The sequence below is a fragment of the Paenibacillus sp. 2TAF8 genome (assembly GCF_052114825.1).
GTDB lineage: Bacteria > Bacillota > Bacilli > Paenibacillales > Paenibacillaceae > Paenibacillus.
In genome coordinates, this window is sequence record NZ_JBFRFN010000015.1 from 1 (window position 1) to 115,343 (window position 115,343).

The following is a 115,343-nucleotide window of genomic DNA, read 5'->3' on the forward strand; positions in this document are numbered from 1 at the left end:
ACGGTAGATCAACTGGGCAGTTATGAGTATTGGGAGTCGCAAGCGCTAAGTCTCGAAGAAAAGAAGTATTTAGCCTGGAGGCTCAAGCGTACGACGATAAGCAATGAAGAATTAGCCGAACTTATCGACGGATATAACCAACATGACGCGGCGCAAAAGGGATGGATACGCAATTTGGTATGAATCGCAGGGGAGGTTCAGCAGGTGGCTCGGCCGGCCTGAGACCTGCTCTCCCGCAGGCAAGTGGAACAACGCCTAAAGGGAAGGGCTTTGTGATAAAGTCCTGGGAAGACAGTCAGAAGATGGGGATCGTGTCTGGTGGAGGAAGTCATTGGAGCAGTAACAAGAAGAACAAAACGGGTGAGACGGCTTCAGGGAATGGCAAGAAAGCGAGTGGTGGAACGGAAGCAAGCTCTAAACCAGTAGAGAAGCCGCCAGAGACGAAACCAGGTTCGGGAAGTGCATCGTCTTCGAAACCGAATGCAGGAAATGCAGCGACAACGCCGAAAGATAGTACGACATCCAAGACGAACTCAGGACAATCTAAGCCAGCCAAAACAGGAGAGACGCCTTCGGAGAATGGCAAGAAAGCAAGTGGTGGAATGGGGGCAAGCTCTAAATCCGTAGAGAAGCCGCCAGAGTCGAAATCAGGTTCGGGAAGTGCATCGTCTTCGAAACCGAGTGCAGGAAACGCAGCGACAACGTCGAAAAATAACACGACATCCAAGACGAAACCCGAAAAAAGTGAAACGCCGAATGAAGTGAATACCTGGAAGCCGTCAACGAAGAAAAAGGACAAAGGTGAACCGCAGGGCGATACGAAGCCGCCTAAATCGCCTGAGACGAACAAACCAGAGGAGAATGCGAAAGGAACTGAGGGGACTGGGAGCAGTGGAACACCACCTCGGTATGGTGAAAGACAGATATCACAAGAAGAATATGATATGCTAAGAGATCAAACACCAACACAAACCTTGAGAGATAAAGTAAATGAAGGGCATGATAAGAAAACAGTAACTCGAGATGAAGTACTTCCTGGTAAAACTTTTAAGGGCGCATTGGAAGCTGATCATATTGTCTCAATGGATAGAATTTCTAAAATGGATGGTTTCGGAAAATTATCATATGCCCAGAAACTTGAAGTCTTAAATAACCCAGACAACTTTATTGGATTAAGTAAATCCGCAAACACTTCAAAGCAATCTAAGTCGTTTGAAGAGTGGACACATTACAAGAAAGGGAAAAAAGGTGAAATCGAAGTTAATTCTGAGTTTAGGGAAAAGATGATGGTAAAGGAAAAGGAACTTGAAAGAAAGTTACAGAAGCAAATTGATGACTTTAATAGTATTAATAACAAAGGAGATGACTAATAGATGGAAGAGAAACTTACTTATTTAAGAAAGTACAATAAAAACATTCGAATATTAAAAATAGATGAAATAAGTAAAATCGATGATAAAGTGATACCCATTGAATGGAGAAATTTATTTTATAATGACGATATTAAAGTGAGAATCGACTTGCTCTTGAACCTATGGGAAAAAAACGTAGGGAGAGAATTACGTAACACGATCTCTTATTTAAAAGAACATCTTATAAACATTGAAATAATGGAAGTTGAAAGTGTGTATTCTGTTTTATATACTATACAAAATTCCAAAGGACACATATTATATTACGAAGGACGTAATCCTCAAGGAGGTCATAAAAATTTGGAATTAGAAGAATCTTGGGGTGAGATACCTGCTACAATTCAAATTTTTTATGAGAATGTTCATGACGGTTTTTACTATTATGCAAGTGAATCAATGGGCTTGGTTCCATTAGAGTCAGTAACATATCTTGGTGATGAGGATCTTGAATGGAATATTGTTGATGAGTTAGAAGAACCGATAAAAATAAATCTAGATTCTTCGTTTGGTTTTTTTACTAATGGAATGGGTAGTTATGTTGCAATAGATTGTACAAATTGTACTGAGGATAATGCAACTTTTTGGTCTGCAAAAATAAAACCCAAATATAATATCAATTTTTGGAGCTATGTAGATGAATGGATTGTAATTGGTTTTGAAACATGACTTGTTGAAGGTTGGGCTAGTACCAGACGAACTCATCACTCAACAAAGAACACAGCTAACTCTTGCCCGTATATTGATTTCGCAATTCAGATGTAGGTACACAGTGCTTTAATTTTTACGGAATTATCACTATTAGGTGTATTGAACAGGTTGATTATGGTCAGATACAACCATAATTGACCTGTTTTTTAGTATCTTTGTTTTCTTACGTTTCAAATTTAATCACAACTGTGGAGTACGCCGCCCCGATAGGGAAAATGAAACCCTGACTTATCAGGAGGAGGTTACTGGAAAAAACTTTAAAGAGCAGATTAGAGGAGGTAGGAATTTCGAGTGAAGCCGAATTTATTTAATATATTAATGTATCCAACTGTAAAATTAAGAGAAAAACATATTTTGAATTGTTTATTGGATAGTTTTGAGTATGATGATAAGTTCACTCCCACTACATGGGGGAATAGTGAAATAATTCGTGTAGGCTACAATCGCCAAGAAATTATTGAAAGATCTTTCAATGATCTGTCACAAATATCAGAAGTACATCTCCAACGAGATAAAATGGTCAAATATTCAGGTTACTTTGAATTGGATTCAAACTTACGATCTTTTCTCAAGTTTTCCTTCGATAAATCTATGAATAGAAAACATTGGAGAGATGTTTTTGAATTGTCAGATCAACTTGCTGAAACAGTTAAGCCCCGTTACGGGATCACTCATATTTCTTGGCCAGCTGTAACGCCTTGGCAGACTGAAAAAGAAAAAATTCATAAATGGATGAATTTAAGTTCATATCCTGTTCCAGTAAAGTTTTTTCCTAATGGACCTCTAGGCATAGGAATGAGAACGTACTTAAGTGGAGATATTTTAGAAATGTTTGGTAGAGATGTTCTCGTGAAATGCCCCGCTGTTATTAAAGATTTAAGCTGGGGAGGAATACAAATTGATCTTGTAGAAAACCCTTGGGAATCTGATTTAGAACAACTGTTAGAACGATGGATGGAAGTCATGGAGTATTTAAATAAACTTGAAGTAATAGCTGTTCCAAACTTTGAAGACAACATGGGAGTTACATTTAACCCAAATAACAAATGGAAAGATTACTTGAGAAACTAAAATATGCTTGAAGGAGTATAACTGTGAGACATATAAACGACAGAGAAGAAGCCTTGGAGTTTCTAAATACTTACAAGTCAAATAAGAAAATGATTGATGACTTGAGGATTTCAGGAGTGGAGCTCTCATTCTTAGATTTATCAGAAATTATTATTAATCGCTTATATGCAAACGAAATAAATTTTAGGGCGACATCTTTTGTTGAAGTTTCATTCCGTGACTGTGAGTTTATTTCTACCGATTTTGAGAGTTGCAATCTTGAATACGCTGATATAGCTGATTGTGTTTTAAGTAAGGCAAACTTTATAAAGGCTCAAATGAAAAATACAGAAATTAAAATAAGTACATGTATAGAAACATGTTTTGATTATACTGATTTCACTAATGGCAGTTTGTATGGATCAGTACTTCAAAAGGCGACATTTCGCTTTTCCAATATGACAGGGATCAATGGCGAGGCTTCTATTTTCGTTGAAAGCGATTTATGCGGAGCAAACCTGTCGGATGTTACTGCCGTGAATGCAATATTTAAAAGTAGTAACTTCAAGGGGGCTGATCTTTGTAATGGAGACTTCAGAGATGCCGATTTTACTGGAGCGAATCTTCAAAATGTAAATTGGAAAGGAGCTAAAGTAGAGGGATGCAAGTTTGATGAAGAGATAAGAGAACAGGTAGAAAGACTAATTTGATACCTATAACAAGTCTAAGATTTGGAACAGCCTGGCGTAAACATAGGAATCTCTTTTCTAGATGAACATATCCTCGAAAGTGATCTATCCAACACTTCGTTATTTTGTTCAATAATACGGGAGTTATTTAATATGGTATAAACTTCAAACCACTAATAATAGGTAATTGCTGGGGTCGCTTTTATGAATAAAATATTGTTATACGAAGTGAGGTGACTTAAGATTATTGCAACTCAAGCAATGGGTACACTAGTCCTTTTTTGTGCCTGAATTTAAAGGGATGTCAAGAAAAATCCAATGAATTTGGACACCTTGGTGGTGTAAGTGAAGTTAAATAAGAAAGGACGATACTCTAAAAATGAAAAAAGATGAGTTGTTTGGAGAAATTGTTTATGAAGATTTATGGATAGGGACGACAGAGATAACTATGTTTGGGGAAAATCAAAAAATACTTTTGAATATTTATGCCGAAGAGAATGAGGAAATTACTCCGAACCAACGGGATGCTTTTTCGCAATTCAAAGCGAATATGCCTAGCATAGTAAAGGAAAGCGAAGATAAGATTTTAGAGTATTATTTAGAGAACTATGAAGATTATCGAGCAATGCAAAGTGATAGTAAAGAAGTTGAAAAAATTGCTCCAAAGATTTCATCAATAGAGGAGTTAGGGAAACTTGTTACGCCTACAGGTTTGCTAATAAGATATGATTTCGAAGATGGTATTAGAAGAGTAGGGATATTATGTGATTGCACTTGGGAACAAGAACATGGATTGGGTATTAGTGTTGAAAATGAAGAAGTAGTAGAAGTGGGTCTTCAAGATATTGTACTTTAAGAGGGTCTGTCAAACACTTAGTGTAAAATTGGTTTATAACCCAGCAACAAGATCGTACAATGCCRCAATGCGAGTTAGCCGCCCGTGTTCTCGTTTTCTTCATTCTCTGATAAGATGGCGGTAACCCCTATCCAGTGCCGAATGAACATGAACTCATCATTCAACCAATAACATTGTTAACCCATGCTATACCTAAATAATTTTTATTTCGGTTGTACGCACATCAAATGCTTTAATTTTATAATTTTATAACTTAAATAACATACTCCGATACAAATGAACAGTTTGGTTATGGTCAGATACCACCATGATTGACCTCTTTTTGTTATTTTCGCTTTCTCATCGATTTTTCATAATTTTTCGCAATTGTAGTATAATTCGCCTCGGTAGGGAAGATGAAATAATAATTGTATTATATAGGTAGGCTGCATTGGCTATTCAAAACGGTTAAAGCGAAGTTTATTTATAGTATCCGTAACAACCGCACCATTTGAATTTACAGAATTCTGGACGAAGGTGATTCCGTCATACTCTAACAAGGCATCGAAAAAAGGATAGATTCCGGTGAACAATTGAAAGAGAGAGTATGAATATCAATAAACGGATCAGGAACTGAAAAATTCGTTGGAATTTTTCTCTAGGCTCAAGCGTACGACGATAAGCAATGAAGAATTAGCTGAACTTGTGGACGGCTTATACTGGAAGTAAATCACCTTGTTTACGAAACATTGACGATTTTTTTGTCAGGTAACAAGAAGTTTGATGAAGTGGTAGATGACTATGCTACAGTTTTCGAGGAGAAAGTTACTTCAATTGCCCCATGAAAATGCAGAAATATATCAGGTGGGAAACGACCACAAGGAAAAACGTGGAATTATTTTAAAATCGAAGTTAGAATGGGATTAGTACCCATTTGTATACATAATTCCATAAATCATCAAGGTGGCAGAGCTCCAGGTGGGTTGGGCGCATGCTAAAAGAGATAAAAGTAGGGAGTTAAAAGAATGAGATTGAATGTTAATACAGCTGTTCTACCATTGCCGAGTGATGAGTTATTAGATGTAGTTGAACAAAGCTTGAGAGTTTTATTTCCCGAAGCTTATAGAATTTTTATTAAGGAGAATAATGGAGTTGTACCAATCACGAATGTTTTTAGTTTTAATCAGCATAAGTATCTTATTGAGAAATTTTTGTGTGTACTAGATGACAGTGAGTCTGATCCGATAAATGGTTGGTATGATATTGAAGTTATTATTACACAAATAGAGGATAGATTAACAGATAATAAAGATTTAGTAGGGATGAATGTAGTTCCTATTGCGGCGCTTTTTTCAGGAGATTTTATTTGTTTAGATTTTAGAGAAACAGGAGAGCCTACGGTAGTTATTTGGTTTCATGAGGAGTCAGAGGAGTTTTCTCCTGTGACACAACAGATCGCCCTCAATATATCTGAATTTTTTGAAATGCTAAAAGAGTAGGCCTTTTTTAGCTGAGTTACAATAAACTTTACCCATGTAATATCCGTTTAAAGATTTCTCAATTCCGTTGGTACCCAGATCAGATGCTTGGATTTTATAAGCGATAAACGCTAATACGTTACATTGGACGGGTTGATTATGGTCAGATACCAAAATGAATGACCTGTTTTTGTTGCGTTTATTTTCTCATAGGAGTTTTAAAAGCTACGCAAATCTAGGATATACGTCTCAATAGACAAGCTGCCTAAGCCATCGCACCTTCTAAGGATGGATAGTACGGCCATTAATATTGTGAAGAAAGAACTTTGCAATGACTGATGAGATACTAGCTGAGGAATGCTCGACTCCTGAGAAAAGTGGACTGCGGGTGATGTTGCATGGGGTTGGGGAACATAAAATCAAAGAGAAGCTAGGAGAGTGACGACATGTCTAACCTTATCCATGAACTATTTGGTGAAATTTCTTATGATTTATATTGGAGCGGACAACAGAAAATAAAAATGTTTGGAAAAGATATAGCACTAATTTTAAGTGTTGATGGAAATGAAGAAGGCGAATTTCACTTTGTCCAAAAAGAAGCATATACCAATTTTATTGGAAATATGGACGATATCATGACTAAAGTAGAAGCGGCTATCTTTGAGTATTATCAAGAAGTATACATGGAATATAGAGAAATGGTGGGAGAGGATGAAGGTGACAAGATTGCACCAATTATAGAAAATAAAGAAGAGTTAGATCGTTTAATTGAACCAACTCAATTGATTATTAGAAGAGTGCGAAAAAATGGAGTTAGAAGAATTGGGTTGCTTTTTAATTGTACTTGGGAAATAGAACATGGGCTTGCTGTGAAAATTGAGGATGAAGAAATCGTTGAGGTAGGCTTTCAAGATATAGTGCTATAACAGTATGAAGTTCCACCCCTTTTTTTTAAGGAAGGATAAAGATTTCTTCATTTCGGTTGTACGCATATCAAATGCTTGAATTTTATAAGCTAAATAACGCTAATACGTTAAATTGAACAGGTTGATTATGGTCAGATACTACCGTAATTGATCTGTTTTTTGTTATGTTCATTTTCTTGCGTTTCTTCAAATTATACTCGCAACTGTAAAATAACTTGCCCCGATGGGGAAGATGAAAAAATATCACCTTTGATATAGGCAGGCCTTATATTACGGTAGAAGAACTATTGGTAGGCTCAAGGACTAAGTCTGGAAAAACAAAAGTATTTATCCTGGAGACTCAAGCGTACGACGATAAGCAATGAAGAATTAGCCGAACTTATCGACGGATATAACCAACATGACGCCGCGCAAAAAGGGATGGAAACGCAATTCGATAGGAATCGTAGGGAGTCAGCAGATGGCTCAGCCGGCATGAGACAGCCTAGCTCTCCCACAGGCAAGCGGAACAACGTCTCTAAATTAGTAACAAGAAGTACAAAACAGATGAGGTCGCTTCATGGAGTGGCAAGAAAGCCAGCGATGGAGTGGAACCAAGCGTTAAACCAGTAGAGAAGCCGCCAGAGTCGAGACCAGTTTCGAAAGTGTATCGTCTTCGAAACCGAAAGGCACTGGGACGGTGGGTGAGAATGATGTGATTAGCTCTAAACTAGTTTATAGTAGAGTTAATATTGAGATTTGAGAGTAAAGATATGTTGTATATTATATTAGAAGCTGTAGATGGTGAGTTATATGAAAAAGTAATATTCACTCCTTTGTAGCGTGAAAAGAACGCTGGAATCTGCAGGAGATGGAACGGAGATGAGATTATGAAAGAAGCTGGGAATAACAACAACAAGAACGGTTTTAGAAAGGATAATGCTATAAACAATTTTAAGGATAATGAGCTCGAAAATGGCTCTATTTTGGCAGCAGCGGCCCATGAACTGGAGCAGATGGTGGATCAGGTCTGCAAACTGATTGGCACACCGCTCCCAGAAACGACAGAACTTCAGCGTCAGGTGCTTGCGGCTTTTGGTTTTGGCGCGGTATACAGTATTACTCACCGTGATCAATTAGTCGAACCTCAGGCTCATGCGCTGAGTATTCGGATGCTGATCAAGCCTTTTAACTATAGCGAACAACAGGCGGTTGATTTTGCTGACGATCTGATTCGTGTTGCATCCAATGAAGAGGTTCATCCAGTGATGAATACGATTATTCATCGCGGTATTAACGGACATGTTCAATTTGCACAAGAGGATTACGAGGCGCTGGCAAGTAATATTCAAGAGATTTTGGCGGCAGTACAGCAGCAAGGATAGATAAGCGAGAAACGTATAATAAATAGGGATGAGTGTTTTTGCTAAATTCGATGAGGAATAATAATAATATTCAATTCGTAGAGAATGATACGATACGCCTGCTATAGGTCAAAGGAGATTAGCCTTAGTGAGACAAACTAAACTCATTCTATTTGAAGGTCTTCCGTCTACAGGGAAATCTACAAATTCAGGATTTCTTTTAGATCAGCTTGAGAGAAGTGGTTTACGTTCAACATGGATTCATGAAATGGCCCGACCGCACCCTACGCTTTTTTTCTCTGAAGCTTCCTTGGACGAGAGAGAATATCTTGACTATATTTTACGCTTCCCTCAAACCGCATCGGCTTTGGAGAAACTGGCTTTTAAATATGGTAACTGCTATGGGATAGACCTATTAGAAATCGAATGGAATCATGATGATATTTTCTCTGAAGAGGCTATTCTCCATTTAAAGGAGTATGATGTTTGGAATTTCTCCATCGATCGTTATAAATTGGTCGCTTTGGAGAAGTGGAGGACCTTTGTTGAAAAGCAGATGAAGTTGAATGAGATTGTCATACTGGACAGCAGTATCTTTCAGTTTCAAATCTACAGTTTTCTGTTGGCGAATAGGACTTATGAGGAGTTAGCCGGTTTTATCGAGAAGCTCTTTGATATTATCGAGCCGTTAAATCCCAAACTGATTTATTTTTATCGGGAGAATACGAATGACACCATCGAGTATCTCATTCAAGAGCGTGGATTGCGTTTTCTGGAGAACATCTGGGAAAGAGATCGAAATCAACCTTACTATAAAGAGCGTGTTTCTGGTAGTGAAGGTTATAAAATGTTTTTAGTTGATTACGGGCAATATGCAAATAGACTTTTTACCAATACATCAACTCAGAAATTGGCTTTAGAGATTTCCGGTGGTAGTTGGTCAAAATATGAACATACATTGCTTCAATTCTTTGATTTACCATATGTGAAATCTGATCATAAGTACGGGAATTATCCTAGCGGAAAATACCACAACGAAATTCTCAATCAGATGATCGAAATCTCAGGAGATTACTTGATAACACCAAACGGTGGAAGAAAGCGAATTGTACCTAAATCCAAAAATGTGTTTTCATTAAGTGATATTCCCGTAAGGATTCAAATGTATGAAGAGAGTCTTGTTCTTACGGGTGGACAAATTTGTGAGCAATGGACGTCAAAAGGTACTGTGTTTAAGAAGATCGTGTGAAGCTAATGAATGGGCTACTTTAAAGGAGTCCCTTTCGACTTGCTGTGCCGACAGTTAGTAGAGCGCTTCATAATGTATACGAAAAGGGTTGTTCCCGTCATCATGACGTATGGAACAACCCTTTTTAGATTCCTATATTGTCGATCAAAAATCATATCGTGACTGATTATTTACCCAATATGGCTTTGAAACCTTCACTTAGCGGTTGAGCTGGGCGACCAAGCAATGTTTCTAACGTATCACTCTCAACAGCCAGCGCATCTTGGCGGATTGCACTCTGCATTTCAACTAACATCGATACAACAAAGTCAGGTAAACCTGCACCTTTCATGATGTCCGCGTAAGCTGCATCGTCCACATTCTGTACGTTGATTTCCTGTCCGAGTACTTCACCTGCAATGGCAGCAAGCTCAGCCTGTGTACGCAGTTTGCCAGACAATTCGTAAACCTTGTTCTCGTGTCCTTCTCCTGCAAGTACGGTAGCAGCTGCTTCGGCGTAATCACGGCGGGTAGCCCAGCCAACCAGGCTGTCATTCGTAGCGTGTACCCAAGGAGCGCCATGTGTTACGGCTTGTACACTACCAGCCTCATTTTCAAGGTACCAGTTGTTACGCAGGAAGGTATACGGAATACCAGATTCACGAATCGCTTGTTCTGTTTTGCGGTGTACCTCAGCGAGAGAGAGCGGGTTATGCTCTGCGTTGACAACACTTGTATAAGCGATGTAACCAACGCCGGCTTTTTTGGCGGCTTGAACGGCAGTCTGATGCTGACGAATACGTGTCTCGTTATCCCCGTCTGTGGAGATCAGTAGTAAGCGATCTACACCAGCGAAGGCTTTCTCCAGCGTTTCGGGCTGATCGAAATCCCCTTGACGAACGTCTACGCCCTGGGAGCGCAATGCTTCTGCTTTTTCTGGTGAACGCACACTAACAGCCAAATTTGCAGCAACTTTCGTTTTTAACAGCGCTTCTACGACCAGTGAACCAAGTTTGCCTGTAGCACCTGTAACTAACAATTTCATTTTTGTTTCCTCCTAAAATGTAGTTTGCAATATTCGCCTCGTTGGCAGCTTACTGTCTAACAATCGTGTATGTACAGCATCTCTATGGAGGTTGTAATTGTACAGCTTCCAAGGAGCAACTGTGGATGTGTGAAACGGAAAGGTTTATCTATGTAACTATAATAGTTACATAATAGGGGGTTGTCAATTTTTTGTTGTGTAATAACTGACTAATATAATCTGAATATATGGATAAAATTATTCGACCATTGGTTGTTAAGTTTTTTTAATTGTCCAATAAATGAGTTGTGGTTCTTAAGGAGTGTTAAAAAAGAAACATTTTTTATATGAATATATGTAAAAATGGTATTTTAGTACCAAAATTTTCAAGTTATTTAGAACTAATTTGAATTATGTGATTGCACATAAGAGAAGGTATATGTAAAAAACTTCGACAAAATAGAAAATTATGTATGAATTGACAAATGTAAAAGCGATTATATAATGTGGATATCTACAAATTAATTCATTTAGTTACAAATGATTCCAAAATAACAAATTGGCGGGAGTGAGACAGCAATGTGGTTTTTGGTTCTATGGTTATTTGGGCTTATTTCAGGGGCAGTTCATCTGTGGATGCTCGGTTTCCCAGGAGAAATGAGCGAGATTAGCAGAGTGTTATTGCTTCATCAGTTTGTGGTTACATTTGGACTTGTAGGTGTTATTGGTTACGTGGTTAACATTGCCAGAGCAGATCAAACAGCCAAGATGTTGGGTTGGCCAGGCGGACCGTTTCAGGTGAAATACGGATTTTCGCAAGTCGGGCTTGGTGTTATGGGGATTATGGCTATCTGGTTTCAAGGGAATTTTTGGGTTGGTGTGTTGGTTACGATGTACATATATGGTTTAAGTGGTCTATGGTCACATACTTATGTCATGATTAAAAATCGCAAGGCAGATGGAGATAGTATTGGTAATCTGATTATGGACGTCGTCTATCAAACATTTATCACGGTTCTTTCCATATTGGCTGGCGGCATCTGGGTAATGAGCTAAACAGGGACTGGATTTATGACAACACAGCTTGAACTTCAATTAATGAATGAGGTGTGGTCGTGATGGTACGTAAAACCGTGGAACTCTCCGAGACACAAAAGGGAATCTATTTTGATTGTCAAATGAATGATCCTTCTTCTTATAACATCTCAGCTTCGATACAATTGGAAAGGCTTCAACTTGAAGCCTTTCGACGTTCCATTGAATTACTTATGCATGAACAAGTCGTGCTGCGTACACATATTGAGATACAACAGGATAGACCGGTTTTATCCATCCTTGATGACATGGAGTACTCATTGATTTTGCGGGATCTGAGTAATGAACATCAAGATAAGAAGGAACAACGACTGGAGGCATTCATCGAAGAATGTATTCAGGCTCCCTTCATGTTAGAGCAAGGCCCTTTGTTCCGAATCCAGCTTGTACGTATGGATGAGGACAAGCATGTTCTTACTATGTGCATTCATCATTTAATCTGTGACGGTATGTCACTTGAACTGTTCAAAAATAAACTTCTCCATTTTTACACCTGCATCCTGCAGGATCTGCCTTTGGAGGTAAAACAGGATCAAGGTTTTATCTCTTATATTGAAACAGAGAACATGAAGTTACAAGAGGACAAGTATAACCGGGAGCGCGAGTTCTGGTTATCCAAAATGAATGGTGCAGAACCACTGGCTCTGCAGCATGACTTTCCGACTGGCGGCTCTCAGACCGGCGTGGGACAGGAATTGCGTTTGGATATGCCCGAAGCTTTAATGGCGGATATTACACAGATGTCCAAGGAACATGAGGTTACTGTATTTATGTTTTTCATGGGTGCATTCAGCATTCTCTTGAATAAGTATGCGGGTAAAGAGGATATCACGTTTGCTTCCCCGTTTTCCCATCGTCCGGGTTTCGAATTGGAAGAAACGATCGGCTGTTTTGTACATATGTTGCCCATGCGGTTCCAGATTAACCTCGAAACCAAATTTGGATCTTTGCTTGAGCAAGTTACTACCGCCTGGATCGATACGTATAAACACATTGGGTATCCCAATAATCTGATTATCAGAGACAGCATGTTGCAGGTACAGCCAGGCTCACCTTCGGTATTCGATGTATCCTTTGTGTATGACTCATATGAGGAGGATCTGTCAGGAAGCCAGCTTGTGGAACAGGATAAGGTTACTTTCCCAGGCGATCTGATGGTTGTATTGAACGGCACCCCTCAAGGTACACAGCTGAAACTGCAATATAAACCGAATGTGTTTCAAGCAGACTCCATTGAACGAATGGGTCGGCGCTTCTTATACCTCATGCAACAGCTGGTAACTGAACCAGAGAAGAACATTGGTGAATACAGTCTGCTGATGCAGGAAGAGCATGAGCAATTGCTTCATCAATTTAACCAAACTTCATATTTTCCCTACACTCCGCAGCATATCATCGATGTTTTTCATACAAAAGTAACAAATCACCCAGAACGAGTCGCTCTACTGGAAGGAAAAGAAAAACAAACCTATGCACAAGTTAATGCAAAGGCTAATCAATTGGCAAAACAGATCATCGCACGGAAAAAGATCGAAAATGAGGCAGTTGGCGTACAAATGCCACGTTCTTCCGATCTGGTCATCGCCTTGCTCGCTGTTCTGAAGGCTGGATGTGCTTTTGTTCCCCTAGATCCTTCCTATCCGGTATCCAGAAAAGCCTACATTTTATCCGATGCGAATATATCCACAGTCATCGCAATCCGTCCGGAAGCAGAGGATAATTCTCTGACTGCCCATTATATTTACACGGAGGACGGGACGGTTTATACCGGGGACAGCTCCAATCCCGAAGAGCCTTTGAATCCTCACAGTCTCGCCTACATTATGTACACGTCAGGATCAACGGGCAAACCCAAAGGGGTCATGATTGAAAATCATAGCGTTGTGAATACACTGCTGGATCTGGAACGTCGTTTTCCAGTACAAGCGAGTGATGTGTATATGTTAAAAACAGCGTATACCTTCGATGTATCCTGTACAGAATTGTTTGGTTGGTTTATGGGTGAGGGAGCATTAAGTATTCTGCCGCCAGGCGAGGAGAAGAACCCTGATCAGATCTTGACTACAGTAGCTGAACATCAGGTAACTCATATTAACTTTGTGCCGACTTTATTTCGCCTATTTCTTGAAACAATGGAACTTCGCTCTGATCTCTCGGGATTGGACTCCCTGAAATGGGTATGTGTAGGTGGAGAGGCTGTTACACCCGATATTATTAAAAAATATAACAAACTGAACATTCGGGCCAGCCTCGATAATGTCTACGGTCCTACGGAATGTACAATATGGGTTTCCCATTATCCATTGAGTGCATATGAGGGGCACGGAAATATACCTATTGGTTCCCCACTGAACGAGTCTAGATGGTATGTCATCGGAAGCCGGAATGAATTGCAGCCTTTGGGTATTCCGGGGGAACTATGCCTTAGTGGCGTGGGACTTGCACGAGGATATTTGAATCTGGAACAAATGACAAGGGAGAAATTCGTTCTTAATCCTTTCTTTGTTGAAGAGAAAGATCCTGAGTATTTCAGATGGATGTACCGTACAGGGGATATGGTTCGGTCACTGCCAAGCGGAACGATTGAATACCTGGGACGCATTGATTTTCAGGTTAAAATTCAGGGAGCCAGACTGGAGACAGGGGAGATAGAAAACACCCTCTCATCCTACCCGGGAGTGATTCAAACCGTTGTTGTGATGAAATCATCCGAGACAGGGTCCGGTTTACTGTATGCCTACTATTTGTCGGAACAAGAATTGCCTGTGGCTGATCTAAGGGAGCATCTATCCCTATCCTTACCTGCCTATATGATTCCGTCTGTTTTTGTACATAAATCGGAGTTCCCACTTAATAGTAGCGGGAAAATTGATCGCAATGCGCTAATCGCAGATACCACGCATATTCACACTTCAAGCACGGCATATGTTGCTCCTACTACGGAATTGGAGCGGAAGATAGCCGCCGTGTGGGCAGAAGTGCTGGGTGTGGAGAGAGTCGGAAGAGATGATCATTTCTTCGAACTTGGTGGCAATTCATTTTCCGTTATTCAGGCCCATAACCGATTGAAGCATCGCACGGATATCGACTTCCCGGTGCCCCGCTTTTTTGAGTGCCCTACACTGCGGCAGTTCGCAGCATTGGGTCAGGCGAAGGAAATAGTCCAAACACCGGTCTTGCGAGAAGAACGTTTTGGGCGGAAAGCCGGCATTCTGCGTGAGGATATTGCCATTGTAGGGATGTCTGTCAATGTACCCGGAGCAGAGGATATTCATGAATTCTGGCGTAATTTGGTGGCACAGGAGGAGAGCATTCATTTTTACAGTGATGAGGAACTGAGGACACTTGGTGTAGACGAAGCATTGCTGCGTTCTCCTCGTTATGTGAAGGCCAAAGGACGGGTTGATGGGATTGAAGAGTTTGACGCTGGCTTCTTTGACTACACACCTGGTGAAGCCAAAATGATGTCTCCCCAGTTCAGACTGATGTATCAGGGGATTTGGGAAGCGCTTGAGGACGCGGGGTGCAGACCTGATGAAGCAGGCAAAGTTGGTGTGTTCCTCGGTGGATCGGATGACTTTGAATGGTATCGCCAAGTGTTGTTTGGGGATGCAGGGTACAGCAGTAAATATGAAGCATTTACACTCAGCACGAATCATTTTTTAGCTACACGAATGGCATATAAGTTGAACCTCAGAGGTCCTGCTTATACAGCTCTTACGGGATGTTCAACCTCATTGGTAACACCACACCTGGCATGCCAGTCCTTAATGGTTGGAGAATGTGATGTGGCTGTGGCTGGTGGAATTACCGTGGAATTGCCGAACGAAGGCGGCTACGTGTACGAGGATGGCATGATGTTCTCCTCGGACGGTCATTGCCGCCCATTTGATGCAGCAGCGAGTGGCACGGTGTTCTCCAACGGGATGGGGATCGTGGTCTTGAAGCGATTAACGGATGCTTTGCGAGATACAGATCATATTTATGGAGTTATCAAAGGTTCGGCCATTAACAATGATGGACAGGAGAAGCTCAGCTTCCTTGCACCAAGTGTGAGCGGTCAGGCGGAGGTCATTCAGGATGCATATCAGGCAGCCGGAGTTGATCCTGAAACAGTTAGTTACATTGAGGCGCATGGCACAGGCACACTTCTGGGTGATCCGATTGAAGTTGAATCGTTGACACGTGCTTTTTCTTCTGAGAAAAAGCAGTTTTGTTATCTTGGCTCAGTAAAAGGCAACGTGGGGCATATGGATACAGCGGCTGGCGTCGTTGGTTTGATTAAGGTTGCACTTAGTCTTGATCAAGGATATATCCCGGGTACCGCCAATTATGAACAGCCGAATCCAAAGATTGATTTTGCAAGCACGCCCTTCAAGGTCAACTCGCAGGGGGTGAACTGGAAACCAGGAGAAGCTGGTGTTCTGCGTGCAGGGATTAATTCATTTGGTGTGGGAGGCACAAATGCTCACATGGTATTGGAGGAGGCTCCAAAAATGGACCAATGCAGTCCGGATGATGATGTCAACGTATTGCTTTTTTCAGCCAAAACAGAGTATTCACTAAACCGCACCGCTGAACAAATCATGGAGCATTTGGTGCAGCATCCAGAGCTATCGGTTTCAAATGCAGCATGGACATTGCAGACAGGCCGAACAGGTTTTGCATATCGTAAAGCACTGGTTCTGGATAAAAGCTGGAAAGATGATCCCGAGCAATTCACGCGTCAGCTGGAAAAGGCTAAAATCTCTTATTCGCCGCGAGGGAGGCGCCCGATATACTTTATGTTCCCTGGGCAGGGCAGTCAGTATCAGGGCATGGGTGCAGCATTGTACAGATCAACAGAGCAATCAGGTATTGCACCTCTGTTCAAGAAGCATGTACAGCAGATTCTGGATCTGCTCCCTGAAGTAGAACGTGAAGAGATACTGTCTGTTGTCTACGGTGACCAGCATCCAGAACGAATTAACCAGACGGAGTACAGTCAGTTTGCGCTATTCATGACCAGCTATGCTGTGGCTCAATCCTTGATGGAACTGGGTATCCAGCCAGATGGCATGATCGGACATAGTATTGGGGAGCTGACCGCGGCTGTGGTCGCGGGTGTATTCGATCTGCGAGACGCTGTGCGGGTTGTAAGACTGCGCGGGCGTTTGATGCAGCAGCAGCAGCCGGGTGTCATGCTTGCCATTATGGAAGACTCACAGCTGGTGAAGTCCCAATTGGACGAAGAGATGTGGCTGGCTCTGGTCAATACGACAGGTTCCAGCGTCATTGGCGGGACGGCAGAGGCGATTGATCGAATGGAAGAAAAGGCTGGAATACTCGGCTGGAAATGTGTTCGTGTGAAAACCTCTCATGCGTTCCATACGCCAATGATGAAGGACGCAGCGGTGGAATTTGAACGCAGTCTGTCTGCTTATTCGCTTCATAGCCCGCAAATTCCATTACTTTCGAATACGAGCGGAACATGGGCATTGCCAGATGAAATTACGTGTCCAACCTACTGGGCAAAGCATATTTTGGAGCCGGTGTTGTTTGAAGCGAATCTGGCCGAGATGTTAAAAGAAGAACAAGCTGTATTTATTGAGGTTGGGGCAGGACGGACTTTAAGCTCGTTTGTGAGGCAGCACACACAGTCTAAGGAAACACAAAGCGTACTAAATATGCTGCGTCATGTTAGAGAAACAGACCCGGACGTGCTGTATACCACCCGCAGAATCGGCGAGTTATGGTGCGAGGGCATTGAGCCGAAGTGGAACGTATTCAAGGGACAGAACGTGCGCCGCAAATGCTCTCTGCCAACATATCAATTCGACAAGCAACATTATCCGATTGGTCAATCGCTAACCAGTGGTTCAGCAGTGGAAGGGAAGAGTGTTGGTCAGCGTCCGCAGCAGTCGAGAGGGGAATACAGCAACATGCCACGCTCCAGCGGGGGAAGTTATGCGGGCAGCCTGGATGACATGAAGCGGGTTGTTCTGGAGGCATATGAGTCTATTTTTGGCATCAACGATCTGGAAGAGCATGTTAATTTCTTCGGTGTTGGCGGAGACTCGCTCAAAGCAGTCAGTTTGTCCGCATCGATCCGGTCTTCCATCGGGATTCAGGCAGAGGTTGCGGATGTGTTTAACCATGCTACACCAGCCCAACTGGCGGAACATCTCTTTGCAATGGTTGAGCCGCAAGTACAATTCCAGAACGTGATTGAGGCTGCGCCTATGATGGATGCTTACCCGATCTCGTCTGCGCAGATGCGTATGTTCACTCAATCCATGCTTGATCCAAACAGCACGGCGTATAATTTGCCGTCGGCCACCTTGATCGAAGGGGACTTGGATCATGCCAGAGTAGAGACTGCACTGGAAAAGCTGGTGCAATGTCATGAAGCGCTTCGAACGACGTTTGCAATACGCGGAGATCAAGTGGTGCAGATTGTTCATGCATCCGTTCCTTTAGATTTCAGCTTTACAGAGCAGTATTTAGCTGATGAACATGAGATTTCTGCTTTGATTCAGACGCTGATTCGTCCTTTTGAGCTTCATGAGGCTCCACTCATGCGGGTGAACCTGATTAGAACAGGAGCGCGTAAGCATCTGTTGTTCTTTGATATCCATCATATTATTGCGGACGGTACTTCCGTTGAGTTGATTACACGTGACTTCAATGCACTGTATTTTGGGGAGGAACGCACGGTCCGGTTACATTACAAAGATTATGCGGTCTGGCAACAGCAGCGTCTTACCTCTCAGGCATATCAGCCACATCAAACATACTGGCTGGAACGTCTAGGTTCGACACCACCTGTACTGCAGCTTTCGCTTGATCATGATCGTCCATTGCAGCGATCGATGCAAGGTGAACGTGTGCATTTCACGTTAAGTCACTCGTTAACGGAGCGTTTGCATAAGCTGGCTTCGTCAGCGGAAGTCTCGATGTATATGGTGATGTTGAGTGTATGGAATCTTCTGTTAGCCAGTCGAACAGGTCAGCAGGATATCGTAGTAGGAACACCTGTAGCGGGTAGGTTACAGGAAGAATGGAAAGAAACCGTCGGCATGTTTGTCAATATGATTGCGATGCGGAATTATCCTGCATCAGATCGGGCGTTTACTGCTTTTTTACAAGAGTTGAAACAGCATACTCTCGATGCTTTTGCACATCAGGATTATCCATTCAATGAGCTTGTAACGCAGCTTGGACTTAAGCGGGAACTAAACCGTAATGCCATCTTTGATGTGTGTTTCGATTATCAGAACATGGAGTTGCATGATCTTGAACTTCATGGACTTCAATTCAGTTCTATTCCTGTGGAGACTGGAGTTTCAACCTATGACCTGTTGCTGACATGTCAGGAGAACAGGGAACAGCAAGTCATCGAAGGGTACATTGAATATGCTTTAGACCTGTTCCGGGGTGAAACGGTAGAGCATATGATTCAGGACTTCATTGAACTATGTGAGCAGGTTGTGCAGCAGCCGGATTCACCTCTAGGTAAACTTTATGAACGAATCCAACATGCTTCTGGAGCTGAGCTTCATCGGTTGGCGGGACCCATTTTGCATTATGATCACACCCTGAGCTTGCATCGGTTGTTTGAACTACAGGCAGAGCGCACACCGGATAAGACAGCACTTATTGTATCTTCGGGCAAGGAACTTACCTATCTTGAGCTTAATGAGCGAGCGAATGCGTTGGCTTGGAAGCTAATTGATCGAGGGGTACGCAGAGATGAACCTGTTGGCATATTATCTGGCCGGAATGAATCCCTCATTATTATGTTGATCGCAGTACTTAAAGCGGGTGCAGCCTACCTGCCTATAGATCCAGCATTTCCACCACAACGGATTCTGGACATGATGCAAGATAGCAAGATGAAGTTGCTGCTATGCACTGCTAATGAGGCAGATGTCGTGGCCTTTGAAGGAGAACGCATCGTTTATAAGCCTGATTTTGCTGACAAGCGTTCAGCTATTAATCCAAATGTGGATGTCCTGTCTTCTGACTTGTCTTCTGTCATCTTCACCTCCGGATCTACCGGAAGGCCTAAAGGGGTGATGATTGCTCATGAAGCGATGGTCAATTTTGTGGAAGACATCAGGCACCGAAACATTTTTGAATATGAAAGAGACCGAATGATTAGTGTAACAACGGTGTCTTTTGATATTTTCGGATTTGAAGTGTGGGCTCCATTGTGTACGGGGTACTCTTTATATCTGGCGGATGAGCTGGAGCAGCTTGATCCGGTTCTTGCAGCACGAAGAATAGAGCAACAGGGCGTTACGCATATTCTCAGCACGGTTTCTCGTATTAAAGCCTTTGTTGAGAATTCGGAATTTGCGAAGGCGTTGCCTCATCTTCGGTGTGTGCTTACCGGAGGAGAAAGTGTTCCGGCAGGACTCCTTACGGATATTAAAAAACATTCGTCCGCCCGTGTCTTTAATATGTATGGCCCTACCGAAACGACAATTTGGTCAACGACCAAAGAGTTGCAGGAACCAGGGCTCATTACGATTGGCAAACCTATTGCTAATACAGAGCTATATATTGTGGATGAACAGGGTGAATTATTACCTCCCGGAAATTACGGGGAACTCTGCATTGCGGGTCGCGGGGTGGCGCGAGGTTACCTGAACAATATGGCCGAAACGACTGCCAAGTTCATTGACAATGCAAAGGTTTTGGGTGGACGTATGTACCGCACAGGTGACCTGGCTCGTGTGTTGCAGGACGGGGAGGTCGAACTAGCAGGACGTTCGGATCAACAAGTGAAGATCAGAGGGTACCGGATCGAATTAAATGAGATCGAGCAAATGGCAATGAGTTATGAAGGTTTGAGAGAAGCTGTCGTGAAAGTCGAAGGAACCCAGCCAGAGCAGTTGCAACTGGTGCTCTACTACAGCTTGAAGCCTGACGTAAGTGCAGCAGATATGGAAGAACAGGACACATTGCTTAGGTCTTGGCTCAAACAGAGGCTGCCACATTATATGATGCCTTCCCGCATCATTCGTCTGGACAAGCTGCCGGTGCTGCCGAATGGGAAACTGGATCGGAACGCCCTTCAATGGACCGATTTTGAAGTGATCCAGAAGTCAGAATCTTTGGCGACTTCGAGCTCCTCTTCCTCTATGGGGAGAGAGCAAGCTCGCAAAGAGCTGGAACAGATGCTGATTGAAACATGGAAAGAGATGTTGAACCGGGATCATGTCGGAGTACAAGAGCACTTTTTTGATATTGGCGGTAACTCGCTAGGTCTGATCTTAATTAATAACCGGTTAAACGCATATCTGGGGAAAAATATTCCGCTTGTGCAGTTATTTGAACACTCTTCCATTGCTTCGCTCGTTGATCATCTGATGTCTGAACAGATGTTAACTTCTGTGGATGTGTCTGTTCAGACAACGCCAAAGCATATAGCTAGGGAAGTCGCCGCAAAAGTTGGGGGTGCGCCTGATCCTTCCATAACGCAAGAAAGAGTTATTATGGATAGCGGTCATGATGATTCGATAGCGGAGCAGAGTAAGCAGCAAGAACAGGCAATAAACATCAAAACAGATGYCGATTTAAACAGCAGGAACCGAAGCACTGCCCCATCGGATATCGCTGTTATAGGTATGGCGGGTCGTTTTCCAGGATCAAAAAATATCGAGGAATTCTGGGACAATCTAATGGCAGGTAAGGACGGCATTACCCGACTGAATGAAGAAGAATTGGCAGCAGCAGGGGTGCGGCCTGAAGAGTATAAACATCCTGAATATGTGCGGGCCAAAGGCGTTTTGCAAGATACCGAGTTTTTTGATTCTGAATTTTTCGAATACCCGTATCAGGAGTCCAATATGATGGATCCGCAGATTAGACTGCTTCATCAGTGTTCCTGGGAAGCGCTTGAACATGCGGGCTGTGATCCATATCGGTACTCAGGTTCCATCGGTTTATTTGCCGGAAGCGGATTGAGTTTGCCTTGGATGGTACAGTTCCTGGGTCGTTCAGGTGATCTGTTGCAAGCTTTTGAGGCGATGACGCTGAATGAGAAGGATTATATTACGACACGTATATCTCATAAGTTGAATCTAAGAGGGCCAAGTATGGCTGTGCAGACGGCATGCTCGACCTCGCTCGTCGCTATTCATCAGGCAGCAGAATCACTGATCCGGGGAGAATGTAACGTTGCTCTTGCTGGGGGAGTATCGATCTCTTATCCGCTCAAAGAAGGGTATCACTGGCATGAAGGCATGATCTATTCCAAGGATGGGCATTGCAGAGCGTTTGACGAACAGGCCTCAGGTACGGTTTCTGGAAACGGGTGTGGCATGGTTGTACTCAAGCCGCTTCGTGATGCTTTACGTGATGGGGATCAGGTATTTGCTGTGATCAAAGGCTCAGCGATTAACAATGATGGATTGGATAAAATCGGATATACCGCGCCCAGTGTTACCGGACAGGTGAAGGTGATTCAAACGGCACTGGAGCGTTCGGGGGTGTCTCCGCAAGAAATTAATTACTTGGAGGCACACGGGACAGGCACTAAACTGGGTGATCCCATCGAGATCGAAGCGCTTAGACAGTCTTGGGGAACGGATAAACGTAATTATTGTGCACTCGGTTCGGTCAAGGCCAATATCGGTCATCTTGATGCAGCAGCAGGTGTTGCCGGGTTTATCAAAACGGTTCTGACGTTGTATCACCGGACGGTTCCACCGCAGATGTATATGGAAAGAAGCAATCCCATGCTGGAACTGGAACGCAGTCCCTTTTACATCAACCAGGAGCCGCAGTACTTCAAAAGTAAGGAGCAAGTTCTACGAGCGGCGGTAAGTTCCTTCGGAATTGGTGGCACGAATGCGCATGTTATTTTGGAGCAGCCACCTGTACAGGAGAATCCAAGCTTGTATCAGCCGGTACACTTGCTTCCATTCTCAGCCAAGAGTGAATCCGCCTTGGATCGTACGTACCATTCGATTTTGCAAGCACTTGAGAATATGCCGGAACAAATGTCGAACGCTGCTTGGACTCTGCAGGAGGGTAGAAGCCGATTTAATCACCGGAAAGCTCTTGTCGTTGTAGATGGGTATATCCCTTCACAGGATCAGGTGGAAGAGCATGAAGCACAAGCGAGTGTGATACAGCGTGGTAAGCCTAAAGTGATGTTTTACATCCATGGGAAAGCTTTCTGGGAATTACGCTCGATTCGGGAACTTTATGCTTCCAGGTATCGTAGTCAGGTGTCTGAACGATTCAAACAACACTTTGAAGAGGTGCTGAACCTTTTTGAATCCAAGGAGCAGTATGCACTTCGTCAGAGTATAGGCAGGCCGATTAAGGATTCACGTCTGGAAGGTATGGTTTGTTTTGCAGTCCAGTATGCTCTTTTCACAACCGTGATGGAGTCAGGTGTCAAACCGGATGTGATATGTGGAGAAGGTGTTGGAGATTTAGTCGGACAAGTGATTAGTCATACGCTTGAGCCAGCTCAAGCAGTACGCCTGTTATATAGCCGCGATGATTGGCCGACCAATGAAGGCGCCTTGTATGATGCATTGAATACATTCGGAGCATCAACAAGTCTTTCGCAATCTGCGGAAAACACACTTTGTATTACAGCAGCTCCACTGCAGAACGCGGAGTTTGCAGACGACATTATTTTGAAAGATACACAAGTTGTCTCACTTACTGGGGACCGTTCCAGTCCGCTTGAAGCCGATATTTATTTTATGAAAACGTTGGGATATTGCTGGTGCATGGGCATTGAACTGAATTGGGAGCAGATCAACGGACAGGGGTCCGGGCAAAAGATATCTCTTCCAACCTATTCTTTCGATAAAATTGTTCATAAGCATGATGTTCCGCTATACCTGCTTACGGGTATGCCGCAGGCCGTTGCTTCTGGGATTTCTTCATCTGTACAAGCGGTAGAAGGTAAGGCGGGAACCCGGTTAAATGTAGATGAAATATTCAACGCAACGGCACAACTCTGGCAGGAGTTGCTTGGGTGTGAAGCGGTGACCCCGGAAGATGATTTCTTCCAGCTTGGCGGGCATTCCTTAAAGGCGATCACTCTGGCGTCCCGAATTAAGGAAACATTCGGTATCTCTATGGGATTGGAAGATGTTTTTGATCATTCAGAGCTTGGCCGCATGGTCGCATGGATTGATCAACAACAGAATGTTGGCATGAAGGATTCAGGACCGGAAGAACACATTTTACCTGTTGCACAACAAGACAGATACAAGACTACTTCTGCGCAGCGAAGAATGTTTGTGGTGCATGAATGGATGAAGGGCGAAAGCACAGCGTACAATCTCGCAAGTTCGTACAAGCTGCGAGGAGAGCTGGATCCCGCACAATTTGTAGCGGTGATGGATGCTCTCGTGCAGCGACATGAGGCATTCCGTACTCGATTTGAGATGGTGGATGGTGAACTGTATCAAGTCGTTGAGGATCAGGTTGCAAGTGTGGTGGAGTTGCTGGAGCTTGAAAAAGAAGAGCCAGAGCAGCAGTTGTTGACATGGCTGCAGCCATTTGATCTGACCCATGCACCGTTGGTTCGTGTAAAGCTTGCCCGCCTTTCAGACGAGGAACATATTCTGTTCATAGACATGCATCATATCATTTCGGATCAGAGTTCCATCGCGATTCTTATGCAAGAATTTGCCCGGTTATACAGTGGAGAATCTTTAGAACCATTATCGATTCAGTACAAGGACTATGCTGAATGGCTTGATCAATCTACATCAAACGGACATGTTGCCGAAGATGAGGCGTTTTGGCTTGAAGAATTCAAGGATGTGCCTGCGTCTATCGAATTGCTTACAGATTACCCGAGACGTGGAGAACTTTCTAACCAGGGTAGCCGAACTAGCAGTGAGCTTGGAGAACAGTTAAGTGAACAGATTAATGATTTTTGTGCAAAACAGGGGTTTACTCCGTACATGTTGTTCATGGCAACTTTAAATGTGTTGATCTCGAAATATACGGGACAACATGATCTGGTCGTGGGTACAGCTGTAGCCGGAAGAGAGAAGCCAGAACTGAATCACGTCATGGGTATGTTTGTAAACATGCTCGCCATTCGTACTATATTAGACAAGGATCAGCCTGTTGAGCTTTATCTGAACGAAGTTCGTAGCAAGCTGTTATCCTGCTATGAACATCAGCAATATCCATATGAAGCGTTGGTTGAGAAGTTTGGCCTGATGGGTGATGGGAGCCGTAATCCGCTTTTCGATATTGTTCTTAATTACATTAATATGGGTACGGATGAGCTTGAAGCAGGGACATTACAAGTTGAACCCTGGATGGACGGCAAGCTCGATGCCAAGTTTGATCAGACTTGGACGGTCGTTGAACATCAGCAACAGTATACGATTGAATTGGAATATCGTTCTGAATTGTTCCATGCACGATCCATGGAAATGATGATGGACAAGTTCCGGTATGTCTTAACTCAGATGGTCACAGGGGAGGTTGAGCAGGTTCGTCAGATCAAGCTTACTGTGCCTGAAGAGGATGAATGGCTGTTGTTCGGCGTCAACGACAATCACATGGACTATCCGCGGGAAGCAACGATTCCCGAATTATTTGAGGAACAGGTTCAATTATATCCACAGAAGACAGCCTTGGTGTGGGGGAACGAGGAGTGGAGTTATGCTGATGTGTATGCACAAGTTCAGAAGCTTGCATCCCGCATACTCGAACAAGGAGTGGCATCAGGCTCAAGTATTGCTTTGATCTTGGACCGCGGACCGATCCAGATGATCAGTATCCTTGCTACACTAACAACAGGTTGTAAATATGTACCAATTGATCCAGCATCACCGCTGGCTCGCATTGAGTTTATCTTACAAGATTGCAATGCTTCTATACTCTTGACCGAAGAATCGTATGTCTCGGCATGGAAATCAGTGGTTCCACGTGTCATGATTCCGTCTGTAGAACTGGGGGCGTTTGTTTCAGGAGAGTCTGTAGAGCCTATAGTCCAGCAGATAAAGACTGTTGCAGTCGATCCGGCATATATCATCTATACGTCAGGTTCAACCGGAACGCCAAAAGGCACGGTGATGAATCACCGCAATGTCATTAAAGTCATGAAGACAAGCAATTTTGTGACGGTAGTGCCTGAGGATCGGGTTTTACAGGTTTCTAATTACGCGTTTGACGGTTCGATCTTTGATATTTTTGCTTCATTAATGAATGGGGCTACCCTGGTACTCATTCCCAAAGAGATCATTCTTGATATGGCTCGTCTGGCGGCAGTAATTCGTCAGCAGCAGATATCTGTATTTTTCATTACCACCTCCTTATTTAATATGCTGGTGGATTGGGATGCAGCATGCCTGAAACAGGTTCGCAGAGTGATGTTTGGGGGCGAAGCGGCATCCGTGAGCCACGCCAATAAAGCAATGGCATGTGTCGGACCAGGCGTATTGTTAAATGGCTACGGACCGACAGAAGCGACCTTTTTTGCTTCGTATTATTTGCTGGAGCAAACAGAGCCATATATCGATTCTCTGCCTATAGGTTATCCATTGTCCAATACAGCTCTATATGTTCTGGACGAGGATATGAATCCTGTCCCTGCCAATGTGCCAGGCGAATTATATATTAGCGGAGATGCAGTCGGCATTGGATATTTGAACCGGGAAGAGCTGACCTCAAAACATTTTATAGCTGATCCTTTCCGCAAAGGCGAACGGATGTACCGGACGGGCGATATCGTCAAGCGTCTACATGATGGCCGTTTGATCTTTATTGAACGATCTGATTTTCAAGTGAAAATCAGAGGATTCCGAATTGAGTTATCGGAGATCCACAATTGTTTGGAGCGGCTTCCAGGAATTCGTGATGCTTTTGTAATGACAGCCACAGATGCTTCCGGAAGTTTATATGTCACTGCTTTTTATACATGTGAATCCAACATTTCACGAACGGTTGACGATGTTCGAGCAGAGCTGCACAAGCGACTGCCCGAATATATGGTACCTACAGTGATCTGGCGAATGCATCATCTGCCAATCAACGCTAATGGTAAGGTCGATCGTAAGGCTTTGTCTGACATGACAGTAGAACAGTCAGTACCGACCGGTGAAGATTCTGCCCTGACAGATACGGAACGAATCATCCTTGCTGCCATGAGGCAAGTGCTGAACAATCCTAACTTTGGCGTAACTGATCATTTCTTTCAGAACGGAGGACATTCGCTTAAAGCTATCGCATTTACGCAAGTTTTGTCAAAAGAAGGAATTTCCATCAGCGTGAGCGAATTATTTCAATATAATACAGCAAGGGCGTTAGCACGCTCCTTAAAAAGAATGGACTCATCAACGCTTTTATTGGAAGAAAGCCTGCAAATTCAGTCTCCCATCGCCAATCCCCAAGACATTACACTTCATGAGAAACAATTGGACAGCCTGGTATTACATGTCTTGAATAATTGTAATCAGGTTTCAAGTTTTATGGCGGGAACGCCTGTCATTGGTTGCTTCCCACTATCTCCAATTCAAAGAGCACATGCTTCTACAACTGCACGAGCAAGCGGTTTTACAACCATATTGGAGGGCAATTTAAATGAACTCACTATGAAAAGACTTATTCTCGGGGTGATTGCCCGTCATCAGTTACTGCACAGTATTATATATGAGGAGGACACGTTACAGTGGCACCAGTGCGATTTGTCTGAAGCAGCCGATATGTTGCAACAGCTCATTCCTTATCTCGATGTTCGTCATTATACCCCTGCTACGCTGGATCAAATGGAGCACAAACTGATTCAGTCTCTATTACACAGATCGTATACACTGGATGGATTGCCATGGCGTCTGTGTATTCTGCGAACAGGAGATAGGGAGCACAAACTGATCTGGAGTTTTGACCACCTTGCCTTTGATGGCATGAGCGCCGAAATCATCAAGCAGCAACTTGAGTTTGCAATTGCCCGTAACCAGCAGCCCGGGATGATCGATACAGGTGGTTCATTGGAGGAGACACTGAAATACGAGGATTATGTAACCATGTTGTCTCGGGGGCCTGTTGGCATCACGGAGCATGAACTGGAAGAGCAGTATTCTATTCAGGCTTGGCAGCATGCTAATAGCAATGTTATGGATCAATTGCTTATAACAGCAGGCCATTCATCGCCTTCAACGCTGACTGTCGAAATATCGCGTACAGACATCACAGGTCAAAAGCTTGATGAGGTCTGGTGGACCTATTTTAAATCCTTTGCCGGTATTCTTGCATCTTATCTGGATACGTATGAGTTACCCGTTGCCCTGGTGCATTACGGCCGAGAGTACGGACAGGAATCTTATTACGATCACGTAGGCGAATTCCTCGATCTGATTCCGATTCTTGTGCATGCTGACTTTACCCAGGAAGATTTGTTGCAGTACCTGGATTTTACGAAACGGCACAGCATTAATTTTATGGCACTGACAGATGATTCGGTCATGATATCCCCATACTCAAATGTTCAAAAACAGTTGGCCGCAGCCTATAGACAGACAGGCCAGGAGCCAAGGAAGCTTATTTTGTTCAACTTTCAGGGCTTTATCTCCAGTGAGGAAACCATTCCAGAGCTGGAGCAGGTAAATATGACGGATTCCGAGCCGAGTCTAGCGTGTATGGAATGGGTCATCCGATACGATGAAAATTGTGTTTACGTGCATCTGGGTTGTCATGCAGGACTGGATATCGAGCAGTTGAAGCAGCTGATGGAGAAGCAGATCGGCAGTGACGGGAATATCAAAGTACAAGTTCATAATGAGGCAGTGGAGGTGCAGCATGTCCAGTAAATCCATACAACGAGGGCCGGAGTTGATTGTACCGGAGCACTATGCAACAGTTGCTGAACTTCTTATGTATATCGCTGACAAACATCCGGATAAAGGAATCACTTATATCAGTTCATCCGGCGAAGAACAGTTTGAATCCTATCCTGAACTGCTGAAGCAGGGACGTTTGTATCTCCAAGGTCTGATTGAGAGCGGGTTAGCCAAGGGACAAGTCGTAATATTGGAGATTGATCATTCACAGCAGTTTTATCGTACATTTTGGGCTTGCATCCTGGGCGGCATTATTGTCGCCCCGGTCAGTCCTCCAGCCTCCTGGGAGCCGGGGTCAGCTGGTCTGGAGAAGTTTACAAAAATCTGGGAAATTCTTGGAGGGCCTGTTGTAGTCGTTGAAGAAGCATTTTTCCAAAAATACGAACAGCTTGCTGAGAGTCCAATTTTTGAGGGATTGAACTGCATTAGCGTAAGCAAGCTTCAGACAAATCATACACTTGCTGAAATAAGTCTGACTGCTCCTGAAGAGGTCGTATTTCTGCAGTTTTCTTCAGGAAGTACAGGTATCCCTAAGGGGGTACAGTTAACAAACCACAATATTATATCGAACAGTATTGCATGCAAAACGTTCCTTGGTGCTGAAGAAGGAGATAACGTGTTCACATGGCTACCTCATACGCACGATATGGGAATGTTTGGGCAACATCTAACAACTGTACTAAGCGCTGCCAATATGATGGTCATGTCTCCTTATACCTTTGTGCGATCACCGTACTTGTTCCTGAGCAAAATTACGGAACATCAAGGAAAGTGGTTTTGCTGCACAAACTTTGGCTTTGAATGGATGGTTCAAAAGATTCCGGATTCCAAACTGGCGACGCTCGATCTGTCTTCGCTGCGTATGGCCTTAAACGGTGCCGAGCCGATATCGACCAAAGTCATTGAGCGATTCGGTCAAAAGTTCAGTTCCTGCGGTTACCGCACGAATATGATGTTCCCTGCTTACGGTATGGCTGAGGCAACGGTGGGTGTGTGTACCTGGAGGCTGGGAGAGGAACCTCGTATCGAACAAATATCCCGTAAAGTGCTTGTGCAGCAGGGGAAGGCGGTCCCGGTTGATGCGGCCGTTCATGACCCGGCAGATCTGATTGAGTTTGTGCATGAAGGTTATCCCATGACGGGAATCCAGATTCGAATTGCCAATGAGCAGGGCGAAGTGGTAGATGAACGCACGGTGGGTGAAATCCAGATTCGCGGGGAATCGGTAACTTCCGGCTATTATAATCTGCCAGAAGTGAATCGGGAGTTATTTGTGGACGGATGGCTGAAGACAGGGGATCTTGGTTTTATGGCGGAAGGCTCCCTGGTAGTAAGCGGACGAATCAAGGATATCGTATTTATCCGTGGACAAAATCATTACGCGCATGATCTCGAAGAGATTTTATATCACAATTCCAGCATCCCAAGAGGCAATCTGACTGTCGTGGGACATTTCAATAGCATTTCTCAAACGGAAGAACTGCTTGTATTTGTGAAGTATAAATCGAGTACGCCGCAGTTTCTTGAAATAAGGCAGGACTTAATAGATCGGATGAGAGCCGGTCTGGGAATCGAGATCACTCATGTTCTTCCGATCAAGGTCATCCCCAAAACGACCAGCGGCAAAGTTCAGCGCTTCATGCTGAGAAACGAGTATGAGGGTGGCACATTTAACAAAGATATCGAGGCTATTGAAGACATGCTTCTTCAAAACAAACCGAAGTCCATTGCGGAGACTGTTCATCCGGTATCTTTGGAGCAAGTGGTACGGGCCGCCTGGGCTGAAGTTCTACAAACACCTGTGGAGAAGGTTGCGGTCAACACTCCGTTTCTGGCTCTAGGGGGAAACTCCATTCTTGCCTACCAATTACTTGATAAATTGTCTGCACACATGGGGCGTGAACTTGGACAGGAAGTGCTCGTTTTTGGCAGAACCGTACAGGAGATGGTGGAATATCTTCAGGAACTTCCCCAAGAGAAGAAGTCACTCGAAAAGGAAATCCGCTCGGATAATCAGCTGAATGTACATCGAGCGATTGCAATAACCGGGTTGTCCCTTCGTCTGCCTGATGCAGATACCCAAGAGGAATTCTGGGGCAATCTCGTTCAAGGTTTGGACAGTGTGGATCGGGTGAGTCTGGAACGGGCTACTCGTTCCAAGCGTCCGGATTGGGATGATTGGATTGGTGAATTAAAACACCCGGACACCTTTGACCATGAATTTTTTGAGATTCGATCGGAACAAGCTGCATTTATGGACCCGCAGCACCGCAAATTGCTAGAGGTTGCTTATGAGGCACTTGAGGATGCAGGCATGATCGTGGATCAGGATGAGAAACGTGATGTTGGTGTATATGTTGGCATTAACCCCAGCTCCTACTTTGATCTTGTTGTGGACTATATGAATCGTAGTAGGGAATTCGAGGTGCACTCGCACGCGATGGTTGGCAACATGTCCAATATCGCAGCAGCATCCATTTCACACTTATACAATTTTACGGGTCCGGCGCTTGCCATCGATACAGCCTGCTCTTCCTTTCTCGTGGCCTTGACGCAAGCGGTAGCAGCGATTCAGGACAAGCGAATCTCTGGTGCAGTCGTAGGCGGAGCGAGCATTCTGGCAACACCTCATGTGCACCAGTTGTCGCGTAATGCAGGAATATGCTCTTCTACACAACATACCAAGGTATTTGATCAGGGAGCCGATGGTTCTGTTATTGGTGAGGGTGCAGTAGTTGTATATCTGGAGCCGCTAACAGAGGCAGTTCGCACGAATAAACATATCTATGGCCTGATCCGTGGCACAGCGGTGAATAACGATGGGTATTCGTTAGGCATTATGGCACCTAATCCTCAGGGGCAGTATGAAGTGCTACGTGCAGCATATAACGATGCCAATCTGAATCCAAAAGAAATTTCATATATCGAGGCACACGGATCAGGAACAAGAATAGGAGATCCCATCGAGGTAAATGCTCTACTCCGACTGTTTCAGGAGAAGGGATACGGGGAAGGAACTTCGATTGGTCTAGGCTCGGTCAAAACGAATATTGGACATTTATTTGCAGCATCCAGTGGGGCCAGTCTGGCAAAAGTTTTACTAAGTATGCAGCACAAGGAACTCGTTCCGAGTCTACATATGGATCATCCTAATCCAGCTCTTCGGCTGGAGCAGTCTCCTTTTTATATCGTTAATGATCATAAAGACTGGACGGTAGCCGAAGGGAAGACACGTAAAGCCGGCATTAGTTCATTTGGTCTTGGGGGTACGAATGCCCATATTGTGCTGGAGGAGTGGAACGCACCGGCAGTTTGGGGACAGGACTCGGAACGGGATCAATTGTTAACCTTCTCTGCCAAGTCAGAGAAGGCGTTGCAGAAGCTGATTCATGATACCCAACACTACGTGCAAGAGCATCCTAATCTGCGCTTGACAGATCTGTGCTTTACGCGGAACAGGTATAGAAAACATTATCGTCACCGCGCTGCTGTAACCGTAAGTGGCAATGGTGATTGGAGCCAGGAAGAGATGCAATTTGGTTACAAAACAAGAAGTCGAGCGGCCCGCGTTAGCATCATTATGGGAGGAAACAAGCTGGATCAGGCTGATCAGGAATACTGGTTGAATCTGCTTGAATCGCTAGTGCGCGCTGTACCTTCCATCCAGGAGATTCGTGGCATTGATGGCGGAGAACCAATGTTATCGCAGTTTAAGCAGAAGGATCAGGACGATTCTATCCCGTCTTCGGATCAGCAGGTATTCCTGCTGAGCAAAAAAATAACATTTGGAGATATTCAGGACACGAGCTGCGCGATGCAGAATGCAGACATTGTTGTAATGCTGGCTGCAGATAAAGCGATGAAACCGGCGGGAAGCACAGGTAAAGAGAGTTATATCCATCTGCCTGCAGCGACATCACTTGTTGTGGAAAAACAACTAGCCCTATTGCTAATGCAACTCTACGTGCAAGGAGCTTCACTGGATTGGGAGCAGTTACATCCGGATGGATCAGGTCAGATCGTACATTTACCAGCACATCCATTCGAGCCACATGCCCATTGGGTAGATGTGAATCAAGGAACGGAGGTTTTGATATGACAAGAGAAGAGATTGAAGGGTTTATTAAAGGCGAAATCGCTGCTGCACTGAAACAGGAACCTGATGAAATTGATGAGGAAACGAATTTTTTGAAAATAGGGGTTTCTTCGGTTCAAGCACTCAAGATCATAAATCGTACACGTAAACATCTACAGGTGGATATTAGTCCTGTTGCGTTGTTTGAATACAAAACGATTGCAGAATTCGCTTCGTATCTCCATGAATCCCTTCTTCAAGGGGAGGCAGTCGAATGATTGAACTGGATTCAAAACAAGAGCAGGAGATTCTCCATGAAGCCGAGTTGTTTGCTGCCCGTGAGATTCGCCCTTATGCCCGTCAAATTCAGGAGCAGCAATCCATTCCCAAGTCACTGATTCATGCCATGGCTGAAAAAGGTTATTTAGCCGCCTCGATTCCACATGAGTATGGCGGTATGGGCCTTGGCCCCAGAGCATATGGACTTTTAACTGAAGTGTTTGGTAAAGCACTTCCGGCGGTTCGAAGCTTGTTGACGGTACATACTTCACTGGTGAGTGAAACTATAGTTCGTTTCGGCTCATCTGAACAAAAGTCGTCCTGGCTGCCTATGTTAGTCCGCGGGGAATGGATTGGAGCATTTGGCCTGACTGAGCCTGAGGTTGGATCGGATGCAAAGAACGTGAAGACCACTTGGCGGGAAGAAGCGGACTGCTATGTACTGAACGGAAAGAAAAAGTGGATTACGTTTGGAGACGTAGCGGATGTATTCATTATTGTTGCCTCCCAAGAGGGAAGAAGTACAGCATTCTGGGTCGAACGGCAGTTTGAAGGTGTTCAGACGCAAGCTATCGAGGGTGTAATGGTTGGCGGCGAGACGGGAATTGCTGAAATTGATCTTCATGAGGTTCGTGTACCTAAAAGCCATCTCATTGGACGTATGCATGAAGGTTTTGAGTACATCGTAAGTGGTGCACTTGATCAGGGAAGATATAGCATCGCCTGGGCAGGATTGGCCATAGCACAGGAAGCTCTTGATTCCATGGTGACCTATTCTCGGAAACGAAAGCAGTTTGACCAGAAGCTCAGTCATTTCCAACTGATCCGCGGTATGATTGGTGATGCCGTAACGAAAGTGCATGCAGCCAGAGCATTATGCTTGCGAGCTGCCGAGCTCAGAGAAGCGAAGGATCCGCAGGCAATTATGGAAACAACCATTGCCAAGTATTTCACATCCAAAATTGCTGTAGAAGTGGCAAACGATGCACTTCAGGTTCATGGAGCTAATGGAATCAGCAGTGAGTACCCGGTGTCCAGACTGTACAAGGAGGCTAAGATCCTGGAGATTATTGAAGGCTCCTCCCAGATGCAACAGGAGATGATCTCGCACTACGGGTTGAAAACCTACTACAAGCGTGGCGGTGGACTATGACAATCTGCGCATTATTTCCAGGGCAAGGAAGCCAATATATCGGGATGTGCAGTGATCTCTTAGACAGGGAAACGGAAGTCCGGTTGATTTTTGCCGAAGCGAGTGAGGTTGTTGGATTTGATCTCAGAGATTTGATTCTGGCCGGCTCACTAGAGCAACTGACACAATCCGAATATGCTCAGCCTGCTGTACTTACAGCAAGTTATGCGTTGTTTGATTCCTTCGTTCGCCGGACTAGAATTAATCCAGATTATGCGATTGGTCACAGCCTGGGAGAGATCTCTGCATTGGTGGCTGCTGGTGCATTAAAGTTTGCAGATGCAGTCCGCTTTGCAGCTTCACGGGGCGCTTTGATGCATCGTGCGATACAGGAGCAGAAAGGCAGAGCAGGCATTGTCGTTGATATGGGTCAAGCAGAACTCGAAAACATCGTTGCCAATATTCGAGAGGTTCATTACTTGACGATCTCAGGGTATAACTCACCTAACCAATTCGTTGTAGCAGGTGAGGCGGGAGGTTTGCGTTTACTGGATGATCTTGTGGATCAAGCTGGAGGGGAATTTATTCCCTTCCGCATGATGCCTATGAAAGCAGATGCGCCATATCATAGCGAACTGATGCAGTTTATCCAGACTGAGATGGAAGCGATGGTATCCAAGCTTTCCTTCTCCCAGCCTGAATTTGCAATATGTTCCACAGTAAATGGAGAATTCATCCGAGCAGCAGATGATATTCCAAGGTTGCTGACGGCTCAACTGTTGCAGCCGATTCACTGGATTCAGGCTTTGGCACAAGTTCAACGCATAGGTGCAACCATTTGGATGGATGTCGGGCCAGGCCAGAGTGTAAAAAATATGCTTGCCGAGTATGACAACTCGATCACTGCCTATTCACTGGATGATCCGCAGGATCAATCAAAGCTGCTGGCAGTATATGAGGGAGAGATTCAAACATACCGGGGAGGCGAAGCGTGATGATTACCACACATATGAGGGAGTATAACCAGCGGGTGAAACAGCACCTTCCTGGCGGTGTACATTATAATTTCCACCTTCCGTGGGAAGAGACGCCATTGCACTTTACCCATGCTTCCCGAAGCATGGTAACCGACATGAACGGTCGTGAGTATCTGGATCTTTATGCCCGCTTTGGTGCACTCATTGTAGGTCATGGCAACGAGGAGTACAACGAGTGCCTGAAGGATACGATTGATCGTGTTCTGTCAGTAAGCCATTGTGATCTGGATGCTGAGGCATTGGAATTAATTCACCAATATGTGCCTTCAGCTGAGATGATCCGCTTTGGATTGTCGGGTACGGAGATTGTGCAAAATGCCCTACGCCTTGCCCGCGCCTGGACAGGCAAAAATCGTTTTGTTCGATTTGAAGGTCATTATCATGGCAATTCAGATAACATTATGGGCGGTAAAACGCCCCGGACAGGATTGCCTGTACCTTCGGACTATCCTGGTGATATGAAGGGAACACAGGGGAGGGCAAGGGATGTCATGGAATCCCAATCCTATCTGCTGCCTTGGAATGATGCTGTCCGTTTAGAAGAATTGTTTGTTGAACATGGTGATGACATTGCAGCAGTAATCATGGAGCCGGTTTGTGTAAACGGAGGCGGAGTCATGCCAGCTCCAGGTTATCTGCAAAGGGTGAGACAACTATGTGATCATCATCAGGTTGTACTTATTTTTGATGAGATTATTACAGGGTTTCGTATGGGACTTGGCGGGGCTCAGGAGATGTTTGGTGTTACGCCTGACCTGACTACGCTGGGCAAAGCGATTGCTGGCGGCGGTGTTCCCGTGTCTGCTCTAGTTGGTAGAGCCGATATCATGAAGCTGCTGGTGGACAAAAAAGTAATTCATGCAGGGACATTTAATGGTTATCCGTTAGGCACAGCTGCGGTAAAAGCAACGCTCCAAATGTTGGGGCGAAACGGGGGAGAAGCCATGAACCGTATGAATCACCACGCCGAGATGATTCATGACATCCTCACAAGGGAAGCGGCGAAGGCAGGGCTGCCACTTGTTGTTCAAGGCCCGGCGGGTTGCGCGTCCTATCATTGCTGCACCGAAGAGCTTAGCAGTACGGCTGATTATACGTTTGAATTGATGTCCTTTGATATTTTGTTGAACGGCAAGCTCGCAGAGCACGGCATTCTCGTATCCACACTCTCCCGCATGTATCCCAACATTATGCTGGACATGAAGGATGTAGCCTGGTTCAGTGAGCGTGTGCCTGCAGCTATTGCGGAGATGAAAGAGATCTATGATGAACTTGTCTAATACCAGATCAGATCAACAGGGAGAGAGGTTAGGTATGCATAATCAGCTCATCGCAATCATTGGCGCAGGCGTTATGGGATGTGCTACGGCACTGGATGTTGCCAGAGCCGGGTATAAGGTCATTTTGCAGGATCATTCGGAGTTTGCCATTGCCCAGGCTCCAGATATCATACGACGTGAATACCGCTCGGCCTGCTTCTTGAAAAGAGGATACGGTGAGGTTCCGCTTGATGTCATCATGGATCGAATCTCGTTCCAGATGCATGACGAAGGTGTGGAAGATGCCAGCGTTATCATCGAGAATGTGACCGAAAATATAGAGTCTAAAAAGGAAGTTTATACACGCTTAAGTCAAAAAGCCCATCCTGAAGCACTTTATGCGTTGAATACGAGCTGCATTTCGGTCACCAAACTGGCTTCCTTTTTACCGGACCCAAGCCGTGCGATTGGTGTACATCTTATGAATCCGGTTCCTGTTAAATCGATGGTGGAGGTGATCAAAGGATATCATACAACTCCTGAGACTGAGCAGGAGATGGTAACGTTTCTGGAGTCTCTTGGCAAAAATCCGGTTGTCATCGAGGATCTGCCTGGCTTTGTATCGAACCGGCTCTCTCATTTGTTAATGAATGAAGCAGCCTTTATTGTTCAGGACGGTATCGCTACAGCTGAGCAGATCGATACCATTATGAAGAAGGGGTTTAGTTATCAGATGGGGCCGCTGGAAACAGCAGATCTGATCGGTCTGGATACCGTCGTGCACTCGCTTAAAGTGTTGTACGAAAGTTATCAGGATCCCAAATTTCGCTGTTGTCCGCTATTACAGAAAATGGTGGATGCAGGACACTGGGGACGCAAGACGGGTCAAGGGTTCTATGCCTATTAACCAAAGGGAGGCATGTCCATGGAGCGCATGAAAGATATCAAATGTATCGTATGGGATCTGGATCACACGATCTGGGACGGGGTCTTGCTTGAATCTGGGGATGTGCAGCTTAGGACGCGCATGAAGGAGGTGATAGAACAATTAGATCGCCGCGGCATACTACACTCCATTGCCAGCAAAAATGATGCAGAACTGGCCTGGGCCAAACTTACCGAATTGGGCATTGCCGAGTATTTTTTATACCCCGAGATCCATTGGGATGCGAAGTCCATATCCGTTGGGCGTATTCAGCAAAATATCAATATCGGAATGGATGCCATCTTGTTTGTAGACGACCAACCTTTTGAACTGGAGGAAGTGAAGAGCGTACATGCCGACATCCATGTTCTTCATGCAGATCAATATGAGACGATGCTGGATGATCCGAGAGTGATGCCTCGATTTATTACAGCAGACTCTTCCCGCAGAAGGCAGATGTATCAGGCAGATACACTTCGAAAGCAGGCTGAAGAACAGTATGAAGGTCCTTCGGAGAAGTTTCTGGCTTCACTTGGTATGAAGTTTACCATCTATGAAGCGACAGAGGATGATCTTCAGCGAGCTGAAGAGCTGACGGTTCGAACGAATCAGTTGAATGCTACAGGGATCACCTACAGTTATGAGGAGTTACATCAGTTGATGACTTCGCAGGATCACTTGCTATTGGTGTGTGAACTTGAAGACAAGTACGGAACATATGGAAAGATCGGGCTTGCGCTTATTCATAAGCAGCCGGATATATGGAGACTGAACATGTTACTGATGTCGTGCCGAGTCATGTCGAGAGGGGCAGGAAGTGTACTGCTTACTTATATCATGCGTGAAGCACAGCAACAGGGCAAGCAGATGCTTGCTGATTTCAGAGATACCGGCAGAAACCGGATGATGAACATCAGCTACCGTTTTGCTGGTTTTACACAGCTGTCCGCAGATCCTGATGGAAAGATCGTCTTTTCGCATGATTTGAAGCAGGTTGTGGAGTTTCCAGACTATATTGAAGTTTGTGTGCCTGAAAGACAACATCAATAACAAGGGGGAAGGAAATTGGATTATCGTCAGGAGATACGAGAATTTATTGGAAACAACCTCACCATGGAACATGAGGACGCTCAAATTAGCGACAACGACAACTATTTTGAAATGAGATTTGTCAACTCACTCTTTGCCATGCGTTTAGTCGATTTTGTAGAGCGCAGGTTCCAGATTGAGATTGGAAACGAAGATCTGGATTTGGCCAATTTCAGTACGATTAATCGGTTGCATGATCTAATTGAGAGAAAACTTGCTGCGAAGGAGGTAGCACGATGATCACAGCAAATCAGCCATCTGTGCGTCCAATCGCGAGCCCTACAGCCAGTCCTTCCAATAAGTATATGTATCTGTTCCTGGCGATGTCTTTTGGTACTTGCTACGGTATCGCTAGCTTGTTCATGTTCTTTCCTGATTTTATTGTACCCATCACTGGTGAACTGCACCTGATGCACCCGCTAGCTATGGTTGCTTTGTACTCTCCTTCCATTGCCGGATTAATTACTTGTTATTTAATGGGAGGCAAAGACGCGCTGAAGGGTATGTTCCTGAAGCTGGTCCCGCGTAAAAAGGATCTGTTCTGGATTCCTGTGATTATCGGGATATCCGTCGTATTTGCTTCATCGATGCATTTTGGTTCTCTGCTATTCGGCATACCGGTTCCAGATCTGACATATAGTGTACCGGAAATGATCTGGCTCGGCATTTTAAACTTGTTCAAGGAGACCGGGCTCATCGGCGGGTTGTTTGGATGGATTGGATTTTTACTTCCGTTCCTGCAAGGCAAGCTAAAAAACAATGTAACAAGTGCTCTGATTACAGGACTCCTGTTTGGATTATGGGTGCTTCCGGGTTATCTGATTTCATCTTTCGGTACTTCAACCACATACATATACTACGTGGTGCAGCTTATGGCGTTTATCGTGTTTCAGAGCTACATCTTCAATGCTACGAAAGGCACACTGTTGTTTTACCTTTTGGCCTTCTGGCTTGTCGCTACAGGAAGTCAAATCGATCTGTATTACTTCAATCCGCAAGTACAGATCATGCAATTTTTCTTTTTCGTAACATCGGCAATTATTATTCATATCGTGTTTAAACGCAAGAAAGTCGATACAACACTCCAGACGTTCCCTGCGTATGTTCTGGATGCGAAATAAAGCAATCAACGGTGGTGAAGATGGATGGCACAGACATATCTTGAACGACTGCAGAAGGGCAGGGGGAACAGGCAGGTGATCTGTTTTCCTTATCTGGGTGGACACTCTCGAAGTTTTCATCCTTTAGTATCTCACCTTCCGGATACGGAAATATGGGCATTCACACCTCCCGGTCACGGGATGAATTCGGAAGAGCCTCTGGAACATATGCAACAACTTGTAGAGCTCTATACGAACGAACTGTTGCCTATAATTCAACCTGGTGCAATGTTGTTTGGACACAGCTTGGGCGGAATTACAGCTTATTATGTTGCTCAGCGGTTACAACAGAAACTTCCAGATGTAGCCAAGACATTGCGGCTTGTGTTATCCGCCTGCAATACGCCCGCTGAATGTGGATTGAAACGTTATGACCAGATGTCTGATGAGCGTCTGATCGATCACCTTTTTTCCTATGACGGTCTACCTAAAGAGCTCATCCACGAAAAAGAACTTTTGCAATATTTCATGCCTGTAATTCGGGCGGATTTTCGAATGCTGGAATCTGCAGCAACCCTTGAATGTCAGCCTCTTTCACTGCCAGTGCTATACCTGTGGGGAGAACGGGACAATGCCGTTCCCCTTCAGTCGGCGCTCAAGTGGGAACGTTATTTTGATGTACCGATGAAGCTTCAGACCATTAGAGAGGGTACACACATGTTTATCATGCACCAACCTTCAACGGTGGCGTATTACCTGACAAGCTTTATGACTCCAGAATTAGAAAGACTGAACATAGTAGAGTAGATGAGAGGAGCCATGTTAGTTTATGCTGCTGAGAATGCTGAGAAACGACTTAATGAGGAAAAAAGGAATTACGGCTGCGCTGTTTATCTTTGTAATGCTTGCTGCATTGCTGGTATCTTCAGGTTCTCGAATGATCATGGAACTGACGAGTTCCATTCAGTACCTGTTCTCTGAGTCGAAAACACCTCATTTTGTGCAAATGCACGCTGGAGATCTGGATCAGGCCAAAGTGAATACATGGGCCGAAGGAAATGAAATGGTTGAGCAATATCAGATTGTCGAGATGGTAAACATCAATGGAGCTAACCTTTACCTCGGTGCAGAGTCCGAGAAAAACACTGTCATGGATATTGATCTCGTAACACAAAATCAGCAGTTCGACTATTTGCTGAATCTGAACAGTGAGATTATCCAGGTTCGTGATGGTGAGATTGCTGTACCCGTGTATTATTTACAGCAAAATAAATTAAATATCGGTGATCAGGTTCGGATCAATAATGGGGCTTTTGAACGTTCATACACCATTGTTGATTTTGTGCGTGATGCACAGATGAATCCATCTGTTGTGCACTCGAAGCGGTTTATTGTAAGCCCGAATGATCTGGAGCAATTGAAGCAGGGAGTCGGAGAGATGGAATATCTTATAGAGTTCCGACTGCATGACCCTGCCAAAACAGGTGAGTTCACTCAAGCCTATCAAAATGCAGGGCTTCCTAATGCTGGCCCGGTGGTGACCTATGGTTTGTTTCAGCTCCTCAATGGGATGACAGACGGAATTATAGCAGCCGTTATTATTTTGGTCAGCCTGGTGCTGATTTTGATTGCAATGCTGTGTATTCGTTTTACTATGCTTGCAACAATTGAGGAAGATTACCGTGAGATTAGCGTGATGAAAGCCATTGGTATCGCAGAAAAAGATATCAAGCGGCTCTATTTGGTCAAATATGTGTTTATGGCAGGTTTGGCTTCCATCTTGGGATACGTCGCTTCCCTCGGAGTGAACCAGCTCTTTGTATCTAATATTATGCTGTACATGGGGAAAGCACCGGCTACATTACTGCATTTCGCCGTGCCTCTGCTCGCAGCAGGTTTGATTTTCACCATGGTTGTTCTGTTCTGCCGTGCAGTGCTTCGTCGTTTTCGTTCGATCTCTGCTGTGGAGGCCCTTCGAACAGGAAGTTTGGGGGATACACAGATCGTTCGCAACCGTTTAAACCTGTCACGTAATCGCTGGTCTTCTGTGCCTGTTTTCCTTGGGTTAAAGGACGTGATGCAGCGTGTCAAAATGTTCCGTTTGTTATTGTTCGTATTCATCGTCAGCTCATTTATTATGATCGTACCGCTTAACTTTTTGAACACATTGCAGGCTCCAAGCTTCATATCTTATATGGGGGTAGGGCAAAGTGATATTCGAATCGATCTTAGGCATACCACTGATGTAGAGCAACGTTACGCTCGTCTGGTGAATCAAATTAAAAACGATGCAGACGTTCAAAAATATTCCCCTCTGGTAACAAGCCAGTTCAAGATTCGTAATGCAGAGGGCAGCTACGATAATCTTAGCGTGGAGAGCGGAGATTTCAGTATATTTCCTTTGTCTTATCTAAGTGGAAATGCCCCGGCGACAGATCGTGAGATTGCTCTTTCGGATGCAAACAGCAATGAACTCAAACTTAAAACGGGGGATCAACTGACCCTGCAAGTGGGCGGTCAAGACCAAGTAATGACGGTCAGCGGCATCTATCAGGATGTGACGAATGGCGGAAAAACAGCAAAGGCGCTTCTGCCTTACAACAAAGATAGTGTGCTCTGGTATGTAGTCAGTTTGGATCTGAAAGACCGCGATGTGATGGCTGCCAAAATTGCGACATATGAGAAAGACTTCTCGCCAGCACGTGTAACTGATCTTCAAGGATACTTGAATCAAACGCTTGGGGGTACAATTCAGCAATTAAAGCTGGTAACAACACTTGCACTGGCCATTGGAGTATTCATTTCTATTTTGATTACCTCACTGTTCCTGCAGATGATGGTTGCCAAAGATAACAACGATATTGCTGTATTGCGAAGCATCGGCTTTGCTTTATCCAAGATCAAGTTGAAATATGTCGTGATGTCATTGGTCATCCTGATTGTAGGTGTAACCGCAGGCACAATCTTATCCAATACACTGGGTCCAATGCTGGTAAGTGGCATTATGTCCTCCTTTGGCGCCTCAAAGATTGTATTTGTGATTGATCCGGTGCAGGCGTATGTACTCTGTCCATTGCTGCTGGCAGGCACGATCATTATTACAGCCTGGATCAGTATTCAGTCGATTCGAGAAACTAGCATTTCGAAAATGATAGTTGAATAGGGAGGCATTACGAAGATGACAACAATACTAGAAGCTAAAGACGTGAATAAATCCGTAGCTATTGGCGAGAATGAAGAACATCGCATCCTGAAAGATATTAATCTACAACTCAGAAAAGGAGAATTTGTCTCCATTATGGGCCCATCCGGTTCGGGTAAATCGACCTTGCTCTATAACATCAGTGGAATGGATCAGATCAGCACAGGCAGTGTGTTTTTTAACGGTAAACAAATATCGGCTTTCCCGGAGAAAGATCTGGCGAGTCTGCGTTTGACCAAAATGGGTTTTATTTTTCAGAACATTCATCTGCTCAAAAATTTAAACTTGCTCGACAACATCATCCTTTCTGCTTATCTGGCAAAAAACAGCAACCGGGACACGATTAACAACCGTGCAATGTCATTAATGAAAAAAATGGGAATCGACGAACTGGCTGAGCATAACATAACCCAAGCCTCAGGGGGACAACTGCAACGGATCGCGATATGCCGGGCTTTGATCAACAATCCGGATATTTTGTTCGGAGATGAACCTACCGGGGCACTGAATTCAAAATCAACACATGAAATCATGGACATTCTTGGTGATATTAATGCCACAGGCACAACGATTTTGCTCGTGACTCACGATGTCAAAGTTGCAGCCCGCTCCGAACGAGTGCTGTTTATGATGGACGGCAATCTGGTTGCAGACAAAAACATCGGAAAGTATGACCGAGACAAACAGGATTTGAAGGCAAGAGAAAGCCGGTTAGGACAATGGTTGACGGAAATGGGGTTCTAAACTTAGAGCTTCTTGACTAAAATAGACCGACAGTCGGTCGAGAGGTAATGGAGGACAGAATATGAGATTGATGAAAAATCCGGAGGAACGCAGAAATGAAATTTTGGATGCGGCCGAAATTCTGTTCGTGACCAAAGGATACACCAAAGCAACGATTATGGATATCCTCCAGGCGTGTGATATTGCCAAAGGCACGTTCTATTACTACTTTCAGTCGAAAGAGGAGGTCATGCATGCCATCGTTATGCGTTTTATTATGAGTGGTGAAGCGGCGGCGAGGCGTGTTGTAGCAGATCCCAAGCTCAGTGCACATGATAAAATTTTTCGCATTATCATGACACAGAATCAGCCCGATGATCGAAAACTTGGGGTCATTGAGCAGCTGCATAGTGTGCAAAATGTGGAGATGCATCAAAAAAGTCTAGTCGAAACCGTACTTCGTCTAAGCCCCATCTTGGCAGAAGTGGTGGAACAGGGCATTCAGGAGGGGGTATTTCATACCCCTGCTCCTCAGGAGAGCATTGAGTTTTTGCTAGTTTCCTCGCAGTTTTTGCTGGATCAGGGCATTTTTCATTGGGAGGAAAAGGAATTTCAGGAGAAGGTAAGGGCATTCAGTCAGATCATGGAACGGGTCCTGGGTGCCGAAAATGAAAGCTTTGCTTATGTAACGGAATTATATTTTCCACATCAAGCTTAACAAGTAAAGGAGTCGTAACCATGGAACAAACTGCTCATAAATCGTTTGGTAAATTTCTTATCGTCTGGTTTGGTCAATTAATCTCGATGATTGGTATTGGACTGACTGCGTTCTCTTTAGGAGTGTATGCCTTCGAAAAAACAAATACGGCAACCAGCGTTGCGCTGATTACCTTATTCACATTTTTGCCGAATATTCTGCTTCGTCCTATTGGCGGGGTGTTGGCAGATCGATTTGATCGCCGTACGATGATGATAATTGGTGACCTTGGTTCTGCAGCCGGACTGGTTTTTATACTTTCTATTATGCTTACTGGGGATATCCAGCTATGGCATATCTATGTGGGTGTGGCATTCAGTTCTGTATTCTCGGCCTTGCAAAGTCCGGCATATAAAGCATCAGCAACAGACCTGCTGGATAAAGATCAGTTCGCCAAAGGCAGTGGGCTTGTACAACTCGCTGAATCCTCCAAATTTTTATTTTCACCTATTATCGCAGGGATTTTGCTGAGTGTCACAACAATTGAAGTCATAATGATTATTAATATCGCCACGTTCCTGATTGCCATTCTGGCCGTATTGGTTATTCGCAAGAGCATGAAGGTGGAGCGCGAAGACAAAGAAGATCACAACTGGCTGACTGATATTAAGGAAGGCTGGAGAGAGGTCGTAACGAATAAAGGAGTACTGCTGCTCGTCATTATTATCTCCTTGGTTACCTTCTATCTCGGTTTTCTGGAGACGCTTATTGGGCCGATGCTGCTCTCGTTTACCGATGCCAAAACCCTGGGAACGTTTCAGTCGGTTAGTGCGATTGGTATGCTGATCAGCAGCTTGTGCATCGGTATTTTCACGATGACCAAGAAATATGCCAGTGTGCTTGTTGCAGGTTTGGTCATGTGTGGTCTGGCATTCTCCTTACTGGGTGTTTCGACGAATATTTACTTTATTATCTTTGCAGGTTTTCTGTTCCTCTCATCCCTGCCGTTTGTTAATATGAGTGCAGATGTATTGGTACGGAACAATATTGCCAATGAAAAGCAGGGCAGAGTATGGGGGATTATTGGAATCCTGTCCCAGCTTGGTTTTATTATTGCATACAGTTTAGCTGGATTTCTGGCCGACCATGTGTTTAACCCTCTGTTGATGGAAGGGGGCGCGCTGGCATCATCCGTGGGGCAGATCATTGGTACCGGGCCGGGCAGAGGCATCGCATTGTTGTTTATCATAGCGGGGCTGTTCGTTATTCTGATTGCGATTATCACGTCACGTTTGAAAATGATCAAATCCCTAGAGCAGAGCAGTGATATCGCCTCACCTCCCGATGTGGGCGGGCTTGCGCATGATTAAATATTTAAATGAATAATTAATGAGGTATTGCTAGACTGTGAGAGGACCTTAGCGAGTGCAGCCTATCCACAACAAAAAAAGCTCTGTCCATGGGATCAAATTCATCCGGTGGGCAGAGTTTTTACTGCGATAATGCTTCTTCGGTTATTTTGCGGATATCAAACGGGGAACGGTTACCTTCTTCAATGATGTCAGGCAGAATGTGATTGAGAAAATAACGAACACAGTGGAGGTCAATGTTTTTAATTTTGATTAACGCGTAGCGGTACATGACGATGAATTCTTTTTCCGTATTGCCGCGTTGTAGCTCTGCAAATGCTTCATACACTTGATCCATTTTATCAGCTACCTCAAGGATAAGCCCTTCAACGGAGTTGTCTTTACCTTCGCGCAATTGTCTGCGGAAAATGTCTTGAAACTCAGGTGGGATATTCTCATTAATAAAATGGGATACCATGCCTTCTTCCACCTGTTGCAGCATGGAACGAAGCTCCAGCGAGTAGTGTTTGACCGGTGTTTTGATATCACCAATGAAAATTTCGCCATAATCATGGCTGCTGGTAATCTCGTATAACTTTTTCCAGTCAATGCTCACACCTTGCTGTTCCTCGATGTCGGCCAGTGTTTTGGCGTATTGTACGACTTTCCAGGAGTGGGCGGATACACAATGTTCTTCGAACTTGAATTTACCAGGGGTACGAATGATACGTTCAAGATCGTTCAGCGATCGGAAGTACGTATGGATTCCCATAGATGTGATCATCCTTTACTAATTTGAGTAGTCAATACACCGACTATAATGTGGTTATGTTAACCGAAGATTAACGATGTATACACTCTTTGTAAATTTGTAAAGGGAAGATCAAAAAACCATGTGGGATGCTGAATCAGATTCGGCATCCCACATAGTTTTGAGTAAAGATAAAGTTAAAAGTAATGATATATTGCATTCATGGAACTATTGATAATAGTAGTTCTGGAACACAGTCTGCGAGTAGTATATTACGCTTTTTTGCGTACCGGTGAAGTGTACCAGTAGGCCATACCAACAAACAGGGCGCCGCCGATGATGTTACCAAGTGTGACCGGAATCATATTGTGGAACCAGCCAGCGAGAGAAATCGTATCCGGGTGGTTAGGCAACAGCCACGCCAGGGACAGGAGTGTCATATTGGCTACACTGTGCTCATATCCGCTTGCGATAAAGGCGTACAGACACCACCAGATGAGAACCAGCTTGGCAATATCTTCTTTGGAGCGGGCAGACATCCAGATGGCCAGACATACGAGCCAGTTACAGAGAATGCCGCGGAAGAAGAGTTCAGTCACTGGAGCAGCCATCTTTTTGGCAGACACGACGAACAGCAGATGTTCCGGGGTGGCTGTTTTGAAGAGGCCGCTTCCGACAATCAGCAGGCTGAGCAGGATGGCACCGATCAGGTTGCCTAGAAAGACAAGTCCCCAGTTTTTCAGCGTTTCATTTACTGTGGTTCGCCCTGCAAGTGTGCTCATCGTAAAAAACATGTTGTTGCCTGTGAACAGTTCCGACCCGGCAAAGATAACCAGCGTCAAGGCGAGTCCGAAGGACATGCCCATCAGCATCGTTTGCAGCGGTGAATGTGCAGCGAGCAACGGAGCTCCGATACTGAAGATCAGGATGATGCCCAGACCCACATATGCACCTGCCATTAGGGCAGCAACCATGTAACGTGGCAAACTTGCATTCATCTGGTCTCTTTTTTTAACGGCTGCTTCAATAATTCCTTCAACACTTGGTGTATACATCTTGGTTTCCCCCATTAATCAACATCAATCTCAATCCCCAATGTTACAGTAGAGCAGAGGTTATACAGCAATCCAGACCTGGTCGTTCTCCACCTTGACCGGATACATCTGCACTTGACCGTTGTCTGGTGCTTGCACCTGACCTGTTGTCAAATCAATTTTCCAATCATACAGTGGATCATAGAGATAGTGTCCAGAGACTATGCCTTCCGCTAGCGGCCCACCCTTAGGGTGGGGATTATGGTTGTCAGCAGCAAAGATGGTGCCATCCGAAGTACGGAATACCGCAAGCTGAAGATCTTCGATCTCGACAACTCTGCCAATGCGTGGCAGGAATTCATCTATAGCTCCAGCCGGGAAATACGTGCCTGTTTGTTTGGTTGTCATCGTAAACCACTCCTTTTACATCAATTTGTTTCTCTACTTGAATCCAACAACATATGATTTTGTTTATGGGCGAGCCGTAACTTCGATGCTATGGAACATTTTGCTTTGACCTTCTTCATCACGAATCGCTTTTTGCCATGGTTCTTCCACCTGTGCAAGGGCAAACTCGATCCGTTCCATCAACGCTTTACGTTCCTCAACGTTATCCACAACAACCGAGCGGATGTGCTCCAGACCCATGCGTTCTACCCATTCCGAAGTACGCTCCAGATAGTTACCTGTCTCGCGGTAATACTGCATGATGGCTCCGCACAATTCAATCAATTCATCATCGGTTTTCACTTTGCACAGCGAGTCAGCGAGTCTTGCTTTGATCCCGCCGTTACCACCAATGAAGATTTCCCAGCCGCCATCATTACCGACAATTCCGATATCCTTCGTGCATGCTTCAGCACAGTTCCGAGGACAACCGTTTACGGCATATTTAAATTTGGCTGGCAGATCCAGTCGTTCGAATTTACGTTCAATTCTTTCACCCATCGCCATCGAATCTTGTGTACCGAAGCGGCAGAATTGGGAGCCGACACACGTTTTAACGGTACGAAGCGATTTTGCGTAAGCGTAGCCTGAAGGCATATCGAGTTCTGCCCATACTTTAGTCAAATCTTCTTTTTTGACACCGATCAGATCGAGACGCTGACCACCTGTTACTTTAACGGCTTTGATATCGTATTTGACCGAAACGTCGGCGATCTTTTTCAGATCCGCTGGTGTTGTAACACCACCATACATCCGAGGTACAACGGTGTATGTTCCATCTTTCTGAATATTGGCGTTCATACGTTCGTTGACAAAACGGGATTCTTTCTCATCCTCGTGTGTGTCTGGATAGATCATGCCCAGATAGTAGTTGATGGCCGGACGACATTTCGAGCAACCCTCAGGCTGGCTCCAGCCAAGTACGTTCATCACTTCTTTGCTCGTTTGCAAGCCTTTTTCCCGGATTTCAGCAACAATCTCATCCCGTCCGAGGGATGTGCAGCTGCAGATTCCCTGTTTGCTACCGGCAGTGAAGCCATCTCCAAGCACATATTGCAAAATCTGTTCCACCACCGGTTTACATCCTCCGCAAGAGCGGGTTGCACCGGTGCAGGCTTTAATTTCATCAATTGTGGTAAGACCCTGATTGGTAATGACATCCACGATTGCACCTTTGGTTACGCCGTTACATCCACAAACAATCTCGTCTTCCGGCATTGTCTCAACAGAAGTTGTTTTTTTGTGACCGCCGCAACCTGTACCCATAAGAGAACTGTACAATTCATCTGTCATTTCCGTTTGGTTTTTGATCAGTTTCTGCAGTTCGGCAGAATCGGTAATGTCTCCGAAGAGTACGGCACCTACCATTTTGTTGTCACGAAGCAGAATTTTTTTGTACGTTCGTTTCCAGTCGTCTTTTTGCGAAATCACGGTATGTTCCGGGCTGTCAATGAATTCACCAGTAGAGAAGACATCAACACCCGAAATTTTCAATTTAGTTGATACAACCGAGCCTTCATACGGAGCTGTTTCGACTCCGCAAATATGTTTCGCAAGAATCATTCCTTGCTCAAACAGTGGCGCTACAAGTCCGTAACATACACCGCGATGTTCGTTACATTCCCCAACAGAGTAAACATCTTTCAATGAAGTCTGCATGTAGTCATCCACGATGATGCCTCGGTTGACTTCGATACCGCTTTCGCGGGCCACAGCTGTATTGGGTTTAATACCAACTGCCATGACTACAAAATCAACATTCAGCACAGAATCGTCGGCAAAACGAATCCCTTCAACCCGGTCTCCACCCAGGAGTTCGGAGGTTTGTGCTCCCATTTTGAATTTAATTCCCTGACGTTCCAGTTCCGCTTTCAACATGGCGGAAGCCTGTGGATCGAGCTGGCGCTCCATCAGATCATCCATTAAATGCACAACGGTTACATCCATGCCGAGTTGCACAAGTCCTTTGGCTGCTTCCAGACCTAACAGGCCGCCCCCGATGACAGCTGCTTTTTTATATTCTTTTGCAGCTTCCAGCATGATATTGCAATCAGCGATATCACGGAACCCAACGACACCCTGCTTGTCATGTCCGGGTACAGGGAGGATGAAAGAACTTGAACCCGTTGCGATGATAATTTTGTCATACGGAGTGCGGTTTCCATCTTCGGTTACCACTTCACGATTCTTGGCATCAATGCGAGCAACCGTTGTGCCTGTGTGAAGCGTAATGCCATAGTCCTTGTACCAGTGAAGATCGTTAAGAACGATGTCATCCAGCGTTTTGCTACCTTCCAGGACATAGGACAACATAATACGATTGTAGTTAGGATAAGGTTCTGTACCAAAAACCGTAATATCAAAGCGTGAAGTTAATTTTAAAATTTGCTCCACGGTGCTTATTCCGGCCATACCATTACCAATGACAACTAGTCTTTCTTTATTTCCGTTCATGTGAATGCCTCCTTGGGTAAACCTGTGCATTTACCAACATTTTTAATGGCTTATATTTGAATTATACAACGACTAACCTGAACTAAATGTGATTAATTTCACTAATTACGATAGATCATTCATATTAAAATAAGTGTGATGAGCATCACGAATGAAAAATATTTATTGAAAATAAGAAATGCGAACTATTGTTCTTGTTTTTCTTTCGAGGTATGATCAGATTGGGGTCGGTTACGTTCCCTATTTTCTCGAAAGGACGTTTTTGCATCATGATGGGAAGATCCCACCTGATTATCGGTACAGGCGTTTCACTTTCAGTATTACAGCTGATGGGATTGCAGGTTACAGCTCCGGCATTAACGGTAGCCCTGATTGGCTCATTGCTGCCTGATATTGATGAGCCTAATTCATTGCTGGTATCAAAGGCATTGCCGAGTAGTCTGATTCGACTATTGCAGACAATTCTTTTACCTGCTGCCGTATTTGTGTATTTTTACGTACCGGCGAAACCGTGGAATTTGCTACTCGCCATACTGATTGGGCTTGTGTCGTTCCTGCCGTCGCGCTCGTTGCGTAAAGTGCTGATGTTTGCCATTGGACTAGGCTTGGTCTTTTATGGTCATGCTTTTGCTCCGTGGAATCTGATTGCAGGTAGTCTGCTTATGCTATGTACGACACTGACGCATAGGGGACTGACGCATACTTTGTATGGAACGGCCATCTGGACAGGCTTGTTGTATAGTACAACACAGCAGCAGGGCCCAGAGATTTGGGTAGCTGGAGGCTCCGCATATGCTCTACATTTGATTGCTGATTCGTTGACCAATCGGGGGATACGGCCTTTGCCGCCTTTAAAGCTGCGCATCCGGGCAAACCTGATGAGTACAGGAACCAAGCATGGGGCAGTTGTGGAAAATGTCTGCGTTATACTAACAATGATTTTGGCCTGGGTCGCTTTCTCACCTTTATTTCTGTAGTACAACCACAAACGCCAGCCCATTATTTATGGACTGGCGTTTTCAATTAAAGAGTTTATCTTGATGAATATACTAAGATGGCACTGTCTTAAAATTGCGGTTTAGGTACCATGTTAAGCAACGGCAAGTTCAAGCTTTCGTAGGTGTACTGCTGAGCGTATCGATATCTGTAGTGCCAAACGCAAATAAAACGACAAGAATAAGTACAATCAACAGCTCGGCAAATCCAACTCCATCAAACTCAGACATCACAGCCACCTCTTTTCATGCTTGGCATTTAGGAATTTATACGTTGCTGAAAAGCCTGAATGACATCGTTTAGAGTCATATCTCGGCCCGTTTCATCCAAAAATTGTACTAATTTATCTGAATTAGAGGGTTCAATCTTTTGGAGTGTTTTATACTGGCCCACTAATTCTACAACTAATGTGGCTTCTCTAAACAGCGTAACCGCATCCACTCTTAATTTCCCGCTAACCAATAACGCAGCAACAATCAATTCAAGTTTTTTTCCTTTTAAATTGCCACTTAGTAGGGTATTTGCGGCATTAGTTTTTCTGGAACCTTTATTTGATTTTCCGTTCCTTCCCATTGCCATACAAAGGTCCCCCGCTGTTTGATGTGTTATTCTTCATCTTTAGTTAACTAACCTTTCATTATCATATCTTATGTATCTCGTGCTCAACATGTTCAAACGATCCATTTATTTATGTGACCAATAGAAAAAGAGATACCCCGAAAAAGATTCGATGAGGTATCTCTATAGTTTGAAGATTTAAACCGTTGATTTATGCCTAAATCAAGCGTTATTAATAATGGTTTCCATCGTTGTACGATCGAGACCTTTCACCAGTTTTACGATCAGCTCTTTGGCCGCATCATAGTCATCCGTATGAATAATGGAAGAAGAGGTGTGAATATATCGGCCACAGATGCCAATTACGGTGGAAGGTACACCAATACCGCTCAAGTGAACCTGACCGGCATCAGTACCGCCTGGCGAGATGAAATACTGCATTTTAATCTGATTGGAGGAGGCCGTGTCCTGGACATATTCAACGATGCCACGATGAGTGAACATGCCAGGGTCAAGTATGCGGAGTAGTGCACCCTGACCAATATGACCAAAGGACTGTTTGTCACCCGTCATGTCGTTGGCAGCGCTACAATCTAGTGCAAAGAAAATGTCCGGTTGAATGAGATTAGCAGCTGTACGTGCACCGCGAAGACCCAATTCCTCTTGAACCGTTGCACCTGAATAGAGTATATTAGGCAACTTTTCTTTGTGGAGTTCTTCCATCAGTTCAAGGGCTAGTCCAACACCATAACGGTTATCCCAAGCTTTTGCCATGATTTTCTTTGGATTGGCCATCGGTGTGAATTCACAGATCGGTACGATTTGCATCCCCGGATGGATGCCCCACGATTCTGCCTCTGCACGATCATCTGCACCAATATCTAGATACATTGAATTCAGGTCTACCGGTTTGTTGCGTTGGGATTCATCCAGCAGGTGAGTCGGTGTAGAGCCAACAACGCCTATAATCCGGCGCTCAGGTGTAATGATCTGAAGACGCTGTGATAGTACAGCCTGACTCCACCATCCACCCAGTGGACGAAATTTAACCATCCCTGTTTCTGTAATACCTGAGGTCATAAAACCTACTTCATCAAAATGTCCGGCAACCATAACTTTAGGCCCAGATTCTTCTCCGCGCAGTACACCAAAAAGACTCCCCAGACGATCCTGTACAAATTCATCGGTATAAGCGGACATTTGCTCTTTCATCCAGCCGCGCAGCTCGCGTTCAAAACCGGAGGCGGAAGGGAATTCCGTTAACGTGCGGAACATGTCCAACGTTTTTTCGTTCATGTGTCAACAACTCCTCTGTTGATATGTAGATCAGCTCACAGTAGAACGGCTACTAGGCTGATGTCCTTTTTTCGTGCAAAGGACTTATTAACCACTGGTCACATTATAGTATGAACCTTGTACAAGTGATTGTCCATGTTTATGTTACGTTTTTAAGGCATGATTTTTGTGATTTTATTCAGGATTTTCCGTCTCTTCATCCGCTTTTGACTCAGTCATGTAACGGTCTCCTCGAATATGATTATAAAAGGGAGCCGTATCCTTATGTAATCAGGCTGTCCAGTTAACGACGTTCAAGCTAAGGAAGGAGCCAAGATACAAGATGATGCCTCCTGAAGAAGGTAATGAGAAGGTGTTGTTCATTGTACTTTTTATTTTGCTCGTCATCATTCTTCTTTATTTATAGACTAACAGGTTGTGAACCAAATCAAGCGGCGCGATCTATATAACTTCCCCATCTCTTTCTCTTTGGAAACATATGCTGTCTCTCGCCGGATACATAACCTTCCCGATAATAACAAACAATGTATAGAAGTGCTTCACAATTACTATTCAGTTGTAAATGCAAATTATTCACATAAAGGAGGTCCTGAGCTTGGCAGAACAATCTGCAACCGGAAAAAAGAAAACTTCGTCGCTATCGATGGATGAAAAGGAATATAAAAAGGTCGCCAAAAAATACGAGCCTCCACGTCCAATATTGAAAAATTGTATCAAGGCATTCTTTGTAGGGGGAACCGTCTGTTTAATTGGACAAGCCATCCAGGAAGCTTTCATGGCTGGGTTGGACATGACATCCAAAGAGGCTGCCAGTCCTACTGTCGCGGTTATGATCCTGATCTCCGTTATTTTGACTTGCCTTGGCGTATACGACAAAATTGCGCAGTGGGCCGGAGCGGGTACGGGGGTCCCTGTGACGGGATTTGCCAATTCCATGTGCTCGGCTGCCTTGGAGCATCGTGCTGAAGGGCTGGTGCTCGGTGTTGGAGCAAACATGTTTAAGCTTGCCGGTTCCGTCATTGTATTTGGAGTCGTTGCAGCGTTTATCATAGGGATCGTGTACGCCTTTCTGGGATTCGGAGGTGGGCATCTATGAAACGGCTGGGTCGCCAGACATGGGAGTATGATCATCATCCGCGAATTATAGGCAGAGCTACCGTTGTAGGGCCCGATGAAGGCAAGGGGCCGTTATCCTCTGATTTTGACTACATCTATGACAATCTTGAGATTGGTGAGAAAACGTGGGAAAAAGCGGAGCGGAAATTGCTTGAACAAGCTTCCCAGCTAGCATTAGTGAATGCCAATCTCACCAAAGAAGAACTGCATTATTTTGTTGGCGGCGATTTGATGAACCAAATTATCAGCAGTTCATTCTCTGCCAGACAGCTCGGGGTGCCTTATCTTGGTGTATTCGGGGCCTGCTCCACCTCCATGGAAACGTTAGCGCTGGCTTCCATGATTGTGGATTCCGGTGCCGGCGACTACGTGCTAGCTGGAACGGTAAGCCATAATTGCACGGTGGAGAAGCAGTTTCGTTATCCAACGGAGTATGGCTCGCAGAAGCCACCTTATGCGCAGTATACCGTTACAGGCTCAGGTTGTGGTGTTGTTTCTCGCACGGGTGAAGGCCCGGTTATTACCAAAGCGACCATTGGACGTATCATGGATCTCGGTATCAAAGATCCCTTTAATATGGGAGCAGCTATGGCCCCCGCTGCGGCAGACACGATTATTTCTCATTTCAGAGATACCGGACTGGAGCCTGGATATTATGATTTGATTGTTACAGGAGATCTGGCATCTGTCGGTTTGCCAATTACCAAGGAGCTTTTGCATAAAGAAGGTATTCCAATGGAGCAGACGGTTTTCAACGATTGTGGATTAATGATCTATGATCGTGAGAAACAGACTCAAGTCGTTGCGGGGGGAAGCGGCTGCGGTTGTTCAGCTACCGTAACTTATGGGCATATCCTGAACCGGATGCAAAAGGGTGATCTGAAGCGAGTACTTGTGGTTGCCACAGGGGCGCTTCTGTCTCCGCTCTCATACCAACAGGGTGAAAGCATTCCATGTATTGCACATGCTGTCGCAATTGAACAGGAGGGTTAAACGATATGCAATTTCTCTGGGCTTTTATTGTTGGAGGTCTGATCTGTGTGATCGGACAGCTGTTGATGGATGGTGCGAAGCTGACACCTGCCCATACGATGAGTACGCTGGTAGTGGCTGGTGCTGTAGCGGATGCATTAGGGATTTATGATCCTCTGGTGAAGTTCGCAGGTGCAGGTGCGACGGTGCCCATCACGAGCTTTGGCAACTCATTGGTGCATGGAGCATTGACCGAGCTTGAGAAAGAGGGCTGGATCGGCGTAATTACCGGTATTTTCGATCTCACGGCAGCGGGGATATCGTCGGCGATTATCTTTTCTTTTCTCGCAGCACTGGTTGTTCGGCCCAAAGGTTAAAAATTTTAATGAATCCAATGATAAGATAAGGCTTCGGATGAACAATATCCGTGGTCTTTTTTTTGTCGTATTCATGCGTTAAATGCGGTGAATCGGACGACTGGAAACAAATTGTGAGTTGCTTCGAGTGTACTCGTGACCCTGTATCATGTACAATAAAAGGAAATCTGTATGCTTTTTTAGGAGGTTAGACCACATGCCTGTGCGCAAAGAGTCGATCCAAATCATATCTGCAGTTCGTTCGAATCTGGAATCCTGCATTATGGGGAAATCCTTTGAGATTCAACTATTACTTACAGCTTTGCTTGCAGGCGGACACGTTCTGATTGAAGACGTACCGGGAACGGGCAAAACACAGCTAATCAAAGCACTATCGAAATCCATGCGCGGGGAATACCGCCGTATTCAATGTAATCCTGATATTTTACCAAGTGATATTACGGGAGTTTCCGTTTTTCATCCTAAAGACGAGCGCTTTTATTTCCGACCAGGCCCGGTCATGACCAATATTTTGCTCGCGGACGAGATTAACCGTGCGACAACCAAAACACAATCAGCTTTGCTGGAGGTCATGGAAGAGCGCAGTGTAACCGTAGATGGTGACACTTACGATTTGCCACACCCTTTCATGTTATGCGCAACGCAAAATCCAATTGACTTTGAAGGAACCTATACGCTGCCTGAAGCCCAGCTCGATCGTTTTATGTTAAAGATCAGTTTGGGTTATCCTGACAAAGATATCGAAAAAACATTACTGAAGCAGCATCAATCGGGTCAGCCGGTTGATCGGCTTGAATCTGTCACTCATATGGATCAAATCTCGGCTATTCAGCAAGAGATCAGAGAGGTGTTCATCGGAGATCCTGTAATGGACTATCTACTCGATGTTGTTCGCCACACCCGTACGCACCCGTCTGTATTACTGGGTGCTAGTCCAAGGGCGGCTATTTCTTTCATGATGGCTGTGAAAGCTTATGCCTTCCTGCAGGAGCGAGATTATGTGTTGCCGGATGATGTGAAAACGATGGCTCCATATGTGATTTCTCATCGTATCGTTCTTCGTCCTGAATCCAGACTGGATAGCATGAGCTCAGAGGCCGTTCTGAATTCCGTATTACAACAGGTTCGTGTGCCTGTATCGATGGGACAATAGTTGATGAGACCGCTTTTGACTACAGTCAATCGAGGCCTGCGCCACCCTCGCGTATGGGGCATCGCAGTGGTGTGGATGTGCTGTCTGGCGTACGTTTTGTTTCAGGGAGGAAAAACCTCGCTTATGCTTTTGTCCATGGTAACGCTACTCTGCCTGTATCTTGCGATTGCTGGATTCAGCGGCGTGAAAAGGGCTAAGGGCGTACGTAGGCTCTCTTCGGGACAGGGCCATGAAGAACTGCTTCATGCCGGTGATCAGGTTCAGGTGAAGCTGAACTTGACCATTCCTGGGTTTCTCCCGCTTCCATATGTTGTTGTTCGTGAGATACTGCATCGGCACAATGGAGAATCATGGTCGTTTAAAGAAAGTCTGATCCCAAGTATGCGGGGTGCTGGTGAATTGTCCTTTCAAACACCTCCGCTTGAGCGGGGAAAGTATGTTTTTTCGGAAACAGAGTGTGCCAGCGAGGATATTTTCGGGCTGATTGAACATCGCGGAACATTTAAGGCAAGCGGAGAGTTTCGTGTATTACCACGCACCGTATTTATACCTTACTGGCAGTTGTATGATCGCAAGTCACGCTTGTCAGGGCCACAGACGGCCTTAACCCGTTCACGCAGGGAAACAACCCAGATTAACGGAGTGCGTGACTACGTGTATGGGGATCGCCTGTCTCGCATTCACTGGAATGCAACAGCCAAGACGGGCAATTGGAAATCTAAAGAGTTTGAACATGAGTCTGTGCCTAAAACGATCTTGGTCCTGGATGCGCTGGGTGGAAGCTACCCACACGGTGAAGCATTCGAACTGGCCGTTTCCACGACAGCCTCTCTGCTGGATTACGGTAGCAGAGAACGAATGGGCATGGGATTGTTAACCTTGGCTGAAAAGGTATCCTTTATGCCTCCAAGTGAAAGTCTGATCGAACGGCAGAAGATGATGCATCATCTCGTAGATATTCAGGACAATGGACAGGACGCTTCCCTTCTTCCTGGAGTGGAGAAAATAGCCCGTCAGTTCCCGCAGGGGGCCTATTTTGTTGTTATCTCTCCACAGAAAGATGAAAAAATAATTGAACTGCTTCGCTGGGCGGATACGCGTGGAATGACTCCATGTCACATCCTGATTGATACGGCAGAATCCCGCCGAAGCGCCGAATGGAACGCCATGCTGCGCGGCAGGGGCACAAGATCATTTACTGTCGCCCATCTGCAGGAACTTCCAACGATTATGGGGGGAGGTTCGGTATGAACACCAAAGGACATCAAAGTTTCGGGTTAAAACGGTCCTGGTATCACGCGGCATCTTTGCTCTGGATATTTCTCATCGCTCTGCAGTGGATAACTTTTACTCAGGAATCCTGGTATACCGAGACAACTTCGCTGGTGCTGTGGACGCTGGCAGTGGTAAGTATTCTGGAAGTCATTCTTCCCTTCAAAGTGGTGTATCGAACAATAATCAAGGCCGTTGCGGTCTTATATATTTTGCATAAAACGTTGATTGATTACATGGTGTACATTCCTTACGGCTCGTTAACAGAGCGTATGGAGCAATTTATTATGCATATGCCTCCATATATCTGGTTTTCCTTGTGTACATGGGTAATGTTGGAGGCGGCGCTTCGTCTCGTGAACTCTACCCGCCGCATTCTTGTTTTCCTGGGAGTTAATGTGATTTCAATGGGGATCTTGGATTCCTTCACACAGATTCCGCTGTGGGGTGAGATTGCCTGGGTGATGTTTGCTGGTATGGGCTGGCTCGTATGTCAGCACTTCCGTAACTATCAGCTGCAATACCCGCAGGGTTGGAAACGAATGATTCGGTATCCTTATAAAATACTGGCCAATATAGCTATCATTTTTTCATTAATCATTGTTGCCAGTGTGAACATGCCGGAAATTCCGCCAACATTGACGGACCCATACACGGCTTGGCGGAATTACACCGGAACATCCACGAGCCAGTCGGAGAATGGGGTACTGGATATTCCTGCAGCTACAGAGTCGGGATACAGTCGGGAAGATAATCAGCTTGGCGGAGGATTTAACTTTGATTACACGCCTGTAATGTCGATTACTACGAGTGATCGAAGTTACTGGCGCGGTGAGACACGTTCTGAATATACGGGTACGGGCTGGGATGAACCTGGACGTGCAGCTATGGAGAATGTGTCAGCCAATCAAGGACTGGAAAATGAACAGGCTGGAAAAGTAAATACAAAACAAGTCACGCAGAAAGTAACAATGCTGAATGACACGGTATATCCGATCCTGTTTGGAGCGTATTCCATATCCCAAGTGAGCTCGGTGAACGGTGAGGAGAGCGCTAGTCGTATGCTTTGGAATACGGAGCGTGCCGAACTGCATGTGGTAACGTCACGTCAACAGCCCCAGTATCCCAAAACATATACGGTTATCTCAGAAGTGCCAATCATCGTGGAAGATGAGCTTCGAACCAAATCAGCTGAAGCTCTGTATACAAGCAATCCGGCAGAGGACAAGTATTTGCAATTACCGTCCCGCTTCCCTGAACGGGTAAAAGATCTCACTGCCGAGATCACAGCGTCTGCAAAAACACCGTATGAAAAAGTAGCATTACTGCAAAACTATTTACAACAAAACTTCAATTACACTAACAATCCGGATCTATCCCGAAAAGTAAGCAAGGATTTTGTTGAAGGGTTCTTGTTTGATATTCGTGAAGGGTATTGCGATTACTTTTCCACTGCGCTTGTGATGATGGCTCGGTCAGAGGGTATTCCAGCCAGATGGGTGAAGGGGTATGCACCTGGGCAGATGTCCCTTAACTCGGACTTACAGGCTCCTCGCCAGCCTGGTGCACCTATTGAAACAACGTACACGGTAACGAACGCAGATGCTCACTCTTGGGCAGAAGTGTACTTTGGCGAATATGGTTGGATTCCAGTTGAGGCAACACCTGGCTTTGATATGCCACTACTGACCGAAGCACCGGAGGTTCAGCCTGCTGACCAGCCTGAAGAGCAGCCAGAGGAAGAGCCGGTTCAAGAAGAAGAACCAACTCCTGCTCCTCAGCAGACGACAGCTGCAATTCCAACCTTTGTCATCTGGATTGCAGGTGCTGTTATCGCACTTTGGGTAGCCTACATGTTCTGGCGTAACCGTCTTTCACTGCGCTTCTTGTTGCTTCGCCTGCGTGCAGGCAGACCGTTGACACCTGAACAGAAGGTTCTTGCTGAGACGGAGCGCTGGATTCGTTATGCGAGAAGACAAGGTTTGACTCGTAGTGGGGACGAAACGCTTCGTGAGTCCGTAACTCGCTGGAGTCAGCATAGACCATCAGCTCAAGCGACACTGGAAGAGTTGCTGATGAAGTTCGAACAGACCCGTTACAGTCCGGCAACGGTAACCGCTGATGACTGGAAGGTTGTTTATCAGACGGCCTTGAAGCTGCGGAAGGAACTGAAAGCGGAACGGGCATAGATGTTGTCCGTCCCGTTTTTCCTTTTTTTATAATGATAAAAGGTGTTTGCATTTTCAGGAAAGACGGATTTGTGATATAGTGTGTCGTATGAAACTGAGGTGACTTCTTTGTTTAAAATGTTACTGCCCAAGCTGCGTGTAGACACAGTTTTTGATATTAATCTGGAAGAGCTGTACGCTCAAGGGTATCGTGGAATCATAACTGACCTGGATAATACGCTTGTTGGAGCCAAAGCACCTGATGCTACACCGGAATTGATCGAATGGTTCGCGCGTGTAAAAGAGGTGGGATTCAAGCTGATGATTGTGTCCAATAACAATCTGAATCGGGTGTCCCTGTTTGCGACTCCGCTGGATATCCAGTTTGTGCATAGTGCACGTAAACCATCGAATGTACCGTTTCGTAAAGCAATGAACATGATGGAGCTTGCTCCCGAGAAAACTATTGTTGTGGGGGATCAAATGCTCACCGACGTTTATGGAGGCAACAGACTTGGACTTTATACGGTGCTGGTGCTGCCAATTTCCATCGGAGATGAAGGCTTTATGACCCGCTTCAATCGGAGAGTAGAACGGATTGCCCTGTCGAATTTGCGTAAGAAAGGCTTATGGCTTGAGGAGGAAAAGAAGAAATGACAGAACCGCATAACGACAATATTGCCGTAAGATGCAGTGGATGCGGCGTGAATTTGCAAACGGAAAATCCGGATTTGCCCGGATATCTTCCAGAAAAAGCACTTGATCGTGAACCGGTCATCTGCCAGCGCTGTTTCCGTATCAAAAATTATAATGAGTCATCATCTGTAACGGTGGATCAGGACGAGTTCCTGGCTCTGCTCAGCAAAATTGGGGATAAGGATGCGCTCGTCATTCATATCGTTGATTTGTTTGATTTTGATGGCAGTATTATCTCTGGCTTGCAACGCTTTGTTGGAAACAATCCGGTACTGCTTGCCGTGAACAAAACGGACTTGTTGCCTAAAGTTACAAACTGGAATAAAGTTCGGAACTGGGTGCAAAAGCAAGCTAAAGAACAAGGCCTGCGGACAGTAGATGTTGTGCTCTGCAGTGCGAAGCAAAACCAAGGGTTTGACCGTCTGCTTGAGCTTGTCGGCACGTACCGTGGAGATCGGGATGTGTACGTTGTCGGTGGAACCAATGTCGGTAAATCGACACTGATTAACCGTTTGATCCGAGACTACAGCGATCTGGAGCAGGAACTGACGACCTCGCGTTATCCGGGAACGACACTGGATATGGTGAACATTCCGCTAGACGATGGAAAATATATTATTGATACGCCGGGCATTGTGTATCCTTGGCGCTTCAGTGAAATTGTATCCCGTAAGGATCTGGCTGCAATTATGCCAGAGAAACCGCTTAAACCTGCGGTATATCAATTGAATTCCGGTCAGACTCTGTTTTTCGGTGGTATGGCTCGGTTTGATTTTGTCGAAGGTGATCGTCAATCGTTCACTTGTTTTATCAGTACTGCCCTGGATATTCATCGGACAAAACTGGAACGGGCAGATGATCTATACCGTGATCACCTGGGTGAGTTGCTGTCTCCGCCAACGCGTGAGCACGCGGCCGAGATGCCGGAATGGACGAGACATGAATTCCGGATCAAACGTGGCAGTCAGTCGGACGTATTCATCTCCGGTCTAGGCTGGATCAAGGTTAACGGAGATAACGGTGCCCTGGTGGCTGTTCATGTTCCAAAAGGGATCCGGGTGCAGATTCGTCCTTCCCTGATCTAGTTTGGGTACAGGCAATTTCGAACAACGGATCAGATCGGAGGCGAGTCGATGTCAGCAGAAAATAAGTTCAATTCTTCACTTCCTGTATTACTTGGGGTTATGGGTGATCCGATTGCCCATTCCAAGTCCCCGGCCATGCATAATGCAGCTTTGCAGGCAGCGGGTGTGAACGGCATGTACATGCCGCTTCATGTGCACCCTGATCAGCTCGAAGCTGCTGTTCGTGGCATTGTGGCATTAGGCTATCGTGGAGTGAATGTCACGATTCCTCATAAGGAACAAGTGATGCAATATCTCGATGTAATCGATGAAAGTGCTCGTTTGATCGGGGCGGTGAATACCATCGTGAACGAAAATGGTACGCTGACAGGCTACAATACGGACGGGATTGGATATGTGCGTTCTCTGAAGGAGGAAGCTGTTCCTCAGATCAAAGGAAAACGAATTGCTGTTCTTGGAGCAGGTGGCGCCGCAAGAGGTGTTATCTATGCACTTGCACTCGAAAAACCCGAGCATATTAGCATCCTGAATCGTACAGCCGATAGAGCGATTACCCTTGCTGCGGATCTGCGTAGTTATGATCTAGGGGATATCTCCGGCAATGGCATGGAAGATGCTCAAGCTGCACTTGCCACAGCAGATATCGTTATTAATACGACTGCAGCTGGCATGCATCCACACATGGATGATATGCCTGTCGATCCTGCATGGATTCGTGAAGGGGCAGCCGTCAGTGATCTGATTTACAATCCGCTGGAGACCCGTCTGCTGAGTGAATCCCGTTTACGCGGATGTACCGTGCATGGCGGACTAGGCATGTTTGTTTATCAAGGAGCTGTCGCATTCGAACACTGGCTTGGCATTTCGGCTCCGGTAGATACGATGAGACAAGCGGTACTTGAGAGTTTTAAAAACAATAATTGAACGGTCAGATCCCTGAATCAGCTCCGCGCTGTACATGGGTCTGCTCAATATAAGGAGTATGGAGTATTCATGTTAACTGGTAAACAAAAGCGTTTCTTGCGTTCAGAGGCTCATCATCTGACCCCTGTTTTTCAAATTGGCAAAGGTGGCACGAATGAACACTTGTTCCGTCACATTGAAGATGCGATTGAGAAGCGCGAACTGATGAAAGTACAAGTGCTGAACAACAACCTGGATGATAGAAATGAGATTGCAGCAGAGATTGCCCGTGAAACAGGCAGCGAACTTGTACAAGTGATCGGCAGTACAATTATCCTGTACAAAGAATCACGGGATAATAAACAAATCGAACTTCCAAGATAAGGAGAGTGGCGCGGGTGAAGATCGGCATCATGGGCGGTACGTTTGATCCGATCCACATGGGGCATCTGCTGGCAGCCGAAGCGGCGAGGGATTCGCATGCACTGGATGAAATCTGGTTCATGCCTTCCCATGTCCCGCCTCACAAACCCGGAGCAGGTGCAACAGGACAGCAGCGCCTCGAGATGACGGAAGCGGCTGTAAAGGATGCTCCTCAATATGAGGTTCTGGGCATTGAAATGGAACTTGGCGGCGTATCCTATACCATCGACACGATGCGTGAATTGTGGCGCCGTCACCCTGAACATGAATTTTATTTCATCATTGGGGCGGATATGGTGAACTATCTCCCAAAATGGGAAGAGATTGAAGAGCTGGCATCCAGATTGACCTTTATCGGTGTTGGACGCCCGGGCTTTCAACTACATCTCGATGATCTGCCGGATGCATTACAGAATCGGGTACTGCTGGCTGAAATGCCGCTTGTTGATATTTCTTCCACGGCCATTCGCAGACGTCTTGCAAAAGGGCATTCGGTTCGATTTATGATTCCTGATGCAGTTCATCAATACATTGTAGGGAGCGGTTTATATGGCACTAAGCCGTGAGGAGTTAATACAGGCTGTCTCTGCACAGATGCCCGCCAAACGCTGGAAGCACACGCAGGGTGTTATGGAATCTGCAGTTGCTTTGGCAAAAAAGTACGGTGCTGATCCGGAAAAAGCGGATATTGCGGCGATTTTACATGACGTAGCTAAATATTGGCCCATAGCGGAGATGGAAGCGGTCATTCGTGATAACGGATTAAATGTTGAACTTTTACAGCATGACAAGCAGCTTTGGCATTCGGAAGTGGGTGCTTTTGTAGCTGAACGTGATTATGGTGTGTTGGATTCTGAAATTATTCATGCGATTCGGTGGCATACTTCAGGTAGGGTAGGCATGAGTCTGCTGGACAAAGTCGTATGCCTTGCCGATTATATTGAGCCTGGGCGTGATTTCCCAGGGGTGGAGTATATTCGTGACCAGGCTCAGCGCAGCCTGGAGGAAGGCTTGATTGCGGGTTTTGATTCGACCATCAGCCTGTTGCTCTCCCAGCGCCGTGTCATCTATCCGCTCACGGTCCTCTCACGTAATGATTTAATTGAACAATTATAGATTATGGAGGTTGGTTCATGACAGTATCATCGAAAGAACTTATGAACATGGTAGTTGCTGCCGCTGACGATAAAAAAGCATCAAACATTGTAGCTCTAGACCTGAACAACATTTCGCTCGTTGCAGATTATTTTGTGATCTGCCACGGGAATTCAGATACACAGGTGCAAGCCATTGCTACCGAGATTCGCAAACAGGCGCATACAGCCGGTGTAACCATTAAAGGTATTGAAGGTATGGACTCTGCACGCTGGGTGCTGATGGATCTTGGCGATGTCGTGGTTCACGTATTCCACCGTGATGAGCGCGAGTATTACAATATCGAGCGTCTCTGGTCTGACGCCAAAGTGGTGGAAACGGTATGAGTTTGATCGCAGGAACAGTCGTCTCACTGCCGGTTTCACGTGAAGTGTCTCCATTTGGCTATTTTTTGACGACAGGATCGGAAGATGTATTGCTTCACTATACCGAGCTAACTCGGGATATCAAGATTGGTGAAACGCTGGAGGTTTTTGTATTCTTTGATACAGAAGACCGTCTGGCTGTTACGATGAAAAAACCTTACCTCACGCTGGGTGAGATGGCTAAATTGGTCGTAGCTGATGTGCATCCGCGCCTCGGTTGCTTCCTGGAGATGGGTCTCGGACGTCAGTTATTGCTTCCGATTCGTGAATTACCTGAACTCGAAGAATTGCGTCCTCAAGTTGGGGATGAAGTGTTCGTGATGATGGAGCACGACAAACAGGGGCGTCTACGTGCCAAATTAGCCGGTGAACGCGAGCTTTCACCGCTTGCCTTCCACGCGCCAACCACCTGGCTGAATGAGTGGGTAGAAGCGCTGGTGTACAAGCCACTTCAGATGGGTACATTTGTACTTGTTGATGGTGGTGTACTCGGCTTCGGGGCAATCGGGATGATTCATTCCTCCGAGCGCAGTCATATGCTGCGTTTGGGTGAAAAGGTGAAATGTCGGGTTACGCTGGTAAGGGAAGATGGTCGTGTGAATCTGGCCATGACGCAGCGCAAAGAAGTTGGGCGTAACGAAGACGCAGACAAGCTGCTTGCTTTTATGAAAGAGCGCCCGATGGGTGGAATGCCGTATTCGGATGCAACGCCGCCGGATATTATCAAGCAACGTTTTGGCATCAGCAAATCCGCGTTTAAACGTGCCTTGGGCAAGCTGATGAAAGATGGACTGGTGGTACAAAAGGAAAGCTGGACTTATCTGTCCGAATCCGCTCCTAAACAGGAGCAGGAAGAGAAGTAAACCTGCGATAACGGGGTTCATCTTTTATTTAAAGTTAAATACATTCATTCTGTACGAAGTATAGTATATCTCTTGAAGCGAAGCGGATGCGTGGTGCACCGATTTAGGTAAAGCAGGGCCAGACTGGGTAAACACCGGAATGGATGCCCTGCTTTTTCTTTGGATTTTGATATTATCCGATAAGGAAAAATGAAATTGAAAGTGCGGTGCCGACATGTCTTACCGGAAATTTGCCTACGTTTACGATGAATTAATGGAAGATATGCCTTATCCGGACTGGATAAGGTTTGCAAGAACAGCCTGGGAAAAGCATGGCATGCCTAAAAGTGTGGTTGAGCTTGGCTGTGGAACAGGTTCAATCACGATTCCGCTGGTGAACTCCGGCTTTGAAGTGACGGGGATCGATCTCTCCTCCGATATGCTGTCTGTTGCCCGTAGCAAGATGGAAGCCACAGCCCAGGGACATCGTTTGTACCGGGAAGGCAGTGTTCGCTGGGTGCAGCAGGATATGCGGGAATGGAGAGTACCGGAACCGGTAGACTCTGTCATTTCGTTCTGTGATTGTGTGAACTATTTGCTGGAATCGGATGATGTGATTCGTACATTTGAGCGTACGTATGAGATGCTGAAGCCGGGAGGTACGTTTCTGTTTGACGTACATCATCCGAATACACTGATTCGGTATGATGAGGAACAGCCTTTTGTGTTGGATGAGCGCTCGGTCTCGTATATTTGGACGTGTGATTTCGATCAGGAACGGTGTGAAATTGAACATCATTTGAGCATTTTCTCGCGAATAGACGGTGGCAGCAAGGATACCTACCAGCGTTTTGAGGAAGTTCATGTGCAGCGTGCTTATGATCCGGACTGGATGAGATTGGAATTAAGCAAAGCGGGCTTCCGGGACGTGAAGGTATATGCCGACTTCGAGTGGGGAGAGGCTGGAGACAGCGCACAGCGATTGTTCTACGTAGCCGTGAAATAAAATACACTGATCAATAACAGGTTTGATGTATATTTATTATGATGAACTGTCCTTCTGCAGCAAGTGAGCATGTTGCTGGGGGCAGTTTTTTTCGAACAGATATAATCAAAGGTATTGCTGCTTGAAGCAAAGACAGCCATAATAAATGGTAATGGAAAACGTTTTCTGAAGTAGAAGAATTATAATCTCACAATGGGAGGGGTACAATTATGGAAAGTGCATATAAAACAAGATTGTCCAAAGAGCAGTTGGATCAGATTATGAAGCATCATCTCGCTGTATCGATTCAAGATCATGAGGAAATGATTGRAGGCTGGGCAAACCAAGCTTATAAAATCACACTTGATGACGGACGGAAAGTTGTTCTTAAAATTGCACCTTTGGCTGCGACCAATCTGATGCGCTGTGAACAGAATTTAATGACGGCAGAAGTTGAGGCACTCCGGCTTGTTGCCAAACTGCAGGATGTTCCTGTGCCTCAGGTGCTCGTTTATGATTCTTCGCTCCAATTCGCTCCGGCGCAATTTTTTATTATGGAATACATGTCGGGGAAACCATACAACCAGGCCAAAACGCACTGTACTCCCGAAGAGCAGGAAGAGGTTGAACAACAGTTAGGTCGTTACAATAAGCGAATCAACGAGATTCAGGGTGAACGGTTTGGTTATTTTTCCGGGAAAGACAGACAACGTGGCACATGGAGAGAAGCCTTCTTGATGTTAATGGAGGATATGCTCATCGATGGGCAAGAGGCGGAGGTTGACATCGGGATTGATTACAACGAGCTAAGACGTCTGATTGAGGAGAGAGCGGATGCACTGGATGAGGTGACCGAAGCTGTTCTGATTAGCTGGGATTTATGGGATGGCAATGTGCTGGTGCAGGATACGCAGATTACGGGCATTATCGATTTTGAACGCTCGTTATGGGGTGATCCGCTAATGGAGCATTATTTCAGTCATTTTAACTATACTCCAGGATTCCTCAAAGGATATGGACGTGAGATTACAACGGAAAATGAGCGAAAGCGCAGACGTTTGTATGATTTGTATTTTGATCTTGCTCTTCGGATTGAATGTGACTACCGTCATTATGATAACAAGGAGCATGTCGACGGGACAATCCAGAATTTGCAGGAGGGCATTGAACGTTTTCGGAAAATCTGATCAGCAGACTGTTGCATATGGTTTGTAACAGTCTGCCATGTAAACAGATGAAAGTGACATGTCATATTGACTTTGAGCTTGCATTTTTATATAATGCTTCCTATATTGTATACATATTTCGATGATAAGGATCAGTAGTAAATGCTGTACATGACAGAGAGTCGGCGGTTGGTGCAAGCCGATTGACAGTATTTTGCGAACTCGCCTTGGAGAAATGCGGTGATTACAAAGTTCTATGCCTTGTGTGCAGAACTGGAAATCCGCATCGGTTAACCGCCGTTACAGGTCTAAAGGGAGTGGATGACGAAGCACGTTCATCCGCTAACTAGGGTGGTACCACGGGAATTCAACCTCTCGTCCCTAGCGCTGCAAACGCTACGGGATGCTGAGGTTTTTTTGTTGTTATAAATTGCTTATAACCTGAAGGAGGAATATAGATGAGTGAGAATCATCAGCCGAAGCACGGCTATCAGCCACAAGTGATGGAGAAAAACTGGCAGCAATTTTGGGATGAGAATAAAACGTTTAAAACAGGTGAGGATCCATCTAAACCGAAGTTTTACGCGCTGGATATGTTCCCGTATCCGTCCGGTTCCGGACTACACGTAGGTCACCCGGAAGGATATACAGCAACAGATATCGTATCTCGTTACAAGCGGATGCGTGGATATAATGTACTGCATCCAATGGGATGGGATGCTTTCGGTCTGCCTGCGGAACAGCATGCACTGGATACGGGAGAGCACCCGCGTCACATCACATTCCGTAACATTGACAACTTCCGTCGTCAGATCAAGTCACTCGGATTCTCGTATGACTGGGATCGTGAGATCAGTACGACAGACCCTGAGTATTACAAATGGACACAGTGGATCTTTATCCAGCTGTACAATAAAGGTTTGGCCTATGTCGATGAAGTACCGGTGAACTGGTGTGAAGCTTTGGGTACAGTGCTTGCAAACGAAGAAGTTATTGATGGCAAAAGTGAGCGTGGTAACCACCCGGTTGTGCGTAAACCGATGCGTCAATGGGTACTCAAAATTACGGAATATGCAGAGCGTTTGCTGGAGGATCTGGAAGAGCTGGACTGGTCGGAAAGCATCAAGGATATGCAGCGTAACTGGATCGGCAAATCGACCGGGGCTGAAGTAGTTTTTGCCATCGAAGGCCGTGAAGAAGTGATTAAAGTATTTACAACCCGTGCAGACACATTGTTCGGTGCAAGCTTTGCCGTTCTGGCTCCAGAGCATGAATTGGTTGAAGCGATTACGTCCGAAACACAGCGTGAGGCGGTTAAAGCTTATCAGGAGCAGGCTGCGCGCAAGAGTGATCTGGAACGTACCGATTTGGCGAAAGAAAAAACAGGTGTGTTCACAGGTGCGTACGCGATCAATCCGGTAAACGGAGCAAAACTGCCGATCTGGATTGCTGATTATGTACTGGCGGGTTATGGTACGGGAGCTGTAATGGCTGTTCCGGGCCACGATGCGCGTGACTGGGAATTTGCGAAGCAGTTCGACCTGAATATCTTTGAAGTTATCGAAGGCGGAGATGTTACAAAAGAGGCATATACAGGTGACGGCGCACATGTGAACTCCGATTTCCTGAACGGATTGAACAATGAAGAAGCTGCAGCGAAAATGATCGCTTGGCTTGAAGAGAACGGCAAAGGACAAGGTAAAACGACCTACCGTCTGCGCGACTGGCTGTTCAGCCGTCAACGGTATTGGGGAGAGCCGATTCCGATTCTGCATCTGGAAGACGGAACGATGAAGACAGTGCCAGAAGATCAATTGCCGCTGTTGCTGCCTGACATTGATCAGATCAAACCTTCAGGCACAGGTGAATCCCCACTGGCTAACGTTACCGATTGGGTAAATACAGTTGATCCGGAGACGGGTATGAAGGCTCGCCGCGAAACCAACACGATGCCACAATGGGCGGGAAGCTGCTGGTACTACCTGCGGTTTATCGATCCGCATAATGACAAGGAACTGATCTCAAAGGAGAAACAGCAGCAATGGTTGCCAGTTGACCTGTACATTGGTGGAGCAGAACACGCAGTACTTCACTTGCTGTATGCTCGTTTCTGGCACAAGGTGCTGTATGATCTGGGTGTTGTACACACGAAAGAGCCATTCCAAAAGCTGGTCAACCAAGGTATGATCTTGGGAACTAATAATGAAAAAATGAGTAAATCTCGCGGTAATGTCATTAACCCGGATGAGATTGTGAACGAATTTGGTGCAGATACACTGCGTCTTTATGAGATGTTTATGGGGCCGCTCGAAGCGACCAAACCATGGAACGCAAACGGAGTTGAGGGAATGCATCGTTTCCTGTCCCGTGTATGGCGTCTGTTCATCAACGAAGACACAGGTGCGATCAATGAGAAAATTACAGTTGACGGTGGAACGGATGAGTTCAAACGTACAGCGCACAAAACGATCAAAAAAGTAACGGAAGATCTGGAGCACCTGCGCTTTAACACCGCGATCAGCCAGTTAATGATTTTCATCAATGATGCTTACAAAGCAGATACACTGCCTCGCGAAGCAATGGAAAACTTTGTTCAACTGTTGTCACCTCTGGCGCCGCATATGGCAGAAGAGCTGTGGAGTCGTCTTGGACATGAGGGTGGAATTTCTTACGTGGCTTGGCCTGAATACGATGAGTCCATGACGGTGGATGCAGAAGTAGAAATCGTGGTTCAAGTGAATGGCAAAATTGTAACTCGTGCGACTATCGCGAAGGATCTGGATTCACAGGCAATGCAGGATTATACGATGGAACTGGCATCTGTGAAACAGGCGCTGGAAGGCAAGACTATTCGCAAAGTCATTGCCGTTCCAGGCAAACTGGTTAATATTGTTGCCGGTTAATTTCACTGGCACGAAACACCTCATCCAGTTTGACTAAATCTTCATCATATTTCTCATGTGTCGTGTGGATCAGGCTGTCAAATACGCCATCCAGATTATTTCTCAGCAGTGCAAGTGCCTGTGCGGTTATTCCGCCAGGTACAGCAACGCGAGCCTGGAGTTCTTGCGGAGTATAACCTCCTTCGGTGAGCAGCTTGCCTGTTCCTAATAGCATCTCACCGGCAAGAGCACAGGCATCAGCGCGTTTGATCCCTGTCAATCGCACAGCACTTTCAATCCATTGCTCCAAAAAGAAGGATATGAATGCAGGTCCGCAGCTGGAGAAGTCGGATGTGATTCGGGTGCAGGCCTCATCTACTTGGTAGGGTTTGCCGATATGACTCATCAGGCTTTCCAGTATATTGCGGTCTTCGGCAGTCATTCGTTCGCCATGGATGAACAGGGTTGCTCCGCTGCCGACCTGATGTGTAACACTGGGGATAACTTTGGAGACTTTGCAAGGAAGTGAAGATTCCAGATGGCGTAGCTGCACGGGGCTAGTGATCGACACAATTATGTGATTGGAATTCACAACCGGCAAGATGTCATCGATGACATGTCTGAATTCCAGCGGCTTCACGCACAGGAAGATGATATTGCTGCGAATCACCGTTTCCCGATTGCTCTGTGATTCATGCAGCCCGGGGTAACGGAGGGAAAGCTGACGTACTTTCGAAGGGGTTCGATTGCTTGCAGCAATCTGACGGGGTTCGAGTGCACCGGATTGAATCAGGGCATAGATCAACAGGCTGCCCATGCTGCCGGTTCCGATAAATCCAACCTTCATTGGTTCAGGCCTCCTTTCATGCTTTACGGTAATGGCGCAGTATCTTCCCTCTATTGTATGCATGAGACGCTGGTCCACATGACATGAAAATATGTATCTTATATAAGCTAAAGCATTAAACGGTTCGGAAGCACCGCCCGTGTTCGAAATGATCTCTATTTTGAATATGAGGGAGTGTGCGAAAGATGAGATGGAACAAAGCGATGTCCATTGCTGCGGCGGTGTTAGGATGTATACTGATATTATGGTCGGGCAAAAGTGAACAGCCGCCTAGCGGCTGGGAACCGATGCTGCTCGGCGCCGATCAGCCGACAAGTGAGCAGAGTCCCTCTGTTACACAGTCGGCTGCTTCGGTTCGGGAGAATATAGCTGCTACTGCATCAGGCGGGAGTGGGAGCGAGCAGAAATCTGACATTGTAACTCCAGTGGATAACTCGATGGTTAAGGAGCCTAATGTTGCTGTTGCTACACAAGGTGAGCTATCGACCCAGCCACAGGCTCAGATTGAAGAGAGTCGTTCACCTGCATCTGAAAAGACATCTAATACGGCTGGCGAATCAACCGATGGAATAGCCGATAATGGCAAAATCGACGTGAACACGGCATCTGTTTCCAAGCTTACAGAACTTCCGGGAATTGGACAGAAGAAAGCCCAAGCCATTGTGGACTATCGTAATACGCATGGTCCTTTTGCCAAAGTCAGTGATCTTACCAAGGTCAAGGGCATAGGTATGAAGATGCTGGAGAAGATGGCTTCTTATGTACAGATTCGCTAAATACATCTTGATAGAAATGGCTTCAAAGTGGGAGGAGAAGACTGCATGAGTACAGTAGAGCTTCGCAAGGATTGGGACACGTATTTTATGGACATCGCTTATATGGTTTCCACGCGTTCCCGCTGTCCTCGCCGGCATGTAGGGGCTGTGCTGGTTCAAGGAAAAAAACTGCTGGGTACTGCCTATAATGGTGCACCAATGGGGGTAGCTGATTGTTCCGAGGCTGGCTGCATGATTTCGGAAGAATACGAGCTTGTGGTCACAGATGGACAGGAGGAAATGGTTAAAAAACAGCGCTGCATTCGTACTATTCATGCGGAGCAGAATTTGCTTTTATTCACAGATCGTATTGACCGTGAAGGCTCGACTGTATATGTAACCGACGAGCCTTGCTGGACATGTGCTAATATGCTGGCAAATAGTGGCGTTACAGAGATTGTATTTCATCGTTCCTATCCCAAAGATACGAGCAAAGTAACGACTATGATGGAGCAGAAAGGTGTTACGTTCCGTAGACTGGATAATTACCAGCCTCCAAGGGAGACGATGATGACCGTAAGCAACTAACGAGAACTCCTTAGGTCAGGCTAGAGCGCGTCAAGATGCATTAGAGCAGGTTAAAACAGGGATATGTTTTACAAGGTGAGTTTCATAATTACGGGGAAGAACCTCCGGTAAGCCTGAATAGGCTTCCGGAGGTTTTTGTGTATTTATTTTAAGGAGAAGGGAGGCGAGCCGGGATGAATGGCAGACCATTGCTTCGCATAGCGATCTTCTGGCTGTGCGGAAGCGGCATGGCATGTGTGCTGACAGGATGGACGTTAATTTGGGGAATGGTGGGGGCTATGGCATGCCTTCCGCTCTTGCTGTATTTTATGAATATCCGTGGGTGGTCCATTCTTCTTTTAATCATCGCTTTTGCAGGTGGTATCGTCCAATGGGAATGGAATGATTCTCGGAATTACAGTACATTGCCAGAATATTTACATCGTTTTACTGAAGTAATCGACGGGGCTCAGGCCAAAATGGAGGGGGAACTTGTATCTGATGTAAATGTAGATGGGGATCGGGCTAGTTTTGAGATGCAGATTTCATCTTTAGTTTTGAATCAAGAACCAGAGAGGATGGTTGATGATGATGTCAATTCACCTCGAATTCTAACTTCACAAGTGCCTTTGGCCAAAATGAATGAACGAGTCATCGTGCAAGTTCGATTAATGGAGAAGCAGGAACAAGAAACAGCAGCTTCTTGGAAGCGAGGAGACAAGCTGACGCTGTCCGGTTCTTTGGCTCTTCCAGGTGAAGCCAGAAATTTTGGGGGATTTGATTATCGTAGCTATCTAAGGACGCAGTATATCCATTGGATGGTCAAGGTGAAGGGAGCCAGTTCGATCACTGCTGTGTCTCCAGAAGGACCGGGGAAAATAAATATACTGCGTTGGACAGATTCGGCAAGACAACTGCTCGGTTCAGCGGTGGATCGGTTGTTTCCTGAGCCGCATGCCGGTTACATGAAAGGGCTGATCATCGGCATGGCGAAGGATATTGATCCGAATACGTACGGTCAATTCTCTCAACTCGGACTCACCCATATCCTTGCCATCTCTGGTACACATGTTGCGGTGTATGTTGCTTCATTACTTATGCTCTTATCATGGCTGAAATTAACCAGAGAGACAGCTTTAACGATAGTGCTGGTTCTCGTGCCGGCTTATGTATTGCTTTCGGGTGGGTCTCCATCTGTCATTCGGGCAGGCATCATGTCGATGATTGGTCTGTATATGGCGAAGCGCGGATTTGCCAGAGATGGAATTCAGATTATAAGTGCAGCGGCTTTGCTGATGCTTTGGTGGAATCCCTATTTTTTATTAAATGTCAGTTTCCAACTCTCTTTTCTGGTGACCGCGGGGCTGATGATTTATATGCCGCTTATCAACAGGTTGTTCAGCAAATGGCCCAAATCGCTGGCTGCGACAGCTTCGGTTACGGTAACAGCCCAACTGATTTCTTTTCCAGTGACGATTCTTTATTTCAATCAGTTCTCATTGCTGTCCTTTGCAGCCAACTTTTTGCTGGTGTCTTTGATCAGTGCGGTCGTGCTTCCTTTAGGGACAGTTGCAATGATTTTTTCTTTTGTGTGGTTCCCGGTTGCGAAACTTCTGGCATGGATAGCTATCCAGCTGAATAAACTAACCTTTCTTAGTGTGGAATGGATGAACAGTTTGCCCGGTTTTGTAATGATCTGGCCGACACCTTCGTTATTATGGATCGTAGCCTATTATGTAATTTTGTATGTGTTACTTTATTTGCTTTATCAGAGGGACGGTGGTCATAAGCCGCATCATATCCATGCTGGAGAAGAGGATACATCTCCGCTGGGTATGCATAGGCGTACCGCTGCTCAAGCGGCAGAACCGGGTCAAGGTTCACTCACTACTCTCGGTGCCAGCATCGCTTGGCCTGAGTATGCGAGTGCTTTTACGTCAAAGGGTGCAGGCTTCTATAGCGAAGTGCGCATGAGTAGAGTTAAGCAATTGTTATGTGGTGTGCTTGCGATCAGTTTAGCGGTCGGATTATGGTGGGCATATCAGACGCCGCGGCCGATGGGAACAGGTGTGGTGCAATTTCTGGACATTGGTCAGGGAGATAGCACTCTAATTACTACGCCAGAGGGCAAACATATTCTTGTAGACGGCGGTGGTACGGTTAATTTTGGAGGCAGTGAACATTCGTGGAAAACGAGGCGTGATCCGTATGAGGTAGGCGCTAAGGTCGTTGTTCCATTATTGAAAAAGAGAGGCATTCATCAACTCGATGCGGTTATTGTGACCCATGCGGATCAGGATCACGCTGGTGGGCTGCAGGCTGTACTTGAACAGATTCCAGTGAAAAGCTTGATGTTTAATGGAACGACGAGTGGAAAAGAGAAATTCAATCATCTGCTGGATACTGCGGTTCAACGCCAAATCCCGCTATTCGCTATACATCAGGGCATGACCTATAAGCCAGATCAGGAGACAGCTTTATATTTTATCTCACCAGAGCGGAGTAAGTTGGGTGATCCATCAGGAGGTATTCCTGTTCTTGAGAATCAGAACGGGGAGTCGGTTGTATTTTTACTAGAGATGGCGGGCACGTCGATGCTATTCACCGGAGATATGGAAGCAGCAACGGAACAGAACGTGCTGTATGACATTCAGGACGGTTCGCTTGCAAACTCATTTCAACAAGAAGTTCAAGATGCGGCGGAGGCAGTAGTTCGAAATAACAAAATGGGTGCAAGTGTTGTACCTGAATGGATGGACGGGGGAGCTGGTTTAGGTACAAATGATATTTCATCCTCAGTGGTTTACGTACCGCAATCACTACCACATATATCAATAGATGTGCTTAAGGTAGCTCACCATGGTAGCAAAACATCCTCTACAGAAGCATGGCTTCAGTATTGGAATGCAAAAGCGGCATTAATCTCTGCGGGGGTAAACAATACCTATGGTCATCCGAACCCGGGAGTGATGAAACGTCTGGAAGCGATGGGGTCTGAAATTTATCGAACGGACCAGATGGGAGAAGTACAGATGAGGGTGAAAGATGGGGAGATCGATGTGCGGTATAAGCTGTTACAGAATAAAAATGAAGGGGGTGATTAGGGTGACTATGGAAAATATAATTCCTGATCCAACATGGGCCAGACTGGGTTTTCCTGAACCTCCGGAATTTGAAAACTCGGGTCAACATATCGGTGTAATTATTATTGATCAAATAAGGCCACATCCTGCTATTCGTCATTTAGGTGAGCGGCTCAAGTATATTACTGTGAATCATGATTTGTCTGTGCAATGCAACGATGATATTGTTGCCCAATCCGGTAGCAGCTCTTTTTCGGGTGGGGAAGATGCGGAACTTGGAGTACATGGTTTAAAAACTGTACTGGCGTTATCCCATGAGCCATTTGAGATAAATGGAGAAACACATATAGGAATATCTCCCGCTGCTTATTTTATTGTGCTTGACCACGGCGCGTTTATGGAAGGGGAAGGTGAGCGTTTAAAAGCAGGCGTGGATTGGATATTAGAGCAGCAAGGCTGGAATATCAGAATAATTTTGTGCACGGGCTGGCATGCTTCGGATAACCTGGTTCTTTTGAAAAAAAGTCATGAGTATTCCACCGTGCAAGCATTACAATCTGCAGTCAAGCAAGGTGTTCTTGTGGTTTGTTCAAACGGAAACACACGATTAGGAAATATTATGCCGCCAATTGACTATTTCACAGTGGGGGGTTATCACGACCGTGGGACCAAGAATCGTCATATGCACATCCCCTATCCAGATGAACCTTTTGGCAGGAATGGAGATGGACACTTCAGACCAGATATTTTAGCACCGCGGCTTCATTTGACTGTGCCTTTTTGTGAATCAGCAACTACTGTAGGAGAGGTTTCGTATTTCGGTGGGACTTCCGGCTCAGCAACGCTCATAGCAGGTGTTGCAGCCTATTTGTTTTCGAAGTATCCCCAACTAGATGCAGTTGAGTTACGTCGTATTTTGGTAGGAAATGCAGATCTGGTTGTGGATCATGAGAACAGTGCGCCAAGAATAAATGTAGGTAGGGCTGTAAATACGCTGGATTCAAGTTTGCAAACGAAGGGAAAAAATTATCACGAACCTCGGATAAAATCAGATCATCTCAAGTTCTCCATTATAACTATGAATGAAATCGAAAGAGGGGTAGAATTCTCGCGTTTTATCCGGCAAGCAGAATTAAGTAGAATGGAACTATGGGCACATTCCGCAGACCCAAGCTCCATCATTAGGAAAATAGCAGTTCATGCTCTGGGGAAGCCGAAAGATGCGGAGGAAAGGGACATGTTTTGGGAATTGCTGAGCAAAGAGCAAGAAGGGGGTGTACGTGGCTGGTATGCTTATGGATTGTTACAAGATAGTGATGAATTGGAAGTTTTCTTTTGGATACCTTATGCTACCGATAGCAACTGGGCAGTACGATGGTGTGTGAGCGAATATCTCAACAAATACGAAGAGCGATTCCCACAGCTGGAAAAGACGGATGTTCCCGAACAGATACATGAAAAGGCAGAACATATACTACAATGGCTGTCTCTTCAACAATGATACTCTACAACCTAATGCTTATTGGAATTAATAGGTTGATAAATGTGAATATATTGATAATGCATAAAACTTGGAGTGAAATTGGTCATTACTTTAGCTGTAACTGTAAGTATAAAAAAGCCCCTTGCCATTACTCTCCTCAAAGAAGAATAATGGTAAAGAGACCCTTTTTCATATCTGTTCTGTCGATTGAATATAAATGAAATATTATTTACTCCACGCCGTCCTTGAAATGTTTATCCCAATGTTTATCGCCTTTGTGCAGAATATCTTCAACCGTTTTTTCCAGTGTCGCCAGTAACTGTGCTCTGACATCCAGTACTGTTTCTCTGTACAAGCGTTCTTCCGATCCGACAATTTTATCGCCGTACAACGCCTGCGCAGCTACGTATTTCCGGTGTTCCTCAACCAAAGTATCAATGGATTGCAGGGCATGTTCCACAAAGTGGGAGATACTTTGATATTCCTTTGGCATTTGTTCTTTTAGTTCTTGAATTCTTGCTAGAGCTGGCATGCTCATCACCTCGTCTTATGAATGTAAATTTACAATACACCATTTTCATGAAAAAAGCATTAAAATAAACTTAAATTTGGACAAATTTCGACTTTTTTTATTTTTAAGCCTTCAAAAGTACTTAACCATAATGTATGCCATTGCATTTGTTTTGAGTCGTGTAAGTACTGGAATCCGAGATGACAGACGTTTGGTGACTACGTTTGCATTTTCTGTTATTCTAAGATAAGATTCGGCGGCCCTTATACATAAGCCGTTATTTTGTGATGGAAAATTAAAATATACTTAACTTTGCAACAATTTTATCGATGATCACGTCAGTAAGGTTGCAGGGAGAGGGGGATCCTTTGTGGTAGAGCCGGAACTCATCAGAGCCGCTCAATCGGGCGATCGCGACGCTCTAATTACCCTATTGCGGGAGATTGAACAGCATGTCTATCGTACCGCTTATTACATTCTAAATAATGAACAGGACGCCTTGGATGCTGCGCAGGAAGCGTTGATCCGAATTTACACCAAGATTAACTCTTATGAAGAAAAAGCCCAGTTCAAAACCTGGGTGCAACGCATCGTGACTAATATCTGCATCGACAAGTTCAGAAGAACCAAGCCATCTGTGTCTATTGATGAACATGAAATGGTTTTTCAGGATAAGCAGGATGTAGAGTTTGAAGTGATGTCCACTTATGTAGCCAAGGACATACAGGAAGCGATCAACAAGTTGCCTGAGCATCATCGGACCGTCATTGTTCTAAGATATCTGCAAGATTTATCCTATAACGAAATTGCGGATTGTCTCGATCTTCCGCTAAATACGGTGAAGTCTTACTTATTTAGAGCCAGACAACAGTTACAAAATCTACTACAGGAGTATCAGAAAGGTGGTGTGACAGGATGAAATGTGAAGAGGTGGTGGAATGGATGCACCGGTATCTGGATCATGATCTGGGCGAGGCGGAAACGACGCAGATGCTACAGCATGTGGCCAAGTGTCCGGAGTGCGCTGAAAATTTTAGTATGCTCAGAGCTCTGTCCAGGGAACTGGAAGAATTGCCGCAAGTAAGCCCGAAGTTCAGTCTGGTTGACGCAATTATGCCTCAACTGGATGCAATCGACGAAGCGCGTAAAGAACAGAGCAGTACCGTGCAAGAGATGAGTCCTGTCCCTGCGGCATTTGAGAATTTGCAACGTTCAAGTTCAAGTGAGCAGAAAGCGAAGACAAAATGGTTTAATTCGATGGCAGGACGTATGTCCGTGGGTGCAGCAGCTGCAGCTGTTATATTAGGATTTGCCATCTGGGGGCATCAGCCAGAGCAGATTGAGAATGCCGATTCTGTGATGATAAGATCGGGGGCCTCACAAGATAGCAATAGTGAGGAGCAGTCCGCGCTGAGTATGCAAGTGAATAACGATCAAGTAGATTCAACTAACCAAGCAGAAGGAAGTAGAATTGCACCTGACTCGTCAAACGATCCGGTGACCGAAGGTTCTATGCAACCAAAAGCCGATCAATCTGACGAAAGCAACGGAACCGAACTGAAAACTCCAGATGCTTCTAATAATCAAGAATCAGCTAAACCTTCCACGGAGGATGCAGGTTCTTCTGATAAAGGTAAACAAGAGGCAAGTTCAAATCCTCCTTCAGACACGGCCAATAATCAAGAGAAAAGCATGAATCCAAATCAGGGAACGGAGCAAAAAAAGCAGGATGTAGAAGATGGTAATGCTTCCTCTCCAAATGAAAGAAGTGCGTCCGATTCAAACGATAAGTCAGACGATACATTTACGGCTCAAACGATCATTCCTAACCAGGATGCCCCAGCCCAAGGCAATGAAGCTGATAATTCAGGTACAGGAACAGAATCTGGTGATGCTGCTGGAGGGCACCAGGGACTTCTGGCTCCTGAGCAAGGGATTACGGCACCGACAACAACTAAAGAATGGAAGTCACCTGATGGTTCTTATGTTGTGATGCTGATGGGTGACCAGTTGAGTGTTTATGCAAAATCAGCGAATGATCCCGATGTTCTGAATCTAATTGAACAGCGGAATGTTGATGGTGCTCTAAAGTCGGGGAGTTGGTCCAAAGACAGCTTACAGTTTGAATATGAAATGGACAAAGACGGAACGATGACTAAGGACACTTTCAAAGTGAACGCATCATCTAATGTGCCACCTGCAAAATAGTTTCTGAATAATGGCTTCATTCATTGAAATAGAATGAACCTTATGGAATGACAAGCATATACTGGATATAACTAAAGAACATTCTATCTCTGATCCAACATCTGACGTCGTATGACCGCATGCCGGCTATTTCTAGAATGGCTGTGCCTGCGTTTATATAGATGCAGAACAGGGGGCCTTTATCCATAACCGGATGAAGGTCCCTTTGTTGTCTTGTGTTTTTTCTGGTAGGATAAGAGGGATAAGGAGGCACGGTGAATGGATGTAAAGAGCGCAACAAAGGCAATACGCAGCGGAGACACTGCGCCAATTTATGTGCTGTATGGAACGGAGAAGTACCAGATACAGCAATTTACGGAGCTGTTAAAAACACATGTCATTGAAGAGGAGCACCAGGATTTTGCGGTTATCCCCTACGATCTCGCTGAAACACCGATTGAGGCTGTTGTTGAAGAAGCAGAAACGGTCCCTTTTCTCGTTCCACGCAAATTGATTATTGTCAGAGACACCAGCTTGTTTACCGCAGGAAAAGAATCCAAAATAGAACATCAGGTGGATCGCTTGATTACATATATGGATAACCCGGCTGATTACAGTACGATCGTTTTTCTAGCACAAGGAGACAAGCTGGATGAACGGAAGAAACTCGTAAAAGCGGCAAAGAAACAGGCTGTCGTTCTGGCCTTTGCGCCACTGAGTGGGGAAGAATTGATCCAATGGATTGCCAAGCTTGCGAAACAACGTGAGGTAACCTTTGAACCCGGAGCAGCAGAAACATTGATTAGTTACGCGGGGACTGGGCTGCAAGCCTTATCTGCTGAGGTGGACAAGCTTTGTTTGTTTACAGGCCAAGGGGGGATAATTCGGCGTGCAGATATCGAATCACTTGTGGCTCGGAGTACGGAGCAGAACGTATTTGCACTGGTGGAGGAACTGGCCAACTTGAGACTGGAAAAGGCATTGGCTCTTTTCTATGAACTTTTGAAGCAGCGGGAAGAGCCAATTAAGATTGCAGCGCTAATTGCCCGTCAATTCCGCATTATGATTCAGGTTAAAGAGCTTGGGCAGCAGAGCTACTCTCAGCAACAGATCGCGAGTCAACTTGGCTTACATCCCTATGCTGTAAAAATTGCCGGGGAACAGGCTCGGAAATTCGAAGCTGACCGTCTGAGAAAGATACTCAGTCACTTGAGTGAGCTTGATTATCAGATGAAAACAGGAGCTGTAGATAAGGTACTTGGTCTGGAGTTGTTTTTGTTAAGACTTGGTGCATAACAGAATATTAAGATCCAAAAAAACAAAAAAACAACCTGAATGTTCTCCGTATGTTGATGTTCAACACAAGATCGGAGGTATTCAGGTTGTTTTTTTAGGGTATGTTCTTTTACTTGGCGGAACAGATGCTAAAAAATCCTGAAAGCCCATGCTGTTCAGGATTTTTCCATTGGTTCGTATAAGTAACGCTTCTTACGCTTGTGCGGAAAGAGCGTTCAGTTTTTTCGCCAAGCGAGACTTTTTGCGTGCAGCTGCATTTTTGTGAACCAGACCTTTAGTTACAGCCTTGTCCAGCTTTTTGGAAGCAGCTTGAATCGCAGCTTTAGCAGTTTCAACTTCGTTGCTTACCAGAGCAGCATCAGCAGCTTTAACAGCTGTGCGGAGTGCAGACTTCTGAGAAGCGTTGAGTGCGCGGCGCTTGTCGCTCGTTTTTACGCGTTTAACAGCGGATTTGATGTTTGGCATTACATTCACCTCCTGTAAGGCATTCGCATGAATACAAACGTTTCACAACTTAAAATATTCTATCACGCTAGCATATAAATTGCAACAGATTTTGCATCGTTCTTCGGCATGTTGCATAAAGCCAGCCTTTTTCCCACACAATATGCTCAAATGTAATAAGGGAGGCAGAGACACATATGACACTGGATTTGCAAAATTATACTGTGCGTACGGATTTGGCCATCGATTCCAAAGAAATGGCCCAAGGTAGTCAAAGGCAGACGATTCCCGGACTGCGTGAAGATGTGGATTCCAAAGACGGCATTACCATCACCCGAATTGATGTTTTAAATGATGAAGCAGCGAAAGCCATTGGACGTGTCAAAGGCCATTATGTCACACTCGAGGTGCCATCCCTTCGCAATGGGGATACTGAACTGCAGGAACGGGTGGCCGCCGAATTCACACGAGAAATGGAAGCATTTATGACGAAGGCCGGTATTGGAAAAGATTCCAAGGTGCTGATCGTAGGACTCGGTAACCTGAAAGTCACTCCGGATTCTCTCGGTCCGTTGGTGGTGGAGAATTTGATGGTTACCCGTCAGTATTTTGAATTGGTACCGGATCAGGTTGCGCCAGGGTACCGTGAGGTTAGCGCTATTGCTCCGGGTGTACTGGGTACAACTGGGATCGAATCCAGTGACATTGTGCAGGGCATCGTGGAGCGAACCCGTCCGGATGCGATTATCGCCATCGATGCACTGGCTTCCCGATCTCTTGAACGCGTAAATACAACGATTCAGGTAGCTGATATTGGTATCCATCCAGGCTCAGGCATCGGTAACAAACGACGTGGGATAACGAAGGAGATTCTGGGTGTTCCCTGTATTGCCATTGGTGTGCCAACGGTATGTTATGCTTCGACCATTGTGAACAACGTCATCGAAATGATGCGTTCCCACTTTCGTCAGGAAACTGATCAGACCAAGCAAATCATGGGCATGTTGGATGACATCGGTGAATCGGATCGTTTGAGTCTGGTAAAAGAAGTGCTAGAACCGCTAGGACATGACCTGATCGTCACACCGAAAGAAATAGATGAATTCATTGAAGGCATCGCCAATGTTATTGCAACTGGACTTAATGCAGCTCTGCATGAGGCAGTTAATCCTGGCAACGTTGCAGCTTATACCCATTAAGAGCATACCGCCTTATACGGAACGGAGAAGAAGGTCCGAATCTATCGGACTTTCTTTTTTTGTTCTATTTATCTTTCTATTTCCTGTTCTATCAAATTGCACACGCTCATAGAGTTGAAGTATAAGAGTTGTCCTGCAAGGGAAGGAGACATAAGAATGAACAAGATATTGGCATGGAACATCGGCAAGTGGAAAAAAAGATGTCTGCACGTGCTGGCCATGGGCCGTACACTGTTGCTGCTTATGATTATATCCGCCCTCTTTTTTGTTGCACTTGGGCTCGGAGGCATGGCGGAAAAAAGGTTAAACACCTCTTCTGTTTCTTCAATGAAAGGATTTGCAGGTTCGGTCTCAAGCCGCTTCTTTGTCGATATGTTAGGCATGGAAGTACCTCATCTTACCCAGAAGGAGCAGAATGCCGCGATTTCCGGTGAAAATCTGACCTCATTTGTTTTTCAATTACTTACTAATGTGAATCCTCAAGATCCCAAAAGTTTAATCGCACGTGAAATGCCTGGTATGGGCGCGAATCAACCTGTCCTACTCCGTCCCGGCTCTGGCAATACCAAGGCAGAAGCACCAGAAGATTATCAGCCAGGTCCGGGGATTACGGAAACAGCTTCCTCAGGTGAAGGGAAACCAGGAAGTGGATTGCATGTCCCGCCAGGCCAGGATGAACCAGATGTTTCCGGTAAGGATAATCAAGGGAAAGGTGCAGTAAATGGAGAACCACCTTCCAGGGGAAGTGGACAAGGCAAGGGCAACTCGGCAATCACTAAAAAGTCGGTGCTTATTTATCACTCTCATCCGCGTGAAGGATATAATCCACTGCTAGGTATTAATAGCGATAACCCTTCCTCTGGTAAGCCGACAGGTAATGTTTTTCAAGTGGGCACCTATCTATCGGATAGCTTAGAGAAGTTGGGGGTTGGTGTAGAACATGCAAAGGAAGACTATCAGACGAAAATCAAAGACTATAACTGGAACTTCTCTTATAAATATTCGAGACAGACTGTCAAAGCGGCGCTTGCTCAGAATGATGAGCTGACATATTTAATTGATATTCACCGCGATTCCCAGCGGCATAAAAAAACGACAACAACGATCGGTAACCAGAGTTACGCCAAGGTTTATTTTATTATTGGACATGAGAATCCGAATTGGCGTAAGAACGAAGCTTTTGCCGCAAAGATTCATAAAAAGCTTGAATCCAAATATCCGGGAGTGTCCCGAGGAGTATGGGGGAAGAATGGTGGAGGAGGCAACAATGGAGAATATAATCAGACCCTTTCCCCGAATAGCATTTTGATCGAGATCGGTGGCATTGACAATACGGCAGCCGAGTTGAAACGAACCTCCAAAATTTTAGCCGATATGATCGCCGAAGTATATTGGAACGAGCAGAACGTAGATAAAGCTAGTGCAAAGCCCGTATCCAAGGGTGGATAAATTGTTTGCAGACGCGCAACACCTAGAGAATATGCAGGCATCCGATGAAACGAAGTTTTATTAGATTAGCCATTCATGGAAAGGGGAGACTTGTGAGATGTCCAGATTCGGCAAAAAAATGCTGTCTGTCTGTGTGCTTATGTTACTCGGTGTTCTGCTTGGCATGCAGCTGGCAGGCAGTGGTTTTCAGCATACAAATTCTGTGGAAAGTGTCCCCGTAGTGGCGACCACAGAACCCGCTCCTGAGGAAAATAAACCTGTAACCGCTGAGCCTGTGCAGACCGAGGTTAAGAAGCCATTCGTTCCTGTCCAGACCCCAAGTCAGGTGTTAGGTGCGGATCAGCACAAGGCTCCTGTGGATGTTTTGGCGGAGAAAACGGCCGGATTGCTGCAAAACTTGTCAAACAGCGGCATCAAGTGGGTTGTCTCTCTTTTTGGCGGAGTAGATGAATAGAAGCAGATGGAATAAAGGAAAACTAACCCTTCGAGGCACTCATCCAGTGCACTTTATTATAAAGTTAAAACATCATGGGATTGATGCACCTTCAAGCAACTGTTATAATGAAGTGATTGACACTAGGCTGTTTCTGGGGGTAAGGAATGACTGACATTCGGGAAAGACAACGTAAAATTCGTAACTTTTCAATTATTGCACATATAGATCACGGTAAATCAACACTTGCGGACCGGATCTTGGAGTACACTGGTGCGCTGACATCACGTGAAATGCAGGAACAAGTTCTGGATCAGATGGATTTGGAACGCGAACGCGGAATTACAATTAAACTGCAAGCAGTTGCCCTAAATTACAAGGCGGACGACGGTGAAGAGTATCTACTGAATCTCATTGATACACCAGGACACGTAGACTTTACGTATGAGGTTTCACGTAGTCTTGCTGCATGTGAAGGGGCGTTGCTTGTTGTTGATGCGGCTCAAGGGATTGAAGCGCAGACACTGGCTAACGTATATCTTGCGCTGGACAACAATCTGGAGATTTTGCCGGTTATCAACAAAATCGACTTGCCAAGTGCCGATCCGGAACGGGTGAAGCAGGAAGTTGAAGATGTTATCGGACTGGACACCAGCAACGCTGTATTGGCTTCGGCCAAAGCGGGCATCGGAATCAAAGAGATTTTGGAGCAAGTGGTACAGAGTGTGCCCGCACCTGTGGGTGATCCGGATCAACCGCTCAAAGCGTTGATTTTTGACTCGCATTACGACCCTTACAAAGGGGTTATCGTGTATGTGCGTGTTATTGACGGTAAAATCAAGGCGGGTTCCAAAATTAAAATGATGGCAACAAACAAATCATTTGAAGTGATCGAAGTGGGAGCGTTCAAGCCGCGCATGACCATTGTGGACGAGCTGAACGTCGGGGATGTAGGATTCATTGTTGCGGGTATCCGTCACGTCGGCGATACACAAGTCGGGGATACGGTTACTGACGCGAAAAATCCAACCCTTGAACCACTACCTGGATATCGTAAAATTAATCCAATGGTATATTGTGGTCTGTATCCGATCGAAACATCGGACTATGTGGACCTGCGTGAAGCATTGGAAAAGCTGCAACTGAACGATGCCTCGCTCAGCTTTGAGCCGGAGACTTCCAGTGCACTGGGCTTTGGATTCCGTTGTGGATTCCTGGGACTGTTGCATATGGACGTTATTCAGGAGCGGATTGAGCGTGAGTTCAACATTCCGTTGATCACAACGGCTCCGAGCGTAATTTACCACGTAACGCTAACTAACGGCGAGCAGATTCAAATTGATAACCCATCCAACTACCCAGAGGTAGGACGGATTGATTATGTTGAAGAGCCTTATGTGAAGGCTTCAATCATCGTGCCTAATGATTACGTGGGAACGGTTATGGAACTGTGCCAAAATAAACGCGGTGAATTTATCAATATGGAATATATGGACACAACACGGGTTACGATTACATATCAGATCCCGTTGTCTGAGATCGTATATGACTTCTTCGACCAGTTGAAATCAAGCACCAAAGGTTATGCTTCGTTTGACTATGAGCTGTCTGGTTACCGCCAGTCGAATCTGGTGAAAATGGATATCCTGCTTAACAGCGAACAAGTTGATGCTTTGTCCTTTATCGTTCACAGAGATCGTGCATACAATCGCGGTCGTATCATCTGTGAGAAGCTGCGCGAACTGATCCCGCGGCAAATGTTTGAAGTGCCGATTCAGGCGTCTGTAGGCACCAAGGTGGTTGCGCGTGAAACGGTCAAAGCGATGCGTAAAAACGTACTTGCCAAGTGTTACGGCGGTGACATCTCGCGGAAACGGAAACTGCTGGAGAAGCAGAAGGAAGGTAAAAAGCGGATGAAGCAGGTCGGTAACGTAGAGGTGCCGCAAGAGGCATTCATGGCGGTACTGAAAATTGATGATTAAAATGCATTTTTAGGTACAGCACAGAGTGTGCGTATTAAAAATGCATTCTAATAATTTAATTTTGGGTACAGCACAGATTGTGCGTATCCAAAATGAACTACTCGTATTCAAACTATATAAGTTGAAAGATTCTTTTACACATTAACGGAGAGGACAGAAAAAACCTGAAAAAGAGAAGCGTTCGCCTTTATCACCGGATTTTTCCCTTTGAGAAAGGGAATCAAAAAAAATCTGGGGATAACAGCGATTGGAAGGTTATTCTGTCGTTGGAGTGTAGGGTGTAAAACCTTAGATCAACTTATATAAATCACCATTTTAGCTGAAAGGGAAGCCAACTGGCTTTCCTTTTTTCAAATAGAGGGGGACTTGCCGTGACACTCGCAGCACACAACCAGAAAACAGGTGCGCCCCAAGCGGTGTACCTTCACATTCCATTTTGTACAAACAAATGTTTTTACTGCGACTTTAATTCTTACGTTCTGAAGGATCAGCCCGTGATGCAATACCTGGAGGCGCTAGAACGGGAGATGGAGCATACCGTTAAGGCCAATCCGCCGGGCGAGATCAAAACAATCTTTGTCGGCGGTGGTACGCCAACCGCATTGAAACCGGACGAGATGGCATATTTCCTGCGGTCGGTCAAAACCTATTTTCCGAATTGGGCAGATGATATTGAATTTTCGATGGAAGCCAACCCGGGAACGACGGATGCTGAAAAGCTGGCAGCGATGAAAGAGGGCGGTGTTAACCGTGTCAGCTTTGGCGTACAGGCTTTTCAGAATGACCTGTTGACAGGCATCGGTCGGATTCATAATACGGATGATGTATACCGCAGCTTGGAAAATGCACGCAAGGCGGGACTGGATAACCTGTCGATCGACTTGATGTTTGGACTGCCAAACCAGACGGTAGAGATGTTGAACGAGAGCATCGACAAGGCGCTGGAGCTAGATTTGAAGCATTATTCCATCTACAGTCTGAAGGTAGAAGAAAATACACTTTTCCATACACTGTATCAAAAAAATCAACTGCCTCTTCCTCATGAAGATGATGAGCTGCAGATGTATCTTCTATTAATGAAGCGCATGAAAGAAGCAGGTTATGAACAGTATGAAATCAGCAACTTTGCCAAACCCGGCTTCGAAAGCCGTCATAATATTACCTATTGGCGAAATGAAGATTACTACGGACTCGGTGCGGGGGCACACGGGTATGTAGGTCGTGAACGCCATATGAATATCAAAGGGATTAACCCTTATGTGGAAGCCTCTCGTGCAGGGCTGCCTCGCTTGGATCACTTTGAGATTGGCCGTGCGGAAGCGATGGAGGATTACCTGATGGTAGGACTTCGTATGCTGGAGGGCGCTTCATCTTCAAGATTTCATGATCAGTTCGGGGAGTCTATGGAAGATGTATTTGCGAAGCCACTGGGCAAAATGCTTCATGCAGGCTTGCTTGAGCGGACAGCAGACGGCTTTAAACTGAGTGAACAGGGTATTCTGTTCGGCAATGACGTTTTTGCAGAGTTTATCGGCTCTATATCGCTAAATTCGTAGCTTGAAATTCTATACGCTCTGTTGTATATTTATTCATATTGTTTTACAGGGCGTGTCAATTTAACAACTACGAAGCTGGCTTTCCTCGGAAAGCATCGTTATAGGAGGAGAGCTGGATGTCGGTTATATGCAGGAAAGCTGTACCGGAAGATGTTGAACCACTATTTGAGATGATTAAGGGATATGCAGAGCGTGGGATCATGCTTCCGCGTTCACGTGAGATACTGCAACGGCAACTGGAACATTTTATTGTGGCTGAGGTAGATGGAGTTGTTGTTGGCTGCGGCTCGTTATGTCGTCTGGGGAATGATCTGGTGGAGGTAAGATCTCTAGGTATTTCTGAGGGATATAAGGGGCTGGGCATTGGGTCTCGTTTACTGGACCGGCTTGTAGAAGAGGCTGAGAGACAACAAATTCCTAAGGTGATGGCACTCACTTATGAAGTTTCCTTTTTTCTGAAGAATGGCTTTGCAGTCGTGGAGAAGGAGATCTTTCCTGAGAAAGTGTGGACGGACTGTGTTCATTGCAGCAAGCAAGATTGCTGTGACGAGATTGCCGTTTTGAAGGAACTGAATATTCCAGCGTAACGGTAATGTAGGTTTATATGATAGAAAGACGGATCACAAGCCCAGGAAACCCGTGGTTTCAAAGGTATTGTGGTCTTTTTTTGTGCTTCGTTTTTTCATATACTTTTCACACACTTATCCCATTATTCTCACACATCCTCTTGTTAAGATGAACTTACATAAGCGATCTGCAGAAAACTTCACAATGAAAACAATGGGAGAACATGTATGGGAACAAGGTTTCCAACGTCTCCAGCAGGGAGTATGCAGATGGCTCAATCCTAAGAATGAGGTGACCGATCATGAAAAAATGGACAAAACATGTAGCAGCTTTGGTAACAGCAATGAGCGTAATTGGTGGAGCAGGAAGTGCTTTTGCCGCAACACCTGTTGTAAATTCCGTGAAACCGACTGAAACACAAAAAGCAGGTGCAGCCTCTAACTCAACGAGCAAACCTACAACAAAAACAACAACGACTCCAGCAGCCAAATCCACAGTAGCGCCGACAAAAACAACAGGAGTTAAAACGGCTCCTTCCAAATCAGCAGCTACAACGAAGAAGGAAACAACAACTCACAAAGCCAACACAGTAACGCACAAAGCCAAAAAGGCTGCTCATAAAGCAAAAGTGGCGAAACATAAAGCCAAAAAGGCTGTACACAAATCAAAAGTAACTCACAAAGCAAAAAGAGCTTCTCATAAAACAACAGCAATGCATCACAAGGGCAGAAAAACTGCTCACACTGCAAAAACAGTAACACATCAAGCAAAAACAACGACCCACAAGGCAAAAGCAGCTGCTCATCAAGCAAAACAGACTGCACATAAAGCTTCAGCAGCAGCAAAGGCTACTGCACACAAAGCAAAACAAACAGCACACAAAGCGAAAAAAGCCGCTCACAAAATCGTAGCGCACAAGGCGACGACTAAAAAAGCAGCTGGAACTAAAACGCCAGTAGCTAAAACGACTGTAAACAAAACCAATACACCAAAAGCGGGAGTGAAAAAATCATCAACTGCAACAACTCCAAGAACAGCAACACATAAAACAACGGCTACAACGCACAAAGCTACAACATCTGCTACGAAAGCGCCGACCACTACCAAAGTTACAAACCAAAACGATGCAGCAAACTCAAGCTCATCCCATAAATAAGAAGATGGCCTTTGATGTGTCCTGACTGTACCGGTTCAGTCTAACGAACTATCCATCAGTGACACAAGACACACAGCGGCATACAGGCGGAGTTTCTCATATGGGAACCTCCGTCTTTGCTATGTGGGTCGGTGATATAAATTTAAAATTTGGAGCATTCATGAGAGTTTTGAAATGAAGGTACTGATTCTGGTACATTATTAGTGACATATTAGATAAGAGACATAACAGAAGTGATATATTCGTGATTGAGGTGACCGCCAATGCCGCGTATTTTTGTAGTGGACGATGATCCGTCTATTTTGCAACTCATTACAGGTTATTTGAAGAAGGAACAATATGAAGTGACATCGTTTGCTCATGGCAGAGAGTTGGTGGGGGAAGTTCGTTCGAAAAAGCCGGATTGTCTGATTCTTGATATTATGATGCCTGGAGTTGATGGGCTAACGCTACTGACTGAACTACGGACGTTCACCGAAATTCCTATTATTATGGTTTCTGCACGAGGAGAAGAGATCGACCGTTTGAATGGTCTGGAACTGGGCTGCAACGATTTTCTAAGCAAACCCTTTAATCCACGCGAATTGGTGGCGAGAGTGAAGAGTATGCTTCGTTTGATACACAGCAGTCGGTTATCACAAGGTAGTGAATTAAAGGAAGCGGTGCAACCTGAGCCGAGGGAAGGGACTTATTTTAGTATTGGCAACGTGCAAATTTCAGAAGATTTTCGTCGTGTCGACGTTCGTGGGGAAGTGCTTGGGCTAACAGGCAGGGAATATGAGCTTTTATTATTTCTGTCCCAACATCTGGATCGTCCCTTCAGTCGGGAACAGCTCATACAACAGGTCTGGAATTATGATTTTTATGGTGAAGTTCGCGTGGTTGATGATCTCGTAAAACGGATTCGGAAAAAGCTTGTACAGGTTCAAGCTACACTGACTATTGATACGGTGTGGGGGTTCGGCTATAAAGCGGCTGTACATGCGCGATGAAAACGATACGTAGCAAAATGCTGCTGGCCTTGTTCGCAAGTGTGCTCGTTACCGTGGCGTTTACGGTTCTGTTTTTTATCCACCTATTCGATGATATTCTGCTCAATCAAGTCAAGCAGCAACTACATGGTCAGACGCAGAAGGCGGTTAAGATCATTCGTGTAGATGACCTCGAGGATCTGGACAATGACAGTTTCCGTTTCTTTATTAAGGACATTCTTTTCTACGCGGACTATTTTGTGATCGATGGAGATGATAAAATTGTCGCCTCGAGCAGTGCAGATCGTGTGGGAATGAAGTTGGAGGGATTTCCTGGCACACACGAAGGCTATATGATTTTAAATGGAAAAAAGGTACTCTACAGTGAGGCTGAGCTGTCACATAAACAGTTCCGGGTAATCTTGTATTCTCCGCTCTCGTCACTCAGGGCAATGTATATTCCATTATTCCGGACAACACTTCTGTCTATTGCTGCAAGTTTTGTTGTCATCCTGTTGATCGGATTATTTGCAGTATGGCGTACCGTACAACCGCTTAATAGGCTGAAAGAAGCTGTAAGTAAATATGAACCTAATATGCCTGACAAGAAGCAATTTCTGCAAGCCGACCACACAGAAATCGGAGAATTGATCCATACCTTTCAGTTGATGAGCAACAGACTTGATGACCATCACCGGCATCAGCTGGAGTTTCTGCAAAATGTATCTCATGAGCTTAAGACACCGTTGATGTCCATTCAGGGTTACGTATATGCTATTCAAGACCAAGTGGTATCCACCGATCAGGGGCTTGACATTATTGCTGCACAGTCACAGCGGCTCATCGATATGGTTGGTAAGCTAATCCAGCTTTCCAGACTGGAAACCGTAGAAGAAGAATGGCCTATGACAGTCATTGACTTGAAGAGCATGGCCGATGAGGCAGTGTATCTGCTTATGCCAACCGCACTTCAGCGGGAGGTTCGTTTGACAGCGGAAGCGAATTCGTGCATGGTTGAAACAGCCGGTGAGCAGCTATTTCAGATTCTGCTAAACCTGCTGCAAAATGCAGTGCGTCATACCCAAACTCAAGTGAAATTGACATTGGAGTACCCGGGTGACGATGATGCTGACTGGATCCTTCATGTTGATGATGATGGACCAGGTTTGAATGAGCTTGACCGGCAGCATATTTTCCGACGTTTTTATACGGGGAATAATGGGGTTACAGGACTGGGACTTGCGATCAGCAAACAACTTGCAGTACATCTTCATGCAGATTTGGTGTATAGTGATTCTCCACTGGGAGGGGCACGTTTCAGCCTGAGACATTATCCTGTGGATCGAGAACTATAACACCAGGTTCATAATATGCGTTATAAGTGAAGGTTATTGGCCTATACTATAAATAGATGATTTCATTCCGCAAACTCACTTGACAATGATCATGTCAGTTTGGTATTTTTGTATTACCGATTAGCACTCATCTAACTGGAGTGCTAACGACATGGGACAGTACAGTCAGAAGGAGGGAATACTCACCATGTTAACAGAGCGTCAACGAATGATTCTGAACGCTATAGTGGATGACTATATCCGTTCAGCTGAGCCCGTAGGGTCCCGAAGCATTTCCAAAAGAGGAGATGTTGGATACAGTCCGGCGACCATTCGTAATGAAATGGCCGATCTGGAAGAGATGGGTTTTCTGGAACAGCCGCACACATCAGCTGGCCGCATTCCTTCTCACAAGGGCTACCGATATTATGTCGATCACTTGGTTCCCTGGAATCAGGTGKAGCCACAGGAACTGGATGATTTAAAGTCATTCTTTGCAGAAAAGCTGAATGTGATGGAACAGGTTATTCAGCATGCATCCAACATTCTGTCTCATATGACGAATTATACTTCGATTTTACTGGGACCTGAGGTGTTCCACACGTCACTGCGTCATTTCCAGTTGCTTCCGCTGAATGAGAATGAAGCTGTAGCCATTATAGTGACGAACACCGGTCAAGTGGAAAACAAGACGGTTCAGATTCCGCCTGAAATTTCGGTTGCGGAGATGGAGAATGTGGTTCGTTTGTTAAACAGCAAATTGGTAGGCGTACCGATCTACAAGTTGAAATCACGTCTTTATACTGAGCTGGGTCAAGAGATGGAGCGTCATATCACACGTTATGAGGAAGTTATGCAGGTACTCAACAGTGCATTTGACAATGAACATGACAACCGTCTGTTCCTCAGTGGAGCGACCAATATGTTGACACAACCGGAGTTCAGAGATGTGGAAAAGGTTAAGGATATTCTGGACTTGTTAGATGAGACACCAACATTAATGAAATTGATGATGCCAGTGCCCGGCGGGCCCGGAATTCAGGTGCGAATTGGCACCGAGAACGATCATGAAGCCTTTGCGAATTGTAGCTTGATTACAGCGTCGTATTCCTTGGACGGCGAGGCACTTGGGTCTATTGGAATTCTAGGACCAACCCGAATGGATTATGCACGTGTCATCCATATTCTAAATACATTATCCCGTGATCTTACGACTATGCTTACGACTCGCTTTAAATAAGCAATGTGGGAATTACGATTCATTCTTATAAGGAGGTGAACATCTTGAAAGAGGAGCAATCATTCACAGAAGAGCAAGAAGTAACAGCCGCTGAGCAAGAGCCTATCAATGAGGCTGCAGCTGCAGAAACACAGGCTGAGGAGATAACAGATCAGGAGCAAAATGAGTTGTCACGTTTGAAAGCAGAGGCTGAGGAAACGCAACAGCGTTTTGTACGTGCGCAAGCTGATTTTGATAACTTCCGTCGTCGTACACAGAAGGAAAAAGAAGAGCTTGCCAAATACGCTTCGATGAAGCTGGTCACCGAACTGATTCCAGTGATGGATAATTTCGAGCGCGCTATGGCTACTGTACCGGAAGGTACGGAAACTGAATCTTTTGCCAAAGGATTTCAAATGATCTTGCGTCAATTGGAAACCGTGCTGACGAACGAAGGACTGACTGCGATGGAAACGGTTGGACAACCGTTTAATCCTGAATTCCACCAAGCGATTATGCAAGTGGAGAGCGATGAGCATGAAGAAGGCATCGTTGTGGAAGAGGTTCAAAAAGGCTACATGCTGAAGGATAAAGTACTTCGTCCGGCAATGGTTAAGGTAAGTTCTTAATTTAAGCTGAGCAAGGGACGAGTTTTAATATACAGCTTTTATACACATAGAGCAGATCACTTACTAACACAATAAGGCTGACAAGTGCCTATTCATTTTAAATTGTTGAGGAGGAAATTTTCCGATGAGCAAAGTAATCGGTATTGACTTAGGAACAACCAACTCATGCGTAGCCGTTATGGAAGGCGGCGAGGCTGTAGTTATTCCAAACCCGGAGGGTGCGCGTACCACTCCTTCTGTGGTAGGTTTCAAAAAGGATGGCGAGCGTGTCGTTGGTGAAACAGCGAAACGCCAAGCGATCACCAACCCGGATCGTACGATCATTTCCATTAAGCGTCACATGGGTACATCCCACAAAGAAACGATCGATAGCAAAGATTATTCTCCACAAGAGATCTCTGCAATCATCCTGCAAAAGCTGAAAGCTGATGCAGAAGCATACCTGGGTCAAACGGTAACTCAAGCGGTTATCACTGTTCCAGCTTACTTCAATGATAGTCAGCGTCAAGCGACGAAAGATGCGGGTAAAATCGCAGGTCTGGAAGTACTTCGTATCGTCAACGAGCCAACAGCAGCAGCTTTGGCATACGGTATGGAAAAATCCGAAGACCAAACCATTCTGGTATATGACCTAGGCGGCGGTACGTTCGACGTATCCATCCTGGAACTGGGTGATGGTTTCTTCGAAGTTAAAGCAACTAGCGGTGACAACCAACTGGGCGGTGATGACTTTGACCAAGTGATCATTGACTATCTCGTAAGTGAATTCAAAAAAGATCAAGGTATTGATCTGAGCAAAGATAAAGCAGCTGTACAACGTTTGAAAGATGCAGCTGAGAAAGCGAAAAAAGAGCTTTCCGGCGTATTGACTACAACGATTTCCCTGCCGTTCATCACGGTTGCTGACGGCGTTCCTCAGCATTTGGAATTGAACCTGAGCCGTGCGAAATTCGAAGAGCTTTCTGCTGATCTGGTTGAGCGTACGCTTGAACCAACTCGCCGTGCACTGAGCGATGCGGGCATGACACCTAACGATATCGACAAAATCGTATTGGTTGGTGGTTCTACACGTATTCCAGCAGTGCAAGAAGCCATCAAAAAACTGACAGGTAAAGACCCGCACAAAGGCGTGAACCCGGACGAAGTTGTTGCACTGGGTGCAGCTGTACAAGCGGGCGTACTGACAGGTGACGTTAAAGACGTGGTATTGCTGGACGTAACTCCGCTGTCCCTGGGTATCGAAACTGCAGGTGGCGTATTTACGAAAATGATCGAGCGTAATACAACGATCCCTACAAGCAAATCTCAAGTGTTCTCCACTTATGCAGACAATCAACCTAGCGTTGAGATTCACGTCCTGCAAGGTGAGCGCGAGATGGCTGCTGGCAACAAAACGCTTGGTCGCTTCATGTTGGGAGATATCCCTCCAGCACCACGCGGTGTACCGCAAATCGAAGTTAGCTTCGATATCGATGCTAACGGTATCGTTAACGTGTCTGCAACAGACAAAGGTACAAACAAAACACAAAAAATTACAATCACTTCTTCCAGCGGTCTGAGCGATGCTGAAGTAGAGCAAATGATGAAAGATGCTGAACTTCATGCTGAGGAAGACAAAAAACGTAAAGAGCTTGTAGAAGCGAAAAACAGTGCAGACCAATTGATCTATTCTGTAGACAAAACGATCAAAGATCTTGGTGAAAAAGCAGATGCAGGCGAAGTAGAAAAAGCAAATGCTGCCAAAGAAAAATTGCAAGGCGTGCTGGCTTCCGACAATCTGGAAGACATCAAAGCGGCTACAGAAGAGTTGACAGAGATCGTTCAACAGTTGTCTGTTAAACTGTATGAGCAAGCTCAAGCTCAGGAGCAAGCAGCTCAAGGTGCTGAAGAGCAACAAGGTTCTGCGAAACGTGACAACGTTGTAGATGCCGATTACGAAGTTGTGGATGAAGATAAAAAATAATTAATTCGCTATTGCTGCGAGTTAAACATCGGTGACGTTCGGATTAAAGGGAAAGTCATAGCCGGGGCTCCCGTGCTTTGACTTTCCTTTTGTCACGATGTGCGATAAGGTGAATGTTATGGGGGTGGAAGAGTGGCTGAAAAACGTGATTATTATGAGGTACTCGGACTAAGCAAAAATGCGAGCGACGAGGAAATCAAAAAGGCTTACCGTAAGCTCGCCCGTCAGTATCACCCTGACGTAAACAAGGAAGCAGATGCGGAGGCCAAATTCAAAGAAGTAAAAGAAGCTTATGATGTCGTAAGTGACAGCCAGAAGCGTGCTCAGTACGACCAGTATGGTCACATCGATCCGAACCAAGGTGGTTTTGGTGGTGGAGACTTTGGTGGCGGCGGATTCGGCGACATCTTTGATATGTTCTTTGGCGGTGGTGGTGGGCGTCGTGACCCGAATGCTCCGCAACGGGGGAACGACCTGCAGTACACCATGACCATTGAGTTCAAGGAGGCTGTATTTGGCAAGGAATCAGATATCACGATTCCTCGCACTGAGGGCTGTGATACTTGCCATGGTTCAGGTGCGAAGCCTGGAACGAAGCCGGAATCATGCTCGGTCTGTCACGGTAGCGGGCAGCAGGAAGTGGTTCAAAATACACCATTTGGTCGTATGGTGAATCGCCGTGCTTGTTCGAACTGTAGCGGTACAGGGCAGATTATTAAAGAGAAATGTACAACGTGTAGCGGTAGCGGTAAAGTTCGCAAACAGCGCAAAATTCATGTTCGCATTCCAGCGGGTGTAGATGACGGTGCACAGCTGCGTATGACAGGTGAAGGCGAAGGTGGTCTTCGCGGTGGCCCGGCAGGCGATCTGTACATTGTCATTCGTGTGAAGTCTCACGATTTCTTTGAGCGCGAAGGCGATGACATTTACTGTGAGATTCCACTGACGTTTGCTCAAGCAGCACTGGGAGACGAGATTGAAATCCCGACACTGACCGAAAAAGTGAAGCTGAAAATTCCGGCGGGTACTCAAACAGGAACATACTTCCGCCTCAAAGGCAAAGGCGTACCACGTCTGCGCGGTATGGGACAAGGGGATCAGCATGTGAAGGTCGTTGTGGTTACGCCAAGTAAGCTGAGTGACGAACAGAAAGAACTGCTTCGCCAAATTGCTGCACTGGACGGAGAACAAACCCATGAGCATGAGCAATCGTTCTTTGATCGAGTTAAACGTGCCTTTCGAGGCGACTGATTCATATATGAAGTAGTCATGAGGACACTTTCGATGATCTTTGATTATCGAGGGTGTCTTTTTTTTATGTAAATCAGTTTGATCGGATGTGTTTCTAAGTGTCCAACTGTCGGGAATTCGGTATATTCTGGGCTCGGTTGCGGAAAGATAGCATGGCGGGAACGATATGTTAAACAGATACAGGTTGGGACAACTCAAGGAAGCAGGTGGAGCAAATGACGGAGAAAAATATTTTGGCCTATTTTCATAGCCCGGAGCAGGCTCAGGGAGTGGTCAAAAAATTGGAGGCGCTGCGAGTGGATGATCTATCCATTAATCGTTTTAGCCGTTATGCGGGTGTAGGGCCAAGCGGTGCCTCCTACAAACCGGGTATCTCTGGAAGTTACTCATCATGGGTACCTGATGCGATGCAAACCAATGCCAGTTCAGGCATCATGGCTGCGGCAGACCCTGCTGCGAGCGGAATGAGTGATGGCGGACAAGGCGGCCCTACAGGAAGGGACATCTTATTAACTGTTGTTGTAGATGAAGAGGTACATCACCGCGCGATGTCGATTATTGAACAAGCCGGTGGAATGATCTGAATTTGAGCAATAAGATCATTTACACAGCAACGGAGAGGACAGAAAAAACCTGAAAAAGCGGAGCTAAAAGCTTTCTGAAAGAAAGCTAGCATCGGAAGCATACGCTTCGCCTTTATCACCGGATTTTACCCTTGAAAAAGGGAATCAAAAAAATCTGGGGATAACAGCGATTGGAAGGTTATTCTGTCATCGGAGTGTATGTGTAAATATACTAAGGGAGGAAGAACAACATGGCTAATCGACAACGACCAGGTGAAATTTTAACGAAAACAGAGAAAATGAAACGCCTGCAATCGGCAAAAAATGAGGATGTGGAGTTCAGCGCAGAAGCAGCAGATCATGAGGATATCGAAGCATTGCGCCGCAGTGAGGCAGCGGATCGTCGGCAGGGACGAGAAATTCATGACTGAAGATCGCTCAGCGGTCACACTTGAGGCTGTGTTCACGAGTTGGTCTGAAGCTGAATCTGCACGCAGAGCATTGGAATTGCTGCATCCTAACCAATTGCGCATCGAAAGTTTGCGAGAAAATGCAGATACATCTGGTTCAAGCGGCATTCAGGGTCAAGATAAATCGCCAACAGCGGTTGTTGGCGGTTTCAGTGGAGAACTAAATGTTCTTGCTCTAATCAGTGATGAAACCGAGATGTTATCAGGAGGACAGGTCTATGACCTCCCAGCGGACGATGCAACGGGAAGCATAAAACAAGGCATTTTGCTGACGGTATCTGTCTCTCAGGATTCTTTGCCACAAGCTGCAGAGATGATCACACAGAACGGCGGACGTTTTTATTAGTTGTGTTCCTAAGAAAGATCGACAGGTACCGAAAAAACGGGACAGGATATTCGAGCGGTTTGACTGCGGATATCCTGTTTTGTTTTCTTTTATGAGTATGCTTTGTGCTCTGGCTTGCATGTGTAGTACAATAGTTGGGATGTTTAAATTATAAGCAGGTAAACGACGTTTTTAATTATCGAGGAGGCAAAACCACGTATGTTATGGCATGAACTAACAATACATACCACAGAAGAAGCTGTGGAGATGATTTCGAATTTTTTACATGAAGCGGGTGCCGGAGGGGTGTCGATTGAAGAATCCGGTACTTTAAATAAAAAACGGGATACAACCTATGGTGAGTTATACGATGTCCCACTGAATGATATTCCCGAGGGTTTTGCAGTCATCAAAGGATATTTCTCCGAAGGTACAGACATGACTGCATTGCAGGCAGAAGTAAATCCGAGAATTGAAGAATTGCCCGATTTTGGAATTAATGTCGGAGAGGTTCGTTACGAAACACGTACAGTTGATGAAAACGACTGGGCAACGGCTTGGAAACAATACTTCAAACCGGTGCGCATATCCGATCGTTTGACGATTAAGCCAACGTGGGAGGAATACACACCAGAGAGCGCAGATGAGAAAATTATTGAACTGGACCCGGGAATGGCTTTTGGTACGGGCACGCATCCAACGACAACGCTTTGTCTGCGTACATTAGAAAAAGTAATTCAAGGCGGCGAAGAAATCATTGATGTGGGTACGGGGTCAGGTATTCTGGCCATTGGTGCAGTACATTTAGGTGCAAAGCACGTGCTCGCACTTGATCTTGATCCGGTTGCTGTAACAAGTGCGATGGAAAACGTGGAATTGAACCGAATGCAACAGCAAATCACGGTTAAAGAAAGTGATCTATTGTCTGTCCTAGGAAGCCAAGATCCTGCTCTGGGTGTCAAGCTGCCGGTCAAAATTATCGTAGCCAACATCTTGGCTGAGATTATTCTGCTATTCGTCGACGATGTGTATAAAGCACTGGAGTCTGGTGGAATTTATATCGTTTCGGGCATTTGGAAGAACAAGGAGCAGGTTGTACATGATGCATTAGTGGCTTCAGGATTTGAAGTTCGCGCCATCGAGCGTGAAGAGGACTGGCTAGCCTTTGAAGCCAGAAAGAGGTAGTCTATGGACTTCTTAGATCGGATATTCCGTCTTCCGCTGGATCAACTGCCGTTCTTTCTGGTGACTATTCTGATTGCATTTACGATCCATGAATTTTCGCATGCATATTTCGCCAACAAATTTGGCGATCCCACAGCCAAGCTACTTGGTAGGGTTACATTGAATCCGGTGGCGCACTTTGACCTGCTTGGGGTGCTTTTGCTCGTAATTGCAGGTTTTGGATGGGCACGACCTGTACCTGTAAACCGTGCGAACTTTGACAAACCGAGACTCATGGGAACGATTGTTTCTGTAGTAGGCCCACTGAGCAATCTGCTACTGGCTATTATCGGAACAGTGATCTACGGAATATTGTTTGGATCAGGTGTACTGGGGAACATTGAAAACGAGCGGGTAGTTACAGCTGTGATGACATTTTTGCCGATGTTTAGTGTCACGAATTTTTTCCTGTTTATGTTCAATCTCATTCCTCTTCCGCCGCTGGACGGTTACCGTATCCTTGAAGATGTACTGCCGCCTTCGATTAGCCGCAAGCTGGAAGGGGTGGAACAATGGTCAATCATTGTGTTCCTGTTGATTCTAATTATTCCGCCATTACAGGCGGTCACAATTCAACCGTTATATCTCTTTGCCAACGATATGTACCGGGATTTAGTTGGTCTCGTTATTGAATTATATCTTTAACATAAGCTTATAAAACAGTCTGTGATTGAACCATTGTGCTGGTCAGAAGCACATAAAAGTTGTATGATCATCTGTGCGATTGGATTCTTGCCTGCTTACAGGCAGGGAGAATGCCAGTCATAACAGGAAAGAATGGGTGGACAACATATGCAGCGATATTTTGTATCTGCAGAGCAGTTCAGTGAAAGTGCAGTGATGATTACGGGGGATGATGCCCGTCATATCGGCAAAGTCATGCGTGGCAAGCCAGGAGACAAGCTGATTGTCAGCGACGGAAGCTCTAAAGAAGCACTGGTCGCCATCGATAGTATTGAAGCAGGTGAAGTGAAAGCAACCATTCTGGAACCGCTGGTTATGGATCACGAGGCACGGTTGAATGTAACTGTAGCTCAGAGTTTGCCAAAGGGCGACAAAATGGAGACGGTTATCCAGAGATGCACGGAGATCGGAGCGGTATCCTTTGTGCCTTTTTTATCAGAACGTACCATTGTGCAATACGACGCCAAGAAAGAAGGCAAACGTCTGGAGCGTTGGCGGAAAATTGCCAAAGAAGCTGCTGAACAGAGCCATCGCAACCGCATTCCAACCGTTGAGCAGCCGCTTTCCTGGAAAGGGCTGTTATCTTCTTTTGGGGACTATGATCTGGTATGTTATTGTTATGAAAAAGAGGACGGCAAGCAGCTTAGAGATGTTTTGAAGCTGTTCGTGGAACAGCTTGCTTCTGATACAGGAGCAAACGTGCTGGTTGTTGTTGGACCTGAGGGTGGGTTTTCCGAAAAGGAAACGGCTCAGGCCGATGAAGCAGGTGCGATATCCGTCGGACTGGGCAAGCGTATATTGCGGGCCGAGACAGCGGGTATGGCTGCCCTGACTTGTATTTTATATGAATCTGGAGAAATGGGGGGAATGTAATTATGCCATCCGTGGCGTTTTACACCTTGGGCTGCAAAGTTAACTTTTATGATACAGAGGCGATCTGGCAATTGTTCAAAAATGAAGGATACGAACAGGTAGACTTTGATGAACAGACAGCTGATGTCTATTTGATTAATACGTGTACCGTAACGAATACAGGTGACAAAAAGAGTCGTCAAATTATCCGCCGTGCCATCCGTCGCAATCCGGATGCCATTGTAGCGGTAACCGGATGTTATGCACAGACATCTCCTGCGGAGATTCTGGATATTCCTGGCGTGGACCTGGTCATCGGAACCCAGGATCGGGATAAAATTTTGCCTTATGTAAACGAAATTCAAGAATCCCGTCAACCTGTTAATGCGGTGCGCAACATTATGAAAACACGCGTATTTGAAGAAATGGACGTACCGGATTTTGCGGATCGGACTCGTGCATTCCTTAAAATTCAGGATGGTTGCAACAACTTCTGTACGTTCTGCATCATTCCTTGGTCCCGTGGTTTGTCCCGCAGTCGTGAATCAAATAGCATTGTTCAGCAGGCTCATCAGCTCGTACAAGCGGGTTACAAAGAGATTGTCCTGACAGGTATTCATACAGGCGGATACGGAGATGACATGGATAACTATGATCTGACCGACCTGCTGTGGGATCTGGACAAAGTGGAAGGTCTGGAGCGTATCCGAATTAGCTCGATCGAAGCTAGCCAGATTGATGACCGGATGCTTGACGTAATCAAACGTTCAGACAAACTGGTTCGTCATTTCCACATTCCGTTGCAAGCAGGAGATGACACCGTTCTGAAACGCATGCGCCGCAAATATACGACAGAAGAGTTCTATAATAAAATGTTGCGTATACGTGAGGCAATGCCGGATGTTGCGATCACGACCGATGTTATCGTTGGTTTCCCAGGCGAAACGGATGAGATGTATCGTAACGGTTATGAACTGATGCGTAAAATCGGCTTCTCGGAAATGCACGTATTCCCATACTCCAAACGTACAGGTACTCCGGCAGCACGTATGGAGGATCAAGTGGATGACGAAATCAAAAATGCAAGGGTGCATGAACTGATTGAATTGTCTGAACAGATGCAACTGGAGTATGCTGAAAAATTCGTTGGACAAGTACTCGAGGTTATTCCTGAAGGTGAAGCGAAAGGCCGCGAAGGCAGTGGCAAGCTGCACGGTTACAGTGACAACTACATTCAACTGGTGTTTGATGGAACGCCGGATATGGTAGGTAAAGTGTGCCGCGTGAAGTTGACCGAAGCAGGTGCGAATGAGAGCAAGGGTACGTTGGTTCGTGTACTTGAAGAGAATGTGAAATCCGCCGCGATGTAATCAAGGCGTTATGAACAAGGATTTCATTTCCTTAGGGAATATACCCAGGGAGATGAGGTCCTTCTTTGCCAATAAAAGAATTGAAGCAGATGGGGGAGAACATCATGAACAAAAAAGAAATTTCAGCAGGCGGCGTTGTGTACAGAACAGGAGAAGATGGTCAGATCCAAATCCAGCTTATCGTAGACCGTTACGGTAAAACGACACTCGCCAAAGGCAAAATGGAAGATGGAGAAACGATCGAACAGACGGCGCTCCGTGAGATTTTGGAAGAAACGGGTATGGTGGGTCGCATCGTGGAGCCGATTAATATCATTGCATATACGTATCAGCATGCCGAGTTTGGACACGTGGACAAGGAAGTACACTATTACCTCGTGGAAGCAGAAAGTGGTGACTTGCAGCCTCAGATCGAAGAAATCAAAGGTGTGGATTGGTTTGCTCCGGAAGAGGCATGGTCCAAACAGCAGCAGAACGGATACGATAACAACGATGACATTTTGCGCATGGGCTTGAATAAACTGGGCATTAACGTTTAATGTCTTACGACGTTACGCTTAAATGATGGTCTACTTACCTACCCATTTCTGTTTTCAATAACGCCAATATTGTGACAACATATTAAGCGACAGGTCTCTTTGCCGATGGGGTGAGCACAGGTGTTTTCTTGTGCCAGATCGGCAGGTAACAGAACGGTAAGGCAAGCAATGAACTGATGATGTTAAAAAGGGTCTGGGCATGCGCAATCTGTGTCCCGTTGTCCGCTGACAGCCAGGCCGACACTGCATGTAGCTGGCCGATCAGCGGCATAAACAGCAGCGCTCCCGCAATGTTGAGCACAACATGGGAGGCTGCCACGAATTTGCCTGCGGAAGCTCCGCCCGCGGCTGCAATAACAGCAGTGATACAGGTCCCTACGTTAGACCCGATTACAATGGCGATGCCGATCTCTACAGGCAGCACGCCTGTTGAGGCAAGTGTAATCGCCATGCTGATAACTGCGGCGCTGCTGTGAATCAGCGCGGTCAGGCACGCACCGGCAAGAAAACCCCACCATAGGCTGTCGGTCGACCGCTCCAGAAACCATTGGAATACGCCCATGCTCCGAAGTGGGATAGCAATGGATTGCATGACTTGAATGCCTGTCATGACAAGAGCAAATCCTGCTGCCGCAAGGCAACTGAATTGCATATTGCTCAAAGTAAGGCGAGTGCGTTCATGGGCAGTTTGGTTACGTTCACCAAGGACAACAAAAACCGCCCAGCCTGTTAGAGATATAAGCAACAACGGAAGTGCGGCACGTCCGATCTGAAGACCGACAAGCTCTGTCGTTAAGCAGGTTCCAATATTGGTCCCCAAGATAATGCCGAGTGTGCGTCCATAGGTAATTAAGCGCGCGTTAGCTAGTCCTATGGTGAGCACCGTTACCGCAGTGCTGCTCTGCAGCAGAGCAGTTGCGCCTGCACTGAATGCCATACCCTTCCATGGGGCAGAAGTGGCACGGTTTAACCAGCCTGCCAGCATCGGCCCAGCCATGCGTTGCAGCGCTGTCTCCATCAGCTTCATACCGCCAAAAAAGATAATCAGCCCATATAACAGAGGCAGAATTACTTCTCTGAACATTACGAATCATTCCTCCCGTCCGATTCCTTATCACTTATCCTATGAGGAAGCAGAGACAAGCATGACAAGCACAAGAGGAATTGAAACTGTTAACTCCCATGCAAAAGATACGGTGATTCGGCAAACGCAGCGGAGGGGACGAAATCGAATCCAAAGAAGCGAAGCGCTCGCCTGAAAGCTTTCTGAAAGAAAGCTACATCGGAAGCATAGGCTTGTCCTCGGATTTTCCCTTTGGAGAAGGGGAATCAGAAAAATCCGAGGACAACAGCGATCATAGAATCGATTCGTCCCCGGAGCGGCCTCTGCCGCCCAAACCTATCTTTTCAACTAACTTACGAAAGAAGTGGATCAATCTTGCCATCCGTAACACTGGAACGAAGCCGCAAAAAGCGGCTGGAACATGCACATCCCTGGATTTTTAATAATGAAATTGCAACTGTAGACGGCAACCCGGAACCGGGTGATATCGTCAATGTACTGAATCATCAAGGTCGTTACTTGGCTACAGGATATTATAATCCGGCTTCACAGATTACCGTTCGTATAGTCTCATACCAGCCTTTGGAGTTTGAACAGATGGATACCGCCTTTTTTGCGGCTCGTTTCCATGACTGTTTGCGTCACCGTGAACGCTTCATTCAGGATGGCAAAGCCTACCGTCTTGTTTATGGCGAAGCTGATTTTCTGCCTGGATTGATTGTTGATCGGTTTGATAGCATTTTAGTTGTGCAGATCCTTACACTGGGTATGGACCGTTGCCGTGAAGCCATTGTGCAGGCTCTCATTGAAGTGATGCAGCCGGAAGGTATCTATGAGCGCAGTGATGTCTCTATCCGTGAACTCGAAGGTCTGGAGCAGATTAAAGGACCACTTTACGGGGAATGCCCGCGTCATGTGACTGTGACCGAAAATGGGCTACTTATCAAGGTGGATATCGTGGAAGGACAGAAGACAGGGTACTTCTTCGACCAGCGGGAAAATCGGGCTGCCATTGAACCGTTGATGAAAGGCTGGGGGTACAAAAGCGGCATCACTGTGCAACAGATCGAGCATGAAGGAACAGAACAGCTGTTGCCTGTGAACAAGGGCGGCAAAGTGGTTACTTTCCCCTATTGGGATGGTGCCACCGTGCTGGAATGTTTCTCTCATACCGGCAGCTTCACCCTGAACGCTTGCAAATTTGGTGCGAAAAAGGTAACCTGCCTCGATATTTCCGAACATGCGATTGAGAGCGCACGAACCAATGTCGAGCTAAATGGTTTCACGGATCGGGTTGAGTTCGTTGTGGCCGATGCTTTTCAATATCTGCGTGAGCAAGTCAAAGGACTTGATGAGCGCAATGCACGCGCACGAGCAGCGGAGCAAAAGGTAGATACCTCCAAAGCATTGTCCAGTGCTGGAAAAACGTTTGATGTCGTTATTCTGGATCCACCTGCGTTTGCCAAAACAAAATCAGCAGTCAAAGGGGCATGCCGCGGCTACAAGGACATCAACCTGCAAGGCATGAAACTGGTCAATGAGGGTGGATATTTGGTAACCGCAAGCTGCTCCTACCACATGCGTCCTGATCTCTTCCTTGAAACGATTGCCGATGCAGCGGAAGATGCAGGCAAAGTGCTACGTTTAATTGACTGGAAAGCGGCCGGTAAGGATCACCCGCAAATTTTGGGCGTAGATGAAGGGCATTACCTGAAATTCGCTATTTTTGAAGTGAGAAGCAAAAAAAATTAAGAGGACTGTTTTAGAATGATATGTACCCTATGAGATAGACACTTTAAAAAGTCCATCTTATAGGGTATTTTGTTTATGAGTAAAATCTTGATCTTGGTGAATAGCTTATATTGTTGATCGAAAAGAATACGGTGCTCAGCCTTTGTTCCGACTCATTTATGTATGTCTAGGTTGGAAACCGAAGGAATTTAAGTTGAAGAAAGGAGCAGGTCTGCTCGCTATGTGTACGGGTATGTTGTTGAAACGCGTAATTATAGACGTAGCAGGCTTACATTGATATGCGAAATCTAAAAGAGCTGAACGATTACATACATTTCTTGACAAGCATCAAATAACGATGATCTCAAATGCTACAGTCGGCTTCGGCAACAGTGTTGAAAAGTATACGGAGCATAAACATTCTGTTCTTGTTTCCTCTGAAAATATACAAGAAGCTGCTCAGCAAACAGCAGACAGCTTCAAAGAAGCTGAAAGCAAGTATTTGCTGCCGCGCATAGAGCAGGTTGCTGCTGTTGAAGAATATTTGACCAAACGACCGCATCACTGGCCTATGGGAGATCTTTTTAACTGCTGCGTAACGATTTTAAGCTACGGGTTACTAACCAATGATCAGACATTAGTGCAAAAGGCTATAGAGCTTGAATTTGTTTAACTGAATCGTGGACTTGAAAACTGCGAATAGGTTTATCTGTCACCGAGATTGGAAATAAACTTCATTCCATAATTGATGCTGCTGGCTGTATTGAACAGGTGGCGGCTTTTTTAATTCTGTTTACTTCGTTTTCAATAACAATATTATGGTCTTATTAGGTGGATCATGGCAAACGTATGTTCCGAAGCAGACCAGGTATGGTATACTGGAAATTAAAATCTTGTACGTGCAGTTTGGAGGATGACACATGTCCGTACGCTTTGTTATTGGCCGGGCAGGCAGTGGTAAAAGCACACTGATTACCCGAGAAATCATATCCCTGCTTAGGCAGGAGCCCCAAGGAAAACCACTAATTCTGCTTGTTCCGGAACAGAGTTCGTTTCGCACAGAGCAGGCGCTGGTATCCTCTGGAGGTATTAAAGGCACGATGCGTGCCGAAGTACTTGGATTTCGCCGTCTTGCTTATCGTGTTATGCAGGAGGCCGGAGGTTCTGCCCGTATTCCGATTGGAGCCGAAGGTAAGAAGATGCTTTTATATAAAGTCATTCAACGTAGGAAAGAAGAATTACGTCTCTTTGCTGCTTCTGGCAGCCAGCTTGGGTTTATTGGGGAATTGACTAATTTATATAGTGAGTTTAAACGATATGAGGTTCATTCTTCGGCACTCGAAGAAGGACTTGCAGAATGGAGCATTGCATCGGCTTCACCTATTCTGGAAGACAAACTGCATGATTTGAATCTGATCTACCATGATTACGAGAAGGAATTGGCAGATTTATATATAGATGATGAGGATACGCTGAACGAACTAACGGGCCGTTTGCCAGAAAGCACATGGCTGCAGGGAGCTGACGTTTGGATTGACGGCTTTCATAGTTTCACTTCACAAGAGCTGAGTGTTATTGGGCAGTTGATGTTGCAGGCTTCGTCTGTCACCATTTCTCTAACGCTTGATGGTGCTTACGAGCAAGGTATGCTGCCAGGAGAGCTGGAATTATTTTATCCAACGGCTAGTGCTTATGTACGTCTCAAAGGCATGGCTGATCATTTGGGTGTGTCCAGCGATACAACGGTACTGCATGGTGAAGTGTTGCCGAGATTTAAGGATCGGCCGGGACTTGCCCATCTGGAGGCTGGCTTTGATCGGCGAATTCGCTGGAGAAGTCAGGGAGAGGACCCAGGGATACGTTTGATGGCTGCGGAGAATCGCCGGGCAGAGCTGGAGGGTGCACTGCGTGAAATGCGCCGTCTGGCGCAGGAGGATGGAGCGAGATATCGGGACATGGCGGTGTTGGTTCGCGGATTAGAGACGTATGCTGATATTGCGGAGCCGTTATTCAGAGATTATGATGTTCCGGTCTTTCTGGACCGAAGACGGAGTGAACTGCATCATCCGTTGGCTGAATTCATTCGTTCCGCACTGGATATCGTTCGGCGCAACTGGCGGTATGAAGATGTTTTTCGCTGTGTCAAAACGGATCTGCTGCTTCCGCTGGATGGTTCCATCACGCGTGAAGATATGGATCAGCTGGAGAATTATGTGCTTGCCTGTGGTATCCATGGATATCGTTGGACGGATGGCAAGCCGTGGAAATATGTGCCAAGTCTCTCGCTGGAGGATAATGGGCAGGAGGCACGCAGCCGAGGGCGAGATGCTGTGTTATCGCTGATGGAAAGTTGCAGAGCCTTAATCACTTCTGCACTGGGCACGTTTGAGAAGCGAATGAAAAAAGCCAAAACGGCTGCTGCTCAGTGTGAGGCGCTATTCGGACTTTTAGATGATGCAGACATCGCACACAAGCTGGATCAGATGTCCGCTCAGGCCAAAGCACAAGGGGATCCGGAGCGATCCAGAGAGCATCGGCAAATGTGGGGTGCTGTGCTGGATCTGATGGATCAGATGGTTGATATGATGGGCAATGAACGTCTGGATATCACTTTATTTTCGGGTATGATGGAAACCGGATTGACTGAACTCAAGCTCGGGCTTGTTCCACCAGCGCTTGATCAGGTGCTGTTTGGTTCCATGGATCGCACACGTCTGCGTGATATTAAATATGTATTTATTCTTGGGGCGGTTGATGGAGAACTGCCAGCCATCCCTCAGGACGACGGTGTATTAACCGAGCAGGAAAGGTCGCTGCTGACAGAGAAAGGCATGAGTCTTGGACCTGGTGCAACAAGACTCATGCTGGATGAACGCTTTCTGATTTATACAGCTCTGACCGCTGCCAGCAAGCAGTTATGGCTCAGCTATCCGGTTGCAGATGATGAGGGTAAATCATTACTTCCATCCGAAATTGTGCGCCATATACGCAAAATGTTTGCATTACAGGAGCAGCCTTTACTTGCTCAGCCACCGGTTTCGGATTCGGATGCCGTACACCTCTCATACGCGATTCATCCAGAACAGAGTTTATCCATGCTGATTGGACAGCTGCGCAGATGGCGCAGGGGAGAAGACATTCCCGACATATGGTGGGCAGTTTACAATTGGCATGTAACGCGTGAAGAGAGCCGCCCTGGGCTGGAGCGGCTGCTGGGTTCTGTCTTTTATCGTAACCGTGCGCTGCGGCTGGAAACATCAACCAGCCGTAGGCTGTATGGTACGGAGGTACGGACAAGTGTTTCACGGATGGAGCGGTTTGTTGCTTGTCCATTCTCTCATTTTGCATCTCACGGACTGAAGCTTAGAGAACGGCAATTGTATCGTCTTCAGGCGCCGGATATCGGTCAGTTGTTCCATGCTGCACTAAGTCAGCTGGCTATGCGTCTGCGTGAGGAAAATCGCAGTTGGGGCAGTCTGACACCGGATCAATGCCGTCAAGAGGCAGAGCAAACGGTGGAGCAGATTGCTCCGCAGCTTCAGGGCGAAATTTTGCTAAGCACGAAGCGTTACGGTTATATTTTCCGCAAATTAAAAGATATCGTCAGTCGTGCCTCCGTCATTCTGGGTGAACAGTCCAGACGCGGCAGCTTTGAGCCGATTGGGCTGGAACTTGACTTTGGTCCGGGGAAACCTCTGCCGCCATTGCGTTTTGAACTGGAAAACGGGTGTGTGCTGGAGATTGTCGGCCGGATTGACCGTGTCGATGTCGCTGAAGGAGAGAACGGTCTGTTGCTGCGAGTGATTGATTACAAATCCAGCCAGACAGATCTCAAGCTTCATGAAGTGTACTACGGGTTGTCACTGCAAATGCTCACCTATCTGGAAGTATTGCTCAGTGCGGCTGAGGAGTGGTTAGGGGAGACGGCGATGCCAGGAGGCACTCTCTATTTCCATGTGCATAATCCCCTGTTGCAATCGGCCAATGGCATGACGTCGGAACAGGCCGGGCAAGAGCTGTTGAAACGCTTTAAAATGAAAGGTCTGCTGCTGGCAGATCGCGATGCTGTTGCTCAGATGGATCACACGTTGGACAAAGGACATTCCGCGATTATTCCGGTGGCACTGAAAGCAGATGGCAGCTTCTACAGCAGTGCTGCGGTAGCTACTCCAGAACAGTGGGATACGCTACTTGCTGCTGTTCGTGGCAATATCCGCGAGATCGGAACTCGCATTACAGATGGAGATACAGCCATCGAGCCGTATCGGATACAGCAGGAGATTGCATGTACATTCTGTCCATTCAAACCGGTCTGTCAGTTTGATGAAAATATTGAGGGGAATGACTATAAACTGCTGTCCAAACCGGGCAAACAGCAAGTTTGGGATATGTTGTCTCACAGCAGGGAAGGGGAAACGTTATGATGCATATGCCTAAACCAGAAGGCAGCTTCTGGAGTGATGATCAGTGGAGCGCCATTTCCGAGCATGGAGAAGATATTCTGGTTGCCGCAGCTGCAGGATCGGGAAAAACAGCGGTGCTGGTTGAGCGGATTATTCGCAAAATTGCAGACCCTTCCCAGGGATTCAGCGTGGATCGATTGCTTGTAGCCACGTTTACTAAGGCTGCGGCTGCGGAGATGAAACAGCGCATTCGGGAAGCGCTGGAGCGCGCGCTTGAGGAGCAACCGGAGGATGAGCATTTGCGCAGGCAATTGTCACTGCTCGGACGAGCCTCCATTACAACGCTGCACTCTTTCTGTATGGAAGTCATTCGCAGGTATTATCAGCAGATTCCGTTAAACCCGGCGTTCCGTATTCTGAATGAAAATGAGGCTGAAATGCTTCGTCAGGAAATACTTGAGGAGCTGTTTGAGGAAAAGTACGGCGAAGAAGATGAGGGAAGCACGTTCCGCGAACTGGTGGACTGGTTCAGCGGGGAGCGAAATGATGATGCGATGCATCGACTTGTACAACGTTTGTACGATTTCTCACGAAGTCACTCCTGGCCAGATCACTGGCTGATGGAGATGGCAAAGGCTTTTCAGGTGCAAAGTGTAGAGTCATTGGGCCAATCTGCTTGGGTACAGAGTATTTTGCATGATGCGGCTCTTGCTTTAAGTGGAGCAGCAGGTGTTCTGCGACAAGGGATTCAGATTTCGTTGCAACCTGAGGGCCCGGCTCCTTATGCGGAGACACTTCAAGAGGATTTGGCGATGGTTGAAGAACTTTTATCTTCTGTTGAAGTCATGCCTTGGGAAAGGTTGCCTGAGGTATTCCAGCCAGCTGCATTTGGCAAATTGAAGCCTTGTAAAAAAGATCAGACTGACCCAGGGCTGCAGGAGCAGGTGAAGGAGTTGCGGGAAACAGCCAAAAAGGCTGTTGCCGATCTGAAAGGTTCACTTTTTGGAAGGAGTGCGTTCTCCTTCTGGCAGGAGCTGGAACAGGCCGCACCGCTGATGAAGGAGCTTTCCCGTCTTGTCAGCACCTTTGGCGAACGTTATCTCCAGGCGAAGCAGGAACGCGGACAAGTTGATTTTAACGATCTGGAGCATTATTGTCTGCACATTTTGCGGCATGAGGATTCCACTCCTGAACATTCGATGCCGTCGGATGCGGCGATGGAATATCGTGCACGTTTTGATGAAGTGCTGCTGGATGAATATCAGGATACCAATACGGTTCAAGAGGATATTGTTAGGCTGATCTCCCGAGAAAATCCGGGTAACCGATTCATGGTTGGTGATGTCAAACAGAGTATTTACCGTTTCCGACTGGCTGAACCAGGCCTCTTTATGAACAAATATCGTAACTACACGCCGAGTGTTCATGTGGTTGCGGATGACAATGGCGAGTACGAAGAGCACAGTGCAAGAACGRGGATCGAGACGGGAACGGGAAAACGAATCGACCTTGCCCGTAATTTCCGTAGTCGTGCCGAAGTGGTGCATTCCGTTAATGTTATATTCAGACAGCTGATGAACGGAGGGGTCGCCGAAATCGCCTATGATGAACGTGCTCAGCTGGCTTACGGTGCATCCTTCCCGTCAGAGACACTGGGGAGTGAAGCGTACACGCCTGAGCTTATGTTGATTGATCGCCAAGGCAGCGGCACGGATTTGTCGGAAAGTACAGAAGAGGCCGTGGATACAGTTGCAGCAGCAGAACTGGAGAGTGCTGAACTTGAAACGGCTCAACTGGAAGCACGCGCCATCGCTGCGCGAATCCGAGAAATGGTTGGAGATACAGATAAGCCTGCGCTGAACGTGTATGACAAGGCATTGCAAACGATGCGTCCGGCACGTTATGGAGACATTGTTATTTTGCTGCGTTCGACGCTGATGTGGGCACCGCTGATGATTGAGGAATTCAGGCAGCAGGGCATCCCCGCAGGTGGGGAGCAGAGCAAGGGATATTTTCAAGCGACAGAAGTTGAAGTGATGTTATCTCTGCTGCAGCTTGTGGATAACCCGAGACAGGATATTCCTCTCGCCTCCGTGCTTCGTTCTCCCATGGTTGGATTAAATGAAGAAGAGCTTGCTCAGATTCGTTTGGGGGATAAAAGGCAGTCCTTCTATGATGCCGTTGTTTCTGCGGCAGGAGAGTGGAGGGACGAACCGGATGTGTTCGGTCAGCGTTCTCAGCCGGGAAGAGATTCAAATGTTGACGGTTTGGTTCAGATGCAGTGGCCAGAAGGTTGGTCAGAGATCGAACAGGCTCAGCGCGAATCCGCCGTTACTGCCGAGATGGAAGTTGATTCCGGAGAGCATGTGCGAACAGAAGCACATGAACAGGATGCAGGCTTTATAGGTGAAAAAGAACTCTCTCACCCGCATCTGCAACAGAAACTGATCTATTTCATGCGTCAACTGGAACAATGGAGACTCGAAGCAAGACAAGGCAGTTTAAGTGAGTTGATCTGGCGTATTTACCGGGAGACTGGATATCTGGACTGGGTTGGCGGGCTTCCTGGAGGTCAGCAGCGTCAAAGTAATCTGAAGGCACTGTATGATCGGGCACGTCAATACGAGGAAGCAACTGCAAACCGCGGATTGTTTCGTTTCCTGACCTATGTCTCCAGATTGCGGGAAAATGGCGGTGACCTCGGAACAGCAGCCAGTGGTTCAGGAGAACAGGACAATGCGGTACGGATTATGACCATCCATCGGAGTAAAGGTCTGGAGTTCCCGATTGTGTTTGTCGGCGGCATCTCCAAACTGTTTAATCAGCAAGATCTGCATACACCGTTTCTGATGCACAAGGAACTTGGCTTTGGCCCAAGATTTGTGGATCGTGACAACCGAGTGGCTTATCCTACGTTAGCCAATCTGGCTATACGTCGGCGAGCTCAGTTTGAATTGCTGGCGGAAGAGATGCGTGTGTTATATGTGGCCCTAACCCGGCCAAAAGAAAAAATGGTTTTGGTAGGTACGGTGAAGGATGCCGTCAAAAAAGCACAGGCCTGGTCACAGGTTAAAGACAGTCCGGAACTGGCGCTGCCTGATTATCTACTTGCTGCTGGCCGGAATTATCTGGACTGGATCGGACCTGCATTGATAAGACATCGGGACGCTGCGGTGCTGCGTGAGCTTGCTGGTGATCGTGATTCTTATTCGGCTTGTCTTACAAGTGATGAATCACGCTGGAACATATCCGTAATTGCTGCGGATCGGGTGTCTCGTGAACCGAACTTAGATATTCAACAGAACGATGAAGATGAGTTAACCGAATTACGAGCAGAACGTGTCACAGCTCTGCAAAAGATGCAGCCGGTTCGATTAAATTCATCGGCAGTAGTGATTGAGCAGTCAGAGGGAATGTCAGATGATGCTCCTTCAGAGATAGGTGAAAGGCTTTCCTGGACGTATCCGTATGAATCAGCTTCAGAGGTGGCGGCGAGCACTTCGGTGACTGAGATTAAGAGCATGTTTTCCATGCAAGAAGATGTTTCGTATCCCGTGATGGAAGAGCTGCGGGAGCAAGCCGAGATTCATAAGGGAACTCAAGTAGGGCAATCTTCATTCAAATTACATTTGCGCCGTCCCAAATTCATGGGCGAGAGACAACTGACGGGAACAGAACGGGGAACCGTGTACCATACGTTGATGCAGCACCTTCCTGTAAATCGATCTGTTGTTGATGCATCGGTTGTTGAACAGACCATTTCCCGTCTTCTGGCACTTCAAATTTTGCTTCCTTATCAGGCGGAGGCGATTGAAACAAGGGAACTGACCGCCTTTTTTGATACGCAGCCAGGAACCGAGATGCTTCGTGCGGCATGGATTCGAAGGGAGATTCCATTTACTTATGGCGTTCCTGCACACCAGTCTCCTGCGGAGTGGATTCATGGATTGCGTCAGAACGAAGAGCGGGAGGTATTTGGTGAAAATAGTAAAGTGCAGGCTGTTCTCGATAACGAAACGGTGCTCGTAAGGGGAATTATTGACTGTCTCTATGAGGTCGATGGTGAACTTGTTTTGCTGGATTACAAGACAGACAGGGTGTTGGAACATCGCGGAGGACTTGAGCCTCTGGTTGAAAACTATCGTTTCCAACTAGAATTGTACGGACGGGCGATTGAGGATATATTGAGTCGGAAAGTTGATCACACGTGGCTCTACTTTTTTGATGGTGGTCATGCGGTTAAATTATAAAATGATAGAAGAAACGATAGATGGGTTTAGGAAAGAGAGGTGGAACGGACGATGCGTATTTTGCATACGGGAGACTGGCATCTGGGGAAAACGCTGGAGGGTCGAAGCCGGCTACGTGAACAGGAAGAGTTTGTCGATGAACTCGTCAAACTCGCCGATGATCAACAGGCTGATGCTATATTGATGGCTGGAGATGTCTACGATTCTGTTAATCCACCAGCTTCGGCAGAACAACTTTTTTATGAGGCGGCAGCACGTTTGACGGAGCATGGCAGACCACTCGTTGTTATTGCGGGCAATCATGATCAACCTGAAAGGGTGGCATCCGTAACACCGCTCGTGAACAGGCAGGGGATTACACTTGTGGGAACACCGGTGTCTGAGGCCGTTACCATTCATACAAGACGAACCGGGGA

At 45.8% G+C, this 115,343-nt stretch carries 89 protein-coding genes and 1 other annotated feature (1 of these 90 running past the window's edge); of the genes, 78 read left to right on the forward strand and 11 right to left on the reverse strand.

Annotated features, from left to right (window positions below):
• The 11 genes from AB4Z30_RS20515 to AB4Z30_RS20565 form a co-directional block, all read left to right on the forward strand.
• The coding region (locus AB4Z30_RS20515; RefSeq protein ID WP_441929330.1) for a hypothetical protein at nt 1–183 on the forward strand (183 nt) is incomplete at its 5' end.
• A complete protein-coding gene (locus AB4Z30_RS20520; protein ID WP_441929331.1) occupies nt 162–1,370 on the forward strand; it encodes a hypothetical protein in 1,209 nt (402 codons plus the stop codon). The genes AB4Z30_RS20515 and AB4Z30_RS20520, both read left to right, overlap by 22 nt.
• Before the next feature lie 3 nt (nt 1,371–1,373).
• A complete protein-coding gene (locus tag AB4Z30_RS20525; protein WP_441929332.1) occupies nt 1,374–2,078 on the forward strand; it encodes an SMI1/KNR4 family protein in 705 nt (234 codons plus the stop codon).
• A 333-nt stretch (nt 2,079–2,411) separates the two neighbouring features.
• On the forward strand, nt 2,412–3,191 hold the full coding sequence (locus AB4Z30_RS20530; RefSeq protein ID WP_441929333.1) for a hypothetical protein: 780 nt from the start codon (nt 2,412–2,414) through the stop codon (nt 3,189–3,191).
• A 23-nt stretch (nt 3,192–3,214) separates the two neighbouring features.
• On the forward strand, nt 3,215–3,880 hold the full coding sequence (locus AB4Z30_RS20535; protein WP_441929334.1) for a pentapeptide repeat-containing protein: 666 nt from the start codon (nt 3,215–3,217) through the stop codon (nt 3,878–3,880).
• Between the two features lie 358 nt (nt 3,881–4,238).
• Entirely contained in the window at nt 4,239–4,715 is a 477-nt protein-coding gene (locus tag AB4Z30_RS20540) for a DUF6985 domain-containing protein (RefSeq protein WP_441929335.1), read from the forward strand.
• 836 nt (nt 4,716–5,551) lie between these two features.
• Complete coding sequence (locus AB4Z30_RS20545; protein ID WP_441929434.1) at nt 5,552–5,692, forward strand: HNH endonuclease; 141 nt, start codon at nt 5,552–5,554, stop codon at nt 5,690–5,692.
• Nucleotides 5,693–5,719: 27 nt separating this feature from the next.
• Entirely contained in the window at nt 5,720–6,193 is a 474-nt protein-coding gene (locus tag AB4Z30_RS20550) for an SMI1/KNR4 family protein (RefSeq protein ID WP_441929336.1), read from the forward strand.
• A 425-nt stretch (nt 6,194–6,618) separates the two neighbouring features.
• On the forward strand, nt 6,619–7,098 hold the full coding sequence (locus tag AB4Z30_RS20555; RefSeq protein ID WP_441929337.1) for a DUF6985 domain-containing protein: 480 nt from the start codon (nt 6,619–6,621) through the stop codon (nt 7,096–7,098).
• Between the two features lie 869 nt (nt 7,099–7,967).
• Nucleotides 7,968–8,462 (forward strand): Imm48 family immunity protein, encoded by a 495-nt coding sequence (imm48, locus tag AB4Z30_RS20560; protein WP_441929338.1) that lies wholly within the window; start codon nt 7,968–7,970, stop codon nt 8,460–8,462.
• A gap of 127 nt (nt 8,463–8,589) precedes the next feature.
• Nucleotides 8,590–9,690, forward strand: coding sequence for a hypothetical protein (locus tag AB4Z30_RS20565; protein WP_441929339.1), 1,101 nt, complete (start codon nt 8,590–8,592; stop codon nt 9,688–9,690).
• A 166-nt stretch (nt 9,691–9,856) separates the two neighbouring features.
• Here the strand turns inward: AB4Z30_RS20565 and AB4Z30_RS20570 are convergent, their stop codons facing one another.
• Nucleotides 9,857–10,714: an SDR family oxidoreductase gene (locus tag AB4Z30_RS20570; protein WP_441929340.1), complete on the reverse strand. Its 858-nt coding sequence runs from the start codon at nt 10,712–10,714 to the stop codon at nt 9,857–9,859.
• A 558-nt stretch (nt 10,715–11,272) separates the two neighbouring features.
• Between AB4Z30_RS20570 and AB4Z30_RS20575 the strand changes: the two genes are divergently transcribed.
• The 16 genes from AB4Z30_RS20575 (at nt 11,273) to AB4Z30_RS20650 (ending at nt 45,496) form a co-directional block, all read left to right on the forward strand.
• Nucleotides 11,273–11,749 carry a DUF6790 family protein gene (locus tag AB4Z30_RS20575; RefSeq protein ID WP_441929341.1) on the forward strand — a complete coding sequence of 159 codons (477 nt, stop codon included), beginning with the start codon at nt 11,273–11,275 and terminating at the stop codon, nt 11,747–11,749.
• Nucleotides 11,750–11,811: 62 nt separating this feature from the next.
• A complete protein-coding gene (locus tag AB4Z30_RS20580) occupies nt 11,812–28,578 on the forward strand; it encodes an amino acid adenylation domain-containing protein (RefSeq protein WP_441929435.1) in 16,767 nt (5,588 codons plus the stop codon).
• Complete coding sequence (locus AB4Z30_RS20585; RefSeq protein WP_441929342.1) at nt 28,568–32,707, forward strand: beta-ketoacyl synthase N-terminal-like domain-containing protein; 4,140 nt, start codon at nt 28,568–28,570, stop codon at nt 32,705–32,707. Before AB4Z30_RS20580 ends, AB4Z30_RS20585 begins: the two co-directional genes overlap by 11 nt.
• Complete coding sequence (locus AB4Z30_RS20590) at nt 32,704–32,961, forward strand: acyl carrier protein (RefSeq protein WP_090914993.1); 258 nt, start codon at nt 32,704–32,706, stop codon at nt 32,959–32,961. Before AB4Z30_RS20585 ends, AB4Z30_RS20590 begins: the two co-directional genes overlap by 4 nt.
• Entirely contained in the window at nt 32,958–34,115 is a 1,158-nt protein-coding gene (locus AB4Z30_RS20595; protein WP_441929343.1) for an acyl-CoA dehydrogenase family protein, read from the forward strand. Before AB4Z30_RS20590 ends, AB4Z30_RS20595 begins: the two co-directional genes overlap by 4 nt.
• Complete coding sequence (locus AB4Z30_RS20600; RefSeq protein WP_441929344.1) at nt 34,112–35,089, forward strand: ACP S-malonyltransferase; 978 nt, start codon at nt 34,112–34,114, stop codon at nt 35,087–35,089. The genes AB4Z30_RS20595 and AB4Z30_RS20600 overlap by 4 nt, the downstream gene beginning before the upstream one ends.
• On the forward strand, nt 35,089–36,411 hold the full coding sequence (locus tag AB4Z30_RS20605; RefSeq protein ID WP_441929345.1) for an aspartate aminotransferase family protein: 1,323 nt from the start codon (nt 35,089–35,091) through the stop codon (nt 36,409–36,411). Before AB4Z30_RS20600 ends, AB4Z30_RS20605 begins: the two co-directional genes overlap by 1 nt.
• 34 nt (nt 36,412–36,445) lie before the next feature.
• Nucleotides 36,446–37,297: a 3-hydroxyacyl-CoA dehydrogenase family protein gene (locus AB4Z30_RS20610; protein WP_441929346.1), complete on the forward strand. Its 852-nt coding sequence runs from the start codon at nt 36,446–36,448 to the stop codon at nt 37,295–37,297.
• Nucleotides 37,298–37,315: 18 nt separating this feature from the next.
• Entirely contained in the window at nt 37,316–38,365 is a 1,050-nt protein-coding gene (locus AB4Z30_RS20615) for an HAD-IIIC family phosphatase (RefSeq protein ID WP_441929347.1), read from the forward strand.
• Nucleotides 38,366–38,380: 15 nt separating this feature from the next.
• Entirely contained in the window at nt 38,381–38,644 is a 264-nt protein-coding gene (locus AB4Z30_RS20620; RefSeq protein WP_441929348.1) for an acyl carrier protein, read from the forward strand.
• Nucleotides 38,641–39,525, forward strand: a complete 885-nt coding sequence (locus AB4Z30_RS20625) for a hypothetical protein (protein WP_441929349.1) — start codon at nt 38,641–38,643, stop codon at nt 39,523–39,525. The genes AB4Z30_RS20620 and AB4Z30_RS20625 overlap by 4 nt, the downstream gene beginning before the upstream one ends.
• Before the next feature lie 24 nt (nt 39,526–39,549).
• Entirely contained in the window at nt 39,550–40,311 is a 762-nt protein-coding gene (locus AB4Z30_RS20630) for a thioesterase II family protein (protein WP_441929350.1), read from the forward strand.
• A 22-nt stretch (nt 40,312–40,333) separates the two neighbouring features.
• Nucleotides 40,334–42,667 carry an ABC transporter permease gene (locus AB4Z30_RS20635; RefSeq protein ID WP_441929351.1) on the forward strand — a complete coding sequence of 778 codons (2,334 nt, stop codon included), beginning with the start codon at nt 40,334–40,336 and terminating at the stop codon, nt 42,665–42,667.
• A gap of 15 nt (nt 42,668–42,682) precedes the next feature.
• A complete protein-coding gene (locus AB4Z30_RS20640; RefSeq protein WP_123062631.1) occupies nt 42,683–43,450 on the forward strand; it encodes an ABC transporter ATP-binding protein in 768 nt (255 codons plus the stop codon).
• A 61-nt stretch (nt 43,451–43,511) separates the two neighbouring features.
• On the forward strand, nt 43,512–44,147 hold the full coding sequence (locus tag AB4Z30_RS20645) for a TetR/AcrR family transcriptional regulator (protein WP_441929352.1): 636 nt from the start codon (nt 43,512–43,514) through the stop codon (nt 44,145–44,147).
• A 20-nt stretch (nt 44,148–44,167) separates the two neighbouring features.
• Nucleotides 44,168–45,496: an MFS transporter gene (locus AB4Z30_RS20650; RefSeq protein ID WP_441929353.1), complete on the forward strand. Its 1,329-nt coding sequence runs from the start codon at nt 44,168–44,170 to the stop codon at nt 45,494–45,496.
• Between the two features lie 121 nt (nt 45,497–45,617).
• Here the strand turns inward: AB4Z30_RS20650 and AB4Z30_RS20655 are convergent, their stop codons facing one another.
• The 4 genes from AB4Z30_RS20655 to nirB all read right to left on the reverse strand — a co-directional run bounded on the left by AB4Z30_RS20655 (nt 45,618) and on the right by nirB (nt 50,161).
• Nucleotides 45,618–46,247, reverse strand: coding sequence for a YfbR-like 5'-deoxynucleotidase (locus AB4Z30_RS20655; RefSeq protein WP_090914967.1), 630 nt, complete (start codon nt 46,245–46,247; stop codon nt 45,618–45,620).
• 251 nt (nt 46,248–46,498) lie between these two features.
• The gene (locus AB4Z30_RS20660) at nt 46,499–47,281 is read right to left on the reverse strand and encodes a formate/nitrite transporter family protein (RefSeq protein ID WP_441929354.1); all 783 of its coding nucleotides are present in this window, start codon (nt 47,279–47,281) and stop codon (nt 46,499–46,501) included.
• 60 nt (nt 47,282–47,341) lie between these two features.
• Complete coding sequence (gene nirD / locus AB4Z30_RS20665; RefSeq protein WP_441929355.1) at nt 47,342–47,668, reverse strand: nitrite reductase small subunit NirD; 327 nt, start codon at nt 47,666–47,668, stop codon at nt 47,342–47,344.
• Between the two features lie 63 nt (nt 47,669–47,731).
• Nucleotides 47,732–50,161, reverse strand: coding sequence for a nitrite reductase large subunit NirB (nirB, locus tag AB4Z30_RS20670; RefSeq protein ID WP_441929356.1), 2,430 nt, complete (start codon nt 50,159–50,161; stop codon nt 47,732–47,734).
• A gap of 269 nt (nt 50,162–50,430) precedes the next feature.
• Here nirB and AB4Z30_RS20675 point away from each other — a divergent pair, with 269 nt between their 5' ends.
• On the forward strand, nt 50,431–51,138 hold the full coding sequence (locus tag AB4Z30_RS20675; protein ID WP_441929357.1) for a metal-dependent hydrolase: 708 nt from the start codon (nt 50,431–50,433) through the stop codon (nt 51,136–51,138).
• Nucleotides 51,139–51,415: 277 nt separating this feature from the next.
• Here the strand turns inward: AB4Z30_RS20675 and AB4Z30_RS20680 are convergent, their stop codons facing one another.
• The gene (locus tag AB4Z30_RS20680) at nt 51,416–51,736 is read right to left on the reverse strand and encodes a hypothetical protein (protein WP_154887971.1); all 321 of its coding nucleotides are present in this window, start codon (nt 51,734–51,736) and stop codon (nt 51,416–51,418) included.
• Nucleotides 51,737–51,937: 201 nt separating this feature from the next.
• The gene (locus tag AB4Z30_RS20685) at nt 51,938–53,011 is read right to left on the reverse strand and encodes a M42 family metallopeptidase (protein WP_441929358.1); all 1,074 of its coding nucleotides are present in this window, start codon (nt 53,009–53,011) and stop codon (nt 51,938–51,940) included.
• Between the two features lie 643 nt (nt 53,012–53,654).
• Here AB4Z30_RS20685 and spoVAC point away from each other — a divergent pair.
• From spoVAC to leuS, 17 genes are all read left to right on the forward strand, one after another.
• Nucleotides 53,655–54,107: a stage V sporulation protein AC gene (gene spoVAC, locus AB4Z30_RS20690; protein ID WP_441929436.1), complete on the forward strand. Its 453-nt coding sequence runs from the start codon at nt 53,655–53,657 to the stop codon at nt 54,105–54,107.
• Complete coding sequence (gene spoVAD / locus AB4Z30_RS20695) at nt 54,104–55,120, forward strand: stage V sporulation protein AD (RefSeq protein WP_441929359.1); 1,017 nt, start codon at nt 54,104–54,106, stop codon at nt 55,118–55,120. The genes spoVAC and spoVAD overlap by 4 nt, the downstream gene beginning before the upstream one ends.
• A gap of 5 nt (nt 55,121–55,125) precedes the next feature.
• Nucleotides 55,126–55,476, forward strand: coding sequence for a stage V sporulation protein AE (spoVAE, locus tag AB4Z30_RS20700; protein WP_441929360.1), 351 nt, complete (start codon nt 55,126–55,128; stop codon nt 55,474–55,476).
• Between the two features lie 196 nt (nt 55,477–55,672).
• Nucleotides 55,673–56,629, forward strand: coding sequence for an AAA family ATPase (locus tag AB4Z30_RS20705; RefSeq protein ID WP_441929361.1), 957 nt, complete (start codon nt 55,673–55,675; stop codon nt 56,627–56,629).
• Between the two features lie 3 nt (nt 56,630–56,632).
• Nucleotides 56,633–57,880 carry a DUF58 domain-containing protein gene (locus tag AB4Z30_RS20710; protein WP_441929362.1) on the forward strand — a complete coding sequence of 416 codons (1,248 nt, stop codon included), beginning with the start codon at nt 56,633–56,635 and terminating at the stop codon, nt 57,878–57,880.
• Nucleotides 57,877–60,090 (forward strand): DUF4129 domain-containing transglutaminase family protein, encoded by a 2,214-nt coding sequence (locus tag AB4Z30_RS20715; protein WP_441929363.1) that lies wholly within the window; start codon nt 57,877–57,879, stop codon nt 60,088–60,090. The genes AB4Z30_RS20710 and AB4Z30_RS20715 overlap by 4 nt, the downstream gene beginning before the upstream one ends.
• Nucleotides 60,091–60,198: 108 nt before the next feature.
• Nucleotides 60,199–60,726 carry a YqeG family HAD IIIA-type phosphatase gene (locus AB4Z30_RS20720; RefSeq protein ID WP_441929364.1) on the forward strand — a complete coding sequence of 176 codons (528 nt, stop codon included), beginning with the start codon at nt 60,199–60,201 and terminating at the stop codon, nt 60,724–60,726.
• Entirely contained in the window at nt 60,723–61,850 is a 1,128-nt protein-coding gene (gene yqeH / locus AB4Z30_RS20725; protein WP_441929365.1) for a ribosome biogenesis GTPase YqeH, read from the forward strand. Before AB4Z30_RS20720 ends, yqeH begins: the two co-directional genes overlap by 4 nt.
• Nucleotides 61,851–61,898: 48 nt before the next feature.
• Nucleotides 61,899–62,774, forward strand: a complete 876-nt coding sequence (aroE, locus tag AB4Z30_RS20730; protein WP_441929366.1) for a shikimate dehydrogenase — start codon at nt 61,899–61,901, stop codon at nt 62,772–62,774.
• Nucleotides 62,775–62,843: 69 nt separating this feature from the next.
• Nucleotides 62,844–63,137, forward strand: coding sequence for a ribosome assembly RNA-binding protein YhbY (yhbY, locus tag AB4Z30_RS20735; protein ID WP_441929367.1), 294 nt, complete (start codon nt 62,844–62,846; stop codon nt 63,135–63,137).
• A 14-nt stretch (nt 63,138–63,151) separates the two neighbouring features.
• The gene (locus AB4Z30_RS20740) at nt 63,152–63,742 is read left to right on the forward strand and encodes a nicotinate-nucleotide adenylyltransferase (RefSeq protein ID WP_441929368.1); all 591 of its coding nucleotides are present in this window, start codon (nt 63,152–63,154) and stop codon (nt 63,740–63,742) included.
• Nucleotides 63,726–64,292 (forward strand): bis(5'-nucleosyl)-tetraphosphatase (symmetrical) YqeK, encoded by a 567-nt coding sequence (gene yqeK / locus AB4Z30_RS20745; protein WP_441929369.1) that lies wholly within the window; start codon nt 63,726–63,728, stop codon nt 64,290–64,292. Before AB4Z30_RS20740 ends, yqeK begins: the two co-directional genes overlap by 17 nt.
• Nucleotides 64,293–64,309: 17 nt before the next feature.
• A complete protein-coding gene (gene rsfS, locus AB4Z30_RS20750; RefSeq protein WP_123062611.1) occupies nt 64,310–64,657 on the forward strand; it encodes a ribosome silencing factor in 348 nt (115 codons plus the stop codon).
• Nucleotides 64,654–65,559: a CvfB family protein gene (locus tag AB4Z30_RS20755; protein ID WP_434750049.1), complete on the forward strand. Its 906-nt coding sequence runs from the start codon at nt 64,654–64,656 to the stop codon at nt 65,557–65,559. Before rsfS ends, AB4Z30_RS20755 begins: the two co-directional genes overlap by 4 nt.
• A 214-nt stretch (nt 65,560–65,773) precedes the next feature.
• Nucleotides 65,774–66,544 (forward strand): class I SAM-dependent DNA methyltransferase, encoded by a 771-nt coding sequence (locus AB4Z30_RS20760; RefSeq protein ID WP_441929370.1) that lies wholly within the window; start codon nt 65,774–65,776, stop codon nt 66,542–66,544.
• Between the two features lie 209 nt (nt 66,545–66,753).
• Complete coding sequence (locus AB4Z30_RS20765; RefSeq protein ID WP_441929371.1) at nt 66,754–67,710, forward strand: phosphotransferase family protein; 957 nt, start codon at nt 66,754–66,756, stop codon at nt 67,708–67,710.
• A 112-nt stretch (nt 67,711–67,822) separates the two neighbouring features.
• Nucleotides 67,823–68,075 (forward strand) — a binding site (T-box leader).
• 72 nt (nt 68,076–68,147) lie between these two features.
• Complete coding sequence (gene leuS, locus AB4Z30_RS20770; protein ID WP_441929372.1) at nt 68,148–70,592, forward strand: leucine--tRNA ligase; 2,445 nt, start codon at nt 68,148–68,150, stop codon at nt 70,590–70,592.
• On the opposite strand, the gene comER is transcribed toward leuS, so the two are convergent.
• Nucleotides 70,573–71,418 carry a late competence protein ComER gene (gene comER, locus AB4Z30_RS20775; protein WP_441929373.1) on the reverse strand — a complete coding sequence of 282 codons (846 nt, stop codon included), beginning with the start codon at nt 71,416–71,418 and terminating at the stop codon, nt 70,573–70,575. The genes leuS and comER overlap by 20 nt on opposite strands.
• 185 nt (nt 71,419–71,603) lie before the next feature.
• Here comER and AB4Z30_RS20780 point away from each other — a divergent pair, with 185 nt between their 5' ends.
• The 4 genes from AB4Z30_RS20780 to AB4Z30_RS20795 all read left to right on the forward strand — a co-directional run bounded on the left by AB4Z30_RS20780 (nt 71,604) and on the right by AB4Z30_RS20795 (nt 77,324).
• Nucleotides 71,604–72,194, forward strand: coding sequence for a ComEA family DNA-binding protein (locus AB4Z30_RS20780; protein WP_441929374.1), 591 nt, complete (start codon nt 71,604–71,606; stop codon nt 72,192–72,194).
• Between the two features lie 45 nt (nt 72,195–72,239).
• Nucleotides 72,240–72,761, forward strand: coding sequence for a deoxycytidylate deaminase (locus tag AB4Z30_RS20785; protein ID WP_441929375.1), 522 nt, complete (start codon nt 72,240–72,242; stop codon nt 72,759–72,761).
• Between the two features lie 173 nt (nt 72,762–72,934).
• Entirely contained in the window at nt 72,935–75,844 is a 2,910-nt protein-coding gene (locus AB4Z30_RS20790; RefSeq protein ID WP_441929376.1) for a ComEC/Rec2 family competence protein, read from the forward strand.
• 7 nt (nt 75,845–75,851) lie between these two features.
• Nucleotides 75,852–77,324, forward strand: coding sequence for a S8 family serine peptidase (locus tag AB4Z30_RS20795; RefSeq protein ID WP_441929437.1), 1,473 nt, complete (start codon nt 75,852–75,854; stop codon nt 77,322–77,324).
• Nucleotides 77,325–77,535: 211 nt separating this feature from the next.
• Here the strand turns inward: AB4Z30_RS20795 and AB4Z30_RS20800 are convergent, their stop codons facing one another.
• The gene (locus tag AB4Z30_RS20800) at nt 77,536–77,838 is read right to left on the reverse strand and encodes a hypothetical protein (RefSeq protein ID WP_441929377.1); all 303 of its coding nucleotides are present in this window, start codon (nt 77,836–77,838) and stop codon (nt 77,536–77,538) included.
• 349 nt (nt 77,839–78,187) lie between these two features.
• On the opposite strand from AB4Z30_RS20800, the gene AB4Z30_RS20805 reads away from it, so the two are divergent.
• The 3 genes from AB4Z30_RS20805 to holA all read left to right on the forward strand — a co-directional run bounded on the left by AB4Z30_RS20805 (nt 78,188) and on the right by holA (nt 81,300).
• Nucleotides 78,188–78,736 (forward strand): RNA polymerase sigma factor, encoded by a 549-nt coding sequence (locus AB4Z30_RS20805; RefSeq protein ID WP_154983218.1) that lies wholly within the window; start codon nt 78,188–78,190, stop codon nt 78,734–78,736.
• The gene (locus AB4Z30_RS20810; protein WP_441929378.1) at nt 78,733–80,025 is read left to right on the forward strand and encodes a zf-HC2 domain-containing protein; all 1,293 of its coding nucleotides are present in this window, start codon (nt 78,733–78,735) and stop codon (nt 80,023–80,025) included. The genes AB4Z30_RS20805 and AB4Z30_RS20810 overlap by 4 nt, the downstream gene beginning before the upstream one ends.
• A 258-nt stretch (nt 80,026–80,283) precedes the next feature.
• Complete coding sequence (gene holA, locus AB4Z30_RS20815; protein WP_441929379.1) at nt 80,284–81,300, forward strand: DNA polymerase III subunit delta; 1,017 nt, start codon at nt 80,284–80,286, stop codon at nt 81,298–81,300.
• Nucleotides 81,301–81,492: 192 nt separating this feature from the next.
• Here the strand turns inward: holA and rpsT are convergent, their stop codons facing one another.
• Nucleotides 81,493–81,765 carry a 30S ribosomal protein S20 gene (rpsT, locus tag AB4Z30_RS20820; protein ID WP_090914815.1) on the reverse strand — a complete coding sequence of 91 codons (273 nt, stop codon included), beginning with the start codon at nt 81,763–81,765 and terminating at the stop codon, nt 81,493–81,495.
• A 176-nt stretch (nt 81,766–81,941) separates the two neighbouring features.
• Here rpsT and gpr point away from each other — a divergent pair, with 176 nt between their 5' ends.
• The 21 genes from gpr to AB4Z30_RS20925 all read left to right on the forward strand — a co-directional run bounded on the left by gpr (nt 81,942) and on the right by AB4Z30_RS20925 (nt 103,480).
• On the forward strand, nt 81,942–82,943 hold the full coding sequence (gene gpr, locus AB4Z30_RS20825; RefSeq protein WP_441929380.1) for a GPR endopeptidase: 1,002 nt from the start codon (nt 81,942–81,944) through the stop codon (nt 82,941–82,943).
• Between the two features lie 156 nt (nt 82,944–83,099).
• Entirely contained in the window at nt 83,100–84,392 is a 1,293-nt protein-coding gene (locus tag AB4Z30_RS20830; RefSeq protein ID WP_441929381.1) for a stage II sporulation protein P, read from the forward strand.
• A 97-nt stretch (nt 84,393–84,489) separates the two neighbouring features.
• Entirely contained in the window at nt 84,490–84,846 is a 357-nt protein-coding gene (locus AB4Z30_RS20835) for a DUF3679 domain-containing protein (protein WP_441929382.1), read from the forward strand.
• A gap of 146 nt (nt 84,847–84,992) precedes the next feature.
• Nucleotides 84,993–86,807 (forward strand): translation elongation factor 4, encoded by a 1,815-nt coding sequence (gene lepA / locus AB4Z30_RS20840; protein ID WP_441929383.1) that lies wholly within the window; start codon nt 84,993–84,995, stop codon nt 86,805–86,807.
• Nucleotides 86,808–87,178: 371 nt separating this feature from the next.
• Nucleotides 87,179–88,363 (forward strand): radical SAM family heme chaperone HemW, encoded by a 1,185-nt coding sequence (gene hemW, locus AB4Z30_RS20845; protein ID WP_441929384.1) that lies wholly within the window; start codon nt 87,179–87,181, stop codon nt 88,361–88,363.
• A 116-nt stretch (nt 88,364–88,479) separates the two neighbouring features.
• Nucleotides 88,480–88,950 carry an N-acetyltransferase gene (locus AB4Z30_RS20850; protein WP_441929385.1) on the forward strand — a complete coding sequence of 157 codons (471 nt, stop codon included), beginning with the start codon at nt 88,480–88,482 and terminating at the stop codon, nt 88,948–88,950.
• A 281-nt stretch (nt 88,951–89,231) separates the two neighbouring features.
• On the forward strand, nt 89,232–90,086 hold the full coding sequence (locus tag AB4Z30_RS20855; protein WP_441929386.1) for a hypothetical protein: 855 nt from the start codon (nt 89,232–89,234) through the stop codon (nt 90,084–90,086).
• A gap of 263 nt (nt 90,087–90,349) precedes the next feature.
• Complete coding sequence (locus tag AB4Z30_RS20860) at nt 90,350–91,078, forward strand: response regulator transcription factor (protein ID WP_441929387.1); 729 nt, start codon at nt 90,350–90,352, stop codon at nt 91,076–91,078.
• A complete protein-coding gene (locus AB4Z30_RS20865) occupies nt 91,075–92,412 on the forward strand; it encodes a sensor histidine kinase (RefSeq protein ID WP_441929388.1) in 1,338 nt (445 codons plus the stop codon). The genes AB4Z30_RS20860 and AB4Z30_RS20865 overlap by 4 nt, the downstream gene beginning before the upstream one ends.
• A gap of 187 nt (nt 92,413–92,599) precedes the next feature.
• The gene (hrcA, locus tag AB4Z30_RS20870; RefSeq protein ID WP_441929389.1) at nt 92,600–93,631 is read left to right on the forward strand and encodes a heat-inducible transcriptional repressor HrcA; all 1,032 of its coding nucleotides are present in this window, start codon (nt 92,600–92,602) and stop codon (nt 93,629–93,631) included.
• Between the two features lie 44 nt (nt 93,632–93,675).
• The gene (gene grpE, locus AB4Z30_RS20875; RefSeq protein ID WP_441929390.1) at nt 93,676–94,239 is read left to right on the forward strand and encodes a nucleotide exchange factor GrpE; all 564 of its coding nucleotides are present in this window, start codon (nt 93,676–93,678) and stop codon (nt 94,237–94,239) included.
• Nucleotides 94,240–94,363: 124 nt separating this feature from the next.
• Nucleotides 94,364–96,202: a molecular chaperone DnaK gene (gene dnaK / locus AB4Z30_RS20880; protein ID WP_441929391.1), complete on the forward strand. Its 1,839-nt coding sequence runs from the start codon at nt 94,364–94,366 to the stop codon at nt 96,200–96,202.
• A gap of 132 nt (nt 96,203–96,334) precedes the next feature.
• Nucleotides 96,335–97,453 carry a molecular chaperone DnaJ gene (gene dnaJ, locus AB4Z30_RS20885; protein WP_441929392.1) on the forward strand — a complete coding sequence of 373 codons (1,119 nt, stop codon included), beginning with the start codon at nt 96,335–96,337 and terminating at the stop codon, nt 97,451–97,453.
• 215 nt (nt 97,454–97,668) lie between these two features.
• The gene (locus AB4Z30_RS20890) at nt 97,669–98,037 is read left to right on the forward strand and encodes a hypothetical protein (protein WP_441929393.1); all 369 of its coding nucleotides are present in this window, start codon (nt 97,669–97,671) and stop codon (nt 98,035–98,037) included.
• Between the two features lie 230 nt (nt 98,038–98,267).
• Entirely contained in the window at nt 98,268–98,447 is a 180-nt protein-coding gene (locus tag AB4Z30_RS20895) for a YfhD family protein (RefSeq protein WP_123062588.1), read from the forward strand.
• Nucleotides 98,440–98,832 carry a hypothetical protein gene (locus AB4Z30_RS20900; protein WP_441929394.1) on the forward strand — a complete coding sequence of 131 codons (393 nt, stop codon included), beginning with the start codon at nt 98,440–98,442 and terminating at the stop codon, nt 98,830–98,832. The genes AB4Z30_RS20895 and AB4Z30_RS20900 overlap by 8 nt, the downstream gene beginning before the upstream one ends.
• A 198-nt stretch (nt 98,833–99,030) precedes the next feature.
• Nucleotides 99,031–99,996, forward strand: a complete 966-nt coding sequence (gene prmA / locus AB4Z30_RS20905) for a 50S ribosomal protein L11 methyltransferase (RefSeq protein ID WP_441929395.1) — start codon at nt 99,031–99,033, stop codon at nt 99,994–99,996.
• A 3-nt stretch (nt 99,997–99,999) separates the two neighbouring features.
• Nucleotides 100,000–100,680 (forward strand): site-2 protease family protein, encoded by a 681-nt coding sequence (locus AB4Z30_RS20910; protein WP_441929396.1) that lies wholly within the window; start codon nt 100,000–100,002, stop codon nt 100,678–100,680.
• A gap of 147 nt (nt 100,681–100,827) precedes the next feature.
• Complete coding sequence (locus AB4Z30_RS20915; RefSeq protein ID WP_441929397.1) at nt 100,828–101,592, forward strand: RsmE family RNA methyltransferase; 765 nt, start codon at nt 100,828–100,830, stop codon at nt 101,590–101,592.
• A 2-nt stretch (nt 101,593–101,594) separates the two neighbouring features.
• The gene (mtaB, locus tag AB4Z30_RS20920) at nt 101,595–102,941 is read left to right on the forward strand and encodes a tRNA (N(6)-L-threonylcarbamoyladenosine(37)-C(2))-methylthiotransferase MtaB (RefSeq protein WP_441929398.1); all 1,347 of its coding nucleotides are present in this window, start codon (nt 101,595–101,597) and stop codon (nt 102,939–102,941) included.
• A 101-nt stretch (nt 102,942–103,042) separates the two neighbouring features.
• Complete coding sequence (locus tag AB4Z30_RS20925; protein ID WP_441929438.1) at nt 103,043–103,480, forward strand: NUDIX hydrolase; 438 nt, start codon at nt 103,043–103,045, stop codon at nt 103,478–103,480.
• An 82-nt stretch (nt 103,481–103,562) separates the two neighbouring features.
• On the opposite strand, the gene AB4Z30_RS20930 is transcribed toward AB4Z30_RS20925, so the two are convergent.
• Complete coding sequence (locus tag AB4Z30_RS20930) at nt 103,563–104,564, reverse strand: Na/Pi cotransporter family protein (protein WP_441929399.1); 1,002 nt, start codon at nt 104,562–104,564, stop codon at nt 103,563–103,565.
• Between the two features lie 354 nt (nt 104,565–104,918).
• On the opposite strand from AB4Z30_RS20930, the gene AB4Z30_RS20935 reads away from it, so the two are divergent.
• From AB4Z30_RS20935 to AB4Z30_RS20955, 5 genes are all read left to right on the forward strand, one after another.
• Entirely contained in the window at nt 104,919–106,295 is a 1,377-nt protein-coding gene (locus tag AB4Z30_RS20935) for a class I SAM-dependent rRNA methyltransferase (RefSeq protein WP_441929400.1), read from the forward strand.
• A 337-nt stretch (nt 106,296–106,632) separates the two neighbouring features.
• Nucleotides 106,633–106,947, forward strand: coding sequence for a hypothetical protein (locus tag AB4Z30_RS20940; protein WP_441929401.1), 315 nt, complete (start codon nt 106,633–106,635; stop codon nt 106,945–106,947).
• 247 nt (nt 106,948–107,194) lie between these two features.
• Nucleotides 107,195–110,698, forward strand: coding sequence for a helicase-exonuclease AddAB subunit AddB (gene addB, locus AB4Z30_RS20945; protein WP_441929402.1), 3,504 nt, complete (start codon nt 107,195–107,197; stop codon nt 110,696–110,698).
• Entirely contained in the window at nt 110,695–114,927 is a 4,233-nt protein-coding gene (gene addA / locus AB4Z30_RS20950) for a helicase-exonuclease AddAB subunit AddA (protein ID WP_441929403.1), read from the forward strand. The genes addB and addA overlap by 4 nt, the downstream gene beginning before the upstream one ends.
• 51 nt (nt 114,928–114,978) lie before the next feature.
• Nucleotides 114,979–115,343, forward strand: the 5' portion of a protein-coding gene (locus tag AB4Z30_RS20955; RefSeq protein WP_441929404.1) for an exonuclease SbcCD subunit D. Its footprint extends 820 nt past the window's final position; only the first 365 of its 1,185 coding nucleotides appear in the window; its start codon is at nt 114,979–114,981; its stop codon lies beyond the right edge, outside the window.

Excerpts from the sequence above, each read along its gene's own strand:
- AB4Z30_RS20520 (WP_441929331.1), top strand. The coding sequence starts at position 162 with ATGGATACGCAATTTGGTATGAATCGCAGGGGAGGTTCAGCAGGTGGC.
- AB4Z30_RS20525 (WP_441929332.1), top strand. The coding sequence starts at position 1,374 with ATGGAAGAGAAACTTACTTATTTAAGAAAGTACAATAAAAACATTCGA.
- AB4Z30_RS20540 (WP_441929335.1), top strand. The coding sequence starts at position 4,239 with ATGAAAAAAGATGAGTTGTTTGGAGAAATTGTTTATGAAGATTTATGG.
- AB4Z30_RS20550 (WP_441929336.1), top strand. The coding sequence starts at position 5,720 with ATGAGATTGAATGTTAATACAGCTGTTCTACCATTGCCGAGTGATGAG.
- AB4Z30_RS20555 (WP_441929337.1), top strand. The coding sequence starts at position 6,619 with ATGTCTAACCTTATCCATGAACTATTTGGTGAAATTTCTTATGATTTA.
- imm48 (WP_441929338.1), top strand. The coding sequence starts at position 7,968 with ATGAAAGAAGCTGGGAATAACAACAACAAGAACGGTTTTAGAAAGGAT.
- AB4Z30_RS20570 (WP_441929340.1), bottom strand. The coding sequence starts at position 10,714 with ATGAAATTGTTAGTTACAGGTGCTACAGGCAAACTTGGTTCACTGGTC.
- AB4Z30_RS20575 (WP_441929341.1), top strand. The coding sequence starts at position 11,273 with ATGTGGTTTTTGGTTCTATGGTTATTTGGGCTTATTTCAGGGGCAGTT.
- AB4Z30_RS20585 (WP_441929342.1), top strand. The coding sequence starts at position 28,568 with ATGTCCAGTAAATCCATACAACGAGGGCCGGAGTTGATTGTACCGGAG.
- AB4Z30_RS20590 (WP_090914993.1), top strand. The coding sequence starts at position 32,704 with ATGACAAGAGAAGAGATTGAAGGGTTTATTAAAGGCGAAATCGCTGCT.
- AB4Z30_RS20595 (WP_441929343.1), top strand. The coding sequence starts at position 32,958 with ATGATTGAACTGGATTCAAAACAAGAGCAGGAGATTCTCCATGAAGCC.
- AB4Z30_RS20600 (WP_441929344.1), top strand. The coding sequence starts at position 34,112 with ATGACAATCTGCGCATTATTTCCAGGGCAAGGAAGCCAATATATCGGG.
- AB4Z30_RS20605 (WP_441929345.1), top strand. The coding sequence starts at position 35,089 with ATGATTACCACACATATGAGGGAGTATAACCAGCGGGTGAAACAGCAC.
- AB4Z30_RS20610 (WP_441929346.1), top strand. The coding sequence starts at position 36,446 with ATGCATAATCAGCTCATCGCAATCATTGGCGCAGGCGTTATGGGATGT.
- AB4Z30_RS20615 (WP_441929347.1), top strand. The coding sequence starts at position 37,316 with ATGGAGCGCATGAAAGATATCAAATGTATCGTATGGGATCTGGATCAC.
- AB4Z30_RS20625 (WP_441929349.1), top strand. The coding sequence starts at position 38,641 with ATGATCACAGCAAATCAGCCATCTGTGCGTCCAATCGCGAGCCCTACA.
- AB4Z30_RS20630 (WP_441929350.1), top strand. The coding sequence starts at position 39,550 with ATGGCACAGACATATCTTGAACGACTGCAGAAGGGCAGGGGGAACAGG.
- AB4Z30_RS20635 (WP_441929351.1), top strand. The coding sequence starts at position 40,334 with ATGCTGCTGAGAATGCTGAGAAACGACTTAATGAGGAAAAAAGGAATT.
- AB4Z30_RS20640 (WP_123062631.1), top strand. The coding sequence starts at position 42,683 with ATGACAACAATACTAGAAGCTAAAGACGTGAATAAATCCGTAGCTATT.
- AB4Z30_RS20645 (WP_441929352.1), top strand. The coding sequence starts at position 43,512 with ATGAGATTGATGAAAAATCCGGAGGAACGCAGAAATGAAATTTTGGAT.
- AB4Z30_RS20650 (WP_441929353.1), top strand. The coding sequence starts at position 44,168 with ATGGAACAAACTGCTCATAAATCGTTTGGTAAATTTCTTATCGTCTGG.
- AB4Z30_RS20655 (WP_090914967.1), bottom strand. The coding sequence starts at position 46,247 with ATGGGAATCCATACGTACTTCCGATCGCTGAACGATCTTGAACGTATC.
- AB4Z30_RS20660 (WP_441929354.1), bottom strand. The coding sequence starts at position 47,281 with ATGTATACACCAAGTGTTGAAGGAATTATTGAAGCAGCCGTTAAAAAA.
- nirD (WP_441929355.1), bottom strand. The coding sequence starts at position 47,668 with ATGACAACCAAACAAACAGGCACGTATTTCCCGGCTGGAGCTATAGAT.
- nirB (WP_441929356.1), bottom strand. The coding sequence starts at position 50,161 with ATGAACGGAAATAAAGAAAGACTAGTTGTCATTGGTAATGGTATGGCC.
- AB4Z30_RS20675 (WP_441929357.1), top strand. The coding sequence starts at position 50,431 with ATGATGGGAAGATCCCACCTGATTATCGGTACAGGCGTTTCACTTTCA.
- AB4Z30_RS20680 (WP_154887971.1), bottom strand. The coding sequence starts at position 51,736 with ATGGCAATGGGAAGGAACGGAAAATCAAATAAAGGTTCCAGAAAAACT.
- AB4Z30_RS20685 (WP_441929358.1), bottom strand. The coding sequence starts at position 53,011 with ATGAACGAAAAAACGTTGGACATGTTCCGCACGTTAACGGAATTCCCT.
- spoVAC (WP_441929436.1), top strand. The coding sequence starts at position 53,655 with ATGGATGAAAAGGAATATAAAAAGGTCGCCAAAAAATACGAGCCTCCA.
- spoVAD (WP_441929359.1), top strand. The coding sequence starts at position 54,104 with ATGAAACGGCTGGGTCGCCAGACATGGGAGTATGATCATCATCCGCGA.
- spoVAE (WP_441929360.1), top strand. The coding sequence starts at position 55,126 with ATGCAATTTCTCTGGGCTTTTATTGTTGGAGGTCTGATCTGTGTGATC.
- AB4Z30_RS20705 (WP_441929361.1), top strand. The coding sequence starts at position 55,673 with ATGCCTGTGCGCAAAGAGTCGATCCAAATCATATCTGCAGTTCGTTCG.
- AB4Z30_RS20710 (WP_441929362.1), top strand. The coding sequence starts at position 56,633 with ATGAGACCGCTTTTGACTACAGTCAATCGAGGCCTGCGCCACCCTCGC.
- AB4Z30_RS20715 (WP_441929363.1), top strand. The coding sequence starts at position 57,877 with ATGAACACCAAAGGACATCAAAGTTTCGGGTTAAAACGGTCCTGGTAT.
- yqeH (WP_441929365.1), top strand. The coding sequence starts at position 60,723 with ATGACAGAACCGCATAACGACAATATTGCCGTAAGATGCAGTGGATGC.
- aroE (WP_441929366.1), top strand. The coding sequence starts at position 61,899 with ATGTCAGCAGAAAATAAGTTCAATTCTTCACTTCCTGTATTACTTGGG.
- yhbY (WP_441929367.1), top strand. The coding sequence starts at position 62,844 with ATGTTAACTGGTAAACAAAAGCGTTTCTTGCGTTCAGAGGCTCATCAT.
- yqeK (WP_441929369.1), top strand. The coding sequence starts at position 63,726 with ATGGCACTAAGCCGTGAGGAGTTAATACAGGCTGTCTCTGCACAGATG.
- rsfS (WP_123062611.1), top strand. The coding sequence starts at position 64,310 with ATGACAGTATCATCGAAAGAACTTATGAACATGGTAGTTGCTGCCGCT.
- AB4Z30_RS20755 (WP_434750049.1), top strand. The coding sequence starts at position 64,654 with ATGAGTTTGATCGCAGGAACAGTCGTCTCACTGCCGGTTTCACGTGAA.
- AB4Z30_RS20760 (WP_441929370.1), top strand. The coding sequence starts at position 65,774 with ATGTCTTACCGGAAATTTGCCTACGTTTACGATGAATTAATGGAAGAT.
- leuS (WP_441929372.1), top strand. The coding sequence starts at position 68,148 with ATGAGTGAGAATCATCAGCCGAAGCACGGCTATCAGCCACAAGTGATG.
- comER (WP_441929373.1), bottom strand. The coding sequence starts at position 71,418 with ATGAAGGTTGGATTTATCGGAACCGGCAGCATGGGCAGCCTGTTGATC.
- AB4Z30_RS20780 (WP_441929374.1), top strand. The coding sequence starts at position 71,604 with ATGAGATGGAACAAAGCGATGTCCATTGCTGCGGCGGTGTTAGGATGT.
- AB4Z30_RS20785 (WP_441929375.1), top strand. The coding sequence starts at position 72,240 with ATGAGTACAGTAGAGCTTCGCAAGGATTGGGACACGTATTTTATGGAC.
- AB4Z30_RS20790 (WP_441929376.1), top strand. The coding sequence starts at position 72,935 with ATGAATGGCAGACCATTGCTTCGCATAGCGATCTTCTGGCTGTGCGGA.
- AB4Z30_RS20795 (WP_441929437.1), top strand. The coding sequence starts at position 75,852 with ATGGAAAATATAATTCCTGATCCAACATGGGCCAGACTGGGTTTTCCT.
- AB4Z30_RS20800 (WP_441929377.1), bottom strand. The coding sequence starts at position 77,838 with ATGCCAGCTCTAGCAAGAATTCAAGAACTAAAAGAACAAATGCCAAAG.
- AB4Z30_RS20810 (WP_441929378.1), top strand. The coding sequence starts at position 78,733 with ATGAAATGTGAAGAGGTGGTGGAATGGATGCACCGGTATCTGGATCAT.
- holA (WP_441929379.1), top strand. The coding sequence starts at position 80,284 with ATGGATGTAAAGAGCGCAACAAAGGCAATACGCAGCGGAGACACTGCG.
- rpsT (WP_090914815.1), bottom strand. The coding sequence starts at position 81,765 with ATGCCAAACATCAAATCCGCTGTTAAACGCGTAAAAACGAGCGACAAG.
- gpr (WP_441929380.1), top strand. The coding sequence starts at position 81,942 with ATGACACTGGATTTGCAAAATTATACTGTGCGTACGGATTTGGCCATC.
- AB4Z30_RS20830 (WP_441929381.1), top strand. The coding sequence starts at position 83,100 with ATGAACAAGATATTGGCATGGAACATCGGCAAGTGGAAAAAAAGATGT.
- AB4Z30_RS20835 (WP_441929382.1), top strand. The coding sequence starts at position 84,490 with ATGTCCAGATTCGGCAAAAAAATGCTGTCTGTCTGTGTGCTTATGTTA.
- lepA (WP_441929383.1), top strand. The coding sequence starts at position 84,993 with ATGACTGACATTCGGGAAAGACAACGTAAAATTCGTAACTTTTCAATT.
- AB4Z30_RS20850 (WP_441929385.1), top strand. The coding sequence starts at position 88,480 with ATGTCGGTTATATGCAGGAAAGCTGTACCGGAAGATGTTGAACCACTA.
- AB4Z30_RS20855 (WP_441929386.1), top strand. The coding sequence starts at position 89,232 with ATGAAAAAATGGACAAAACATGTAGCAGCTTTGGTAACAGCAATGAGC.
- AB4Z30_RS20860 (WP_441929387.1), top strand. The coding sequence starts at position 90,350 with ATGCCGCGTATTTTTGTAGTGGACGATGATCCGTCTATTTTGCAACTC.
- AB4Z30_RS20865 (WP_441929388.1), top strand. The coding sequence starts at position 91,075 with ATGAAAACGATACGTAGCAAAATGCTGCTGGCCTTGTTCGCAAGTGTG.
- dnaK (WP_441929391.1), top strand. The coding sequence starts at position 94,364 with ATGAGCAAAGTAATCGGTATTGACTTAGGAACAACCAACTCATGCGTA.
- AB4Z30_RS20890 (WP_441929393.1), top strand. The coding sequence starts at position 97,669 with ATGACGGAGAAAAATATTTTGGCCTATTTTCATAGCCCGGAGCAGGCT.
- AB4Z30_RS20895 (WP_123062588.1), top strand. The coding sequence starts at position 98,268 with ATGGCTAATCGACAACGACCAGGTGAAATTTTAACGAAAACAGAGAAA.
- AB4Z30_RS20900 (WP_441929394.1), top strand. The coding sequence starts at position 98,440 with ATGACTGAAGATCGCTCAGCGGTCACACTTGAGGCTGTGTTCACGAGT.
- prmA (WP_441929395.1), top strand. The coding sequence starts at position 99,031 with ATGTTATGGCATGAACTAACAATACATACCACAGAAGAAGCTGTGGAG.
- AB4Z30_RS20910 (WP_441929396.1), top strand. The coding sequence starts at position 100,000 with ATGGACTTCTTAGATCGGATATTCCGTCTTCCGCTGGATCAACTGCCG.
- AB4Z30_RS20915 (WP_441929397.1), top strand. The coding sequence starts at position 100,828 with ATGCAGCGATATTTTGTATCTGCAGAGCAGTTCAGTGAAAGTGCAGTG.
- mtaB (WP_441929398.1), top strand. The coding sequence starts at position 101,595 with ATGCCATCCGTGGCGTTTTACACCTTGGGCTGCAAAGTTAACTTTTAT.
- AB4Z30_RS20930 (WP_441929399.1), bottom strand. The coding sequence starts at position 104,564 with ATGTTCAGAGAAGTAATTCTGCCTCTGTTATATGGGCTGATTATCTTT.
- AB4Z30_RS20940 (WP_441929401.1), top strand. The coding sequence starts at position 106,633 with ATGATCTCAAATGCTACAGTCGGCTTCGGCAACAGTGTTGAAAAGTAT.
- addB (WP_441929402.1), top strand. The coding sequence starts at position 107,195 with ATGTCCGTACGCTTTGTTATTGGCCGGGCAGGCAGTGGTAAAAGCACA.